Source organism: Variovorax sp. P1_G12 (assembly GCF_056405555.1).
Map to the genome: position 1 here is coordinate 1 of NZ_JBFUBW010000023.1, position 110,603 is coordinate 110,603.

General features: G+C 68.4%; 111 protein-coding genes (1 of these 111 running past the window's edge). 42 read left to right on the forward strand and 69 right to left on the reverse strand.

Features of this window, described 5'->3' with window-relative positions:
- The coding region (locus AC1D2O_RS23970; protein WP_478094733.1) for an OmpA family protein at nucleotides 1-248 on the forward strand (248 nt) is incomplete at its 5' end.
- A 221-nt stretch (nucleotides 249-469) separates the two neighbouring features.
- On the opposite strand, the gene AC1D2O_RS23975 is transcribed toward AC1D2O_RS23970, so the two are convergent.
- Entirely contained in the window at nucleotides 470-1,114 is a 645-nt protein-coding gene (locus tag AC1D2O_RS23975; protein WP_477650798.1) for a hypothetical protein, read from the reverse strand.
- A 247-nt stretch (nucleotides 1,115-1,361) separates the two neighbouring features.
- Between AC1D2O_RS23975 and AC1D2O_RS23980 the strand changes: the two genes are divergently transcribed.
- The 6 genes from AC1D2O_RS23980 (at nucleotide 1,362) to AC1D2O_RS24005 (ending at nucleotide 4,000) form a co-directional block, all read left to right on the forward strand.
- Nucleotides 1,362-1,853, forward strand: a complete 492-nt coding sequence (locus AC1D2O_RS23980; RefSeq protein ID WP_478158019.1) for a hemerythrin domain-containing protein — start codon at nucleotides 1,362-1,364, stop codon at nucleotides 1,851-1,853.
- Nucleotides 1,854-1,951: 98 nt separating this feature from the next.
- Nucleotides 1,952-2,179: a hypothetical protein gene (locus AC1D2O_RS23985; RefSeq protein ID WP_478158020.1), complete on the forward strand. Its 228-nt coding sequence runs from the start codon at nucleotides 1,952-1,954 to the stop codon at nucleotides 2,177-2,179.
- 126 nt (nucleotides 2,180-2,305) lie between these two features.
- On the forward strand, nucleotides 2,306-2,620 hold the full coding sequence (locus tag AC1D2O_RS23990) for an ArsR/SmtB family transcription factor (RefSeq protein WP_478158021.1): 315 nt from the start codon (nucleotides 2,306-2,308) through the stop codon (nucleotides 2,618-2,620).
- Between the two features lie 2 nt (nucleotides 2,621-2,622).
- Entirely contained in the window at nucleotides 2,623-3,087 is a 465-nt protein-coding gene (locus AC1D2O_RS23995; protein WP_478158022.1) for an SRPBCC family protein, read from the forward strand.
- 14 nt (nucleotides 3,088-3,101) lie between these two features.
- Nucleotides 3,102-3,518, forward strand: coding sequence for a GFA family protein (locus AC1D2O_RS24000; RefSeq protein ID WP_478088849.1), 417 nt, complete (start codon nucleotides 3,102-3,104; stop codon nucleotides 3,516-3,518).
- A gap of 158 nt (nucleotides 3,519-3,676) precedes the next feature.
- Complete coding sequence (locus tag AC1D2O_RS24005; protein ID WP_478088847.1) at nucleotides 3,677-4,000, forward strand: lysozyme inhibitor LprI family protein; 324 nt, start codon at nucleotides 3,677-3,679, stop codon at nucleotides 3,998-4,000.
- Nucleotides 4,001-4,153: 153 nt separating this feature from the next.
- Here the strand turns inward: AC1D2O_RS24005 and AC1D2O_RS24010 are convergent, their stop codons facing one another.
- The 3 genes from AC1D2O_RS24010 to AC1D2O_RS24020 all read right to left on the reverse strand — a co-directional run bounded on the left by AC1D2O_RS24010 (nucleotide 4,154) and on the right by AC1D2O_RS24020 (nucleotide 7,172).
- Nucleotides 4,154-5,365 (reverse strand): amidohydrolase family protein, encoded by a 1,212-nt coding sequence (locus AC1D2O_RS24010; protein ID WP_478088845.1) that lies wholly within the window; start codon nucleotides 5,363-5,365, stop codon nucleotides 4,154-4,156.
- Between the two features lie 24 nt (nucleotides 5,366-5,389).
- Nucleotides 5,390-6,295, reverse strand: a complete 906-nt coding sequence (locus AC1D2O_RS24015; protein WP_478088843.1) for a LysR family transcriptional regulator — start codon at nucleotides 6,293-6,295, stop codon at nucleotides 5,390-5,392.
- Between the two features lie 82 nt (nucleotides 6,296-6,377).
- Nucleotides 6,378-7,172 (reverse strand): crotonase/enoyl-CoA hydratase family protein, encoded by a 795-nt coding sequence (locus AC1D2O_RS24020; RefSeq protein ID WP_478088841.1) that lies wholly within the window; start codon nucleotides 7,170-7,172, stop codon nucleotides 6,378-6,380.
- Nucleotides 7,173-7,410: 238 nt separating this feature from the next.
- Here AC1D2O_RS24020 and AC1D2O_RS24025 point away from each other — a divergent pair, with 238 nt between their 5' ends.
- From AC1D2O_RS24025 to AC1D2O_RS24065, 9 genes are read left to right on the forward strand one after another with little or no spacing between them, the layout of a single operon-like run.
- The gene (locus tag AC1D2O_RS24025; protein WP_478088839.1) at nucleotides 7,411-8,634 is read left to right on the forward strand and encodes a CaiB/BaiF CoA transferase family protein; all 1,224 of its coding nucleotides are present in this window, start codon (nucleotides 7,411-7,413) and stop codon (nucleotides 8,632-8,634) included.
- 33 nt (nucleotides 8,635-8,667) lie between these two features.
- Nucleotides 8,668-9,636, forward strand: a complete 969-nt coding sequence (locus AC1D2O_RS24030; RefSeq protein ID WP_478158023.1) for a Bug family tripartite tricarboxylate transporter substrate binding protein — start codon at nucleotides 8,668-8,670, stop codon at nucleotides 9,634-9,636.
- 4 nt (nucleotides 9,637-9,640) lie between these two features.
- Nucleotides 9,641-10,105 carry a MaoC family dehydratase gene (locus AC1D2O_RS24035; RefSeq protein WP_478088835.1) on the forward strand — a complete coding sequence of 155 codons (465 nt, stop codon included), beginning with the start codon at nucleotides 9,641-9,643 and terminating at the stop codon, nucleotides 10,103-10,105.
- Nucleotides 10,106-10,124: 19 nt separating this feature from the next.
- On the forward strand, nucleotides 10,125-10,925 hold the full coding sequence (locus AC1D2O_RS24040; protein WP_478088833.1) for an enoyl-CoA hydratase/isomerase family protein: 801 nt from the start codon (nucleotides 10,125-10,127) through the stop codon (nucleotides 10,923-10,925).
- Between the two features lie 16 nt (nucleotides 10,926-10,941).
- Nucleotides 10,942-11,328, forward strand: a complete 387-nt coding sequence (locus tag AC1D2O_RS24045; RefSeq protein WP_478088831.1) for a Zn-ribbon domain-containing OB-fold protein — start codon at nucleotides 10,942-10,944, stop codon at nucleotides 11,326-11,328.
- Complete coding sequence (locus AC1D2O_RS24050) at nucleotides 11,325-12,485, forward strand: thiolase (protein WP_478088829.1); 1,161 nt, start codon at nucleotides 11,325-11,327, stop codon at nucleotides 12,483-12,485. The genes AC1D2O_RS24045 and AC1D2O_RS24050 overlap by 4 nt, the downstream gene beginning before the upstream one ends.
- Nucleotides 12,486-12,507: 22 nt before the next feature.
- Nucleotides 12,508-13,284: an SDR family NAD(P)-dependent oxidoreductase gene (locus AC1D2O_RS24055; RefSeq protein ID WP_478088827.1), complete on the forward strand. Its 777-nt coding sequence runs from the start codon at nucleotides 12,508-12,510 to the stop codon at nucleotides 13,282-13,284.
- A gap of 18 nt (nucleotides 13,285-13,302) precedes the next feature.
- Nucleotides 13,303-14,460, forward strand: coding sequence for an acyl-CoA dehydrogenase family protein (locus AC1D2O_RS24060; RefSeq protein ID WP_478158024.1), 1,158 nt, complete (start codon nucleotides 13,303-13,305; stop codon nucleotides 14,458-14,460).
- A gap of 23 nt (nucleotides 14,461-14,483) precedes the next feature.
- Nucleotides 14,484-15,461 carry an acyl-CoA dehydrogenase family protein gene (locus AC1D2O_RS24065; RefSeq protein WP_478088823.1) on the forward strand — a complete coding sequence of 326 codons (978 nt, stop codon included), beginning with the start codon at nucleotides 14,484-14,486 and terminating at the stop codon, nucleotides 15,459-15,461.
- Nucleotides 15,462-15,504: 43 nt separating this feature from the next.
- Here AC1D2O_RS24065 and AC1D2O_RS24070 read toward each other — a convergent pair whose 3' ends face one another.
- Complete coding sequence (locus tag AC1D2O_RS24070) at nucleotides 15,505-15,813, reverse strand: amidohydrolase family protein (protein WP_478088821.1); 309 nt, start codon at nucleotides 15,811-15,813, stop codon at nucleotides 15,505-15,507.
- A 122-nt stretch (nucleotides 15,814-15,935) separates the two neighbouring features.
- Here AC1D2O_RS24070 and AC1D2O_RS24075 point away from each other — a divergent pair, with 122 nt between their 5' ends.
- Complete coding sequence (locus AC1D2O_RS24075) at nucleotides 15,936-16,523, forward strand: hypothetical protein (protein ID WP_478088820.1); 588 nt, start codon at nucleotides 15,936-15,938, stop codon at nucleotides 16,521-16,523.
- Between the two features lie 55 nt (nucleotides 16,524-16,578).
- On the opposite strand, the gene AC1D2O_RS24080 is transcribed toward AC1D2O_RS24075, so the two are convergent.
- The 5 genes from AC1D2O_RS24080 to AC1D2O_RS24100 all read right to left on the reverse strand — a co-directional run bounded on the left by AC1D2O_RS24080 (nucleotide 16,579) and on the right by AC1D2O_RS24100 (nucleotide 21,560).
- Nucleotides 16,579-17,382, reverse strand: coding sequence for an SDR family oxidoreductase (locus tag AC1D2O_RS24080; protein ID WP_478088818.1), 804 nt, complete (start codon nucleotides 17,380-17,382; stop codon nucleotides 16,579-16,581).
- Between the two features lie 17 nt (nucleotides 17,383-17,399).
- Nucleotides 17,400-18,254: a helix-turn-helix transcriptional regulator gene (locus AC1D2O_RS24085; protein WP_478088817.1), complete on the reverse strand. Its 855-nt coding sequence runs from the start codon at nucleotides 18,252-18,254 to the stop codon at nucleotides 17,400-17,402.
- Between the two features lie 50 nt (nucleotides 18,255-18,304).
- Nucleotides 18,305-19,507: an acyl-CoA dehydrogenase family protein gene (locus AC1D2O_RS24090; protein ID WP_478088815.1), complete on the reverse strand. Its 1,203-nt coding sequence runs from the start codon at nucleotides 19,505-19,507 to the stop codon at nucleotides 18,305-18,307.
- A gap of 115 nt (nucleotides 19,508-19,622) precedes the next feature.
- Nucleotides 19,623-20,696, reverse strand: a complete 1,074-nt coding sequence (locus AC1D2O_RS24095; RefSeq protein ID WP_478088853.1) for a phosphotransferase — start codon at nucleotides 20,694-20,696, stop codon at nucleotides 19,623-19,625.
- A gap of 78 nt (nucleotides 20,697-20,774) precedes the next feature.
- Nucleotides 20,775-21,560, reverse strand: coding sequence for an enoyl-CoA hydratase-related protein (locus AC1D2O_RS24100; protein WP_478158025.1), 786 nt, complete (start codon nucleotides 21,558-21,560; stop codon nucleotides 20,775-20,777).
- A gap of 204 nt (nucleotides 21,561-21,764) precedes the next feature.
- Between AC1D2O_RS24100 and AC1D2O_RS24105 the strand changes: the two genes are divergently transcribed.
- A complete protein-coding gene (locus AC1D2O_RS24105; protein ID WP_478094135.1) occupies nucleotides 21,765-22,487 on the forward strand; it encodes a GntR family transcriptional regulator in 723 nt (240 codons plus the stop codon).
- Nucleotides 22,488-22,663: 176 nt separating this feature from the next.
- On the opposite strand, the gene AC1D2O_RS24110 is transcribed toward AC1D2O_RS24105, so the two are convergent.
- The 10 genes from AC1D2O_RS24110 to AC1D2O_RS24155 form a co-directional block, all read right to left on the reverse strand.
- Complete coding sequence (locus tag AC1D2O_RS24110) at nucleotides 22,664-23,434, reverse strand: crotonase/enoyl-CoA hydratase family protein (protein ID WP_478094136.1); 771 nt, start codon at nucleotides 23,432-23,434, stop codon at nucleotides 22,664-22,666.
- Complete coding sequence (locus AC1D2O_RS24115) at nucleotides 23,431-24,501, reverse strand: branched-chain amino acid ABC transporter permease (protein ID WP_478094138.1); 1,071 nt, start codon at nucleotides 24,499-24,501, stop codon at nucleotides 23,431-23,433. Before AC1D2O_RS24115 ends, AC1D2O_RS24110 begins: the two co-directional genes overlap by 4 nt.
- Before the next feature lie 9 nt (nucleotides 24,502-24,510).
- The gene (locus AC1D2O_RS24120) at nucleotides 24,511-25,563 is read right to left on the reverse strand and encodes a branched-chain amino acid ABC transporter permease (RefSeq protein ID WP_478158026.1); all 1,053 of its coding nucleotides are present in this window, start codon (nucleotides 25,561-25,563) and stop codon (nucleotides 24,511-24,513) included.
- The gene (locus AC1D2O_RS24125) at nucleotides 25,560-26,309 is read right to left on the reverse strand and encodes an ABC transporter ATP-binding protein (protein WP_478086162.1); all 750 of its coding nucleotides are present in this window, start codon (nucleotides 26,307-26,309) and stop codon (nucleotides 25,560-25,562) included. Before AC1D2O_RS24125 ends, AC1D2O_RS24120 begins: the two co-directional genes overlap by 4 nt.
- On the reverse strand, nucleotides 26,302-27,099 hold the full coding sequence (locus tag AC1D2O_RS24130) for an ABC transporter ATP-binding protein (RefSeq protein ID WP_478086160.1): 798 nt from the start codon (nucleotides 27,097-27,099) through the stop codon (nucleotides 26,302-26,304). The genes AC1D2O_RS24125 and AC1D2O_RS24130 overlap by 8 nt, the downstream gene beginning before the upstream one ends.
- A 2-nt stretch (nucleotides 27,100-27,101) precedes the next feature.
- Nucleotides 27,102-28,301, reverse strand: a complete 1,200-nt coding sequence (locus AC1D2O_RS24135; protein ID WP_478158027.1) for a substrate-binding domain-containing protein — start codon at nucleotides 28,299-28,301, stop codon at nucleotides 27,102-27,104.
- A gap of 62 nt (nucleotides 28,302-28,363) precedes the next feature.
- Nucleotides 28,364-29,929 carry a long-chain-fatty-acid--CoA ligase gene (locus AC1D2O_RS24140; RefSeq protein WP_478086156.1) on the reverse strand — a complete coding sequence of 522 codons (1,566 nt, stop codon included), beginning with the start codon at nucleotides 29,927-29,929 and terminating at the stop codon, nucleotides 28,364-28,366.
- Nucleotides 29,930-29,967: 38 nt separating this feature from the next.
- Nucleotides 29,968-31,152, reverse strand: a complete 1,185-nt coding sequence (locus AC1D2O_RS24145; RefSeq protein ID WP_478086154.1) for an acetyl-CoA C-acyltransferase — start codon at nucleotides 31,150-31,152, stop codon at nucleotides 29,968-29,970.
- Between the two features lie 22 nt (nucleotides 31,153-31,174).
- Nucleotides 31,175-33,286, reverse strand: coding sequence for a 3-hydroxyacyl-CoA dehydrogenase NAD-binding domain-containing protein (locus AC1D2O_RS24150; protein WP_478086153.1), 2,112 nt, complete (start codon nucleotides 33,284-33,286; stop codon nucleotides 31,175-31,177).
- 74 nt (nucleotides 33,287-33,360) lie between these two features.
- A complete protein-coding gene (locus AC1D2O_RS24155) occupies nucleotides 33,361-34,419 on the reverse strand; it encodes a zinc-binding dehydrogenase (RefSeq protein WP_478086152.1) in 1,059 nt (352 codons plus the stop codon).
- Between the two features lie 133 nt (nucleotides 34,420-34,552).
- Here AC1D2O_RS24155 and AC1D2O_RS24160 point away from each other — a divergent pair, with 133 nt between their 5' ends.
- Nucleotides 34,553-35,317 (forward strand): SDR family oxidoreductase, encoded by a 765-nt coding sequence (locus AC1D2O_RS24160; protein WP_478158028.1) that lies wholly within the window; start codon nucleotides 34,553-34,555, stop codon nucleotides 35,315-35,317.
- 1 nt (nucleotide 35,318) lies between these two features.
- Here the strand turns inward: AC1D2O_RS24160 and AC1D2O_RS24165 are convergent, their stop codons facing one another.
- The 10 genes from AC1D2O_RS24165 to AC1D2O_RS24210 all read right to left on the reverse strand — a co-directional run bounded on the left by AC1D2O_RS24165 (nucleotide 35,319) and on the right by AC1D2O_RS24210 (nucleotide 47,681).
- Nucleotides 35,319-36,317 carry an NADPH:quinone oxidoreductase family protein gene (locus AC1D2O_RS24165; protein ID WP_478158029.1) on the reverse strand — a complete coding sequence of 333 codons (999 nt, stop codon included), beginning with the start codon at nucleotides 36,315-36,317 and terminating at the stop codon, nucleotides 35,319-35,321.
- Nucleotides 36,318-36,341: 24 nt separating this feature from the next.
- Entirely contained in the window at nucleotides 36,342-37,112 is a 771-nt protein-coding gene (locus tag AC1D2O_RS24170) for a glucose 1-dehydrogenase (RefSeq protein ID WP_478086148.1), read from the reverse strand.
- 21 nt (nucleotides 37,113-37,133) lie between these two features.
- Nucleotides 37,134-38,192: a phosphotransferase family protein gene (locus AC1D2O_RS24175; RefSeq protein WP_478086147.1), complete on the reverse strand. Its 1,059-nt coding sequence runs from the start codon at nucleotides 38,190-38,192 to the stop codon at nucleotides 37,134-37,136.
- Nucleotides 38,189-39,418 (reverse strand): acyl-CoA dehydrogenase family protein, encoded by a 1,230-nt coding sequence (locus AC1D2O_RS24180; RefSeq protein WP_478086145.1) that lies wholly within the window; start codon nucleotides 39,416-39,418, stop codon nucleotides 38,189-38,191. Before AC1D2O_RS24180 ends, AC1D2O_RS24175 begins: the two co-directional genes overlap by 4 nt.
- Before the next feature lie 13 nt (nucleotides 39,419-39,431).
- Nucleotides 39,432-40,043 (reverse strand): methyltransferase domain-containing protein, encoded by a 612-nt coding sequence (locus AC1D2O_RS24185; protein WP_478086144.1) that lies wholly within the window; start codon nucleotides 40,041-40,043, stop codon nucleotides 39,432-39,434.
- 1 nt (nucleotide 40,044) lies between these two features.
- Complete coding sequence (locus tag AC1D2O_RS24190) at nucleotides 40,045-41,610, reverse strand: acyl-CoA synthetase (RefSeq protein ID WP_478086143.1); 1,566 nt, start codon at nucleotides 41,608-41,610, stop codon at nucleotides 40,045-40,047.
- On the reverse strand, nucleotides 41,595-42,377 hold the full coding sequence (locus tag AC1D2O_RS24195; protein WP_478086141.1) for an enoyl-CoA hydratase/isomerase family protein: 783 nt from the start codon (nucleotides 42,375-42,377) through the stop codon (nucleotides 41,595-41,597). The genes AC1D2O_RS24190 and AC1D2O_RS24195 overlap by 16 nt, the downstream gene beginning before the upstream one ends.
- A 473-nt stretch (nucleotides 42,378-42,850) precedes the next feature.
- Nucleotides 42,851-44,854, reverse strand: a complete 2,004-nt coding sequence (locus AC1D2O_RS24200) for an acetyl/propionyl/methylcrotonyl-CoA carboxylase subunit alpha (RefSeq protein ID WP_478158030.1) — start codon at nucleotides 44,852-44,854, stop codon at nucleotides 42,851-42,853.
- A 42-nt stretch (nucleotides 44,855-44,896) separates the two neighbouring features.
- Nucleotides 44,897-46,051 carry an acyl-CoA dehydrogenase family protein gene (locus AC1D2O_RS24205; protein WP_478086138.1) on the reverse strand — a complete coding sequence of 385 codons (1,155 nt, stop codon included), beginning with the start codon at nucleotides 46,049-46,051 and terminating at the stop codon, nucleotides 44,897-44,899.
- Between the two features lie 10 nt (nucleotides 46,052-46,061).
- A complete protein-coding gene (locus AC1D2O_RS24210) occupies nucleotides 46,062-47,681 on the reverse strand; it encodes an acyl-CoA carboxylase subunit beta (protein WP_478086137.1) in 1,620 nt (539 codons plus the stop codon).
- A gap of 209 nt (nucleotides 47,682-47,890) precedes the next feature.
- Between AC1D2O_RS24210 and AC1D2O_RS24215 the strand changes: the two genes are divergently transcribed.
- Entirely contained in the window at nucleotides 47,891-49,783 is a 1,893-nt protein-coding gene (locus AC1D2O_RS24215) for an acyl-CoA synthetase (RefSeq protein WP_478086136.1), read from the forward strand.
- Nucleotides 49,784-49,810: 27 nt separating this feature from the next.
- Complete coding sequence (locus AC1D2O_RS24220) at nucleotides 49,811-51,022, forward strand: substrate-binding domain-containing protein (protein WP_478086135.1); 1,212 nt, start codon at nucleotides 49,811-49,813, stop codon at nucleotides 51,020-51,022.
- A 159-nt stretch (nucleotides 51,023-51,181) separates the two neighbouring features.
- Here AC1D2O_RS24220 and AC1D2O_RS24225 read toward each other — a convergent pair whose 3' ends face one another.
- From AC1D2O_RS24225 to AC1D2O_RS24235, 3 genes are read right to left on the reverse strand one after another with little or no spacing between them, the layout of a single operon-like run.
- Complete coding sequence (locus AC1D2O_RS24225) at nucleotides 51,182-52,120, reverse strand: phosphatidylglycerol lysyltransferase domain-containing protein (RefSeq protein WP_478086133.1); 939 nt, start codon at nucleotides 52,118-52,120, stop codon at nucleotides 51,182-51,184.
- On the reverse strand, nucleotides 52,117-52,926 hold the full coding sequence (locus AC1D2O_RS24230) for a TIGR03084 family metal-binding protein (protein WP_478086131.1): 810 nt from the start codon (nucleotides 52,924-52,926) through the stop codon (nucleotides 52,117-52,119). Before AC1D2O_RS24230 ends, AC1D2O_RS24225 begins: the two co-directional genes overlap by 4 nt.
- A gap of 21 nt (nucleotides 52,927-52,947) precedes the next feature.
- A complete protein-coding gene (locus tag AC1D2O_RS24235; protein ID WP_478086130.1) occupies nucleotides 52,948-54,123 on the reverse strand; it encodes an acyl-CoA dehydrogenase family protein in 1,176 nt (391 codons plus the stop codon).
- A gap of 135 nt (nucleotides 54,124-54,258) precedes the next feature.
- On the opposite strand from AC1D2O_RS24235, the gene AC1D2O_RS24240 reads away from it, so the two are divergent.
- Both AC1D2O_RS24240 and AC1D2O_RS24245 read left to right on the forward strand, forming a co-directional pair.
- The gene (locus tag AC1D2O_RS24240; RefSeq protein WP_478086128.1) at nucleotides 54,259-54,678 is read left to right on the forward strand and encodes a DUF4189 domain-containing protein; all 420 of its coding nucleotides are present in this window, start codon (nucleotides 54,259-54,261) and stop codon (nucleotides 54,676-54,678) included.
- Between the two features lie 104 nt (nucleotides 54,679-54,782).
- Nucleotides 54,783-55,148, forward strand: a complete 366-nt coding sequence (locus tag AC1D2O_RS24245; protein ID WP_478086126.1) for a copper-binding protein — start codon at nucleotides 54,783-54,785, stop codon at nucleotides 55,146-55,148.
- 67 nt (nucleotides 55,149-55,215) lie between these two features.
- Here AC1D2O_RS24245 and AC1D2O_RS24250 read toward each other — a convergent pair whose 3' ends face one another.
- Entirely contained in the window at nucleotides 55,216-55,791 is a 576-nt protein-coding gene (locus tag AC1D2O_RS24250) for a DUF2889 domain-containing protein (protein WP_478086125.1), read from the reverse strand.
- A 153-nt stretch (nucleotides 55,792-55,944) separates the two neighbouring features.
- Between AC1D2O_RS24250 and AC1D2O_RS24255 the strand changes: the two genes are divergently transcribed.
- Both AC1D2O_RS24255 and AC1D2O_RS24260 read left to right on the forward strand, forming a co-directional pair.
- Nucleotides 55,945-57,756 carry an acyclic terpene utilization AtuA family protein gene (locus AC1D2O_RS24255; protein ID WP_478086123.1) on the forward strand — a complete coding sequence of 604 codons (1,812 nt, stop codon included), beginning with the start codon at nucleotides 55,945-55,947 and terminating at the stop codon, nucleotides 57,754-57,756.
- 221 nt (nucleotides 57,757-57,977) lie between these two features.
- Nucleotides 57,978-58,265, forward strand: coding sequence for a hypothetical protein (locus AC1D2O_RS24260; protein ID WP_478086121.1), 288 nt, complete (start codon nucleotides 57,978-57,980; stop codon nucleotides 58,263-58,265).
- Nucleotides 58,266-58,352: 87 nt separating this feature from the next.
- Here AC1D2O_RS24260 and AC1D2O_RS24265 read toward each other — a convergent pair whose 3' ends face one another.
- Nucleotides 58,353-59,237, reverse strand: coding sequence for a LysR family transcriptional regulator (locus AC1D2O_RS24265; RefSeq protein WP_478086119.1), 885 nt, complete (start codon nucleotides 59,235-59,237; stop codon nucleotides 58,353-58,355).
- A 126-nt stretch (nucleotides 59,238-59,363) separates the two neighbouring features.
- Here AC1D2O_RS24265 and AC1D2O_RS24270 point away from each other — a divergent pair, with 126 nt between their 5' ends.
- From AC1D2O_RS24270 to AC1D2O_RS24280, 3 genes are all read left to right on the forward strand, one after another.
- Entirely contained in the window at nucleotides 59,364-60,341 is a 978-nt protein-coding gene (locus AC1D2O_RS24270) for a tripartite tricarboxylate transporter substrate binding protein (RefSeq protein WP_478086117.1), read from the forward strand.
- A gap of 19 nt (nucleotides 60,342-60,360) precedes the next feature.
- Entirely contained in the window at nucleotides 60,361-61,536 is a 1,176-nt protein-coding gene (locus AC1D2O_RS24275) for a M20 aminoacylase family protein (RefSeq protein WP_478086115.1), read from the forward strand.
- A gap of 255 nt (nucleotides 61,537-61,791) precedes the next feature.
- The gene (locus AC1D2O_RS24280) at nucleotides 61,792-62,661 is read left to right on the forward strand and encodes a hypothetical protein (RefSeq protein ID WP_478158031.1); all 870 of its coding nucleotides are present in this window, start codon (nucleotides 61,792-61,794) and stop codon (nucleotides 62,659-62,661) included.
- A 27-nt stretch (nucleotides 62,662-62,688) separates the two neighbouring features.
- Here the strand turns inward: AC1D2O_RS24280 and AC1D2O_RS24285 are convergent, their stop codons facing one another.
- Together AC1D2O_RS24285 and AC1D2O_RS24290 are read right to left on the reverse strand one after the other, a co-directional pair.
- A complete protein-coding gene (locus tag AC1D2O_RS24285; protein ID WP_478092863.1) occupies nucleotides 62,689-63,930 on the reverse strand; it encodes a DUF4382 domain-containing protein in 1,242 nt (413 codons plus the stop codon).
- Between the two features lie 26 nt (nucleotides 63,931-63,956).
- Nucleotides 63,957-64,118, reverse strand: a complete 162-nt coding sequence (locus AC1D2O_RS24290; protein ID WP_478092861.1) for a hypothetical protein — start codon at nucleotides 64,116-64,118, stop codon at nucleotides 63,957-63,959.
- A 203-nt stretch (nucleotides 64,119-64,321) separates the two neighbouring features.
- Between AC1D2O_RS24290 and AC1D2O_RS24295 the strand changes: the two genes are divergently transcribed.
- On the forward strand, nucleotides 64,322-65,485 hold the full coding sequence (locus AC1D2O_RS24295) for an ester cyclase (RefSeq protein WP_478092859.1): 1,164 nt from the start codon (nucleotides 64,322-64,324) through the stop codon (nucleotides 65,483-65,485).
- Nucleotides 65,486-65,504: 19 nt separating this feature from the next.
- Nucleotides 65,505-66,380, forward strand: a complete 876-nt coding sequence (locus AC1D2O_RS24300; RefSeq protein WP_478092857.1) for a helix-turn-helix domain-containing protein — start codon at nucleotides 65,505-65,507, stop codon at nucleotides 66,378-66,380.
- A 122-nt stretch (nucleotides 66,381-66,502) separates the two neighbouring features.
- On the opposite strand, the gene AC1D2O_RS24305 is transcribed toward AC1D2O_RS24300, so the two are convergent.
- Nucleotides 66,503-67,039: a hypothetical protein gene (locus AC1D2O_RS24305; RefSeq protein ID WP_478092854.1), complete on the reverse strand. Its 537-nt coding sequence runs from the start codon at nucleotides 67,037-67,039 to the stop codon at nucleotides 66,503-66,505.
- Between the two features lie 571 nt (nucleotides 67,040-67,610).
- Between AC1D2O_RS24305 and AC1D2O_RS24310 the strand changes: the two genes are divergently transcribed.
- Together AC1D2O_RS24310 and AC1D2O_RS24315 are read left to right on the forward strand one after the other, a co-directional pair.
- Nucleotides 67,611-67,895, forward strand: coding sequence for a YlcI/YnfO family protein (locus AC1D2O_RS24310; protein ID WP_478092852.1), 285 nt, complete (start codon nucleotides 67,611-67,613; stop codon nucleotides 67,893-67,895).
- Complete coding sequence (locus tag AC1D2O_RS24315; protein WP_478092851.1) at nucleotides 67,892-68,206, forward strand: type II toxin-antitoxin system RelE/ParE family toxin; 315 nt, start codon at nucleotides 67,892-67,894, stop codon at nucleotides 68,204-68,206. The genes AC1D2O_RS24310 and AC1D2O_RS24315 overlap by 4 nt, the downstream gene beginning before the upstream one ends.
- A gap of 395 nt (nucleotides 68,207-68,601) precedes the next feature.
- Here the strand turns inward: AC1D2O_RS24315 and AC1D2O_RS24320 are convergent, their stop codons facing one another.
- Nucleotides 68,602-68,748, reverse strand: a complete 147-nt coding sequence (locus tag AC1D2O_RS24320; RefSeq protein WP_478158032.1) for a hypothetical protein — start codon at nucleotides 68,746-68,748, stop codon at nucleotides 68,602-68,604.
- 37 nt (nucleotides 68,749-68,785) lie between these two features.
- Here AC1D2O_RS24320 and AC1D2O_RS24325 point away from each other — a divergent pair, with 37 nt between their 5' ends.
- The gene (locus AC1D2O_RS24325; RefSeq protein WP_478158033.1) at nucleotides 68,786-69,772 is read left to right on the forward strand and encodes a choloylglycine hydrolase family protein; all 987 of its coding nucleotides are present in this window, start codon (nucleotides 68,786-68,788) and stop codon (nucleotides 69,770-69,772) included.
- Here AC1D2O_RS24325 and AC1D2O_RS24330 read toward each other — a convergent pair.
- The 5 genes from AC1D2O_RS24330 to AC1D2O_RS24350 all read right to left on the reverse strand — a co-directional run bounded on the left by AC1D2O_RS24330 (nucleotide 69,711) and on the right by AC1D2O_RS24350 (nucleotide 75,929).
- Nucleotides 69,711-70,472, reverse strand: coding sequence for a response regulator transcription factor (locus AC1D2O_RS24330; RefSeq protein ID WP_478089602.1), 762 nt, complete (start codon nucleotides 70,470-70,472; stop codon nucleotides 69,711-69,713). The two genes, AC1D2O_RS24325 and AC1D2O_RS24330, sit on opposite strands and share 62 nt — an antisense overlap.
- The gene (locus tag AC1D2O_RS24335) at nucleotides 70,469-72,439 is read right to left on the reverse strand and encodes a sensor histidine kinase (RefSeq protein WP_478089601.1); all 1,971 of its coding nucleotides are present in this window, start codon (nucleotides 72,437-72,439) and stop codon (nucleotides 70,469-70,471) included. Before AC1D2O_RS24335 ends, AC1D2O_RS24330 begins: the two co-directional genes overlap by 4 nt.
- 177 nt (nucleotides 72,440-72,616) lie before the next feature.
- The gene (locus AC1D2O_RS24340) at nucleotides 72,617-73,957 is read right to left on the reverse strand and encodes an MFS transporter (RefSeq protein WP_478158034.1); all 1,341 of its coding nucleotides are present in this window, start codon (nucleotides 73,955-73,957) and stop codon (nucleotides 72,617-72,619) included.
- A 32-nt stretch (nucleotides 73,958-73,989) separates the two neighbouring features.
- A complete protein-coding gene (locus AC1D2O_RS24345; protein WP_478089599.1) occupies nucleotides 73,990-75,099 on the reverse strand; it encodes a M14 family metallopeptidase in 1,110 nt (369 codons plus the stop codon).
- 29 nt (nucleotides 75,100-75,128) lie between these two features.
- Entirely contained in the window at nucleotides 75,129-75,929 is an 801-nt protein-coding gene (locus AC1D2O_RS24350) for a gamma-glutamyl-gamma-aminobutyrate hydrolase family protein (RefSeq protein WP_478158035.1), read from the reverse strand.
- 100 nt (nucleotides 75,930-76,029) lie between these two features.
- Between AC1D2O_RS24350 and AC1D2O_RS24355 the strand changes: the two genes are divergently transcribed.
- Nucleotides 76,030-77,001, forward strand: a complete 972-nt coding sequence (locus AC1D2O_RS24355) for a LysR family transcriptional regulator (RefSeq protein WP_478089597.1) — start codon at nucleotides 76,030-76,032, stop codon at nucleotides 76,999-77,001.
- 3 nt (nucleotides 77,002-77,004) lie between these two features.
- Complete coding sequence (locus AC1D2O_RS24360) at nucleotides 77,005-77,679, forward strand: DUF2238 domain-containing protein (RefSeq protein WP_478089596.1); 675 nt, start codon at nucleotides 77,005-77,007, stop codon at nucleotides 77,677-77,679.
- Here the strand turns inward: AC1D2O_RS24360 and AC1D2O_RS24365 are convergent.
- The 25 genes from AC1D2O_RS24365 to fliE all read right to left on the reverse strand — a co-directional run bounded on the left by AC1D2O_RS24365 (nucleotide 77,649) and on the right by fliE (nucleotide 103,620).
- Nucleotides 77,649-78,761 (reverse strand): porin, encoded by a 1,113-nt coding sequence (locus tag AC1D2O_RS24365; RefSeq protein WP_478089595.1) that lies wholly within the window; start codon nucleotides 78,759-78,761, stop codon nucleotides 77,649-77,651. The two genes, AC1D2O_RS24360 and AC1D2O_RS24365, sit on opposite strands and share 31 nt — an antisense overlap.
- A gap of 79 nt (nucleotides 78,762-78,840) precedes the next feature.
- Complete coding sequence (locus tag AC1D2O_RS24370) at nucleotides 78,841-79,575, reverse strand: RNA polymerase sigma factor FliA (protein WP_478089594.1); 735 nt, start codon at nucleotides 79,573-79,575, stop codon at nucleotides 78,841-78,843.
- A gap of 42 nt (nucleotides 79,576-79,617) precedes the next feature.
- Nucleotides 79,618-80,490: a MinD/ParA family ATP-binding protein gene (locus tag AC1D2O_RS24375; protein ID WP_478089593.1), complete on the reverse strand. Its 873-nt coding sequence runs from the start codon at nucleotides 80,488-80,490 to the stop codon at nucleotides 79,618-79,620.
- Nucleotides 80,491-80,500: 10 nt separating this feature from the next.
- Complete coding sequence (gene flhF, locus AC1D2O_RS24380; protein WP_478089592.1) at nucleotides 80,501-82,981, reverse strand: flagellar biosynthesis protein FlhF; 2,481 nt, start codon at nucleotides 82,979-82,981, stop codon at nucleotides 80,501-80,503.
- Nucleotides 82,978-85,062: a flagellar biosynthesis protein FlhA gene (gene flhA / locus AC1D2O_RS24385; RefSeq protein ID WP_478158053.1), complete on the reverse strand. Its 2,085-nt coding sequence runs from the start codon at nucleotides 85,060-85,062 to the stop codon at nucleotides 82,978-82,980. Before flhA ends, flhF begins: the two co-directional genes overlap by 4 nt.
- A gap of 130 nt (nucleotides 85,063-85,192) precedes the next feature.
- Nucleotides 85,193-86,332, reverse strand: coding sequence for a flagellar biosynthesis protein FlhB (gene flhB / locus AC1D2O_RS24390; RefSeq protein WP_478158036.1), 1,140 nt, complete (start codon nucleotides 86,330-86,332; stop codon nucleotides 85,193-85,195).
- Between the two features lie 119 nt (nucleotides 86,333-86,451).
- Entirely contained in the window at nucleotides 86,452-87,087 is a 636-nt protein-coding gene (cheZ, locus tag AC1D2O_RS24395; protein WP_478094449.1) for a protein phosphatase CheZ, read from the reverse strand.
- Nucleotides 87,088-87,098: 11 nt separating this feature from the next.
- Nucleotides 87,099-87,488, reverse strand: a complete 390-nt coding sequence (gene cheY, locus AC1D2O_RS24400; RefSeq protein WP_478094447.1) for a chemotaxis response regulator CheY — start codon at nucleotides 87,486-87,488, stop codon at nucleotides 87,099-87,101.
- Between the two features lie 31 nt (nucleotides 87,489-87,519).
- A complete protein-coding gene (locus tag AC1D2O_RS24405; RefSeq protein WP_478094445.1) occupies nucleotides 87,520-88,545 on the reverse strand; it encodes a protein-glutamate methylesterase/protein-glutamine glutaminase in 1,026 nt (341 codons plus the stop codon).
- 56 nt (nucleotides 88,546-88,601) lie between these two features.
- Entirely contained in the window at nucleotides 88,602-89,264 is a 663-nt protein-coding gene (cheD, locus tag AC1D2O_RS24410; protein ID WP_478158037.1) for a chemoreceptor glutamine deamidase CheD, read from the reverse strand.
- Nucleotides 89,265-89,289: 25 nt separating this feature from the next.
- Nucleotides 89,290-90,159, reverse strand: coding sequence for a CheR family methyltransferase (locus tag AC1D2O_RS24415; protein WP_478158038.1), 870 nt, complete (start codon nucleotides 90,157-90,159; stop codon nucleotides 89,290-89,292).
- A gap of 63 nt (nucleotides 90,160-90,222) precedes the next feature.
- Complete coding sequence (locus tag AC1D2O_RS24420) at nucleotides 90,223-91,560, reverse strand: EAL and HDOD domain-containing protein (protein WP_478158039.1); 1,338 nt, start codon at nucleotides 91,558-91,560, stop codon at nucleotides 90,223-90,225.
- Between the two features lie 75 nt (nucleotides 91,561-91,635).
- Nucleotides 91,636-93,675, reverse strand: a complete 2,040-nt coding sequence (gene cheA, locus AC1D2O_RS24425) for a chemotaxis protein CheA (protein WP_478158040.1) — start codon at nucleotides 93,673-93,675, stop codon at nucleotides 91,636-91,638.
- A gap of 53 nt (nucleotides 93,676-93,728) precedes the next feature.
- Complete coding sequence (gene motB / locus AC1D2O_RS24430) at nucleotides 93,729-94,655, reverse strand: flagellar motor protein MotB (RefSeq protein ID WP_478094601.1); 927 nt, start codon at nucleotides 94,653-94,655, stop codon at nucleotides 93,729-93,731.
- A gap of 18 nt (nucleotides 94,656-94,673) precedes the next feature.
- Nucleotides 94,674-95,534 (reverse strand): flagellar motor stator protein MotA, encoded by an 861-nt coding sequence (motA, locus tag AC1D2O_RS24435; protein WP_478094603.1) that lies wholly within the window; start codon nucleotides 95,532-95,534, stop codon nucleotides 94,674-94,676.
- 67 nt (nucleotides 95,535-95,601) lie between these two features.
- On the reverse strand, nucleotides 95,602-96,210 hold the full coding sequence (gene flhC / locus AC1D2O_RS24440) for a flagellar transcriptional regulator FlhC (protein ID WP_478158041.1): 609 nt from the start codon (nucleotides 96,208-96,210) through the stop codon (nucleotides 95,602-95,604).
- A 187-nt stretch (nucleotides 96,211-96,397) separates the two neighbouring features.
- Nucleotides 96,398-96,745: a flagellar transcriptional regulator FlhD gene (gene flhD / locus AC1D2O_RS24445; RefSeq protein ID WP_477650681.1), complete on the reverse strand. Its 348-nt coding sequence runs from the start codon at nucleotides 96,743-96,745 to the stop codon at nucleotides 96,398-96,400.
- A gap of 333 nt (nucleotides 96,746-97,078) precedes the next feature.
- Entirely contained in the window at nucleotides 97,079-97,369 is a 291-nt protein-coding gene (locus AC1D2O_RS24450) for an EscU/YscU/HrcU family type III secretion system export apparatus switch protein (RefSeq protein WP_477650679.1), read from the reverse strand.
- Nucleotides 97,366-98,670, reverse strand: a complete 1,305-nt coding sequence (fliK, locus tag AC1D2O_RS24455; protein ID WP_478158042.1) for a flagellar hook-length control protein FliK — start codon at nucleotides 98,668-98,670, stop codon at nucleotides 97,366-97,368. The genes AC1D2O_RS24450 and fliK overlap by 4 nt, the downstream gene beginning before the upstream one ends.
- A 17-nt stretch (nucleotides 98,671-98,687) precedes the next feature.
- Entirely contained in the window at nucleotides 98,688-99,020 is a 333-nt protein-coding gene (locus AC1D2O_RS24460) for a flagellar protein FliT (RefSeq protein WP_478091234.1), read from the reverse strand.
- Nucleotides 99,021-99,049: 29 nt separating this feature from the next.
- Nucleotides 99,050-99,472 carry a flagellar export chaperone FliS gene (gene fliS, locus AC1D2O_RS24465; protein WP_478158043.1) on the reverse strand — a complete coding sequence of 141 codons (423 nt, stop codon included), beginning with the start codon at nucleotides 99,470-99,472 and terminating at the stop codon, nucleotides 99,050-99,052.
- Between the two features lie 22 nt (nucleotides 99,473-99,494).
- Entirely contained in the window at nucleotides 99,495-100,946 is a 1,452-nt protein-coding gene (gene fliD / locus AC1D2O_RS24470; protein ID WP_478091237.1) for a flagellar filament capping protein FliD, read from the reverse strand.
- 43 nt (nucleotides 100,947-100,989) lie between these two features.
- On the reverse strand, nucleotides 100,990-101,349 hold the full coding sequence (locus AC1D2O_RS24475) for a flagellar protein FlaG (protein WP_478158044.1): 360 nt from the start codon (nucleotides 101,347-101,349) through the stop codon (nucleotides 100,990-100,992).
- A 153-nt stretch (nucleotides 101,350-101,502) separates the two neighbouring features.
- Nucleotides 101,503-103,134 carry a flagellin N-terminal helical domain-containing protein gene (locus AC1D2O_RS24480; RefSeq protein ID WP_478091240.1) on the reverse strand — a complete coding sequence of 544 codons (1,632 nt, stop codon included), beginning with the start codon at nucleotides 103,132-103,134 and terminating at the stop codon, nucleotides 101,503-101,505.
- A gap of 168 nt (nucleotides 103,135-103,302) precedes the next feature.
- Nucleotides 103,303-103,620, reverse strand: coding sequence for a flagellar hook-basal body complex protein FliE (gene fliE, locus AC1D2O_RS24485; protein ID WP_478091242.1), 318 nt, complete (start codon nucleotides 103,618-103,620; stop codon nucleotides 103,303-103,305).
- 91 nt (nucleotides 103,621-103,711) lie between these two features.
- Between fliE and AC1D2O_RS24490 the strand changes: the two genes are divergently transcribed.
- The 7 genes from AC1D2O_RS24490 to AC1D2O_RS24520 all read left to right on the forward strand — a co-directional run.
- Nucleotides 103,712-103,912, forward strand: a complete 201-nt coding sequence (locus tag AC1D2O_RS24490) for a hypothetical protein (protein ID WP_478091243.1) — start codon at nucleotides 103,712-103,714, stop codon at nucleotides 103,910-103,912.
- Nucleotides 103,909-105,666 carry a flagellar basal-body MS-ring/collar protein FliF gene (fliF, locus tag AC1D2O_RS24495; RefSeq protein WP_478091245.1) on the forward strand — a complete coding sequence of 586 codons (1,758 nt, stop codon included), beginning with the start codon at nucleotides 103,909-103,911 and terminating at the stop codon, nucleotides 105,664-105,666. The genes AC1D2O_RS24490 and fliF overlap by 4 nt, the downstream gene beginning before the upstream one ends.
- On the forward strand, nucleotides 105,656-106,654 hold the full coding sequence (gene fliG / locus AC1D2O_RS24500; protein WP_478091246.1) for a flagellar motor switch protein FliG: 999 nt from the start codon (nucleotides 105,656-105,658) through the stop codon (nucleotides 106,652-106,654). The genes fliF and fliG overlap by 11 nt, the downstream gene beginning before the upstream one ends.
- Nucleotides 106,641-107,450, forward strand: coding sequence for a flagellar assembly protein FliH (gene fliH, locus AC1D2O_RS24505; RefSeq protein ID WP_478158045.1), 810 nt, complete (start codon nucleotides 106,641-106,643; stop codon nucleotides 107,448-107,450). The genes fliG and fliH overlap by 14 nt, the downstream gene beginning before the upstream one ends.
- 144 nt (nucleotides 107,451-107,594) lie before the next feature.
- Entirely contained in the window at nucleotides 107,595-109,019 is a 1,425-nt protein-coding gene (fliI, locus tag AC1D2O_RS24510; RefSeq protein ID WP_478089510.1) for a flagellar protein export ATPase FliI, read from the forward strand.
- Between the two features lie 17 nt (nucleotides 109,020-109,036).
- Nucleotides 109,037-109,492, forward strand: coding sequence for a flagellar export protein FliJ (gene fliJ, locus AC1D2O_RS24515; RefSeq protein WP_478089509.1), 456 nt, complete (start codon nucleotides 109,037-109,039; stop codon nucleotides 109,490-109,492).
- A gap of 20 nt (nucleotides 109,493-109,512) precedes the next feature.
- Nucleotides 109,513-110,603 carry the 5' portion of a flagellar hook-length control protein FliK gene (locus AC1D2O_RS24520; RefSeq protein ID WP_478158046.1) on the forward strand. 259 nt of this gene lie beyond the right edge of the window, so the window shows 1,091 of its 1,350 coding nt (coding positions 1-1,091); its start codon is at nucleotides 109,513-109,515; its stop codon lies beyond the right edge, outside the window.

Sequence of the window (110,603 nt, forward strand, 5' to 3'; positions counted from 1 at the left end):
CGATAGGCAGCCTCGAGTTCAACCAGCGCCTGTCCGTGGCACGGGCCAACTCCGTGCGCGACTACCTGGTCAGCCAAGGCGTGCCGGCCAACGTGATCCAGACCGAAGGCCGCGGCCCGTCGGACCTGAAGGTCACCGAGGCCGATTGCAAGGCCCAGGGCAAGGCCAGGAACCGTACCGAGCTCATCGCCTGCTTCGAGCCGAACCGCCGCGTGGAAATCCGCGCCGCGGGCGAGCAGGGGGGCTAGGGTTCGCGGGCTTTGCGTGGCCCGCAGCGGATCACTCAAGACCGACCCGGGGCTCAGCGAGCCCCGTCGACTTGATCAGCCGACGATCAGACGGGTCAGTCAACAGTGATCGCCAGACATGGCTCGGTGAGCGCCAGCGCGGCGGCTGCGGGTACTCGCTGCTGGCTGAGCGTTCCGGCAAACTCGCGCAGCACTGCCCAACGGCGCGGTCGAGCAGCACGTCAAGGGCCAGAGGCCAAGCCGGGCGCAGGCTTGGCGGCCTGGCCCGGTGCGAGCGATTGCTCGTCCGGCCTGCTCTGCGCGTCGGCTACGCGCTCCAAGGTTTCGTTGACCTCGTCCAGCGCTTCCGTCGACTTGCTCAACCGCTTTTCCAGTTCGTCCGTCCGCGCGACAGCATCTGCCACGTCGCCATGGTGAACGTCCCCAGGAATTTGCTTGTCCAGCACTGCGTGAACCAGCCCCAGTTCATCGGCAGCAACCTTGATTTCCTCGGTCACCTGCTTGTTCTGCTCAAGTGCATCGTCGATGGTCGGGGTCGCCTCGATGGCCACGTTCGGCTCCGTGTGGTTCGACGACATTGGATGTTCCTTGGCAAGCCGGGATGGCGCTGGGGAATCTGAAGCGCCGGTGTCCTTGGCGCCAAGCCGGGCTTCGTAGTCATTCAGCCATTCTTGTACGCGGACGGCGAGTGCGGCCTCAGCGGCCGCATGGTCGGTGAACTGACGCGCCAAGGCGATCCGACACACGAAAGTGCCAAGCCGGAAAACGTCCGCGTGATAGGACCCGCTTCCGTTCAGCCCGGCATCTGCGGCCACTTCCATGCGCCAGTCGGGAGATGAAAATTGCTGGCGTTCGGAGTTGCTCATAGGGGAACCTCCCGCACGTCATTACCCACTTGCGCGCGGACAACGTGCGCGCCCCGGCCCATGAAGGGTACTCCTATGACGCTCGGATGGGCATTGAGCCTTCAGGCCTCTTTCCGCGCCTCTGAACTTCCACCGACGATGGCCCTGAGGGTGTTGACTTCTCCGGTGCGCGGAAGCGTCCGTCTCCTACGCCGAAGCGAAGGGCTGCATTTCATTCTCCGACTCCCCAACCTCACCGGAGCCCACGATGCCCACGACCGCCAAACGCGCGCCAGCCGATGCCTGCAGTCTCCTCGACACCGATCATCGAAACGTCAAGAAGCTGTTCACCGCGTATGCGGAACTCATCAAGTCGAGGGCGACGAGCACCCCGCAGAAAAAGCGCGACCTCGCCACGGAGATTTGCAACGAGTTGACGGTCCATGCCCAGCTCGAAGAGGAGATCTTCTATCCGGCCCTCAGGGAGGCGATCAAGGATACCGATCTGCTGGACGAGGCCGAGGTCGAGCACGCCAGCGCCAAGGAACTGATCGCGCAGATCCAGGCAGCAGTGGACGTGGATGACAAGTTCGACGCCAAGGTGACCGTCCTCGGCGAGTACATCGACCATCACGTCAAGGAGGAACGCAACGAGATCTTCGTCAAGGCGCGTGCAGCGCGCGGCCTCGATCTGGTTGCCATCCGCGCGCAGCTTGAGTCGCGCAAGGAAGAACTGATGGCCGTCGACGCGACCGCATAGCGAGTTTGCGCATGGGGTTCGGCGCCGCTCAAGCGGGCGGCTCCGGCCTTCTCCAGAAAGCCCAGACTTTGCGTTCATCTTTTCAAAGGAGCCGAACTATGCCGATGGATTTCCTGCGTCGAATCGCGGAGCGGGATCTCCCTTGCACGGTGTATGACCCGGGTGAGATCGACCATCTTCGCGTCCTGCGCGCTGCCGGATTGATCCAGGCCTTCATTCCCCTGCCTGATCGTTTGAATCGCGGCCAAATGTGCCAGAAGGCGGCCCAGGTCCTCGCGATCACACAGAAAGGTCGTGATGTATTGAAAGGTCGGTTGGAGGCGTAAGGCCGGCCGGCGCGCTCAGCAAGAGGTCCCTCTTGCGGTTCTCAGGCATCGAACATCCGATCATCACACCGCTTGACATGCAGGTATTTAACTGCATATCATCCCCTCACGCACGAAACGCAACGGATGGACACAGACAAGGTTTTCAAGGCACTGGGCGACCCGACACGCAGAAAGCTGCTCGACCTGCTGTACGAGAAGAACGGGCAGACGCTGGGCGAACTCTGCGAGCACCTGGACATGGCGCGGCAATCGGCCACGCAGCACATCGGGATCCTGGAGGCAGCCAATCTGGTCAGCACGGTCCGGCGCGGCCGCGAGAAGCTGCACTTCATCAACCCGGTGCCGCTGCACGAGGTCTACGAGCGTTGGGTGCGGAAATTCGAACAGCAGCGGCTCACCCTGCTGCATGACCTGAAGAACGAACTCGAAGGAGAATGACAATGAGCAAGGAAAAGACCAGCTTCGTTTACGTGACCTACATCCGCTCGACGCCGGAAAAGGTGTTCGAGGCCATCACGAAACCGGAGATCGCGCGGCGCTACTGGGGCCACGAGAACGTTTCCGACTGGAAACCCGGATCGACCTGGGAGCATGTGCGCGCCAACGAGCAGCGCACGGTCCAGCTGGTCGGCAAGGTGGTCGAGGTCGCGCCGCCGGCGCGCCTGGTCATCACCTGGGCGGACCCCTCGCAGGCGGCCGATCCGGCCAGCTACAGCCGCGTGAGTTTCGACGTCGCGGCCTACGAGGACATGGTGCGGCTGACCGTCACCCACGACGAACTCGAGGCCGGCAGCGGGATGGCCAAGGGCATCCAGCAGGGCTGGCCGATCGTTCTTTCCAGCCTGAAGTCCCTGCTCGAAACGGGACAGGGCATCGACGTTTTCGCCAAGCCGAAGACGGCCTGAACCAGGAGTTTTTCATGACCCAGTCCTACACCGGCGGATGCGCGTGCGGCGCGATCCGCTACACGACCCAGCACGCGCCCGTCTTCCAGAACCACTGCCAGTGCAGCGACTGCCAGCGGCGAAGCGGCACCGGGCACGGCTCCTACCTGACCTTTCCCGCGCGCGCCGAGATGGCGATCACCGGCGAGGCGACGCACTGGGAGGTCGCGGGCGACAGCGGCAACGTGAAGATCCACGCCTTCTGCCCGGTCTGCGGCACACCGGTCTTCCTGCGCTTCGCCGCGATGCCGGAGCTGATCGCGGTCCATGCGGGCAGCCTGGACGAGCCGGGCCGCTTCGCGCCGCAGGTGCTCACCTACAGCGTCCGCGGGCTGGCGTGGGACGCCATCGATCCCTCGTTGCCGGCATTCGAGCGGATGCCGTCCGCCTAGGGCCGACGCGCCGTGCATCGGCGCGAAAGTGATCGCCGCGACGCCGACCCAGGGCATGGGTCAGCAATCCAGGTGAGTCGCAGCGCGTCGGCCGGTTCGAGGTGGTCAGGCAGATTGATACATTCTGATACCTCTCAAACCGAATCGACAACCAACCCATGATCTCGAAGTCCCTCGTCTTCCTCGCTCTCGCGCTCGCCGCAAACATCGCCGCCGCCGCGCCGCGCGCATGTGAACAGGAAGGACAGTGGGCGTGCGCAGGAGAAGACGCTGCAAGGGCGGACAAGGCACTCAATGTCGCCTACAAGCAAGCCATGGCGCGGCTTGACGCAGACGGCAAGATCAAATTGCGCAACGAGCAGCGCGCGTGGATCAAGCGCCGAGACAAGGAGTGCTCCGCGAACGCGATCAACCAAGGTCAGATTCTTGGCTGCGAACAGGACTTGACGATCACGCGTACCGCCGAGATCCAGCGCTACTAGCTGCCCATGCGGCCGGTGGCGGTGCAGCTCTTTTTACGCGGGCGCTGCGCGACTTCGTTGAGCAGCAGCTCGCGACTTCCAGCCTTTTAGTCCGACTCGCAACGCGCCAGGGCGATGCCGCGTCCCCGCGTGCCGTGCCGGCCAGCGGCCGGCTCACGCAGGCACCGCGTCCGGCAGCAAGACGTTGTCGCGCGCAACGATGCGTCCGCCGGCCACGACCAGTCGACGTGGCGGCCGTACGACGACCGCCTGCGCCACCGTCTGCGCCTGCACCAGCACCAGGTCGGCGCGGTCGCCCGTCGCGAGGCCATAGGCGGCGAAGCCGCAGCCGCGCGCGCCAGCGTGGGTGACGCAGTCGAGCGCGATGTCGAGCTCGTCGTCGCGGCGCAGGTTGTAGCGCATGCCGATCAGCATCGCGCGCTCCAGCATGTCGGGGCTGCCGTAGGGCGACCAGGTGTCGCGGATGCCGTCGTTGCCGCCCAGCACCGTCACGCCGGCCTGGCGGCAGGCCATCAAGGGCGGGACGTGGCGCGAAGGGGGCGCGCTGGTGATCAGCACCACGTCCAGCTTCGCCATGCGCGCCAGCAGCAAGTCGCGCTCGCGCTCGGGCAGTTCGCCCAGGCAGAAGCCATGGCTGATCGCGACCCGGCCGTGCATGCCGAGCGCGGCCGCGCGATCCAGGATCAGCGCCAGCGAGAAGGCCCCCATCGGGCCCGGCTCGTGAAGATGGATGTCGAGCGGACAGCCACGGCGCTCGGCGATGCCGAACAGCGTGTCGAGCGAGCGCACCGGGTCGCCGTCGATCGCGCAGGGGTCGAGGCCGCCGAGCACATCGGCACCCTGTGACATCGCGTCGTCGAGCAGCTCGGCCGTGCCGGGCCGCTGCAGCAGGCCCGATTGCGGAAAGGCGACGATCTGGATCTGCTGCAACGCCTTGAGCGTGCTGCGCGTGCGCATCACGCCGTCGAGGTGGCGCAGGCCGGCCTGGGTGTCGATGTCGACGTGGGTGCGCAGCCGGGTCGTTCCGAGGGCGAGGAAGTCCTTGGCGAGCGCCAGCGACTGGGCCGCGGCGTCGTGGCGGCTCGCCTCGCGGAAGGCGCGCTCGTTGTCGATCTTGTCGATGAGCCGGGTGCCGACCTCGTTGCGGTACCAGTCCAGGCCCCACAAGGTCTTGTCAAGGTGAGTGTGGCCTTCGACCAGGCCCGGCAGCAGCAGTGCGCCGCCGCCCTCCTCCACCACGCAGCCGGCGGGCACGGCCAGCGCGACGCCTGCCGCCGCGATGCGATCGCCGGTCACCAGCAGGTCGACGGGCGCCGCGCCCAGCGGGCGCACGTTGCGAAGAAGGAGCGAATCGGAAACGGGCATGAGAGAAGCCTCGCGACTGGGCGGCTAGCCCGCCTGGACCAACGGAAACTCGCGCGCCGCCAAGGCCCGGAAGCGGCTGGCGGCCGGACTCTCGGTGTCGGCCATGTAGGCGAGCGAGAGCCCGATCGAGGCCGTCGCCGGGAAATCCACGAAAGGCCGGTAGACGATCTTCTCGCTCACATAGCGCTGCATCACCGACGGCACCAGCGCCACGCCGAGACCGCTCTCGACCAGTGCGAGCACCGTCTGCACCTGGATGGCCTGCTGTGTCACGCGCGGAATGAAGCCGGCCTGCTGGCACGCGAACATGGCCGTGCCGTGAAGGCCGGAGGCCTGGCCGGCGGCATACATGATGAAGGACTCGCCGGCCATGTCCGACAGCTTGAGCATGCCCTTGCCGGCCAGCGGATTGCCGCGCGGCAGCGCTGCCACGTACTCCTCGCGCTCCAGCTGGAGCAGCGTGGCCCCGGTCGGCTGCATCAGGGGCACGCGCACGAGCCCGATGTCGAGCGACTTGTCTTCGAGCTGCTGCAGGATGCTCACCGACGTCGCTTCGCGCAGGATCAGTTCGACGCCGGGGTACTCGGCACGAAACAGCGGCAGCAGCTTCTGCAGCATGCCGTAGGTGGTGGAGCCGACGAAGCCGATCTGCAGCACGCCGCCGGTTCCCGCCAGCGTGCTCATCGCGGTCTCGCGCAACTGGTTGCCGTGGAAGAGCAGCTTGCGGGCCTCGATCAGCACCGCCTGCCCGGTGGGCGTGAGCAGGACGCCGGTGGACTCGCGGGTGAACAGCCGGGTGCCGAGCTCTGCTTCGAGTTTCTGGATCGAGACCGTCAGCGGCGGCTGCGCCATGTGCAGGCGCTCGGCCGCGCGGCGGAAGTTGAGCGTCTCGGCAAGAACGACAAAGTGGCGGATGCGTCGCAGGTCCATGGGCTTGGCTGAATCACTGGCGTCGAGCATAACGGAGCCCTCGCCCCTTGCCGCCCGTGCCGTGCCTGCGAGCCCGCCCACATCACCCCTTGAAGACAGCCGGGCGCTTGGCCAGGAAGGCTGCCACGGCCTCCTTGTGGTCGGCGGTCTGGTGCGACATCGCCTGGAAGGCCGAAGCCATTTCGAGCAAGGTGTCCAGGCGCGTGTGCATGGCCTCGCGCAGCAGCCGCTTGGTCAGGCGCACGGCGTGCGGCGGATTGGCCGCGATGCGCCGGGCCAGTTCGTTGGCGGTGGCGAGCAGCTGGCCGGCCGGCACCACGCGCGAGACCAGACCCCAGCTGGCCGCCAGTTCCGCGCCGATCACTTCGCCGGTGAACGACATCTCCGAGGCGCGCGACATGCCGACGATGCGCGGCAGCAGCCAGGCGCCACCGTCGCCGGGAATGATCCCGAGCTTGACGAAGCTCTCGGCGAACTTGGCGTGCTCCGATGCGATGCGCACGTCGCACATGCAGGCGAGGTCGAGCCCCGCGCCGATGGCGGCGCCGTTCACGGCGGCAATGATCGGCACTTCGAGGTTGAACAGCGCCAGCGGAAGCTTCTGGATGCCGGTGCGGTATTCCTGCCGGATCTGCATGCCCGAGACCTCGCCCGACGCCTGCCGCTCCATGTCGCGGATGTCGCCGCCCGAGGAAAAGGCCGTGCCCGCGCCGGTCAGGATCACCGCGCGCACGCTGCGGGCGTTGTGGATGCGGTCGATCGCGGCCAGGAAGTCCGGCACGGCGGAATTGCCCGTGAGCGGATTGCGGCGGCCAGGTTCGTTCATCGTCAGCGTGACGACGTGGTCTTGCTGCTCGTACAGGAGAAAGTCTGGCATCGCGGAAGGCCTCTTCAGGGTGTTGGACAGGCGGCCAGCGTAGGGCTTCAACCCCGACACGTCCAATATTGAATTTAACGATTTCAATACTTCATTGATATCACAAAGGAAAAGCTTCCCTATGGCGTTGCGACAGATCTCGATACCGATCGTATATCGCTTTTCGACTATTTAATATTGGACCGAACATGTAGCGCCACCCTATCCTCACGCCATCGACACAGGACAGGAAGCACACATGAAGACGGCATTGGGGCACCTCAAGGTGCTCGACCTGACCCGCATCCTCGCGGGCCCGTGGGCCACCCAGAACCTCGCCGACATGGGTGCCGAGGTGATCAAGATCGAGCGCCCCGGCGTGGGCGACGACACCCGCTACTGGGGCCCTCCCTTCCTCAAGGACGCCGAGGGCCGCGAGACCCGCGACTCCTCCTACTTCCTGAGCGCGAACCGCGGCAAGCAGTCGGTCACTGTCGACCTGGCGAAGCCCGAGGGACAGGAGATCATTCGCCAGCTTGCGCGCGACGCCGACATCCTGGTCGAGAACTACAAGGTCGGCACGCTCGCGCGCTACGGCCTGGCCTACGAAGACCTGCGCAAGATCAACCCGCGCCTGGTGTACTGCTCGGTCACGGGCTTCGGCCAGGACGGCCCGTATGCGGCGCTGCCGGGCTACGACTACGTGTTCCAGGGCATGGGCGGGCTGATGAGCATCACCGGCGTGCCCGACGGCGAGCCCGGCGCCGCCCCCATGAAGAGCGGCATCGCGATCAGCGACCTGCTGACCGGCATGTACGCCACCTCCGCGATCCTCGCGGCCATCGAGCACCGCCGCGTGAGCGGCGAAGGGCAGTACATCGACATGTCGCTGCTGGACTGCATCGTCACGATCAACTCGTACCAGGCGATCAACTACTTCCTCTCGGGCAAGATCCCGCAGCGCATGGGCAACGCGCACTCCAACATGGTTCCCTACCAGGTCTTCCGCTGCAAGGAAGGCGACATCATCATCGCGGTGGGCAACGACGCGCAGTACGCCGCCTTCTGCAAGGCGATCGACCGCCCCGCGCTGGCCGAAGACCCGCTGTACAGCACCACGGCGCAACGCAACCGCAACCGCGAGACGCTCATCCCGCAGGTGGCCGAGGCGATGCTGGCGCGCGCCATGGAAGACTGGGTTGCGCTGCTCGAGGCCCGCAACGTGCCCTGCGGCCCGATCCACAACATGAAGCAGGTGTTCGAGGACCCGCAGGTCACGCACCGCGAGATGCAGCTGTCGCTGCCGCACAGCGCGGGCGTCCAGGCGCCCAGCGTGGCCAACCCGATCCGCCTGTCGGAAACGCCGATCCGCTATACGCGCTCGGCACCCACGCTGGGCGAGCACAACAGCGCCGTCCTGGGCGACCGGCTCGGGCTGTCGGACGAACGCCTGGCCGAACTGAAAGCCATGGGCGTCGTGTAAGCGCGCCCACCCCAACCAAACGGAGACAAGATCATGAAGTTCACACCCCTTCGCACGGCGGCCATCGCCTCGCTGCTGCTCGTCGCCGGCTTCGCGGCCCAGGCGCAGCAGAAGACGCCGATCCGCTTCCTGGTGCCCTACCCGGCCGGCGGCGCCGCCGACCAGATCACGCGGCTGGTGGCGCAGGACGCCTCGGTCATTCTCGGCGCGCCGATCATCGTGGACAACAAGGCCGGGGCCGCCGGCATGATCGCGGGCGACCTGGCGGCGCGCGCCGAGCCCGACGGCAAGACCTTCTTCGTCGGCTCGAACGCACCGCTGGTGATCAACGCGGCGCTCTACGCCAAGATGCCCTACGACCCGGAGAAGTCCTTCGTTCCGGTGTCGGGCATGGGCAAGTCGCCCCTGCTGCTGGTGACGCGCAAGGACCTGAGCGTCAAGAACGTGGCCGAGCTGATCGCGCTGGGCAAGAAGGAACCGGGCAAGCTGACCATGGGGTCGGCCAGCAGCGGCAACATCACGCACCTGGCGGGCGAATACGCCACCTCGCTGATGGGCTTCAAGGTCACGCACGTTCCGTTCACCGGCAGCGCGCCGGCCATCATGAGCATGATGGGCAACAACGTCGACATCATGTTCGACGCCCTGCCCTCGTCGATGCAGCAGGCCAAGGCAGGCAAGATCCATCCGCTGGCGATTCTCGACAGCGTGCGCTTCCCGCAGCTGCCGAACGTGCCCACGCTGAAGGAAGCGGGCTACCCGAAAGCGGAAGCCAGCGCCTGGTTCGGCGTGGTGGCGCCGGCGAACACGCCACCGGCCATCGTCAACGAAATGAACAAGGCCATCAACGAGGCGCTCAAGAAGCCCGAGCTGATCGAGAAGCTCCAGGCCATCGGCGCGCAGCCGATGCCCGGATCGCCGGAGGTCTTCGGCAAGTTCATCGCCGACGAGCGCACGCGCTGGATTCCACTGGCCAAGTCGCTGGGCGTGAAGGCGGACTGACACCATGGGCAAGAAAAGCTTCGACTCCATCCAGGCCCTCAAGGCGTTCGTGGGCGCGCCGCAGGTCACGGGCGACGCCATCACGGTCGACCAGGAAACCATCGACGTCTTCGCCGGCGTCACCCAGGACCGGCAGTGGATTCACACCGATCCGCAACGCGCCGCCACCGAGTCGCCCTTCAAGACCACCATCGCCCATGGGCTGCTGACGCTGTCGCTCATCACGGGCTGGTACCACCGCTGCTTCGAGTTTCCCAACCGGAAGATGGCGCTGAACTACGGCTTCGACAAGATCCGGTTCACCGGCCCGGTGCCCAGCGGCTCGCGGCTGGTCGGCAGCTTCCAGCTCGAGCGCGTCGACGACATCAAGCCCGACGAGGTTCGCTGCGTCTGGCACGTCGAAGTGCACGTCGAAGGCGCCGAGCGGCCGGTCATGGTCGCGACCTGGCTGATGCAGATCCGCTACTGAAAAGAATGAAAGGACAACCATGCCCGTTGTAGACATCTCCCAGGTGGGCGCGACGGCCGTGCTCACGCTCAACCGGCCCGCTCAGCGCAACGCGTTCGACTACGCCATGCGCGAGGAACTGGCCGCCGCCGTGGCGCGGGTGCGCGACGACGCGGCCGTGCGGGCGGTCGTTCTCACCGGCGCCGCCGGCCATTTCTGCGCGGGCGGCGACGTCAAGGTGCTGTCGGAGCAGCAGGGCCAGAAGCGCGACATCTTCGAAGGCCGCGAGCGCATCCGCAAGATTCACCGCTGGCTCGACGAGTTGATCGACCTCGAAAAGCCGCTGATCGCCGCCGTCGACGGCGTGGCCTTCGGCGCCGGCCTGTCGCTGGCGCTGTGCGCCGACTTCGTGCTGGCTTCGTCCCGCGCCACCTTCTGCAGTGCCTTCACGCGGCTCGGCTATGTGCCGGACACGGGCGCGATGTACCTGCTGCCGCGCGCCATCGGGCTCGCGCGCGCCAAGGAACTCGTCTTTACCGCGCGCGTGGTCGGTGCCGAAGAGGCGAAGACCCTCGGGCTGGTGCACACGGTGTGCGAGCCGGACACGCTCCTGCCGGCGGCGCTCGAGTTCGCGGCCCGTTTCCACAGCGCGCCGACCGAAGCGCTGGGCCTCGCGAAGAGCGTGATGAACCGCGCCTTCGAATCCGACCGGGGCGAGGTGTACGCGCAGGAGGCCATGGCGCAAGCCATCTGCCGCGAAAGCGAATTCCACGCCGAAGCCGTGCGCCGCTTCATGGCCAAGGAAGCACCGCTCTACCAATGGCCCGCCACGAAACCCTGACCCGGCAGCAAACCCCATGACCGACATTCGTCCCGAAGCAAGCTACTTCGCGCATCTCGCCGAAGGCAAGTTCATGCTGCAGCGCTCGCGCGCCAGCGGCAAGTACTTTTTCTACCCCCGCGTGGCCGAGCCGGTGACCGGTGCCCGCGACCTCGAGTGGGTCGAGGCGTCCGGCCGCGGCACGGTGCACGCCACCACGGTGGTGCGCGTCAAGCCGCCGCAGCAGCCGTACAACGTCGTGCTGGTCGACCTCGACGAAGGCCCCCGCCTGATGAGCCGCGTCGAAGGCATCGCGCCCGACGCGGTGCGCATCGGCATGAAGGTCCAGGCGCGCATCGGCCGGCAGGACGACAAGCCGATTCTTCTCTTTGACATTGCGCCGGACGCAGGGAGCCAGGCATGACCACGAACGACCGCTTTCCGCGCGGCAAATCGGCCATCGTGGCCGCAAGCACCTACGGCATGGGCGAATCGCCCGGCATGAGTTCGATGGACCTCGCCGTCTCGGCCAGCCTCGGGGCGCTCGACCAGGTTGGCCTCGCGCCGGGCGACGTGGACGGCCTCTTCATCGGCCTGCCCGACGACTTCCTCTCCGGGCTCACTTTCGCCGAGTACCTGGGCATCCAGCCGCGCCTGACCGAGAACAACCGCACCGGCGGCTCCGCCTTCCTCACGCATGCGATGTGGGCGGCGCTGGCGATCGAAGCAGGGCAATGCGATGTCGCGCTGATCGCCTACGGCAGCAACCAGCGCACCGCCTCGGGTGGTCTGGTCAGCGCGATGCGCCCCTCGGCCTACGAGGCGCCGTACAAGCTCGGGCGCCCCGTGGGGGCCTATGCGTTCGCCACCTCGCGCTACATGCACCAGTACGGGCTGAAGCGCGAGCAGCTCGGCGAAGTCGCCATCGCCGCGCGCCGGTGGGCGGCACTGAACCCCGACGCCTTCATGCGCGATCCGCTCACGATGGAGGACTACCTCCAGGCCCGCATGGTGTCGGACCCGATCAGCGTGCGCGACTGCTGCCTGGTGACCGACGGCGCCGCCGCCGTGGTCATGGTGAGCGCCGAACGCGCGAAACACATGGCGAAACGCCCGGTCTACCTGCTCGGCGCCGCGGCGGCCACGGACCATCGCGACATCACCTCGATGCCCGACCTCACGACCACCGCGGCCGTGCACTCCGGTGCGCGCGCCTTCGCCCAGGCCGGCGTCAAGCCCGCCGACATCGACGTGGTCGAGCTCTATGACGCCTTCACGATCAACACGCTCCTGTTCCTCGAAGACCTCGGCTTCTGCAAGAAGGGCGAAGGCGGCGCCTTCGTCGAAGGCGGCCGCATCGCACCGGGCGGCGCGCTGCCCGTGAACACCAACGGCGGGGGCCTCTCGTGCGTGCACCCGGGCATGTATGGCCTGTTCACCATGGTCGAAGCCACCCAGCAGCTGATGGGCCAGGCCGGCGAGCGGCAGGTGAAGGACGCGAAGCTGGCCGTGGCGCACGGCAACGGCGGCGAACTGTCGAGCCAGGCCACGCTGGTGCTCGGCACCGAAGAAACACTTTGAGTCAAAGACGAAGGAACCCGACATGAACGACGAATCCCTCTCGCTCGCGAACAAGAGCATCGTGGTGACCGGCGCGGCGCAAGGCATCGGCCGCGCCATCGCCGAACTGGCGCTGAAACTCGGCGCCACCGTCACGGCCGTCGACCTCAACGCCGGCGCGCTGGAAGCGTTTCGCGACGAAGCCGGCGCCGACCGCGTGCTGCCGATGGCCGGCAGCGTGGCCGACGAGGCCTTCGCGCAGCGCACCATCGACGAAGCCGTGGCCCGGTTCGGCGCCGTGCATGGTCTCGTCAACAACGCAGGCATCACCCGCACCGCGATGATCGAGAAGATGACCAAGGAGGAGTGGCAGCAGGTCATCGACGTGCACCTCACCGGCTCCTTCTTCTTCCTGCAGGCCGCGGGCCGCCACATGCTGGCCCGTGCGCGCGCGGGCGACAAGACCCAGGGCTCGATCATCAACATCTCGTCGGACGCCGGACGGCGCGGCACCATCGGCCAGATCAACTATGGCGCGGCCAAGGCGGGCCTGCTGGGCCTCACGATGTGCGCGGCGCGCGAGTGGGCCAAGTACAACGTGCGCGTGAACACCGTCGGCTTCGGCGTGGTCGAGACGCCCATGACCGAAACCATCCGCAGCGAGAAGTTCGCCGAAACCTACCGCGCACAGATTCCGCTCGGACGCTGGGCCGAGCCGGTGGAAGTCGCGCGCCCGGTGTGCTTCCTGCTCTCGGATGCGGCTTCGTACATCACGGGACAGCATCTGTCGGCCAATGGCGGCTACACGATCGGCCTCTGAGCACCGCCGGAGAACGCCTTGAGCCAACTGCTGTCCGCCTTCAGGCTTGCCGCCCTGCCCCCCGAAACGCAGGCGTTTCGCGAGGAGGTGAAGGCCTTTCTTCGCACCCACCTCGACGCTGCGCCGGCGGATGTTCGCGCGCGTTCGTGGATGGGGTTCAGCGCCAGCTTCAGCCGGAAGCTCGCCGCCCGCGGCTGGGTGGGCGTGACCCTGCCGGCCCCGTACGGCGGCGCCAGCCTCGATGCCTTCTCGCGCTTCGTGCTGGTGGAAGAACTGCTGGCCGCGGGCGCGCCGGTGTCCGCGCACTGGATCGCCGACCGCCAGAGCGGGCCGTTGATCCTGAAGTTCGGCACCGAGGCGCAGCGCGCCTTCTACCTGCCGAAGATCTGCGCTGCCGAGGCCTTCTTCTGCATCGGCATGAGCGAGCCCAACTCGGGCTCCGATCTCGCGAGCGTCGCCACCCGCGCGGTGCGCTGCGAAGGCGGCTGGCGCCTCAACGGCCGCAAGATCTGGACGACCAACGCGCAGCATTGCCACTACATGATCGCGCTGGTCCGGTCCTCCGGCGAATCGAAGGACCGCCAGCAGGGCCTGTCGCAGTTCATCGTCGACCTCTCGCTGCCGGGCGTGAGCGTGCGGCCGATCCGTGACCTGGCGGGCGATGCCCATTTCTCCGAGGTGCTGTTCGACGACGTGCTGCTCGCCGACGACGCGCTCATCGGCACCGAGGGCAGCGGCTGGGCACAGGTGAACGCCGAGCTGGCCTTCGAGCGCAGCGGACCGGAGCGCATCTATTCGAGCATCGTTCTGCTCGAGCACTGGATCGCCTGCCTGCGCCGCACGCCGGGCGCCTCGGTGCATGCCGCCACCATCGGCCGCTTCGCCGCCCACCTGGCCACGCTGCGCAACATGTCGATCGCGGTGACCACCAAACTGGTGAACGGCGAGAGCCCGGTGGTCGAGGCGGCGCTGGTGAAGGACATCGGCACCGAGTTCGAGCAGAGCATCCCGGCCGTCATCGAGGCGGCCATCGCCATGGACCCCGAAGGCGCCGTCGACCCCGAGCTGTACCGCGCGGTCGCCTACGTCAGCCAGGTGGCGCCCACCTTCTCCCTGCGCGGCGGCACGCGCGAGATCCTGCGCGGAATGATCGCGCGCGGTCTCGGCCTGCGCTGACCTCCGGCGAAAGAACCCTGACCATGTTTGCAGAAGCCATTGAAGACATCCTCCGCGACCAATGCACGCCGGCGGTGGTGCGCGCCATCGAGGCCGGCGGCTCGCCCGCGGCCTTGTGGAAATCCGTGGAGAGCGCCGGCTTTCTCGCGCTGCTGGCCCCCGAGGCCGAGGGCGGCGCGGAACTGCCGCTCGCGGAACTGTTCCCCGTGCTGTGCCATCTGGGCCGGTACGCCGTGCCGGTGCCGTTGGGCCAGAGCATCGTCGCGCGCGCGCTGCTGGGCAGCCGGCTGCCCATGCCGGACGGCATGGTCACGCTGGCGACCGCGCTGCGCCGCGACGCGGATGGAACGCTGCATTGCCCGTTGACGCCTTTCGGCGCCATCGCCGATGCCGTGCTGGCCCGGGACGGCGACGCCCTGCTGCTGCTGCCCTGCGCGGCGGCGCGGCGCACGCCGACCGGCGTCCATGGCAGCCTGGCCGCGTCGCTTTCGTGGACCAGCGATGCCGGCACGAGCCGGCTCGCCGATGCGGGCGCCGCCTTGCCCGCGTTCGCCGCCGCCCTGCATGCCGCCATGCTCGCCGGCGCCATGACCCGCATCTTCGAGATGACCCTGCAGTACTGCAACGATCGCGTGCAGTTCGGCAAATCGCTCGGCAAGTTCCAGGCGGTGCAGCACCAGCTGAGCGTGATGGCCGAGCACACGGCGGCGGCGGCTATCGCGGCCGAAGCCGCCTTCCGCGACGACGGCGAAGCGCCCCCGCTGCTGGCGTCGGCGATCGCCAAGTCGCGCGCCAGCGAAGCCGCGGTGCTGATCGCCGCGACCGCCCACGCGCTGCACGGCGCCATCGGCGTCACCGAGGAATACGACCTGCAACTGCTGACGCGCCGACTGCACGAATGGCGCATGGCGCATGGGTCGGAGGCGCACTGGAATCGGGTGCTGGGCGACCACCTGCTGGCCGGCGACGGCGCACTCACCGACTTCGTACGCGCCCTCTGAGTGCCCTGGGTCCTGCGGGGCCTGCGTCAGTTCCGGTGAGTCATCACGGCCGGCTGTAGATCGTCTTTCCTTCCTTGACGGTACGCAGCACCTGCAGCGCCCCCAGCGACTCGCGCGGCATCGTCATCGGATTGCCCGACAGCACCACGAAGTCCGCCAGCTTCAGCGCCTTGAAGGCGCCGAAATGGCTGGACTGATGGATGGCGATCACCGGGATGTCGGAGGCGACCTTGTCGAGATCGTCGCGGGTCGGATGGCGCTGCTCCTTCAGTTGCGAATCGTCGTAGCCGAAGCCGACCCACAACCCGAACTTGTTGGCGAACAGGGACTGCGGGCGACAATCGTGCGGCATTCTGCCCCGACGTCCTGACCGCAATGAGTTGACAGCCCCCCCCAACGCGGCAACAGTCGCAGCACCCACCGCAGGCAGGCTGGCGCCTGTTCGTTCCCCGCATGAGCACCCGGATCCGCACCATGGCCGATACAAAATTCGATTCCGACTCGCTGCCCCAGGAGGTGGTCTCGACGGCCGCCTCGGAGCTGTCGAGCCTGAGTCCCACCCAGGTCGAGAACGCCCTGACCCAGGCGCTGCCCCTGCCCGACATCATGTTCGGCGGGGCCGTGCTGGTCTTCGTGATCATGTTCCATGCCTTCTGGATCCGCATCATCACGAGCTCCTTTCTCAAGCGCTCGGCCGCCCTGGGCTCGCACGCCTCGCTGTGGCGCGCCGACCTGCTGTTCACGCTGACGGTGATGATGCTGCTCGCGCTGCACCTGGCGGAGGTGGTCGTCTGGTCGGCCGCCCTGATCTTCGGCCACATCATCGGCGAGTGGTCGACGGCGGCCTACTTCGCGGCGAACTGCTACACCGCGCTGGGCGAGCCGTTCTCGCTGCCGCGCGCCTGGCGCATGGTGCCCCCGATCATCGGGATGTCGGGCATCTTCGCTTTTGCTTGGACCGCCAGCGTGCTGGTCAATTTCGTGGCGCGCTACAACGACCTTCGCGCGCAGGTTCTCGCCGCCCCTCCCGGCAGCCAGGCCAAGCACCCGGTGCGCCCGTAGCGGTCCGCGTGCCCTGCGGCCGAGCTCAAGGCACAGCGTCCGGCGACCATGAGGTTCAGAGCAACGCCCCCGCCGACTCCAGCGCCGGCTTGACACTCTCCACCGCCCCGCCTCCATCGCACGGAATCAAGGCGCCCGAGATATAGCCCGCATAGGGCGATGCCAGGAACAACGCAAGGTTGGCGATGTCATCCAAGCTGCCGAAGCGCTTCAGCGGCACGGCGTTCTGTGCCGCGTCGCGCTCTGCCACCGAGGGCGCCATCAGCTTGCGGAAGCCTTCCGTGCCGTCGATCGGCCCGGGCGAGATCGAATTGATGCGCACGCCCTCCGCGCCCCACTCCAGCGCCAGCACGCGCGTGAGTTGGTCGACGCCGGCCTTGGCGGCGCAGGCATGCGCCTGGTAGCGCATCGGCACGAAGGACTGCGGCGCCGTGATGTTGATGACCGATGCGCCGGGCTTGCGCAGGTGCGCATGCGCCTGGCGCAGCACGTGGAAGCTGCCGACCAGGTCGATGTCGACCACTACCTTGAAGCCGTTGGACGACATGTCCTTGGCTTCGCAGAGGAAGTTGCCTGCCGCGCCCGACACCAGCACGTCGATGGGGCCGAATCGGTCGACCGATTCCTGCAGCGCGCGGCCCACCGCATCGAAGTCGCGCACGTCGGCGCACACGCCGTGCACCTCGCCGCCGTGACCGCGCAGCTCACCGATGGCGGCCGCCACGTTCTCGGGCTTGCGGCTGGCCACCGCGAGCCTGGCACCCTGGCGCGCGAACGCGTGCGCGATGCCGAAGTTGATGCCCGTGGTGCCGCCGAACACCACCACGTGCTTGCCAGTGAAATCGAAATCTACTTGCATAAGTCTTTGAGGAAGAATCAGGCGAACTGATAGCGCGGCGAGCCCGCAGCCGCCCGGCCGTAGAGCTCGAGCCTGCGGCTGCCCGCGAAGATCGACTTCGGCGTCAGGCCGTAGACCTGCCGGATCGAGTGGCTGAAATGGGTCGAGTCGGGGTAGCCGACATCGAGCGCGATGTTCGCCAGATTGGCGTTCTGCGTCACGTAATAGAGGACGCTGCGAGCCCGCTGCCAGGTCCGGAAGCTGCGGAACGGCGTGCCCACCTCGGCCTTGAACAGGTGCAGGAAGCGCGACACCGACAGGTGCGAGGCGTCGGCGCAGTCCTGCGCCGAGGTGTGGCTGTTGGGGTCGTCCTTGATGCGCGCGAGCGTGGCGCGGATGCGCCGATCGATGGCACGCGGCACCAGCGCCTCGCCGAAGAAGCTGTGGTCGAAGTCGGCCGTCTGCGGGAACTGCCGCGTGCTGCTGCAACGGAAGCGCTCGAGCGCGGCGCGCAACGCACGCAGCACCTCGTCGTCGCACACGAGGCCGCGCCCCTGCGCGATGAAGGCCGGCAGGCGCTTGCGCTCCACGCTGTCGGCCTCGATGAGGATGTTGCAGATCATGCGTTCGCCCGAGGCGATGCGATGCGGCACGTAGGGCGGAATCACCGACACCTCGGCCTCCTCCCAGGCGCCGCCTGCGACGCTGATGCGGTGCGGCTTGCTGAGCGACACGTAGATCGAATAGGCGCCGAAGGTGCGCACCGAGGGCTCGCCGAGCAGGCCCACGTAGAGCACGCGATCCGCGTTCAGCCACATGAGCGGCTCCTGCCGCGCGGGGGCGGTGCCGCGCACGGCGATGGAGGATGCGGAAGAGTCGAGTTCGATGTGCATGGTTGTCTCCTTGCTTCAGTCTGCCGAATCTGGGTGCCACGGGGCGGCTGCTAGCGATACTTCTTGAGCTCCAGCTGACCGATCTGGTTGCGGTGCACTTCATCGGGGCCATCGGCCAGCCGCAGCAGGCGCGCGGTGGCATAGGCCGAGGCGATGCCGTGGTCGTTGTTGGTGCCGCCGCCGCCGAAGGCCTGGATGGTCCAATCGATCACCTGGCAGGCCATCTTCGGCGCCGCCACCTTGATCATCGCGATCTCTGCCTTGGCGATCTTGTTGCCGACCGTGTCCATGCGGTGCGCCGCGTTGAGGGTCAGCAGCCGGGCCTGCTCGATCAGGATGCGCGACTCGGCGATGCGCTCGACCGTCACGCCCTGCTGCGCCACGGGCTTGCCGAAAGCCACGCGCGTGAGGCTGCGCTGGCACATCAGCTCGAGCATCTTCTCGGCCAGGCCGACCAGCCGCATGCAGTGGTGGATGCGCCCCGGCCCGAGCCGGCCCTGAGCGATCTCGAAGCCACGGCCTTCGCCGAGCAGCATGTTGGAGGCCGGCACGCGCACGTTCTCGAACGTGACTTCCGAGGCGCGGTCGGGCACGCCGTAGAAGCCGAACACCGCGATCGGCCGCACCACGGTGACGCCGGGCGTGTCGAGCGGCACCAGGATCATCGACTGCTGCTTGTGGCGGTCGGCGTTGTCGGGGTCGGACTTGCCCATGAAGATGCAGATCTTGCAGCGCGGGTCGGTGGCGTTGGTGGTGTACCACTTGCGGCCGTTGATCACGTAGTGGTCGCCGTCGCGCACGATGCTCGACGCGATGTTGGTGGCGTCGCTCGAGGCCACGTCGGGCTCGGTCATCGCGAAGCAGGAGCGGATCTCGCCGGCCAGCAGCGGCACCAGCCACTGCGCCTGCTGCTCGGGCGTGCCGTAGCGGGCCAGCACCTCCATGTTGCCGGTGTCGGGCGCCGAGCAGTTGAAGACCTCGGGCGCCAGGTGCGAGCGGCCCATGATCTCGCACAGCGGCGCGTACTCGAAGTTGGTCAGGCCGGCGCCATGCGAGGACTCGGGCAGGAACAGGTTCCACAGGCCGGCCGCGCGGGCCTTCGGCTTGAGCTCTTCGAGCACCGGGGCGACCTTCCACGGGCCCAGTTCCTCGGCCTCGCGGTAGTAGCGCTTCTCGTTCGGGTAGATGTGCTCGTCCATGAAGGCGGCGAGGCGTTTTTGGAGGTCCTGGACCTTGGGGGAGAACTCGAACACAGCTGACTTTCGGATGAGGTGGAGGAAGGAACGCGTCAGGCCGGCGCCGGGCCGCCCCAAGGCGGCCTGCGGCCCCCTCGGGGGGCAGCGACACACGAAGTGAGGAGCGTGGGGGTCACGTGAATGCGGTCCGGGGAAAGTGGGCCTCGACCTGCCGCCACGCGGCCTCTGCGATCGGCTTCGCGCGGGCGCCGGTCTCGCGCGCCTCGGCGCTCGACGCCGTGCCGTCGTGCGAGCGTTTCAGGATGCCCTGCAGGATGGCGGCGAGCCGGAACATCGCGTAGGCCAGGTAGAACTCCCAGTGCGCCGGGTCGACCGGCTCGCGGCCGACCCGGCGGCAATAGGCATCGAGGTAGGCGCGCTCGCTGGGGATGCCGAGCGCCGCGAAGTCGGCACCGGCCATGCCGCGGAACTGCTGCGCACCCAGCCGCCACGGCAGCGCGTGGTAGGCGAAGTCGGCCAGCGGGTGGCCCAGCGTGGACAGTTCCCAGTCGAGCAGCGCCAGCACGCGCGGCTCGCTCGGGTGGAAGATCATGTTGTCGATGCGCAGGTCGCCGTGGAAGAGGCAGGTCTCGTCCCCGGCGGGGACGTTCGCCGGCAGCCATTCGATCAGGCGCTCCATCGCGGCGATCGCCTCGACGCCGTCGGGCCCGGCCACCGTCGCCTGGTACTGGCGCGTCCAGCGCGCGATCTGGCGCTCGAAGAAGGCGCCGGGCCGCCCGTAGTCGGCCAGGCCGACCGCAGCGACATCCACCCGGTGCAGCGCCGCTACCACGCGGTTCATCTCGTCGTAGATGGCGCCGCGCTCGGCCACCTGCATGCCGGGCAGCGCCGGATCCCACAGCACGCGGCCGTCGACGAAATCCATCACGTAGAACGGCGTGCCGACGACTTGCGGGTCGTCGCAGAAGCAATGCACGCGGGCCACCGGCACGTCGGTGCCGCCCAGGGCATGCAGCACGCGGTACTCGCGGTCGACCGCATGCGCGGAGGGCAGCAGCACGCCGTCGGGCTGCTTGCGCAGCACGTAGCGGGCACCGGCGGCATCGCTCAACAGATAGGTGGGGTTGGACTGGCCGCCCTTGAAGCGGGTGGCCGTCAGCGGGCCGCGCAGGCCGGGCAGCCGAGCTTCGAGCCAGGCGGCCAGGCAGGCTGTGTCCAGGGCCCACGGGGCCGTTTCCGGAGACATCGCGCTCACGAGGAAGGTCCTTGCATGCGGCCCATCGTAGGCCACATTGTCTGACAATGCATCAGGGTTTGTCCGACACTATCGCCCGATAAATCGAGGGCTTCTCTTGGCCGAGAAGGCCTTGACACCCTCCTCGGCGTCGGCCGTGGCGCCCGAGGCGACCATGCCGCGGTGCTCGAGATCCAACTGCGCTTCCAGCGAACGGGCGCCCGCACCGTCGAGCAGGGCCTTGGTCCGCGCCAGCGCCGCGGTGGCGCCGGCGGCGAGCGCCTCGACCAGCGAGAGCGCGCGGGCTTCGAGCTCATCGTCCGCGTGGACCTGCGATACGGCGCCGATGGCCAGGCATTCGCGCGCCGTCAGCGGCTGGTTGGTGAGGAAGATCTCCTTGGCACGCGCGGCACCCACGCGGCGCGCCAGCAGCCAGGACGATCCGGCGTCGGGTGTGAGGCCGATCGCGGAGTAGCCGCCGCGCAGCTTCATCGACTCGGCCGCAAGCACGATGTCCGCGCTGAGCGCGAGGCCGATGCCGCCGCCGCCGACCGGACCGTTGAGCGCGCTGACCACCGGCACCGGCAGCGTCGCCAGCGTGTGGATCGCGCGGTGCAGCGGGGGAATCGTGCGGTCGAGCAGGCCGGACAGGTCGCCGCCCGCAGCCACGAAGTCGGCGATGTCGCCGCCGGCGCAGAATTGCCGGCCGCGGGCCCGCAGCAGCACGGCGCGCACGCCCGTGTCGGTGGCCAGCCGCTCGATGCAGTCGACCAGCGCGCGACCGGTCTCGAGGTCGAGCACGTTGGCCCGTTCGGGGCGATTGAGCGTGAGCAGTGCGACGGCGCCTTCACGCTCCAGCAGTACGGAGTCGGACATCCAGAACCTCTTTGAACGCAGCAGCGCCGCGACGATGGCCGAGCGTAGGCAAGGCCCTGCCCTGCGTCTTGTGCCAACTCGCTGCGACTTCGGCCTTTCGAGGGTTCACCCGAGGGCGAAGCCCTTGCGGCCGGTGCGTATTGCCTGACAATCACGTCAACAATTCCGGGTCTTTTCCCCCATGCCCCAAGCGCGCGAAGCCGCATGAACACCGCCCTCAAGACCGCCGCACCCAGGACGCCCGCCCGCACCCGGCCGGCGCCCGAAACGCCCCATCCCCGCAGCACGCCCGACCGCGTGGCCGACGCGATCAGCAAGGGCATCCTGATGCGGCGCTTCACGGTGGGCCAGCGGCTGGTCGAGGCCGATCTCACGCGCGACCTCGGCGTCAGCCGCAGCACCGTGCGCGAGGCCCTGCGCATCCTGGCGTCGAGCGGCGTGGTCGATCTCACGCCGCACCGCGGCGCGGTGATCCGCTCGCTCACGCGCGAGGACGCGGCCAGCCTGCTCGGCGTGCTGGAAGTGCTATCGGGCCTGGCCGCGCGGCTGGCCGCCGCCCACATCCACCGCGAAGGCAATGCCAAGCGCTTCGAGGCCGCGGCGCAGAAGCTGATCAGCGCCCGCACGCCCGAGGCGCTCGACCGCGTGCTCGACGAACGTGCCAACTACTACAAGGTGATGTTCGAGATCGCCGACAGCAGCGAGCTGGACCGCGTGCTGCCGCAGGCGCGGGCGCACCTGTTCCGCGCCCAGTTCTATCACTCGCTGACCACCGCCGACCTGAAGGCGATGGTGGCCGAGTACCGCGCCATCACCGAAGCCATTCTCGAGGGCGACGAGGCCAAGGCCGAAAGCCGCATGCGGCGGCACCTCCAGAAGAGCGGCGAGCGCACGCTGCCGCGGATGAGCAGCTTCTCGCTGGCATGAAACACCCCCGACGCGCCTGCGGCGCCCCGAGTCGCTGCCAGAGGCAGCGGCTCTTCGGGTCCGTCCAAGCCTGCGCAGGCAGGCTTGGAGCCGCGGACCTCAGCCCCTCAAGGGGCGATACCAGCGGCCCGGCAAAGCCGGTTCCGCGGTATCCCTGGTATCGGGCTGCCCCGTCCCTAGTGGCCCTGCCAGACCGCCGCGCGCTTCTGCGCAAAGGCGGTCGCGCCCTCGCGCGCATCCGAGGAGCTGTTGACCGCTCGCGCCACCGGTCGCTGGCGCTCGAACATCTCGTCGTCGGTCCAGGTGCGCGAAGCGTCCACGATCCGCTTGCTGGCCGCGACCGCGAGCGGCGCGTTGGCGTCGATGCGCCGCGCCAGTTCGAGCGCCGCATCGAGCGCGCCGCCGTTCTCCACCAGCCGGTTGACCAGCCCGCAGGCGGCCGCCTGCTCGGCCGTGATCGGGTCGCCGATGATCGCCATCTCCATCGCGAGGTTGCGCGAAACGCGGTGCGGCAGCCGCATCAGGCCGCCCGACGAGGCGACCAGCCCGCGCTTGACCTCGGGCAGGCCGAAACTGGCGCCGCGCGCCGCCACGATCAGGTCGCAGGCCAGCGCGATCTCGAAGCCGCCGGCGACCGCATGGCCCTCGACCGCCGCGATCAGCGGCTTGGCGCGCGGCGCCTCGCACATGCCGGCGAAGCCCCTGCCCTCGACGATCGGCTCGTCGCCGCCGGCCGCGAAGGCCTTCAGGTCCATGCCGGCGCAGAAGGAGCCGCCGGCGCCGGTCAGGATGCCCACGTGCAGTTCGGGCCGTGCATCGAGTTCCGACAGCGCCGCCGCCAGCGCGACCGCCACTTCCTTGTTGATCGCATTGCGCACCGCCGGACGGTTGATCGTGATGACCTGGACGCTGCCCCGCACCTCGACGAGCACGACCGGTGGATTCACAACACCTCCCTGGTGGACGCCCGCAGCTTGCCGACGATGCCGCTCGGGAAGAAATAGACCGACAGCACGAAGACGGTGCCGAACCACAGCAGCCAGCGGTCGGGGTGGAACAGCGCCGCCAGCAGCGGCACCCCGCCGAGCGAGCCGCTCATGCCGCCCATCAGGCTCTGCAGGTAGTTCTCGGCCACCACGAACAGCGCCACGCCGACCACCGCGCCGTAGACCGTGCCGAGCCCGCCGATCACCGCCATCAGCAGGATGTTGAGCATCACGTTGAAGCCGACCGTGGTCTGCGGCCCGACATAGCGCAGCCACAGCGCCATCAGGATGCCGGCGCAGGTGGCCAGCGCGGCGGCCAGGCAGTTGACCGCCACGCGGTAGTAGAGCGTGCGGTAGCCGATCGCCTCGGCCCGGAACTCGTTCTCTCGGATGGCTTCCAGCACGCGGCCGAAGCGCGAGTTGACCACCCGCAGCATCAGCAGGAACAGCAGCACGGCGCTAGCGAAGACGAGGTAGTAGGCCAGCACCTTGCCGTTGACCGTGGTGCCGAGGATGTCGTTCTCGAACAGGCGGAAGCCCGGCGTCAGCGACTCGGGCAGCTTGAAGGTGCGGCCGTCGTCGCCGCCGGTCAGGCCGCTCATGCGGGTCACCAGGGCGCCGAAGGCGGCGGCCACCGCCAGCGTCATCATCGTGTAGAAGATCGCCTTGACCCGCAGCGACACCAGCGCGATCAGGAAGGACAGCAGCAGCGACACGCCGAGCCCCGACAGCGCGCCGACCAGCATCGCGCTCCAGGTCGGCCCGAGCTTGTACATCGCGATCGCGACGCCGTAGGCCCCGATGCCGTAGAACATCGCGTGCGCGAACGAGACCACGCCGCAGTAGCCCAGCAGCAGGTCGAAGGACGCCACGAGGACCACGAAGACGCAGATGGTCGCCGCCACGTTGAGCGAGCGCGCGCCCGAGAACAGGAAGGGCGCGGTGGCGAGGTAGGCCACCACCAGCACCAAGAGCGCCGTGAGCCAGCGGCTGCGCGGCAGGTCACCCGAGAGGATCGTGTTGAACATGGCGCCCGCCTAGTGCTTGTTGACCGGATAGAGGCCCTGCGGCCGCCACAGCAGCACCGCCATCATCACGAGGATGTTGGAGACCAGCGCCATGTCGGGCAGCAGGAAGCTCACGTAGTTGGTACTGAGCGCGATCAGCATCGCGCCGGCGAAGCAGCCGGTGACCGAGCCGAGACCGCCGATGATCACGATGATCAGCATCTGCACCAGCACCTCGGCGCCGATCGCGACCGTGAACTGCTCGCGGTAGAAGCCCCACATCACGCCACCCAGGCCGGCCAGCGCCGAGCCGCCGACGAAGACTGCGACGAAGACGTTGCGGATGCGGTAGCCCAGGGCCTCGACCATCGAGCGGTTCTCGACCCCGGCGCGGATCAGCAGGCCGACCCGCGTGCGCATCAGCAGCAGCGTGAGGCCGGCGTAGACCACCAGCCCCACCGCCACCGCCACCAGCCGGTAGCGCTCGATCGCGACATCGCCGAGCAGCAGGGAGCCGCGCAGCGCCTCGGGCATCGGCAGCATCATCTGGTTGGCGCCGAACAGCACCAGCACGATCTGCTCGATGATGATCATCGCGCCGATCGTGATCAGGATCTGCTTGAGGTGGTCGCCGTAGACCGGCCGCACGAACAGCCGCTCGTAGACCCAGCCGAGCGCGGCCGTGACCACCATCGACAGCGCGATGACCGCCGTGATGGCCGCCAGGCTGGCCCACACCGATTCGGATTCGAGCAGGCCCTTGAGCGGCCCGACCAGCAGCGTGGCGGTGTAGGCACCGACCGCGACGAAGGCCGCGTGGCCGAGGTTCATGACGTCCATCAGGCCGAAGACCAGCGTCAGGCCGCTGGCCATGATGAACAGCATCATGCCCATGGCGAGCGCGGCGACGGTCAGGGTGACCCAGGTCGGGAAGCTGCCGATGACCGGCAGCGCCAGACCGATGAAAGCCAGAATCAGCAGGCCGGGCACCAGGTCGCGCCGGCGGCCGGGCAGTGCCTCGAGCGCCTGCGCCGCATCGGCGGCCGGCGCGGCGGGGGATGAGGGATGGGCGGCGGCGTTCAATGCACGGCTCCTGCATGCAGGCCGAGCAGGCGTGCCTGCAGGCCTTCGTCCTCGGACAGTTGCTCCATCGACCCGCTGTGCACCATGCGGCCGTCGTCCATCACCGCCACGTGATCGCCCAGCGAACGCACGAAGTTGAAGTTCTGCTCGACCAGCAGGATCGTCGTGTCGCGCGCCTTGAGTTGCTCGAAGGCCTCGGCCAGGTTGTCGACGATCGCGGGCGCGAGGCCCTTGGTCGGCTCGTCGATCAGCAGCAGCTTGCGCGGCTCGATGATCGCGCGGGCGATCGCGACCATCTGCTTCTGGCCGCCCGAGAGCGTGCCGCCCGGGCGCAGCCAGAAGCGCTTGAGCGCAGGAAACAGGTCGAAGATCCATTCGAGCCGCTCGTCGTCGAAGGCACCGCCGATGGCCGCCAGGCGCAGGTTCTCCTGCACCGTGAGGCCGGAGAAAATGCCCATGTCTTCGGGCACGAAGGCGATGCCGCTGCGCGAGATCGCGGGGGTCTCGGTCGCCGTGATGTCCTGCCCATCGAACACGATGCGGCCGGCGCTCGCATGCCACAGGCCCATGATGGTGCGCAGCGTGGTGCTCTTGCCGGCGCCGTTGCGGCCCAGCAGCACCGTGAGGCCCGAGCGCGGCACCTGCAGGTCGACGCCCTGCAGGATGTGGTACTCGCCGATGTGGGTGTGGACGCCGGCGAGCGTCAGCAGCATGCCGCCGGCATCGTTGCGTACTTTTTCAGGCATGGGCCACCGCCTTCGCCGCCCGCGGCGCGCTGCGCTTGCCCAGGTAGGCTTCCTGCACGATCGGCGAGGCCATCACCTCGGCCGGCAGGCCATCGGCCACCAGCCGGCCGTTGTGCAGCACGATGATGCGGTCGGCCAGGGAATGAATCACGTCCATCTTGTGCTCCACCAGCAGGATCGTCTTGTCGCCCTGCTTCTTGAGTCGGCCGATCAGTTCGAGGATGACCGGCACCTCGTCCACGCTCATGCCCGCGGTGGGCTCGTCGAACATCAGGATCTCGGGCTCCAGCGCCATCAGGATCGCGACCTCGAGCTTGCGCTTGTCGCCGTGCGGCAGCTTGGCCGAGAGGTCGCCCGCGCGCGCCGCCAGCCCGACCTGCGCCACGTAGTGCGCGGCCTGGTCGATCAGGTCGCGGCGGCTGCGCCAGACGGCCAGCATGTTGAAGCCGGCGTTGTGCCGGCTCTGCACCGCCAGCCGCACGTTCTCGAGCACCGAGAGCTTCGGGAACAGGTTGGTCAGCTGGAAGGCGCGGCCGATGCCCTTGCTGGTGCGCTGCGGCGCGCTCAGCCGCGTGATGTCCTCGCCCTTGAAGTGCACGCTGCCCGCGCTTGCGCGCAGCTGGCCCGACAGCAGGTTGAAGTAGGTCGTCTTGCCGGCGCCGTTGGGGCCGACGATGGCCGTCAAGGTGCCGGCGGCGAACTGCGTCGTCACCTCGTTGACCGCCACGTGGCCGCCGAACTGGATGCTGAGCCCGGTGCTCGCAAGCACCGGTGCACTGGAAGCCGCCATGCTCAGTGCTTCACGGTGATCGGCACCGGCATCTCGGAAGCCGGAATCTCGCGCACCAGTTCGAGCAGGTCCCACTCGCTGGCGGGCGTCTTCTTCATCTTGAACTGGTACTGCGCCTGCATCGCCTGGTGGTCTTCCTTGCGGAAGCTCATCTTGCCCTTGGGCGTGTCGAACTCCATGCCTTCCATCGCGGCGATCAGCTTCTCGGAGTCGGCCGAGCCGGCCTTCTTGAGGCCCGCGATGATGGCGCTCGCGGTCACGAAGCCGCCGGCGGTGAACAGGTCCGGCGGCATCTTGAAGCGCTTCTGGTGCTCCGCGACCAGCCAGTCGTTCATCGCGTTCTTCGGGAAGCCGTAGTAGTAGAACGTGCCGCCGGTCACGTCCAGGCCTTTCCAGGGCTTGGTGTTCTCGAGGTTGGCGCCGCCGATCGACAGGAACTCGATGCCGTAGCGGCCCGGATTCAGTTCGGAGATCTTGCGGATCGGGTTCGGCGCGCCCCAGATCACGACCAGGTACTTGCGGCCGGTGGCGTTCTTCATGCCGTCGAAGATGCGCTGCATCGGCGCCGTGAAGTCGGTGGTCGACAGCGGGATGAACTCCTCGTGCAGGATCTTGGCCTTGCTCTGGGTCGCCGCCATGGCTTCCTTGAAGGCCTTGACGCCGTCGCGCCCGTACACGTAGTCGGGCGCCAGGAAAGCCAGGTTGTCGCCTTCCTTCAGGCCGGCGGCGCTGGCCAGCGCGTCCTGGAAGGAGTTGCGGCTGGCGCGGAACAGGTAGCGGTTCCAGGCCGAGCCGGTCAGCGAGTCGGCAATGGCCGGCTCGACCATCAGCACCTTCTTGTACTCCTCGGCCACCGGCGCCATCGACAGCGCGCCGCCCGACCACGAGGTGCCGACCGCGATGTCGGCCTTGTCGTCGGACAGGGCTTCGGTCAGCATGGCCTTCGACAGCTCGGGCTTCATCTGGTCGTCCTTGACGATCACCTCGATCTTGCGGCCGAGCACGGTCATCGAGCCCTGCGTGAGGTATTCGAGGCCCAGGCGCAGGCCGCGCTCGGTGTCGCGCGCATAGGCTTCCGACGGCCCGGTCTTGCTCGCGATCAGCGCGATCTTGATGGGCTTGTCCTGCGCCTGCACGGCGGACATCGCGCCCAGCAGCGCGAGGGCGCCGAAGGCGGCGGCGATCAGTTTCTTCAAAGGCATGTCATGTCTCCAGGTGGATGGGGAGGACGACCTCGCCGGGTCGCTTCACGGTTTCTCGAAATTCAGCCGATGGCGCGCGTGCGGCCGCGCCAGTAGGGTTCGCGCAGCACGCGCTTGAGCACCTTGCCGCTCGGATTGCGCGGCAGCTCGGCCACGATGTCGACCGACTTCGGGCACTTGTAGTGCGCCAGGTTGGCGCGCATGAAGTCGATGATCTCGCGCTCTGTCACGGCCATGCCGGGGCGCGGCACCACGCAGGCCTTGACCGCCTCGCCCCAGGTGGCGTCGGGCACGCCGATGACGGCGCCGTCGGCCACCGCCGGATGGCGCATCAGCACGTTCTCGACTTCGGCCGGGTAGATGTTCTCTCCGCCCGACAGGATCATGTCCTTGATGCGGTCGTTGATGTAGAGGTAGCCGCCCTTGAGATAGCCGCCATCGCCCGAGCGGAACCAGCCGCCGTTGGCGTTGCGGCCCTCGGGGTAGGCCGCGGCCGTGGCTTCGGGGTTGCGCCAGTACTCTTTCAGGTTGCGGTCCGACTCGATCCAGATCTCGCCGACCTCGCCGTCGGGCAGGTCTTTCAGCGACACCGGGTCGACGATGCGCAGCCGCCCGCCGCCGATCGGGCGGCCGGCCGAGCGCAGCAGTTCGGCATCGCCCGCGCGATGGTCGGCGGGCATCAGGAAGGTGGCGGGGCCCGAGACCTCGGTCAGTCCGTAGACCTGCAGGAACTTGCAGCCGAAGGTCTCGAAGGCCTGCTGCAGCGTGGTCTCGCTGACCGGCGAGCCGCCGTAGGCAATGATCTGCAGGCGGCTGTAGTCGCCGCGCTTCACCTCGGGCACTTGCAGCATGAAGAGGATCATCGCCGGCACGATGAAGGTGTGGGTGATGCCGTGCTCGCCGATGGCCCGGATGTAGCCGGCCGGATCGAACTCCGAGTAGGCGCTGGTCTGGCCGCCGGTGTAGAGCGTCAGCAGCAGCATGGTCATGCCGGCGACGTGGAACACCGGCAGCGGATTGCCGAGCACGTGGCGCTGGTCGAACTCCCACTCCTTGGCGACCACGCGCGAGGTCGACAGCAGGCCGGCATGGCTCAGCACGATGCCCTTGGGCAGGCCGGTGGTGCCGGAAGAATAGAGCTGCAGCGCCGCATCGTTCGTATCGGCTTCGACCGGCGTGAAGCTGTCGTCGTGGCCCGCATGCCACTGCTCGAATGACAGCAATCCGTCGTGCGCCTGCTCGCTGCAGACCAGCGTCCTGACTTTGTCGAGTCCGGCCTCTCTCACGGTCGGAATGAAAGCCTGGTCGGCCATCAGGAAAGGCGCCTCGCCGTCCTTCAGGATGTAGGCGATCTCGGGTGCAGCCAGCCGCCAGTTGACCGGCATGCAGACCGCGCCGAGCTTGCAGGCGGCCAGGGTCAGCAGCAAGGTCTCGATGTGGTGCTTGGTGAGCACCGCGACGCGGCTGTCGCGTCCCACGCCCATTGCGGCCAGCGCGTTGGCGATGCGGTTGGTCGTGCTTTCGACGTCGGTGAAGCTGAGCTTGCGTTCGCCCCGGCGGTAGGCCACCGCGTCGGGACGCTCGCGCAGCTGGCGCCGGAGGCTGTCGATCAGGGTGCGGTCTTGCATCTGTCTCTCGTCTTTTTTATAGGGAATCCGGATTCGACTCAGGCGACTTCGAACAGCGCCGCGGCGCCCATGCCGCCGCCGACGCACATCGTCGCCACCACGTACTTGACGCCGCGGCGCTTGCCCTCGATGAGCGCGTGGCCGACCACGCGGGCGCCGGTCATGCCGTAGGGATGGCCGATTGAGATGCCGCCGCCGTCGACGTTGTAGATCGCGGGGTCGATGCCCAGGTGGTCGCGGCAATAGATCGCCTGGCAGGCGAAGGCCTCGTTGAGTTCCCACAGGCCGATGTCCGACACCTTGAGGCCGTGTTGCTTGAGCAGCTTCGGAATGGCGTAGATCGGACCGATGCCCATTTCCTCGGGCGCGCAGCCGGCCACCGCCATGCCGCGGTAGATGCCGAGCGGCGCCAGGCCGCGGCGCTCGGCCAGCCCGCGCTCCATGATCACGCAGGCCGAGGCGCCATCCGACAGCTGGCTGGCGTTGCCGGCCGTCACCACGCCGCCCTCGATCACGGGCTTGAGCGAGGCCAGGCCTTCGAACGTGGTCTCGGGGCGGTTGCCTTCGTCGCGCGAGAGGGTCACGTCCTTGAACGAGACTTCCTTGGTGTTCTTGTCGACCACCGCCATGGTGGTCTCGAAGGCCACGATCTCGGCGTCGAAGCGGCCAGCCTGCTGGGCATCGGCGGTGCGCTGCTGCGAGGCGAGCGAATAGCGGTCCTGCGCCTCGCGGCTGATGCCGTACTTCTTCGCCACGAACTCGGCGGTCTGGAGCATCGGCATGTAGGCATTCGCGGCGCGGGCGATCACCTTCGGATCCTTTTCCTTGGCGACCCAGCCCATGTAGGCCTCCTGCACCGCCGTGATGTTGTCGTGCCCGCCCGCGATCACGACGTCCATGCCGTCGACCATCACCTGCTTGGCCGCGGTGGCGATGGCCATCAGGCCCGAGGCGCATTGCCGGTCCAGGGTCTGGCCCGAGACGGTGTCGGGCAGGCCCGCTGCCAACACGGCATTGCGCGCCAGGTTCATGCCGGCGGTGCCGGCCGAGAGCACGCAGCCGATCACCGCGTCCTCGATCTCCGCGCCCTCGACGCCGGCGCGCTGCACCGCATGCGAGATCGCGTGCGCCAGCATGGTCGGAGACTTGGTGTGGTTGAGCGCACCCTTGTAGGCGCGGCCGATGCCCGTGCGGGCGGTGGAGACGATGACGGCTTCTTTCATGGGGGGTTCCGTGTGAGATTGATCAGGCGGCTTGCCAGTCGGAGAGCCGCTTGCCTTGCGCGGCCAGCGAGGCCAGCAGCGGCGATGTGCCCCAGTAGCCGTACGGATTGCCGCGCGTCTTCGCGTAGTGCGCCAGACGCTCGGCGATCACCGGCAGGCCGATCGCATCGGCCATGTGGATCGGGCCGCCGCGGTGGTCGGGAAAGCCGTAGCCGGCGACCCACACCATGTCGACGTCGCCCGGGCGGTAGGCGATGCCCTCCTCGAGGATGCGCGCGCCTTCGTTGATCAGGGGGTACAGGAGGCGCTCGACGATCTCCTGCGGCTGGATGTCGCTACGCCGCGCGATGCCGTGCTGCGCCGCGAGTTCGGCCGCGATGCGCGCGGTCTCGGGGTCGTCGACCGGCTTGCGGCCTTCATAGCGGTAGTAGCCGGCACCGGTCTTCTGGCCGAAGCGGCCGAGCTCGAACATCCTGCGCACCACGGCGCGGTAGCTGTCGTCGGGCGGCAGGCCACCGGCCTTGCCGTATTCGATGACGGTCTTGGCGCCGACGTCGATGCCCGCCATGTCGAGCATGCGGCAGGGGCCCATCGCCATGCCGAGCGCCTCGACCGCGCCGTCGATCTGCGCCGGGCTGGCGCCTTCCATCATCAGGAACTCGGCCTCGCGCATATAGACCTCGGCCATGCGGTTGCCGATGAAGCCGTAGCAGACGCCCGACACCACCGCCACCTTCTGGATCGTGCGCGCGAGCTGCATCACCGTGGCAAGGACGTCGGGCGCCGTCTTCGCGCCGCGCACCACCTCGAGCAGGCGCATGACGTTGGCCGGGCTGAAGAAATGCATGCCGACCACGTCGGCCGGGCGGCCCGTGGCCTCGGCCAGCACGTCGACGTCGAGCGTCGAGGTGTTGGTCGCGATGATCGCGCCGGGCTTGCAGACCGCGCCGAGCCGGGCGCAGACCTGCTTCTTCAGATCCATGTTCTCGAACACCGCCTCGATCACGAGATCGCAATCGGCCAATGCCGCATCGTCGAGCGAGCCGCGCAGCAGCGCCATGCGCGCCTCGACCTGCTGCGCCGTGAGCCGGCCCTTGGCGGCGCTGGCCTCGTAGTTGGCGCGGATGATGCCGAGGCCGCGGTCGAGCGCCGCCTGCGAGGTCTCGACCAGCACGGCCGGGATGCCGGCATTGGCGAAGTTCATCGCGATGCCGCCGCCCATGGTGCCGGCGCCGAGCACGCCGACCGAGCGCACCGGCCTGAGCGTCGTGTCGCGCGGCAGGCCCGGGATCTTGGAAGCCAGCCGCTCGGCGAAGAACAGGTGGCGCATCGCCTTCGATTCGGGCGAGATGCGCAGTTCCTCGAACAGCCGGGCCTCGGCGGCCTCGCCCTCGGCGAAAGGCAAGGCGGAAGCCTGCACCGCCAGCACGATGTTGCGCGCCGACGGATGAAAAGGCTTGCGGCGCGCGGCCTCGGCCAGCGCGCGCTCGAAGAAGTCCGGTGCCAGCGACTCGGTCGCGACCGCGCGCTCGCTGATGCGGCGCGGACCAGCGCCGCGCGCCAGCAGCGCCTCGGTGAAGGCGATGCCGGCTTGCAGCGGCGCGGCCTCGCTCAGTTCGTCGACCAGCCCGAGTTCGAATGCCTGGGCGGCGCCGATGCTGCGGCCGCTGGCGATCATGTCGAGCGCCAGTTCGGCGCCGACCACACGCGGCAGGCGCTGGGTGCCCAGCGAGCCCGGCAGGATGCCGAGCTTGACCTCGGGCAGGCCCAGCTGGGTCTTGGGATGGGCGACGCGCCAATGGCAGGCGAGCGCCAGTTCCAGGCCGCCACCGAGCACCGTGCCGTGCAGCGCGGCCACCACCGGGCGGCCCAGCGCCTCGATCCTTGCCAGCGCGCCGTTGAAGGGCTGGGTCGTGAAGTCCGGCAGGTCGAAGGAGGAGATGTCGCCGCCGGCGACGAAGGTGCGGCCCTCGCCATGCACCAGCAGCGCCTTGTAGCTGGCGTCGGCCTCGAAGGCATCGATGGCAGCCACCAGGCCGGCCACGACCGTCGGCGACAGCGCGTTGACCGGCGGGTTGTCGATGCGCAGCAGCGCGATGTCGCCATGGCGGCTCAAAGTCACGGGGGAGTTCATGGCGTCGGGTGGTGCGTTCGGGAGGGTCGAGGAGTCAGTCGAAGGTAGCAAAGGGACTTTCAAATCTCTTGCGTCTACAGGCTGACCGCGACTTCACCGCCGCCCGGCGCCACCAGCAGCTTGATCTGCGTCGTGGGACGCCGCAGCGCCTCGAAGGCGGCGGGCAGCTGCGCCAGCCCCACCACGTCGGTCAGCATCGCCGACGGGTCGACCCGCCCGGCGTCGAGCAGGTCCAGCACACGCCGCCAGTCGGCCTTGGCGTAGCCCATGACGAACTGCAGGTTCAGCTCCTTGGCCATGGCGCGCTGCGGCACCACGCGGTCCTCGGTGGCGCAGACGCCCACCACCACGATGCGCCCGCGCGGCGGGGCCAGTTCGATGCATTGCTGGATCAACCCGGCGACGCCCACGCATTCGAAGATCACGTCGGGCGGACCGCCGGCGTGGCGTGCGAAGGCCGGGCCGACCTCCTGCGCCACCGGATCGACCAGCGCCGTGGCGCCGAAGCGCGCAGCGACCTCGCGCCGGCCGGGCGCGCGTTCGCTGACCATCACCCGCGTGGCGCCGGCCTGTCGCGCGAAGGCGGTCACGGCCAGTCCGATGGGCCCGGCGCCGATCACCAGCACCTTGCTGCCAAGGCCGACCTGGCCCGACTGCACCGCATGCAGCCCGACCGCCAGCGGCTCGATCATGGCGCCCTCGCGAGCGCTCACCGCGCCCGGCAGCCGGATCGCCTGGCCCGCTGGCACCTTGACGTATTCGGCCAAAGCGCCGGGACGGTTCGGGCTGAAGCCGGTCAAGCGGTTGTTCGGGCAGATCATGCCGAGGCCGTCTCGGCATTCGCGATAACCCTCGTCCGTGCAGTCGCGGCAGGCGTTGTTGGGCAGCGCGGTGACGCGCTCGCCGACCTTCCAGCCGGCGGCGCCGCTCTCGACCACCTCGCCGGCGAACTCGTGGCCCAGCACCGTGCCTTCCTTCACCGTGAACAGGCCCGGGTGCGTCGCGTGCAGGTCGGAGCCGCAGACGCCGCAGTAGTGCACGCGCAGCACCAGCTCGCCGGGGCCGGCCTGGGGCAGCGGCAGGTCCTCGATGGCCAGCAGCCGGTCGCTGCCGCGGAAGACGGCGGCTTTCATGGGGCGGGGTTTTGGCGGCGGGAGGGCATGGCTGCAGTCTGGTGGCGCGGGCGGCAACTTTCTTGCGTCCAGCCGCTGACGTGCAGCCGCTGGGCGCAAGACGCCGGCGCCCTGCCCGCCTAGGCTTGGACCGATGGAACTGAAGGACAAGGTGGTGGTCGTCACCGGCGGTGCCAGCGGCATCGGCGCCGCGATGGCCCGGCGCTTCGTGAGGGACGGCGCGCGCGCCGTGGTGATCGCGGACCGCCATGCTGCGCAGGCCGCGGAGCTGGCCGTCGCCATCGGGGGCCACGCGGCCGAAGTGGACGTCACGGTGGAGGCCGATCTGCGGCGCCTGATCGACGACTGCGAGGCCCGGCATGGCGCGATCGACCTGTTCTGCTCCAACGCCGGCATCACCGCCCACGGCGGCCCGGAGCTGCCCGACGCCGACTGGCAGCGCGTGATGGCGGTCAACCTGATGGCCCATGTGCACGCCGCCCGCGCGCTGCTGCCGCGCATGCTTGCGCGCGGCAGCGGCTACCTGCTGCAGACCGCCTCGGCCGCCGGGTTGCTGTCGCAGTTCGATGCGCCCTATGCGGTCAGCAAGCATGCGGCGGTGGCCTTCGCCGAATGGCTGTCGATCACCTACGGCGGGCGCGGCATTGGCGTCAGCTGCCTGTGCCCGGGCGGCGTCGACACGCCGCTGCTCGACGCCGAGACGCCGGAACGCCGCGCGCTGATGGCCGAAGGCATCGTGAGCGCCGATGCGGTCGCCGCAGCGGTGGTCGAGGGCCTGCGCGCGGAGCGCTTCCTGATCCTGCCGCAGCCCTTCATCCACGAGCAGATGCAGCGCAAGACCACCGACACCGACCGCTGGCTGCGCGGCATGCGGCGCTGGCAGAGCGGGCTGGACTGACTCAGGCGATCGACGCCCGCCCCAGCGCGGTGCTCAGCATGATCTTCCCGGTCGCCCGCCGGTCGGCCACCAGCCGCAGCGCCTCGGCCGCGCGCTCCAGCGGATAGCGCCCGGTGATCACCGGCCGGATGCGGCCCTCGGCCAGCCAGCCCAGAAGCTCCTGCATCAGTTGGTCGTAGCGCTTCGGCTCGGCCTGGGCGAAGCCGCCGTAGAACACGCCGACGATCGCGCAGCCCTTGAGCAGCGCCAGGTTGAGCGGCGGCCGCGGGATCTCGCCGGTGGTGAAGCCGATCACCAGGTAGCGGCCCTTCCAGGCCATGCTGCGCAGCGCCGGCTCCGTGTACTGGCCGCCGACGGGGTCGTAGACCACGTCGACGCCGCGCCCGCCCGTGATCGCCTTGAGCCGCTCGCGCAGGTCTTCGCTGGCGTAGTTGATCGTCTCGTCGGCGCCGGCCTGCCGGCACAGGGCGAGCTTTTCGTCGGAGGACGCGGCGGCGATCACGCGCGCGCCCATCAGCTTGCCCAGTTCGATCGCCGAGATGCCGGTGCCACCGGCCGCGCCGAGTACCAGCAGCGTCTCGCCGGGCCGGATGTCGGCGCGCTCCTTGAGCGCATAGTGCGAGGTGCCGTAGGTGATGACCAGCGCCGCGGCCGCTTCCATCGCGATGCCGGCCGGCAGCCGCACCAGCTTGCGCGCGTCGGTCAGCACCTCCTCGGCATAGCCGCCCCAGCCGCAGACCGCGATCACGCGGTCGCCCTCGGCGAAGCCCGCGACACCCGGCCCCACCGCCTTGACCGTGCCCGCCACCTCGCCGCCCGGCGAGAAAGGCAGCGCCGGCTTGAACTGGTATTTGTTCTCGATGATCAGCGTGTCCGGGAAATTGACCGCGCTGGCGTGCACCGACACCAGCACCTCGCCGTCGCCAGGCGCCGGCGACGCGACTTCTTCGAGCACCAGCGATTCCGGCGGACCGTGGCGCTTGGCGAGCACTGCTTTCATGGGAGGGTTCCTTGGAGGTGGGATTCAGATCATCGAGATCGACATGCCGCCGTCGACCGCCAGGCTGGCGCCGGTGACGAAGGCGCCGGCCGGCGAACTCAGGTAGAGCACGGCATAGCCGATCTCCTCGGGCAGGCCGAGCCGCTGCACGGGCGTCTTCTTCAGGATGCGTTCGCGCGCGTCGCCGTCGAAGGCCTGCGCCAGCCGCGTGTCGATGACACCCGGCAGCACGGTGTTGGCACGGATGCCGAATTCGCCGTATTCGAGCGCGAAGACCCGGCTCATGCCGAGCAGCGCGGTCTTGAGCGTGCCGTAGAGGCCGAGCATCTTCTCCGGATGCCAGGCCGACAGCGAGGAGATGTTGACGATGCTGCCGCCGCCGCGCGGCTTCATCAGCTTGGTCGCTTCCACCGAGAGGTACCAGTAGCCCCGCAGGTTGACCTCCACGGTCTTCATGAAGAGCGCGGGATCGGTGTCGTCGATGCTGCGCCAGGGGCTCAGCACCGCGTTGTTGACCAGAATGTCGAGGCCGCCGTGGGTCGCCGCCAGATGCGCAGCCATCGCCGCAATGTCTTCCATGCGGCCGATGTGACAGGCGCGCGCTTCGGCGCTCAGGCCCTCGTCGCGCAACGCCTGCGCGACCTCCTCGCATTCGTCGGGCTTGCGGCTGCTGACCAGCACGTGCGCACCAGCCTGGGCCAGCACGCGGGCCGTGGCGGCGCCGATGCCGTGCGTGGAGCCGGTGATCAGCGCGACCTTGCCGTGCAGGTCGAAGGGGGTGGTGGGAGCGGCCATTGGCATTCCTTTGCTTGGGGTTCAGTCCGGACCGTCGAGGATGTCGAGCCCGACACGCGCGAACACCGCCATGGTGTTGCCGAAGTGCAGCGCACTCTCGGCCACCGCGGTGCCCAGCGCGGCGCGACGGCGCAGGCCGGCCGACATCGCGGCCTGGCGGAACATCGCGAAGGCCTTGAAGAAGCGCAGGTCGGCCACGGGGCTCTCGCCCATGGCGCGGAAGTAGTGTTCGCGCAGTTCTGTCTCGCTCGGCAGGCCCTGCGCCGCGCGGTCGACGCCCGCCAGTCCGGGCAGCAGGTAGTCGGCGGGCAGCGACTGCACCGCGAGGAACTGGCCCAGGTCGGCCAGCGGATGACCGAGGGTCGACAGCTCCCAGTCGAGCACGGCGACAACGCGCGGATCGCGCGGATCGCCCGCGTCACCGGGCGCGAACATCAGGTTGTCGAGCCGCGAGTCGCCGTGCAGCAGCACCACCGGATGCTCGCCATGCGGCATCGTGCGTTCGAGCGCGGCGATCAGGCGCTCCATCTCGGGGTCGCCCTCGGGCATCGCGGTGCGGTACTGCTGGCACCAGCGATGGAACTGGCGCTCGAAATAGTTGCCCGGCCGGCCGAAGTCGGCGAGACCCAGCGCATCGATGTCGGTGCGATGGATCGCGGCCAGCGAGTCGATGGCCGCCCCATAGACCGCACGGCGGCGCCCAATCGGCAGTTCGGGCAGCGCCACGTGCCGATGCACCACGCCCTCGATGAAATCCATCAGGTAGAACTGCACCCCGGCCACGCCGAGGTCGTTGCACAGCATATGGATGCGCGGCACCGGCACCGCGCCGCCATGCAGCGCCGTCAGCAACCGGCATTCGCGGTCCAGCGCATGGGCCGACTTGAGCAGCTCGCCGGCCGGCTGGGTGCGCAGGATGTAGCGGCCGCTGTCCGCCTGCAGCAGCCAGATCGGGTTCGAGTTGCCGCCGACCAGCCGCTCGGCCCCCCGCAGCCCGTGAAAGACCGGCACCTGCCGCTGCAACCAGGCGCCGAGGCGGCCGAGGTCCAGCGGCGGCGTGCCGACCACCGCGGCGTTCATCGCGGCCCGGTCGCGGCCGCCGCGCCGTGGCGCTGCAGCAGTTGCTTGCCGACCGCCGACAGGTGCACCTGGTCCGGCCCGTCGCCGATCCGGATGAAACGTGCGTAGACGTAGGCGCGCGGCAGGAAGGTGTCCTGCGACACGCCGGCGCCGCCGAAGACCTGGATCGCGCGATCGATCACGCGTGCCGCCATGCTCGGCACCACGATCTTGGCCGCGGCGATCAGGTCGCGCGCCGCCTTGTTTCCCTCGCGGTCCATCTTGTCGGCCGCCTTCAGGGTCAGCAGCCGGGCCTGCTCGATCTCGCAGAACGAATGCGCGATGTCCTCGCGCACCGACCCCTGCTCGCCCAGCGTCCTGCCGAAGGCGACGCGCGTGCTGGCACGCTGGCACATGAGCTCGAGCGCGCGCTGGGCGCAGCCGATCAGACGCATGCAGTGGTGGATGCGTCCGGGTCCGAGCCGGCCCTGGGCGATCTCGAAGCCGCGGCCCTCGCCGAGCAGGATGTTGGCGGCCGGCACCCTCACGTTGTCGTAGACGATCTCGGGGTGGCCGACCGGCGCATCGTCGTAGCCGAAGGTCGTCAGGTCGCGCACGACGCGCACGCCCGGCGTGGCCTTGGGCACCAGGATCATCGACTGCTGCTTGTGCCGTTCGAGATGATCGGGCGCGGACTTGCCCATCACGATCAGCAGCGTGCAGTCCTCGTTGAGCGCGCCCGAGGTGAACCACTTGCGGCCGTTGATGACGTAGTCGTCGCCGTCGCGCCGGATCTCGCACTGGATGTTGGTCGCGTCGCTCGACGCCACCGCCGGCTCGGTCATCGAGAAGGCCGAGCGGATCGTGCCGGCCATCAGCGGCGCCAGCCATTGCGCCTGCTGGGCCTCGGTGCCGTAGTGGGCCAGCACCTCCATGTTGCCGGTGTCGGGCGCCGAGCAGTTGAAGATCTCGGGCGCCCACAGCACCCGGCCCATGATCTCCTTGACCGGCGCGTACTCGAGATTGCTCAAGCCGCTGCCGTGCGCGCCCGAAAGAAACAGGTTCCACAACCCGGCCTCGCGCGCCTTGGCCTTGAGCGCCTGCAGCACCTGCGGCGTGCGGTACGGATGGCCGCTCTCGCGCACCTCGTCGTAATAGGCGTTCTCGACCGGGTAGACATGCTGCTGCATGAAGTCGCCGACGCGCTGCTGCAGCGACAGCGAGCGCGCGGAGTGGGTGAAGTCCATGGGATGTGCGTCCTCAGAGGCGGGTCAGGACCAGCGCCAGTTCATGCGCGCCGAGCGGGTGCACGACGCGCTCGTAGGGCGGCTTGGGCCAGCTCCAGCGGGTTGATGGAAACAGCGCGCGCATCGCGTGGATGTCGCAGTGGTACGGTGGCCCGGTGACGAAGCCGTCGGCGGCACCGGCGGCCGGCGCCTGCATGAAGAGCGCCAGCAGCCGGCCACCAGGGCGCAGCCAGGCGTGCAGCTGCGCCGCATAGGCGGTCCAGTGGTCGGGGTGCAGCGCGCACAGGCAGGTCTGCTCGTAGATGGCATCGGCCGGCCGGGGCGGCGACCATTGCAGCACGTCGGCCTCGATCACCTCGGCCTGAAGACCGCGGCCGGCGAGCAGCTGCGTGCTGCGGGCCACCGCGGCGGACGCGTAGTCGAGGCCGGTCACGACGACGCCGGCCGCCGCCAGTTCGGCCAGTTCCCATCCGCTGCCGCAGCCGGGCACCAGCACGGTCGAGCCGGGCACGAAGACGCCCTGGTCGCGCCAGCGCAGCAGTTGCGGGCTGACGGCACCACGGTCCCACGGCGTGGTGCCGGTCTCGAAGCGGGCTTGCCAGAAGGCGGCATCGGGGCCGGCCATGTCAAGCTCCCGCTTTCGGCTGGCGCAGCTTTGCCTTCAGGACCTTTCCGGTCGGGTTCCGCGGCAACGCATCGACCAGCCGCAGCTCGCGCGGCAGCTTGTAGCGCGCGAGACGGGATTCGGCGAAGGCCTGCAAGCCTTCGAGCGTGATGGCCCTGCCCGGCTTGGCCGCGACCACCGCCACCACGCGTTCGCCCCAGCGCTCGTCGGGCGCGCCGATCACGGCCACTTCGGCGATGTCAGGATGGTCGTAGAGCACGCTCTCGACCTCGGCCGGGTAGATGTTCTCGCCGCCGCTGATCACCATGTCCTTGAGCCGGTCGCAAATGAACAGGAAGCCCTCGGCGTCGCGATAGCCGACGTCGCCGCTGCGGAACCAGCCGTCGCGCGTGAACACCGCCGCCGTCGCCTCGGGCTGCTTCCAGTAGCCGGCCATCACGTTGGCGCCGCGCACGCAGACCTCGCCCGCGGCGCCGGGCTCGGTGATCGGCTCGCCCACGGCGTCGATCAGGCGGATCTCGGTGAGCAGCGGCGGCGTGCCGCTGGAGCCGAGCTTGTCGGTCGCGCGGTCGGGGCTCAGGAAGGTGATCATCGAGGCCGTCTCGGTCATGCCGTAGCCCTGGTGCACCGGCACGCCGCGCGCGGCATAGAGGCGCAGCAGCGGCTCGGGCATCGGCGCGCCGCCCACGGCCACCAGCCGCAGCGAGCTCAGGTCGGCCTCGGCGAAGTCCGGGTGCTGGCTGATGAAGAGCAGCATCGCCGGCACCCCGAAACTGACCGTGACGCGGTGCTCGCGCACCGCCTGCAGCACCGCCGCGACCTCGAAGCCGCGCTGCAGCACCAGGTGCCCGCCCGCCAGCAGCGTGGAGAGGCTACCGCACAGCAGGCCGCCGACATGGAACATCGGCGCGAAGTTGAGCGTGACGTCGGTCGAGACCATGTCCCACAGCAGCATCTCGTTGAGGTTGTTGGCCCAGAAGTTCCCGTGCGTGAGCATCGCGCCCTTCGGGTGGCCGGTGGTGCCCGAGGTGTACATGATCACGGCCACCGTGTCGGCGGTGGCGGGCACCGCGGCGGGCGGCGCCGCGGCCTGTGCCATCAGCGCATCGGCCGACTCCCAGTCCGGCGCACCGCCCGCGCGATGGATGAATCGCTTGCAGGCCAGCGTGCCGCGTACGCCGTCGATCACCGGAAGATGCTCCTCGCCGACGACCAGCGTGTGAATGCCGGCGTCGCCGATGACATACGCCAGTTCAGGGCCGCTGAGCCGGAAGTTGAGCGGCACGAAGATGCCGCCGAGCCGGGAGGTCGCGAACATCACGACCACGAACATCGGATCGTTGAGGCCCAGGTAGCCGACCCGGTCGCCGGCCGCGACGCCGCCCGCGGCCAGCACGGCCGACATCGCTTCGATGCGCTGCTGCAGTTCGCCGTAGGTCCAGCGAACATCGTCGCAGCTCAGCGCCGGCCGCTTCGGCACACGCCCTGCACGGCGGGCCAGCCATTCGTGCAGGCCGACCGCGTGGGCGCTGCGGTCGGTCGGCGCGCCGGTCAGCGCCCGGTCCACGTCGGCCTCCGCTTTTCGTTGAACGAGGCCAGGCCCTCCTTGGCATCCTCGGTCATCGCGAGCAGTGCGATCTGGCTCTCTGTGTAGGCGATGCCCTCGTCGAAGGACATGGCCTCGAGCGCCCGCATCGCGTATTTGCCGCGGCGGATCGCGGTCGGAGACTTGTTGGCGAGACGGTCGATGAGCCACTGGGTCTTGGCGTCGAGTTCGGCGGCCGGAACCACGTGGTTGAGCAGGCCGGCTTCCTTCGCTTCGGCGGCATCGAAGGGTTCGCCCGACAGGCACCACTCTCGCACCGTGCGGCGCGGCGCGATGCGCTGCAGCAGGCTCAGCACCTGCATCGGGAACAGGCCGATCTTGACCTCGGGCAGGCCGAACTGCACATGGTCGGCAGCGATCGCCATGTCGGTCATGCAGAGCAGGCCCAGGCCACCGGCCATGCACACGCCGTTGATGCGCGCGATGCTCGGCAAGGTCGAGTTCTGCGCCTCGCGCAGCATGTCGGCGTAGTCGATGTTGGGCCGCGACAGGTCGAAGGCGAAGCCCGCGCCGGGCTGCAGGTCGCCACCGGCGCAAAAGGCCTTGTCGCCGGCGGCGGTGAGCACGATCACGCGCACCTCGGGGTCGGCGTGGGCTCTCCGATAGCCCTCGCGGATGCCTTCGATGACGTCCTTGTTGATCGCGTTGCGCTTGTCGGGGCGGTTGATGGTGATCCAGAAGGCTCTGTCGCGCTTCTCGTGGAGGACGGATGGGTCTTGTTCTGTCATTAAGGTCTCCTTGCTCTTTTGCATGGACGTTGGCGGCGATGGCGGGCGGTATGCCCCGGGCCGGCCGACGTCACCGGCCCTTCGGGCTTCCCTGCGCTGCTCGGCGGTGCCTCAACGGCCGGCCCGGGGCATACCGCCCGCCACCGCTGATACGTTGGGGTGCACAGTTCGCCTCGACGGTCTCGCTGCGAGCAGGCTTTCGACGTTAGAGACGCACATGCTGCTCGCACCCCCACGGAACCCGGCATGCGGTGCGGGACGGGCGATCCCCTCTGCGCCGCTGAGCAGCGCAGCCTTTCGCGGATCAGGGCTCGCGACTGTTTGAGTGGAGCGAAGCGGAGCGAGTTTGAGCGAGACCCCGCGAAAGGCGAGCAGCGCAAGGCAGCCCGAAGGGCCGGCGCAGTGGGGTCGACCGGCCCGTACCGCGTGCCGGGCGCCCTTCCAAGGAAAAGCAATCTCATCGGAGGACCACCTCACGCGGGCGCGGCCACGGCCACTTCGATCTCCGCCACCACCCGGCTCGCTGCCACCTGCTCCCCGTTGGACACATGAAGCGCCGTCAGCTTGCCAGCCACCGGCGCCGTATGCACATGCTCCATCTTCATCGCCTCCAGCGTGACGATCGGCTGCCCCGCCTGCACCATGTCGCCGACCGCCGCCAGCACCGCAACCACGCGGCCGTTCATCGAGGCGCGCAGTTTGCCGTCGCCGCCGGCTTCGCCCTGCCGCGCCGAGGCGGCACGGGTCTTGTCCTCGATGCGCAGCGCCAGTCCCCGGTACTGCAGCAGCAGGATCGCACCATCGCGGAACCATGTGGCCTGCTCCTGCAGGCCATCGCAGACGAAGCGGATCGTGTCGGTGCCGAGCGCGATCAAGTCGATCGCGAAGCTGCGATCCCCGAGCGCGACCTCGAAGTGATGCTGTCGCGGCAAGGTCACGCTGGCGTTCTGCGCCTTGCCGCCGACCGCGAAGCGCAGCGAGATCGGCAGGTTGTGCGACAAGCGCCGGCCCGCCGCGCGCTGCCGGCGCTCGCCCGTGGTTTCGTAGAGCAGCACGGCCGCCAGCGCCGCAGCACGCGCCTGCACGGCTTCATCAGGCGCCAGCAAGGCGTCCTGATGCTGGCCGATGAACGCGGTCGTGGCACCGCCCGCGGCGAACACCGGATGCGCGAGGCAACTGCGCAAAAAGGCCTGATTGGTCGTGACGCCCAGCGCCACCGCGTCCTCCAGCCCCGCCGCGAGCTTGCGCCGTGCCTCGTCGCGCGTGCGGCCATGGCTGATGATCTTGGCGATCATCGAGTCGTAGTACGGCGGGATCTCTGCGCCCGAGCGCAGCGCGTCCTCGACCCGCAATTGCGTCGGCATCTTCCACAGCGCCACCGTGCCGCTCTGCGGCATGAAGCCCTGGTCGGCATCCTCGGCGCACAAGCGCACCTCGATGGCATGGCCTTCGTAACGCACCTGCTCCTGAGTCAGCGGCAAGGGCTCGCCAGCCGCCACGCGCAGTTGCAGTTCGACCAGGTCCAGGCCGGTCACGGCCTCGGTCACCGGATGCTCGACCTGCAGCCGCGTGTTCATCTCCATGAAGTAGAAGTTGCCTTCACGGTCGAGCAGGAATTCGAGCGTGCCGGCACCTTCATAGCGGATCGCCTTCACCGCCGCCACCGCGGTCGCGCCCATGCGCTCGCGCAAGGCGGCATCGACCGCGGGTGACGGCGCCTCCTCGATCAACTTCTGGTGCCGGCGTTGCACCGAGCAATCGCGCTCGCCCAGGTGGATGGCGTTGCCATGGCGGTCGGCGAAGATCTGGATCTCGATGTGGCGCGGCTCGACGATCGCGCGTTCGAGGATCACCTCCGGGTCGCCGAAGGCGCTCTGCGCCTCCGAACGCGCACTGCGCAGCAGCTCCGGGAACTCCTTCGCCGAAGGCACCAGCCGCATGCCGCGGCCACCGCCGCCGGCCGTGGCCTTGATCATCACCGGGAAGCCGATGCGAGCGGCCTCGTCCGCCAGCCGCCCCTCCCCCTGGTCCTCGCCCTGATAGCCCGGGATGCAGGGCACGCCGGCCGCCTGCATCAGCGTCTTGGCGCCGGCCTTGTTGCCCATCGAGACGATCGCCTCGGCCGACGGCCCGATGAAGACCAGCCCGGCGTCCTTGCAGGCCTGCGCGAAGTCCTCGTTTTCGGCCAGGAAGCCATAGCCCGGATGCACCGCATCGGCACCGCTGAGTTTCGCCGCCTCGACGATGGCGGGGATGCGCAGATAGGACTGCGCCGGCAGCGGCTCGCCGATGCAGACCGCCTGGTCGGCCTCCTGCACATGGCGCGCGCCGGCGTCGGCGGTGGAATACACGGCCACCGTGCGGTAGCCCATGGCGCGCGCGCTGCGGATCACGCGCAGCGCGATCTCGCCGCGGTTGGCGACCAGGACCTTGTGGAAGGGCGTGGCGCTGGATGTCTGAACAGTCTTGGCAGTCATGAGAATGAATCCGGAAAGGTTTGCCGTCGGTCGGGCCTGCACTCAGGCCGGCTGGGGAAAGATGCCCATGAACTTGCTGAGGATCTGCAGCATCACCTCGTCGGCGCCGCCGCCGATCGAGGTCAGCCGGCCGTCGCGGAAGATGCGCGAGATCGGGCTCTCGTCCATGAAGCCCATGCCGCCCCAGAACTGCAGGCAGCTGTCGGCCACCTCGCGGATCACGCGGCCGGCCTTGAGCTTGGCCATGGTGGCGGTGCGGGTCGCGTCCTGGCCGGCCGTGACCTCGGCCACGCCCTGCCAGCAGATCGCGCGCAGACAGGCGACCTCGGTCTGCAGCTCGGCCAGCCGGTAGTGCACCCACTGGTTGTCGAGCACCGAGCGGCCGAAGGCCTGGCGGTCGCGGGTGTAGCCGATGGTGGTGTCGATCGCGCGCTGCGCCATGCCGGCGTTGTTGAGCGCGCCCCACAGCCGCTCGACCTGGAACTGCTCCATCTGGTAGATGAAGCCCATGCCCTCCTCGCCGATGCGATAACGCTGCGGCACCCGCACGTCGTCGAAATGCAGCTGGGCGGTGTCGGACGCATGCATGCCCATCTTGCGCAGCTTGCGCGCGACCGTCACGCCCTGGGTCTTCATCGGCACGATGATCAGCGACTTGTTGCGGTGCGCCGCGCCGTCCGAGGTGTTGGCCAGCACGCAGCAGAAGTCGGCCTGCGTGCCGTTGGTGGTCCACATCTTGCCGCCGTTGATGACGTAGTCGGCGCCGTCCTTGCGCGCGGTGGTCTTGATCGAGGCCACGTCGGAGCCGCTGCCGACCTCCGAGACGCCGAGGCAGGCCACGTACTCGCCGGTGATCGCGGGCGCCAGGAACTCGTCGCGCAGTTCCCTGCTGCCGCGATGCGCCAGCGCCGGCGTCGCCATGTCGGTCTGCACGCCGATGGCCATCGGGATGCCGCCGCAGTTCATGCGCGCGAGGCCTTCGGCCAGCACCGCGCCGTACGAATAGTCGAGCCCCGAGCCGCCGTTCTCGACCGGCTTGGTCAGGCCCAGCAGGCCGAGTTCGCCGAGGCGGCCGAAGACCTGGTGCGCCGGAAAGATCTCGTCGCGCTCCCATTCGTCGACATGGGGATTGACCTCGGTGTCGATGAAGCGGTTCAGCGTGTCGCGCAGAGCCTCGTGTTCGGGTGTCAGCTGCATGCCGTGAACCTCAGGGACGAGCTACGGAGAACTGCATCTTCTGCGGCTCGCGCAGCTCGGCGTCGCGGCAGATCGACAGCACCTTCGAGAGTACCGCGCGGGTGTCGCGCGGATCGATCACGCCGTCGTCGAGCAGCCGCGCGCTGGTGGTGAACACGCTCATCTGGCTGTCGAAGCGCTCGATGATGCGGCGCTCCATCTCGTCGAGCTTGGCCTGGTCGACCTCGCCCTTTCGCTTCATCGCTGCCTCGGTGACGATGACCATGGTCTTGGCGGCCTGCTCGCCGCCCATCACTGCAGTCTTGGCGTTGGGCCACGAGAAGCAGAAGCGCGGATGAAAGCCACGGCCGCACATGCCGTAGTTGCCGGCGCCGAAGGAGGCGCCGCAATAGATCGTGATCTGCGGCACGGTGGCGTTGGTCACGGCCTGGATCATCTTGGAGCCGTGCTTGATCATGCCGGCCTCCTCGTGGTCGCGCCCAACCATGAAGCCGGTGGTGTTGTTGAGGTAGAGGATCGGCGTCTTCGACTGGCAGCAGGCCTGGATGAAGTGCGTCGCCTTGGTGGCGCCGGCCGTGTCGATCGGCCCGTTGTTGGTGACGATGCCCAGCGGCAGGCCCTCGATCTTGATGTGGCCGACCACGGTGGCGCCGCCGTAGTTCTCGCCGAACTCCAGGAACTCGGAGTCGTCGGCGATGCGGGCGATGACCTGCTTCATGTCGACCGGGCGCTTGTGGTCCATCGGCATGATGCCGAGCAGTTCCTCGGCGTCGTGGCGCGGCGGCTTGAAGCGGCGCGGCGGCTCCGCGGGCAGGTCGCGGTTCCAGTCGATGTTGGCCATGATCTCGCGGGCGATCCGGATCGCGTCGCGGTCGTCCTCGGCCAGGTAGTCGCCGAGGCCCGAGATCGAGGTGTGCATCACGGCGCCGCCCAGCTCCTCTTCGGTGGCGATCTCGCCGGTCGCGGCCTTGAGCAGCGGCGGGCCCGCCAGGAAGGCCCTCGAGCGGCCCCGCACCATGACGATGTAGTCAGAGAGACCGGTCTGGTAGGCCCCGCCCGCGGTCGACGAGCCGTGCGTCACCGTGAGCACTGGCAGGCCAGCGGCCGAGATGCGCGCGAGGTTGCGGAACAGGTTGCCGCCGGTCACGAACTCCTCGACCTTGTAGGTCATGAGGTTGGCGCCCGCGCTCTCGACCAGTTGGATGTAGGGCAGCTTGTTCTCGAGCGCCAGTTCCTGCATGCGCAGCTGCTTGGGGATGCCCATCGGCTGCAACGCACCGGCATCGATACCCGAGTCGGAGGCGTTGACCATGACCCGCACGCCCGAGACCCAGCCGATGCCGCCGATCACGCCGCCGCCCGGCACGCTCTTCTCGAGGTCGGGGTTGTCCAGGCCGAGGCCGGCCAGCGACGAGATCTCGAGAAAGGGCGTGCCCGGGTCGAGCAGCAGCGACAAGCGCTCGCGCGGCAGCAGTTGGCCGCGCTTCTCGAAGCGCTCGCGCGACTTGGCCGAGGTGGCGACGCTGCGCCGCTCGCAGGCGTGCACGCGCTCGATCAGCGCAAGCATGCCGTCGCGGTTGGCCTTGAAGGCTTCGCTGCCGGGGGAGATGGTCGATTCGATGGTTGCCATGTGCGCTTTGCCCGCCGCGCTGGAGCGGGTCGATGGTGTGTATGTCCGGCAAGCTTAGGCATCGGCCACCACGCGGTCTTGCGCAAACTCGCTGCGCTGGAAACCCGGGAGGACGCCGCGGCGGGACTTTCAGCGCCTGGACGCAAGCGTTTCGCGCCCCCGCCCGCTAGCCTTGGCTCGCATCCACCGCCGGCCCGGCACCGCATCCCATGTCCATCCTCCCCCACCCCTCCGACCAGGGCGCCGCCCGCCTCCCGGTGCGCGGCAGCGCCGATCTGCTGGCACGCGAGGCCGTCCCGCTCGACGAGCGCTTCGCCGGCATCGATTCCACCCTGGACGTGTTCCGGCTCGCCGCGGCCGCCTGGCCCGATCGCCCGGCGCTGAGCTTCGTGCCGGACGGCAGTGCGGAGGCCGAGCCCGTCGACATCAGCTACGCGCAGCTGCACGAGCGCATCGTGCGCACCGCCAACCACCTGGCCTCGCTGGGCTTGCAGCGCGACGACTGCGTCGCCTACCTGCTGCCGAACCTGGCCGAGGCGCACTACTGCATCTGGGGCGCCCAGGCGGTCTGCCGGGTGGCGGCCGTCAATCACTTCCTGGAGCCGGCCCAGATCGCCGACCTGCTGAAGGCGATGGATGCCAAGGTGGTGATCACCGCCTCGGCCGCCGAATCGCCGGAACTGTGGGCGAAGATCGCGCCGGTTTTGGCCGCCCTGCCCGGCCTGCGCGAGACCCTGGTGGTCGGTGCCGCAGATCCGGCCGCGCTGCCACCCGGCGTCCACCGTTTCGACGACGCCCTGGCCACCCAGCCCGTCGAGCCGACCTTCACGCCGCCGCACGCCCCGGAGGCCCTCGCCGCCTGCTTCCACACCGGCGGCACCACCGGCACGCCGAAGATCGCGCAGCTCTCGCACCGTGCCCTGGTGGTCAACAGCTGGATGCTGGGCGAGATGTTCGACATCCGGCCCAGCGACGTGATCGTCTGCGGCCTGCCGCTGTTCCACGTCAACGGCGTGGTCGTCACCGGCCTCGCACCCTTCATGCACGGGGCGCGCGTGCTGCTCGCGGGCGGCGACGGCTTTCGCAATCCGAAGCTGATCGCAGGCTTCTGGCGGTTGGTCGAGCGCTACCGCGTCACCACCTTCTCGGGCGTGCCGACGGTGTACGCGGCGCTGCTCAACGTGCCGATCGCAGGCGCCGACGTGTCGTCGCTGCGCTTTGGCATCTGCGGCGCGGCACCGATGCCGGTCGAGATGTTCCGGCGCTTCGAGCAGGCCACCGGCATCCGCCTGCTCGAGGGCTTCGGCATGACCGAGACCACCGCCTGCGCCTCGGTGAACCCGCGCGACGGCGAACGCCGCGTCGGCTCGATCGGCCTCCCGGTGCCCTACGGCCGCATGAAGACCGTGATCCTCGACGAGCGCGGCAGCTGTCTTCGCGATGCCGAAACCGACGAGATCGGCGTGGTCGCGATCCAGGGGCCGCACCTGACGCCCGGCTACCGCGACCCGCGGCACGACGCCGGCCTGTGGCTGCCGGGCGGCTGGCTCAACTCGGGCGACCTCGGGCGGCGCGATGCCGACGGCTACTTCTGGCTGGTCGGCCGCGCCAAGGACCTGATCATCCGCGGTGGCCACAACATCGACCCTTCGATGATCGAGGAAGCGCTGGCGAAGCATCCCGAGGTCGAGCTGGTGGCCGCGGTCGGCCGCCCCGATGCCTATGCCGGCGAGCTGCCCGTGGCCTACGTCAAGCTGCGCCAGGGCGCGCGCGCTGACGCGGAAGAACTCAAGGCCTTCGCCAAGGCCCACGTCACCGAACGCGCCGCCGCGCCGAACTGGGTCGAGTGCATCGACACCATGCCGGTCACCGCGGTCGGCAAGATCTTCAAACCCACGCTGCGCAAGCACGCCATCGCGCGCACCCTGCGCGAGCTGTTCGCCGCCGGCGACCTGCAGCACGCCGGCATCGAGGTGCGCGACGACCGCACGCACGGCGTCGTCGCCGTGGTGGCGGTGGCCGACGAGGCCGCCCGCGCCCGCGTGGCCGAACTCAGCGCCGGACTCGCGCTGCAGGTGCAGAGCACCGTCGCGATCCGCTGATCCTTCATTCACCAGGAGACGACACGCATGATTTCGAGAAGAAGATTCAGCCAGGCGACCGCGGCCGGCCTGCTGCTGCCCGCCACGGGTGTCGCGCTCGCCCAGACCGGCGACATCAAGGTGGCGTTGATCGTCGCCAAGACCGGCCCCTTCGAGGCCTATGCCAAGCAGGACGAACTGGGCTTTCGCATGGGGCTGGAGTACCTCACGGGCGGCAGCATGGCGATCGATGGCCGCAAGGTGCAGATCATCGTCAAGGACGACCAGTTGCGGCCCGACCTGTCGAAGGCGCTGCTGGCCGAGGCCTATGCCGACGACAAGGTCGATATCGCGGTCGGCGCCGGCGGCTCGTCGGGCACGGTGGCGGCGCTGCCGATCGCCGAGGAGTACAAGAAGATCCTGATCGTCGAGCCGTCTGCGGCCGACTCGATCACCGGCGACAAGTGGAACCGCTACGTGTTCCGCGTCGCGCGCACCACCAGCCTCGACGCCACGGCCTCGGTGTCGGCCTTCGGCGGGCCGGTGACCGTGGCCTTCCTGGCGCAGGACAACGTGTTCGGCCGCGACAACGTCACGGCCTACAAGGAAGCCTTCGCCCGGCTCAACCCGCAGGCGAAGATGGGCCACGAGGAGTTCGTGCCGCAGGGCACCACCGACTTCACCGCACCGTTCCAGCGCGTTGCCGATTCGCTCAAGGGCACGAGCGGCCGCAAGGTGCTGGTGATCCCATGGGGCGGCGAGCACCCGATCCGCAAGCTGGCCGGCATGAACCCCGAGCGTTTCGGCATCGAGCTGTCCCCCGGTGGCTCGCTGTTGAGCGTGATGCAGACCTGGCGCGAGTTCGAGGGCCTTGAGGGCGGCACCTACTACCACTACAAGTTCCCGCGCAACAAGGCCAACGACTGGCTCGTGACCGAGCACATGAAGCGCTACAAGATGCCGCCGGACTTCTTCGTCTGCGGTGGCTTCTCGGCCGCCAGCGCGGTCGTGACCGCGATCCGCAAGGCGCGCTCGACCGATACCGAGAAACTGATCGCGGCGATGGAGGGCATGGACTTCGAGACGCCGAAGGGCACCATGACCTTTCGCCGGGAAGACCATCAGGCCATGATGCCGATGTACCACTTCAAGATGAAGAAGCGGGCGCAGCAGAGCGACGAGTGGGACATCCTCGAACTGGTGCGCGAGATCCCGGCGTCGGAGATCAAGCTGCCGATACGCAACAAGCGCACAGGGTAACCGGCCTCGCGTACGGTGCGCGTCGGCGGCCCCCTTCGAGGCGCCGCTGGGGCCGCTGCGACGCCGATCAGTTCGATCTCGCACCTAGCGAGATCGGCTCGATGCTGCTGGTCATCAACGACGCGTTTGGCGAGCGTGCGCAGAAGGTCGACTCGGCCATCAAGTCGGTGCTCCAGGCTTGCGGACCGCCCGAGCGGACTCTGGGTCCGCGAACTCCCGGCTGAGCCGGTTGGCCCGGAGACTCACCCGCAGTTTCGGGATCAGCGCCGCAGGGCCATACGACCGCTTGCTGCGACGAAACCCCGCCATCCCCATGTCCTGCTCGAAATTGAGCCAGGCCACCGGGCGCGCGAAACTGCGGCAGAAGTGCTGGAACATGTACGGGTAGATGCCGACATGGCTGTCCAGCCCCTTGGCGAAGCGCATCGCGAACACGCCGGGCTGCAGTTCCTGCGCCAGCACGAAGCCCAGCGGCTGCTCGCCCGCGAAATGAACGAAGCCTTCGAGGCCGAAGGCCGCCGCGTCGGCGATGGCGTCGAGGCAGGCGGACTCGTCGGCCTCGCCCCGTGCCTTGCTCTTTTGTTCCATCCATTCCCGCAGCACCTGCCGCGCGGCATCGCTCGTGTCGGCGCTGAACGGCAGGCCGTGCGGCGTGCAGGTGGCCAGCAACTGGCGCACCTGATTGCGCTTCTTCGCCAGCGTCCGGCCGGGATACCCGGCGAACTGCCGGGCGTCGAAGAGGTAGTCCGCATCGTCGGGCGAACTCCACTGGCGAAACTCCGCTGGCGGGAGCCTTGCGGCCTGGGCCTGCGGAATCGGGTACAGGCAGTCGTGGCCTTCGAGCAACTGGCGCAGCACATCGAGCGGCGCGTCGTGCACCGTGAACAGCGGCATCAGGTGCCGCGCGCCGTCGTAGGCGCGACCCGAGATGCAGGGCCAGTCGCCGGGCAGGTAACGGTAGTCATGCACCTCCCGAAAAAGATAGAGATTCGAGAAGGCATGGTCCGACAGGCACTGCTCGGCGCTTCCTTCACGCAGCCTGGACAGTGCATCTTCGATCGGCCGCCGCAGCGCCAGCGTGAGCGGCAACCCGCTCATGCAGCCGCGCGGGCCACCTGGCGCACGCCCGGCGCAGGCGCATCGGCCGGCGGCCCGGCGAAGCACTGCGCGATCGATAGCCACTCGCGGGCCGAGCCGTTGCTGTAACGCAGCCTGGTGTCGGCCAGGTTGCGCCGCTGCGTCACGAGCAGGCAGAAATCGATCGCGCTGCCGAGCACGAATTCGGGCGAGGCGGGATCGCCCCAGTGCCAGGTGTCGTCCCCGGGCGCATCGAGCGAGATGAACGGGACCACCGCCGGCACCGGCAGCCTGCGGTTGACGAAAGTCCAGCCAAAGGTGGTGACGCCGATGTGGGCGATGTGCTTGAGCCGCGGCGTGCCGGCGCGCTCGCGGCCGACCACGTCCCACACGTCCTGCCCGTGCGCCCAGGTCTCCATGAGCCGCGCCGACGCGAACGAGCGCGCGCTCATGCTCGGCCCGTACCACGGCAGCCGCGCCTTGGGGTCGAGCGCGGCCAGCAGGTCGGCGAGCCGCGTCGCGATCGGCTCCCAGTGCGCGAGCAGACCGGCGCCGTCGAGGTGGCCGTACTTCTCGCGTGCGATCGCGCTGATCTCGCGGCCGGTGGCCAGCACCGCGGTCAATGCCGCGGTGTCGCGCGCAAAGGCCTCGGCGTCGGTGGCGGAGAGTGTCGCGGTCTGGTCGAAGTAGCAGAGGTGGGCGACCTCGTCCCAGGGCGTCCAGCCGTAGAAATCGCTCTTCAGGCGCCATTGAGCGGGCGTGAGGCTGCGGCAGATCTCGGCGAGTTCGCGGTACTCGGCGCGCAGGTCGTCGGCGGTGTCTTTCATCGTGAATCCTCGTGCTGCACTTCAAAGGCCCAGCTGCCGCGCCGCGAGATCCTTCATGACTTCCTCCGAGCCGCCGCCGATCATCATGACCTTGACCTCGCGGTAGATGCGCTCGCTCTGCGTGCCACGCATGTAGCCCATGCCGCCGAGCAGCTGCACCGCCTGGTCGGCGCAGAACTGCATCGCCTGCGTGGCCTGCACCTTGGCCAGGCAGACGCGCGCCACCAGCCGCGCCGGATCGGCCAGCTTGTGCTCGATGCGGTAGGCCAGGTCGTACACCAGCGTGCGCGAGGCGTCGATGCGCAGCGTCATGTCCATCAGCTTGTGCCGCACCACCTGGCGCTCCGACAGCGGCATGCCGAAGGAGATGCGCTGGCGGGTCCAGTCGACCGCCTCCTTCAGGCAGACCTCGGCGAAGCCGCAGGCCAGTGCCGACATGAACAGGCGCTCGGTGTTGAAGTTGTTCATGAAGGTCTTGAAGCCCTTGTTCTCGACGCCGACCAGGTTGGCGACCGGCACCCGGCAGTTGTCGAAGCGCAGGTGCGCGGTGTCGGAACTCCACCAGCCCATCTTCTTGAGCGCGGTGCGTTCGAGGCCCGGCGTGTCGCCATCGATCAGCAGCACCGAGATGCCGCCCGCGCCCTTGATCGCCGGATCGGTGCGCACCGCCGTGGTGATGAAGTCGGCCCGCATGCCCGAGGTGATGAAGGTCTTCTCGCCGTTGACGACGTAGTGGTCGCCGTCGCGCACCGCGGTGGTCTTGAGCGCGGCGACGTCGGAGCCGCCCGAGGGCTCGGTGACCGCCAGCGCGGCGATCTTCTCGCCAGCCAGCACCGGCGGGATCACGCGCTGCTTGAGTTCCTCGCTGCCGGCATGGAGGATCGGCGGCAGCGCGATGCTGTGCGAATTCAGCGAGGCCTGGAGACCGCCCCCGCCGCAGCGCGCGAATTCCTCGGCCACGATGAGCTGGAAGAACACGTCGGCCGGCGTTCCGCCATAGGCCTCCGGATAGCCCAGACCCTGCACGCCGAGCGAAGCCGCCCGCGCATAGAGCTCGCGCGGGAAGGTTTCGGCCTCGTCCCATTCGGCGACGAAGGGCGTGATCTCGCGCGAGATGAACTCGCGCAGGCTGGCGCGGAACTGCTCGTGCTCGGGCGTGAAATAGAAGGGCAGCGGCGGCGCCTCGAGAAATTCCATGGGTATCTCCTGTCTGGTCCGAGGCTAGCGACGCAGGATGCCCAGGTCTTGCGCCGACTGGCTGCTTCGCAGCAAGGCAAAATCAACGGCTCTCCCGTATCTACCGTGGCCCGCTGCCCCTGCGGCCCTTCCGAAATGAGCTTTCAATCACGCGCTGCCCGCATGTTCGGCGCGCGCACGCTGCTGCTGTGCTGCGGCCTGTCCGGCATCATGGTCGGCCCGGCCCATGCCGACCCTGTCCAAGGCCCGAGCTGGGGAGCGATCGCGTCCAGGGACGGGTGGTACGGCTACTCGTTCAACCACCGTTCCCGCAGCGCCGCGGAAGCCGCGGCACGCGCCCAATGCGATCGCGCGGCGGGGCGCTCGGGCACCTGTGTCGTCCGCGGATCCTTCGATCGCTCCTGCGGCGCGCTCGCGACCGGAAACTATGGCGAATGGGGCACGGCCAGCGCCGCTTCGGCGGACGCTGCGGGCAAGGCGGCTGCCGGACAGTGCGACAGTCACCTGCCCACCCAGCCTTGCAAGGTGGTCGTCAGCGTCTGCTCGCCGCCCTGAGCGCCATCGGGCAAGCCCGGATTCAGGCAGCAGCGATCGACAACGGCCTGCGCTTGGGCAGAATGCGGACGCTACCGTCGCCACACAGCCCGAGGAGTGAATGCATGTCGACTGCACTGCGCAACATGGTCGTGGCCGGGATGAGCGCCATCGTGATGGGCGGCGCCTTGGCCCAGGTCGAACGGCGTCCGGTGGAGCCCGCGAGCGCGGCGGAGCCGGTGTTCACGCGTGCGCGCGTCAGGTCATTCCACGAGGAGCCCGGCGGCAAGTTCTATGTCCGCTTGAAGCTGCTGCCCAGGGCCAAGATTCCGTTTTCGACGCAGACCTTCAGGGTGACGGACCGCGCGTTGCTGACTGGCATTCAGGAGGGCGCGTGGGTCAAGTTCACGTCCAGGCACATCGACGGCGAGAACACGGTGACATCGATCCAGGCCGTTGCGGAGTGCGTCCGCTTTCAGCAGTGCGACTGACGTTCCTGCGCTTTCGCATCGCCCGACCGTTGGAGCCCGCGGTTGCGACGTCGGCGCACCTTGGCGCTCAATCCGCGATGCTGGAGCCTTCCGGCACGTCGTCGGCTCCCGCCCGGTACCAGCGCGGGTAGAACAACGCCACCTGCGGCCCGTCGGACGCCAGCGCATGGCAGCCGTCGAGCTGGAAGGGCTTCTGCGTCTCGGACACCGCGAGGTCCGCGCCGACCAGCGTCTGGAGCACGCCGGTGCTCAGGGTGCGCAACAGCTCCGACATGTGGGTGCAGCCGCGCAGGCCGCCGAACAGGCGCGCCGCGGCCCGGTTGAAGCCCGGGCCCACGCGCAGTCCGATCAGTGCCGCATAGTCGGGGGCGATCGCGCCGCAGACCTCGTCGAACGGCGCCGCATCGGTGGCGGCCGCCACATCGACGATCAGTGCAGTGTCATCGACCGTGAGCCGCAGCCACATCGAGTGGATCGGCGCGCCGCCACGCCGCTCGCCACCGGGAAAACGGAAGTCGTGGTTTCGGATGTCCTCCAGATGGCCTTCGACGTCCCAGAGGCCGTCGGCACGGCGAAAGCCGCGGATCGTGATGGTGCGGCCGTGCACCTCGGTGCGTTCGGCGGAAGATGGTGGCAATGGCATGGCAGTAGCGTCAATGATGCCATCAGCGGGCCATCCGCATCTTGCGCGCAACGGCCGGGCCCCGACAGCGAGTTCGCGCAAGCCTTGCGCGGGGCGGATCGCTAATCTCCTTTTTCTCGTTGACATCCCGCCGATACAGAGGAGCGAACCGCCATGACCACCCCCCCGCCCGCACAGAAAGCCGTCCGCATCGGAGGCGCCTCGGGCTTCTGGGGCGACAGCATGGTGGCCGCTCCGCAGCTCGTGAAGCTCGGCCGGCTCGACTACCTGGTGTTCGATTTCCTGGCCGAGACCACGATGGCGATCCTGGCCTCGGCGCGCGCCAAGAAGCCGGAGATGGGCTACGCCACCGACTTCGTCGACATCGCGATGAAGCCGGTGCTGGCCGAGGTCAAGCGCCAGGGCATCAAGGTGGTGAGCAATGCCGGCGGCATCAATCCGCACGGCTGCGCCGCCGCGCTGCAGGCGCTGGCCCAGGCCGAAGGCGTGGCCCTGCGCATCGCCGTGGTCGAGGGCGACGATGTCAGCGCGCAGATGCCGGCGTTGCGCGACCAAGGCACGCGCGACATGTTCACCGGCGAGGCGCTGCCCGAGAAGGTGCTGAGCGCCAATGCCTACCTGGGGGCGCTGCCGATCGCCGCCGCGCTGGCGGCCGGCGCCGACGTGGTGATCACCGGGCGCTGCGTCGACAGCGCGGTCACGCTCGGGCCGCTGATGCACGCGTTCGGCTGGAAGCGCGACGACTACGATTTGCTGGCCTCGGGCAGCCTGGCGGGCCACATCATCGAGTGCGGCTGCCAGGCCACCGGCGGCCTGCACACCGACTGGGAAGAGATCCCCGACTGGGCCCACATGGGCTACCCGATCGTCGAATGCCATGCCGACGGAAGCTTCGTCGTCACCAAGCCCGAGGGCACCGGCGGCAAGGTGATCCGCGCCAACGTGGCCGAGCAGCTGCTCTACGAGATCGGCGATCCGGGCGCCTACCTCTTGCCTGACGTGGGCTGCGACTTCCGCGAAGTCGTGATCGAACAGGTCGGCCCCGACCGCGTGCGCGTGGGCCCGGCGCGCGGGCGGGCGCCCTCCCCGAGCTACAAGGTCTCGGCGACGCAACTCGACGGCTTCCGCTGCGCCGGCAGCATGGTCTTCATCGGCATCGACGCCGAGAAGAAGGCGGTGCGCACCGCCGAGGCGATCATCGAGCGCACCGGCGAGATCCTGCAGCAGATGGGCCTGCCGCCCTTCACCTCGACCTGCATCGAAGTGATCGGCTCCGAGTGGCTCTACGGCCCGCACGCGCGCACGCGACAGGTGCGCGAAGTGACGATGCGCGTGGTCGCCAACCATCCACAGAAGGCGGCGCTCGCGATGTTCGCGCGCGAGATCGCGCCCTCGGGGACCTCGTGGGCGCCCGGCACCACCAGCCCGGGTGGCGGCCGGCCCGCGGTGTCGCCGCTGATCAAGCCCTTCGCGTTCACGCTGGACAAGGCGAAGGTGCCGGTGGCCTTCGTGCTGGACGGCGAGCGCCATCCGGTCGAGATCCCGGTGAGCGCCGAGGGCGCGCCGGCGACGCCGAGCGCCGAGCCGCCGGCCTTCGCCGGGGGCGACGGCGAGCAGGTCGAGGTCCGCCTGATCGATCTTGCCTGGGCGCGCAGCGGCGACAAGGGCAACCTGTCGAACATCGGCCTGATCGCGCGCCGCCCGGAATGGCTGCCGCTGCTGTGGGCGCGAGTGACGCCCGACTTCGTCGGCGACTACTTCGCGCACCTGGTGCACGGCCGGGTCGAGCGCTTCCACCTGCCCGGCACGGCGTCGATGAACCTGCTGCTGCACGACGCGCTCGACGGCGGCGGGCCGTCGTCGATGCGCATGGACCCGCTGGGCAAGGGCATGGCGCAGATGCTGCTCGATGCGACGGTGCGAGTGCCGCGCAGTGTGGCCGTGGCGGCGGGGCGGCGCGACTGACCGCGCCCCGACCAGCTTGCAGTGCCTGCGTCCGACATCGCCCCCGGGACGCCGAGGGATCAACGGGAGGCCGGGCGAGACATTCCTCACGCTTCGACCCGGTTTCGTGAACCGTGAAGGCGCCTCTCGGATCACTTTTCAGCCACGCTTAAGGATCGACGAAGAGACTGGTCTCAAGGCAAGGGAACAGTCCCGAGCCCGACCGAAAAGGATCCAACGCCATGAAGCCGTCCGCCGCCCCCGCGCCCCTCACGCCAGCGCAGATCAAGTTCGTGCTCGAGCTGCTCGAGATGCGCCAGCTGGCGCCGAAGGAGACCGCCGCGATGTTCAACCGGTCGACCCAGGTCGGCACCTTCACCGAAGCCCAGCAAGAGGCCCTCGAGATCCTCTTCTCGCTCGAGGAAGACGAGATCCCCGACGCCCTCTTCGATTTCGCCGATGACGACGCCCGCGACATCGTTCGCGATGGGCTGGTGCACGAAGCACGGCTCAGCTTCGTACGCGCCTGAGAACGGCAACGCCGGGCGTCGAGCGCGCTCGACGCCCGGCACTCGGGTGCCCATGGGGGAGCACCCGTCCGGGCAGCGCACATCGGTTCAGTCGTGCAGCAGATCCTCCATCAGCTCGCGAACGATCGCCAGCGCGGGCGCGGGCGTGCGCCGGCGCAGGGTGACCAGGCCGAAGCGGGCGGTGCGTTCCATCGGCGGCGTCATCTTCAGCTCGACCAGGTCGGGCGCGGCCGCGCGAATCGCCAGCAGCACGGCGTCGCTGCGGCGCGCCACCTCGACCAGGCTCGCGACCTCCTCGCACTGCAGCGTCACGCACTGCGCCGGATGCGCCTCGGGGCCGTAGGTTTCGATCAGGCTGCGGGCCACCTCGTCGCTCAGCGGCGTCGAGGCGATCGGGTAGCGCTGAACGGCCGCGAAGCTCACGCCGCCACGGCTGCGTGCCAGCGGGTGGCCGCGCCGGCACATGAAGACGCCACGCATCTCGCGCAGCATGCCGACTTCGAGATCGGCGCCGGGCGCCAGCGAACGCGCATCGAGCACCAGCGCATCGAGCGTGCGCGCCCGCAAGGCCTGCGTGAGCATCTCCGTGCCGCCGCGCGCCACCGCCACGCGCACCTTTGGATGGTGGGTCGCCATGTGCATCAGCAGCGGCGTCATCAGCATGGCGCCCGGGCCCGAGCCCATGCCGATGCGCAGGGCTCCGCCCTGCCCCGCGCGCATCTGCCGGCCGCTGTCGCGCAGTTCGCCGGCTTCGAACACCAGCTGTCGCGCGCGCTCCGCCACATCGCGGCCGAAGGGCGTCAGCTCGCTGCGGCGCCCGACCCGATCGAACAGCGGCATGCCGAGCTCGTCCTCGAGCGCGCGGATGCTGCGGCTGAACGCCGGCTGCGTGATGCACATCGCCTGCGCCGACTTGCTGAAGGACCCGCTCTCGGCCAGCGCGATCAGGTGCCTGAGCTGAACCAGCGTCACGCGGGAGTCCCCGAAGATCCATGCATTGAAGTAATCGTTTAGCGGACAACAATGCATTGGATGTTCTCATGCGGCGCTCCTACGATGCAAGCGCGTCCCCGCCCACAGCCCATCGCCAGGAGCCCCATGAAGACCTTCTTCCAACGTTCGATCGCCGGCCTGCTGCTGCTGGCCGCCGGCGCCGCGTTCGCCCAGACCTACCCGAGCAAGCCCGTGAACCTGATGGTGCCGTACCCCGCCGGCGGACCCTCGGACGCGGCGGCGCGCATCTTCACGATGCCGCTGGGCAAGGAGCTCGGCCAGCAAGTGATCGTCGAGAACCTCGGCGGCGTCGCCGGCGCGCTGGCGGCGCAGAAGGTGCTGGCGGCGCCCGCCGACGGCTACTACTTGTTCCAGGGCTCGCCCAACGAGGTGATCCTCGCGCCGCTGGCCAACGCCGCGGTGAAGCTCAAGGCCGAGGATTTCCGGCTGGTCCATCCGGTGACCGATGCGGTGATGGTGGTGGTGGCCCGCAAGGAACTGCCCGCCAACAACGTCGACGAACTCATCGCGCTGGCGCGCAAGTCGGACGACAAGCCGCTGACCTACGGCAGCGTGGGCATCGGTTCGCTCTACCACCTGATCCTCGAGGATGTCCAGAAACGCACCGGCATCCAGCTGATCCATGCGCCGTACAAGGGCAACGCGCCGCTCTTGACCGACCTCGGCGGCGGCCAGGTCGACTTCGCGGTGCTGGTCTACAGCGCCGGTATGGGCGCGATGGCCGACCAGGGTCGCCTCAAGGTGATCGGCCAGCTCGGCGCGCAGCGCTCGGAGCTGCTGAAGAACGTGCCCACGGTCAGCGAAGGCAAGGAGCTGAAGGACTTCGCGTTCCAGATCTGGAGCGGCTTCATGGTGCCGAAGAACACGCCCGAAGACGTCGTGCAGCGCCTGCACAAGGCGATCGGCGCGACCTTGAAGGACCCCGGCGTGCGCTCGCAGCTGGCGGCCCAGACCCAGCTGGCGGCACCGCCGATGACGCTGGCCGAATCGGCGAAGTTCTACGAGAACGAGACGGCGCGCTATCGTGCGATCGCCAAGTCGATCAACCTGCAACCGCAATAGGAACAAGGACAGGGACACCATGAGCGCACTCCTCGACCAACTGCACCGGCAATCGGATGAATTCATCGGCCTGCGGCGCGACATCCACCACCACCCCGAACTCGCCTTCGACGAGCACCGCACCTCGGCCCTGGTGGCCGAGAAGCTGCAGGCCTGGGGCTACGAGGTCGAGCGCGGCCTCGGCGGCACCGGCGTGGTGGGCCGGCTGGTGCGCGGCGATGGCCAGCGCCGGCTCGGCCTGCGCGCCGACATGGACGCGCTGCCGATCGACGAGGCCACCGGCCTGGACTACGCCAGCGGCAACGCCGGCGTGATGCACGCCTGCGGCCACGACGGCCACACGGCGATGCTGCTGGCGGCGGCACGCCACCTGGCCGAACGGGGCCGCTTCTCGGGCACGCTGAACCTGATCTTCCAGCCCGCCGAGGAAGGCGGCGGCGGCGCGGTCAGGATGATGGACGACGGGCTGTTCGAGAAGTACCCGTGCGACGCGATCTTCGCGATGCACAACATGCCCGGCATACCGCAGGGCCGCCTGGTGCTGCGCGAGGGCCCGACCATGGCCTCGTCCGACTACGCCACGGTCACCCTGACCGGCGTCGGCGGCCACGGCGCCATGCCGCACCGCGCCGCCGACCCGGTCGTGGCCGCGGCCAGCATCGTGATGGCGCTGCAGACCGTGGTGTCGCGCAACATCGACCCGCTGCAGATGGCGGTGGTCACGATCGGCGCGCTGCATGCCGGCAAGGCCAACAACGTGATTCCGCAACAGGCGACGCTGGAGATCAGCCTTCGCGCGCTTGACCGCGAGGTGCGCGCCACGCTCGAGCGGCGCGTGAAGGCGCTGATCGCGGCGCAGGCCGAGAGCTTCGGCGTCACGGCACGCGTCGACTGGCGGCCCGGCTACGCGGTGCTGGTCAACACGCCCGACGAAACCGCCTTCGCGCGCGAGGTGGCGCTCGAACTGGTCGGCGCCGACCGCGTCACGCTGCAGGGGCCGGCAGTGCCGGGCAGCGAGGACTTCGCCTTCATGCTCGAACGGCTGCCGGGCAGCTACCTGTTCATCGGCAACGGCGACGGCGACAGTGCCGGCGCCTGCATGGTGCACAACCCGGGCTACGACTTCAACGACGACAACGTGGCGATCGGCTCGGCCTACTGGGCGCTGCTGACGGAACGCTTCCTGCCCGCCTGAGGAGCACGCGCCGGTACAATGGCGGCCTTCCCGGTCCCGCCCATGCCGCACATTTCGCACGCCCACAGCCGCAACCATGCCCCGCATGGCGCAGCGGCGCGCGCGTGCACGGCCTGCGGTTCGACCGCCCTGCTTTCCCACGCCGTGCGGGGAAAGCAGGAAGCCACCACTTCCTGATCTCCCCCGCACGGCCGCCTGCACTTCCTGCGCCGCGAAGGCTTCGCGGCGTTCACCTTTGCACGCCCGGGAAACGTCATGGAACTCACCAAGAATTTCGTCAAGGCCAAGCGCCCCTGCGCTGACGGCTACCGCTGGTTCATCCGCCACGGACAAGACAACACGGACTACCAGCATCTGCTCGATGCGCTGGTCGCGGACGCCCGCATCGACGACGCCTGCTGGCTGCTGACGCAGTTCGGCCCGACCGACGCCGTGCTGGCTCTCGACGCCCTCGAGGCCGACGCGATCGTCTTCGCGGGCTCGCTGCAGGTGCGCACCGGCATCGATGTCGGGGGCATCGTGCGCGCCGGCCGCATGATCCGCGCCGCTGGCGGCATCCGTGCCGGCGGTGCGATCGTTGCCGGCGAGGACCTCGAGTCCGGCGCCGGCATCTTCGGCGGCGCGGCGCTCGAAGCCGGCGGCCACATCAAGGCCGCCTGGGGTGTCGAGGCCGAAGGTGCAATCCGATGCGACGGCAACCTGCGCGCCGGCTGGGACCTGCGCGGGGCCGACGCGATCGAGATCGCGGGCAGCGCGTGGGTCGGCCAGGACCTGGTCGCGCAGGGCGCCCTGCGCTGCGGCAAGGGCATCCGGGCCGGCGGCGTCATCGACGGCCGCGAGACCGTGCGCGCCGGCCACGGCATCGAGGCGGGTGGCTCGATCGACTGCGGGCGTCACCTGGAAGCGGGCTGGGGCATCCGCTCGCGCGGCGCGATCGTCGCCGAAGGCGCGATCAAGGCCGGCGAGAGCCTGCATGCCGAGGAAGAGATTCGCGCCGGCGCCGGCTACGGGATCTTCGCGGGGCTGGACGTGCGGGTCGATGCCTGGGAAGCGAGCGCGAAGGTGTTCGCCGGGCGCCGGCCCGAGGGGCTCATGAGCGGGTGGTGGGAGGGATTGCCGGCGTAGTGCTTCCGGTGCGGCTCAGTCCGCCTGTCAGGGCAGTGTGAAGTTGTTGGTGAAGATCGAGCCGGCCGGAAGCAAGGGCGACGGCACCGTCTTGACGACCCCCGCTGCGCTGGCCTCCACCGAGTACTTGCCGGCAGAGAAGGCGTCAGCGCCGAACACCAGCGTGGCTGGCGCAGCCACATAGGGCGCTACCTGCGGCGCAGCCACCGGCACGACGTATTCGTAGGCACCGCTGATGCCGTCCACGAAGCGGTCGGCCACCACGATGGTGGCGCCATTGCCCAGGATCTGCAGCGCGCGCACTTCGGCCTCCACCGGCGACACGCCGGTGCTCACCACCCCCTTCAACGTGGCGGTGGACGAGGTCGGAAGAACCAGGGCCGTACTGGCCGAGTTCAGCGAGGTGACCGTATCGGCGACCACCGGCACATTGATCACCACCCCGGTGGCCCGGCCCGGTGCCGCGACGACGAGCGTGTAGAAACCGGCCGGCACCGGCTGCAGCAGGAAGCGCCCGCTGCTGTCCGGAACGCTCGCCCTGATCACCACCCCGCTCTGCTGCAACGACACGATGGTTGCGGGGCCTATCAGGCTGGGATCGACAAAGCCCTGCACGCCGGCCACCAGTCGCGGCACCACGGAGAGCACCGGCTTGAGCAGATACTGGCCGGAGTTGCCCGCGCGGACCACCGATTTGCAGGCATCGAAGTCGATCACGAAATCCGCCAACTGGTTGGACAGCACGTCGATGTTGGCCTTGGCCTTCAGGCCTGATTGCTGGCCGCTGGGCGTCTTGAGCGCGACCTCCGATCCGCCGGTAGGAACGACCGAATTGGCCAGCGGCGTGCTCCCGCCGTTTTCGGCCAGCACCAGGCGCAACTGCGTGTACTTGCCGGCCGGCAGTGGCAATTGCCCCAGTTCGAACAGCACTCCGTTGGTCAGCGACAGCAGGTCGACGCGCGTCGGCGGGCTCACGGAGAGGTCCTGCCAGCCGGCGTCGCTCTCGCCGGCATCGCCGCTCTGGTGAACCCGCACCTTCGTGACGGTGACGTTGACAGCGTCATAACCACAGGCCGGAGTGTCGGTCATCGCGAAACGCAAGGTGCCGTTGCCCCCGGAAGCGCTGCCGGAAGCCGAGCCGCTGCTGGTGCCGGCGCTGGTTCCGGCACCGGCTCCGAAGCCTCCACCGCCTCCACCACCCCCGCAAGCCATCAGCGATCCAAGCAGCGCGAAGGCCAGGATCGCGCGAATGTATCCAAGTGCTTTCAATTCGATCCCCATGCATTGAGATGTGACTATTTCACATTTAACTGCAGGAAGCGATGCTCGGCAAGAGCGACGGTCGGTCGCGCGACCCAGTGGGATGTGAACGGCGTCGCCCGGTGCACGGAACCGGACTGCCAGACGTCAAGCTCGCGATCGCTTGCCTCGCGCATCACGCCGGCGGAGAAGCGCATCCGCGTTCATCTCGGCGTAGCGGTCGCGATCGGACTCTCTCCCTTCACGAAGGTGCAATCGCTGGGTCGTGATTCGGATCGGCGGCGCGATGGCCGATTCTGTCGGGAATATCCTAGAACGCACAGCCGTCCGTCCCTAACCTTCAAAGCCCCGCCACAGCCGATTCAAGCAGTCGGCACCGGCTCTCACCGGAAGGAAGACCATGACGAACCCGGCCACCGCCTCCCCCACCTGCGCGTCGATCGACACGCCCGCCGCCCGCTTTGACATCTACGCCCAAGTCCACAAGGGGTTGCGCGCCTGCATGGCCGCCACGCTCGTCGAGGTGGGCCGCATGGACTGCGGCGACGACCAGGCGGTCAAGTGCGTGCTCGACGGACTTGACCAATTGCTCGACTGGTGCGCCGGGCACCTGCACAAGGAAAACCAGTTCGTCCATCCCGCCATCGAAGCGCGCGACCCGGCTGCCAGCCTGCGCATGGCCGGAGAGCATGTGCACCACGACGCTTGCATCGCGCAACTGCGCGACGACGCCGACCGGCTGAGCCGAGCCGGCGGCGCAGCGCGCGAGTCCGCCGCAGCCCGGCTCTACCGGCGGCTGGCCGGGTTTGTCGCCGACAACCTGGCGCACATGGACACGGAAGAAACGGTGAACAACGCCATCCTGTGGGCCGGCTACACCGATGGCGAACTGGGCGAACTGCACGCCGCCATCGTCGCGGCGACTTCGCCCTCGCAACTGGCGGTGGATGTGCGCTGGATCACGCCCCACCTGAGTCCATCGGAAATTGCGGCACTGATGCGCGGCCTGCAGGCGTCGATGCCGCCGGAGGTGTTCGCGGGCGTGGCCGGCATGGTGGGACCGCATCTTCCGCCGCAGGCGCGGCGCCGGCTGGCGGTCGAACTCGGCCTGCCCGCGCTTGCACCGCTCGACGATCCGCTCGCGATCGTCGAGCGCTTCATCGCCGCGACCTTCGTCCGCTTCGACGCCGCAGCGGCGGCCCAGTGGGTGACGCCGGATTTCGTCGCCCATCCGTGGGCGGCCCACGGGCTGCCGCCGGGACCGGCGGCATTGGAGGCCGTGGTCCCGGTGTTCGGCAATGCCTTCTGCGACGCGAGCGCGGAGGTGGTCGACCACATGGTCGACGGCGACCGCGTGGCGCTGCGCTATGTCTACGCCGCAAGGCATGTCGGCGACCTGTTCGGCATCGCAGCGACCGGACGGCGCTTTCGCATCGAAGGCATCTGCATCGTCCGCCTGGCCGGCGGGCGGGTCGCCGAATACTGGCGCGAGGAAGACATGCTCGGCCTGCAGCGCCAGCTCGGTGTGGCCACGCTGTTGCCAGCGCAGGCATCCGCTGCATAAGATCCGCCATCCGTTGCCCATGACCCCTCCCACCTCACCGCCCGTGCCGTTGATGGAGGCCTACAAGCCTTCGCCTGGGCTCGCGTCCTGCATCACGGACATCTGGGTGTGGGAGCTTCCTTGCGCGCTGGTGCGATCGGACGGCGGAACGTTGACGCTGCTGCCCGACGGGCATCCCACGATGTGCTTCGTCTACGGCGATCCGCTCATCGCCTCCGATGGGCGGCGGACTTTCACCACGCGCAGCGCGGTCTGCGGCTTCCAGGCCCGGCCCGTGCAGGTCTCCTGCGAGGGACATGCCGCCGGCATCACGGTCCGATTCAGGCCCTGGAGCCTCGCACGCTTCTTTCCGCCTTCGCTCGAGGAAGCGGCCGAGCGGCGCATCGACTGCCGGGACCTGTTTGCACGCCGCGCGGTCGAAGACCTCGAATCGCAACTGTTCGAACTGCCGACCTCGCTGGCGCGGGTCAGGCAGGTCGAGCGCTTCCTGCTCGGGCTGCTGCGCACGCGTGAAAGCGACCGGCTCGTCGAGCGAACCGTGATGCACCTGTGCAGCGGCAAGCACGGCATGAGCGTCGCGCAGATGGCCCGCGAGTTCGGCGCCACCGAGCGCACGCTGGAGCGCCGCTTCCGAGGCGTGATCGGCGTGCCGCCCAAGCGCTTCGCACGGGTGATGCGCCTGCAGGCTGCCGTCACGGCGCCGGAGCCGCCCGAACGCTGGTCCGAGTTCGCGCTCCACTGCGGCTACTACGACCAGTCCCACCTGAATCGCGAGGCGAAGGCGATCTTTGGCGCCTCGCCGTCGACCATGCGGAAAGCGCCGGCCGGTCAGATCGCACAAGGCTTCCAGAACCTGGCGCGCGAGACGGCCTTGTCCACGAAGATATTTCGGTAGTGCCGTGCAAAGCTGAAGAGAATGGTGCTCTTGGACGCGACCTTCCCCGACCAAGCAGGCCGGAGGCAAGAGTTGTTCGCTAACCAAGAATATCGGCTGCCCCGAAACGAACGCCGTCGCTGTCAGCGTCGGGCCATGTCCTTGATGATTTCGTCGCAGATGCCACGAATCTGGTTCTCCGTCATAGGCGCAAACACGCCCTGCATGGCCGAGGACGTCGTCGCGTACTTTCGCGTACCCATGGGCGTCGCAGCAGGGAGCTCGACAAAGGAAACGTCGGCGTCGATGTAGGCGTTGCCCGTCATGATGCCGGCAGCGACACGGGCACCGCGCGTAATGTACCGATAGTCGTTGATGTTGACCGCGACCAGTGTCGAGGGCTCCGCTGCAGATGCAAGGGCTGCGTCGATAGGCGTAAGGGTCATGCCCGCGGCCGCGGTGGCTTCGGTCATGCCGACTCGCCATTCGTTGCGAAACTGTTCCCAGTCCTTCGACGCCGCCAGTTCCTTGCTGCCCCGAACGTCCAGCGTAACGTGCTTGGCCGCGGCGGGCGAGAGGGCGAGCTTCTGCTCGGCACTGCCTTGGCGCTGCACGTTGGCCGCGCAGCCCGTAAGGACCAGAACCGCCGAGAGAAAAACCAGTTTGAGCGCTTGATACATCGAGATTTGCTTCGTGGGATGGATGGTGGGTGCCCGCTTCCGGTCACTTGCTGCCGGCGCCAGTGGGGCGTACGTGAGAGTTGTGCGAGGCGCTATTTGTGCGTGCCGTACGAATCGGCGGTGCGGCTATTCTTGTACGCCCCCCCGCGGTGAGAACTTCCCTGGCCGCCCTTGTAGGTGCCACCGTGGCTGCTTGTGTGCGCACCCCCGCCATACGACACGCGACCGCCTCCCTTGGCGAGTGCAAGTGGCGTGAAAGTTGCGACCAGAAAAGCAAAAGCAACCGTCAAGAGTTTCTGCATGTCGTTATCTCCGTTCTTTTTTTGACACGTCGAATGTACCCACGTCTCCGACGCTTGCTCGTGAAGTTCTGCTCAGTTCAGCGGGTTCGATAGCGACCTACGACTCCCCGCCGTGGCCTTCATCCAGTGAAGAGCTGCAGGAACGGCGGGCGTTGACTGCATGACCCACGCGCTCGATCACGGAGGAGCACCTTGCCGTCGCCACATCATTGGAACGTGTGCGGTTGTGGCAAGGCGGATCGTGTAGTGCAAACGCAATACAATGGGCCATGAAGACCGCGACCATCCCCTCGGTTCGGGTTGAACCGAAACTGCGCGAAGAAGTCGAGCAACTGCTCGGCGAAGGCGAGTCGTTGTCGGAGTTCGTGGAAGCGGCTGTGCGTAGCGCCGTTCGCCAACGACAAAACCAGGCTGAATTCATCGCCCGCGGCCTTCATTCCCTGAGACGCGCCCGGCAGACCAGCGTCTACGTCGAAGCGGACGACGTGCTGCGAAAGCTCGATGGCAAGCTCGTGGCCGCCAAGGCACGCAAGTCGTCCGCCAAGCATTCGTGACGTTTCGCGTCCGGTTCACCCACGAGGCCACAGAAGACCTCGAGCGGCTGTTCGACTTCATCGTCGAGCGCGAGTTGGCGCGCGATGGAAACCTGGGCGTCGCGCAACAGGCTCTGGATGCGATTCGACAGGGCATCGAAACACTGCAGTGGACTCCGTTCACCTGCAGGAAAGCCGGGGCAAGCCCGTTCCTGCGTGAGTTGGTCATCCCATTTGGCCACGCGGGCTACATCGCGTTATTTGAAATCGTGGACGACAGCACGGTTGTTGTTGCAGCCGTACGCCATCAGCGCGAAGACGACTATCACTAGCACTTGCCTGGCCTGGTGCTTCCTCTGCGACGGAACCCCCGAGTGGCCAGCTTGGCGACCCCCCACCAGGTCAAGCCCCAAATCACGATGACCGCCGCCCATCCGAAAGTCGAAGGGCTGGCCCAGCCCGACGCCTGTGCGCAGGCGTAGACAGGCAATCCCATCGCCCTCAGGAGCGTGAGAGGCAGATACACCGAATTCGCCATGGGCCCTGGCGGTGTTCTGCCTTCCAGGATGCGCGCCGATCTTCTACGGGGCCCGCGCCAACGGGCCGAGTGAAAGGAACTGACACTTTCTGAAGGGAACCGAGGTTGACGCGATCTGCCTGATTGCTGAAAGTCGCTGCGCGCGCTGGGCGCGCACGAGAAGTTGCTGCGCGATTTTTTTCGGATTGGTTATAGGAAAAGAGGTTGATTCATGTTGTTTGAGTTTTCACGTTCAAGCGCCTGCTGGCGCAAGACGGCCCAAGGCATGACGGCGATGGCCGTCGCTGCCGCATTGGTCGTTCCCGACATTGCGTCGGCCTGCACGAGCTTTCTCATCCGGACCACCGATGGCGGTGCCGTCTATGGCCGCACCATGGAGTTCGCGTTCCCGCTCCAGTCGAGCGCCATCGTGGTCCCTCGCCAATATGCGATGACTGCCGCGGGCCCCGAGGGCAAGGCGGGCATGGCCTGGAAAGCCAGATATGCGGCCGTGGGCGTCAATGCGCTCGGGATCACGACAATCATCGACGGCATGAACGAAAAGGGGCTCGCCGGCGGCGCCCTCTACTTTCCGGGTTTTGCCGGCTATGCCGATCCGGCCAAGGCCAATCCTGCGAAATCGCTTGCGCCCTGGGATTTCATCAGCTGGGCACTGACCAGCTTCGCGACCGTCGCCGAGGTCAAGGCGGCTCTTTCCGGCATCTCGATCATCGATGTCAAGCAGGCGAACCTCGGCATCACACCGCCGCTTCACTACACGCTGCATGACGCTTCCGGGGCGTCGATCGTGGTGGAACCGGTGGACGGCGTGCTGAAGGTCTACGACAACCGCCTTGGCGTCATGACCAACTCGCCGCCCTTCGATTGGCACATGACCAATCTCAGGAACTATGTGAAGCTGTCGGCCGCCAGCGCGCCCGACCTCAAGGTGGAGGGACAGACGATCACTCCCCTGGGCCAGGGATCGCGCATGCTCGGCATTCCGGGCGATCCGACCCCACCGTCGCGATTCGTCCGCGCGCTTGGCTATGCGCTTTCTGCCCAGCGCCAGCCCAGCGGCATCGAGAGCGTTCGGCTCACCGAACATATCCTGAACAACTTCGATATTCCGATCGGATGGATCAAGGAAGGAGCCGGACAAGACACGTCCAAGGCGCCGCTCGAGTACACGCAGTGGTCGACTGTCGCAGATCTCTCCAACAGGAAGTTCTACGTGAAGACCTATGAGGATCAGACGCTGCGCAGCATGGACCTGATGAGTTTCGACCTGAATGCCAAGACGCTGGCGACGGCTGCGCTCACATCGGCCATCGAACCCCCGGCGTTGAAATTCCGGAAGCCGGCAACGCCAGGGAACTGATCGCGAACTGGAAGCCGACGCCGCGCACCACGTGCAGGGGGAGCTGCATGCCCGCCTGGCCGGCCTTGCGGCGCAGCCGGCTGGCGATGACGTCAAGCCGCTTGAGATCGAAATCCTGCCGATTTCCACTGATGCTCTCACTCAGATGTTCGCGGCTCACGACGGCACCTTCGGCCTGGAACAGGCGGGCCGCGAAGGCACGCTCGATCGTGGTGAGCTTCATCTGCCGGCCCGCCGGGTCACAGAGCCACCAGCCGCCCTCCTTCAGCAGCCAGCCGGGCGCTGCCGCGGGCGTGTCCGGCGGCAGCGCCACGGCGCGCACGCGGCTGCCGAGCATCCGGATCGTCGCCACCAGCTCCTCGATGTGGATCGGCTTGACCATATAGACGTCGGCGCCCTGATGCAGCGCATCGACGCGGTCCCGCACCGCGCCGCGGGCGCTGGCCATGACGATGCCGAAGGGCCCCGAGGCGCGCAGTTGCGCGGCGATCGACAGGCCATCCTCGCCTTCGAGTCCGATATCGAGCACGGCGATGTCGCAGCGGGCCAGCGCGTGCGCCTTGTAGAAGGCCGGCGCGTCGGCCAGGCCCTGGACCTCGAAACCGGCGCGGGCCAGATGCAGCACCAATTCCTCGCGCAGGTCTTCATCGTCCTCGACCAGGTAGACGCGCAGCGGGAGAGTCGATTCGATGGTTTTCATGGCTGGGTTTGCAAAGGAATCCGGAAGCGGAACACCGAGCCCCGGGCATCGGAGCGCAGCAGCTCGACGGCGCCGCCGTGCCTGCGTGCGATTTCGTCGCACAGGAACAGTCCGAGCCCGGTGCCGCTCGCCTTGGCCGAGGTCGTGCCGCGGAAGAAGCGTTCGAAGATGCGCGGCTGGTCCTGGGCCCGGATGCCGCCGCCCTGATCCTCGACGTCGATGCAGGCCTCGCCGCCGCGCAGGTGCAGCGCGATGCGAACCTCGCGCTCGGGCGGCGAGTATTTGATCGCGTTCTGAACCAGATTGTGCAACGCGATGTCGAGCAGGGCCGGGTCGCCGCGCACCGGTGCCGCACCGGCTTGCAGGTCCAGCCGCAGGCGCGCGCGCTCGGCCGGACCCAGCGGCTGGAGCAAGTCTTCGACCTGCGTGCGCAGGTCGAGCGGCTCGATGCGCAGCTTGAGCCGGTCGGCATGCAGGCGCTCCTCGGCCAGGCAGTTGTCGACCAGCATCGCCAGCCGGTGCACGGCGCGGCGGATCTTGACGGCACGCGGCGACGCCTCGACGCCGGGCAGTCCGATCGACTGCGCGGCGGCATCGATCACCGCCAGCGGGGTGCGGAATTCATGCGACACCAGCGCGACGAACTGCCGCTGCTGGCCCAGCGCCCTTCTTTCGGACTCCAGCGCCACTTGCAGGCCGGCTTCCGCCTCGCGCCGGCGCACGACCTCCGCGGCCAGCTGCGCATTGCTCGTGCCCAGTTCGCGGGTGCGCTGCGCGATCCTGGCTTCCAGCTCGCGCTCGACCCGCAGCGCATCGTCGAGGGCACGGCGGCGCGCGTGGCGCAGTTCGAGTTCCGCGCGGCGCGTGCGGTCGGCCACGATGATCGCGAGCAGCAGCATGTAGAACAGGCGCGCGGCGGCCCAGGACACACCCAGCGTGACGTCGCCCCCCAGCGGCATCCACCCGAGCCACTGCAGCCGGCCGAGCATGCTCGAGAAGGTCAACGCCATCATCAGCGTCGCCGGCCAGGCGTATTGGCGTTGCTGCTTGACGAACAGCAGCCAGCCCGCGAGCCCGATGGCGGTGGCAAGCGACAGCAGTTCCAGCATTGCGGACCAGGGCTCGATCGCCGCCTGGTGGCCGGCCAGCGCGACCGCACCTGCCAGCAGGTTGAAGGCCGCATAGGCCTTCGCCGTGCGGGCCGCCCAGGGCGCATGCACCCGGTAGTCGAACAGGCGCGCGACGAACAGCGCGGTCGCCGCCTGCAGCAGGCACTGCAGGGCGCCGCGCAGGTTCAGGTCGCCCATCTGCTCGTCGATCGCCAGGGCGGGCACCGTCTGCCAGGCATGCAGCAGCACCGCAGCGAACATCACGAAGGCGAAATGCAGGAACAGCGTGTCGCGCAGCCAGCGCCAGAACACGAGATTGACCATCATGAGCGCGAAGGCCACGCCCATGCTGGCGTTCAGGTAGGTCGCCAACTGGCGCTGCTGGCGCTCGAAGCCGAGCGGCTGCCAGAGCGAGAAGCCGTCCGCGTGCGGCGTGTCGGCCAGGCGCAGGTAGTGGTAGTGCGCTTCGGAATCGGGCAGGTCCACGTTGAAGAACAGGTCCGTGCTGACGAAGCGCCAGTTGAGCGGGAATTGGCGCCCCTCCTGGGCCACGGGCTCGCCGCCTGGAATCCGGGGCGCGTAGAGCGCCACCTCGCCGGGCCGAAGCGCCCGCAGGCGCAGCCACCAGCGCGCCGGCGCGTCCGGGGTCCGCGACAACGAGAAACGCACCCAGCACGCGGTGCCGTCCGCGCATCGCAACGGCCCGGCGCCGGCCGGGGCGAAGGCCGCGTCATGCCGGCCCGCGAGCACGTCCTCGGCGTGCAATGTCGAACCCGCGTCGCGCAGCACTTCGATGCGCTCGTCGAGGCGCACCGCCTCGGCCAGGCCGTCGCTCGCCGTCACGGCCCAGGCCGACATCGCCGCCGTGAGCCAGGTGAGGAGGGCCAGGATGAGGGGACCGAATCGCTGCAGAAAGAACGAGGAATCGAGATGGCGCGCGGGGATGGGAAGTTCTCCGACAGTCAGGCAGATCCGCGATTCTCACATCTCGCTCACGCCCCCCCGATTTACGTCGCTCTCGGCAAGCCAGGCAGTTCAGCGGCTCACGTCGACGTGACGCGACTCCGGCAGCATCCATAGCGCGATCATGCTCACGGCGCTCATCGCAACGACGTACCAGGCCGGCGCCATCGGGTTCTGCGTGACGGCCAGCAGCCAGGTGACGACGAACTGCGTCGTGCCGCCGAACAACGAAGTGCCGATGGCATAGACGAGCGACAGGCCCGTGCTGCGCACCGCGATGGGAAGCAGTTCGGGGACCTGCACCAGCCCTGCCGTGCCGAACACGGCGGTGAGCGCCGCCAGAAGTGCGGACACGGTAAGCAGGGTCGCCACGCCCGGGGCCCCCGAGAGCCACATGAACATCGGAACGATCGACAACATCAGCACCAGCCGCGGCAGCATGTTGACGATCCGGCGGCCGTAGCGATCGCACATCAAGCCGCCAAGGAGCGCAAAGGCGAAGGTCGTCGCGCCGCCCACCAGCACGCTGCCTTGCGCCAGCGCTGCCGGCAGTTTGAGTACCTGCACGGCGTAGGTCACCATGTAGTTGCCGACTTGCGAGGCCACCGCGGTAGAGGCCGTGACAAATACGCCCAGCCACAGAATGCGGCCGTGCTGGCGAAACACGGCGCCAACGATCGAGGCGCCACTGCGCTCGTCGGTGCCCTCGTGCGTTTCCGGCAGGCTGCGCCGGATGTAGATCGCAATGGGCACCAGCGCCAGGCTGAAAAGGAACGGAACGCGCCAACCCCAGCTGGCCAGTTGCTCCGGCGAAAGCAGCAGCGACAACGCGACGCCGAAGACGCCGCCCACCGTGACCGCCAGGCCCTGGCTGGCGATCTGCCAGCTCGAGTAGAAGGCCCGCTTGCCGGGTGGCGCCGCTTCGATCAGCAGCGAGGTGGCCGGACCCACCTCGCCGCCGAGTGCAAGCCCTTGCAGCAGGCGACAGAAGACGACGATGACGGGTGCGGCGATTCCGATGCTGGCGTAGCTGGGCGTGGCCGCCAGGCCCAGGGTGCCCACTGTGATGAGGGTCACGGTCAGGATCATCGCGGGCTTGCGGCCCGCCTTGTCGGCGAAGGCGCCGATCAGCACGCCGCCGAGCGGCCGGGTAAAGAAGCCCACCCCGAAAATCGCCACCGCTGCCAGGAGGCTGCCGAATTCGCCACTGACCGGAAAGAAGGTCTTGCCGATATAGACGGCGAAGTAGGCGTAGATGACGAAGTCGTAGAACTCCAGCGCGTTGCCGGCCACGGCCGCGGCGATCGCCTTGCGGCTGATGGCCGGCCGGGCCGACGGCGCACTGTCGGCGGCTTGGAGGGCGGTGGGGAATTCGCGCATGTTGTCGTTGCGCGCAAGTGTCGTCGCACTCATGAATGTCTCCGTGTATTGGATCTTGCGTGGATTCAGGCGGCGAGCGCCGACTGGGGTGCGTCTTCCTGCAGGCCGTGCAAGGCCTGAAGGCAGGCTTGCGAGCCTTGCTGCCATACCGCGTGCATCCAATCGGGCGCGTCGGGGTAGAAGGCGTCCTTCATGTCCTGCTTGATGCCGGCGGCCAGTTCCGTGTCGCCGCTGCCGTGGCGATGCAGCCAGTGCTCCGCGCGCATGGCGGCGATGACGCGCTCCATCGGCTGGGTGCCATATTCCAGGCAGATCCCGACGTGCTGGGCCTGCGGACATTCGTCCGTGAGGGCGCACTGGATCGGGCCGGTCAGCGGGATGCTGGTGGAGGTGCCGGTGGTGACCGAGGTCAGCTCGCCCCACCAGCGTTTGCCGCGCGCCAATACCGCCGGGTCGTCGTCCATGCTGGCAAAGATGCGCTCGCCCACGCCATAGGGGCCGAGGCCGGTGTGGATGTCGACGGAGGCCAGCTGGCGCACTTGCGAGGCATAGCGACGCAGGATGCCGCGAAAGGTGTTGTTGCTCCACGCTGGCGCCAGGCCGCCATAGTGCAGCCCGTCGGCATGGCTGTACTGGCCGAGCGACGTCGCGCGCTGCAGGCCGCGAGCGCCGTGGCGTTCGCGGTAGTCGGCGATGCGGGCCTCGTTGTCAGGAAGCGGCGGCCATTGCGCGGGCAGCAGCATGTCGTGGATCTGGCCATAGCCGGCATTGATCGGCAGCGGCTTGGAGAAGTCGACGAAGTTGCGGTTGAGGTCGATGTTCTCCTGCGTGGCGCGGCGCAGGTGCGAAAAGCCGTAGGGATTGACCGCGTGCACGTAGAGCAGCGACGTGCCGGACGGGAGCGCCGCACCTCCCAAGCGCAGCATGCCGGTCTGGATGGCCGAGCCGCAGAAACCTTCCACCCCGTGGACGCCACTGATGACGATCAGCATCTTGGATGCGTCGGCCGGGCCGTCCAGCACGACGTCGGTGGCGAGGGTCTCACCTTGCGCACCGGCCAGGGGCAGCACGTGACTTTCCACGGCCAGGCCGCGCGCCTGCGCGGCCTGCAGGAACTTTTGGCGGGCCTGGGCGTAATGGGGGCTGAACAAGTCGATGACCTGGGCGTCGTTCATATCTCGATGTCTCCGGAGTAGGTGTGGGGTCAGGCGGTGGCCATGGCGCAGCGCCGCTGCTGCTGGCGCGCCCGGCAGGCTGCGCCGAAGGCGGCGAAGATGGCATGCGCCAGCGGGCTGTCGTCGATGCGCATCTCGGGGTGCCATTGCACCGCCAGGGTGAACTGGGTGGCGGACTCGATGGAGAAGGCCTCGACCAGGCCATCGGGCGCCCTGGCCTCGATGCGCAGACCCTGGCCCAGGCGCTCGACGCCCTGGTGGTGCAGCGAGTTGACGACCGCATGCGTTCCGCCCGCGAGCGCCGCCAGCCGGCCGCCCTCGACGATGTGCAACGCGTGGCTGTCGTCGTACCAGCGCTCGACGGGTCGATCGTGATCGCCTTCGCGGTGATCGAGCCGGCCGGGCAGCTCGTGGACGGCCGGATTCAAGGTGCCGCCATAGATGACGTTGAGCTCCTGGAAGCCGCGACAAATCCCCAGCACCGGCACGCCGGCCTCGATGAGGCGCGGCAGCAGCGGCAGGATGGCAGCGTCGCGCTCGCGGTCCAGCAGCATGGGCGCATGCGGCTGCGGCACGCCGTAGCGCGCCGGATCCACGTTCGAGGGGCTGCCGGTGAGGACGATGYCGTCGATCGAAGCGATGAGCGTGTCGGCATCCAGCGCCTCGCCGAGCGCCGGCAGCACCAGGGGCAGGGCCTGCGCCGCTTCGGCCACGGCCCGCACGTAGCCGTGGGTGGCGGCGTGCGAGGGATGGCCATGGCGCACGATGCGATCGGAAGCGATGGCGACCACGGGTCGCAGGACTGGGGAATTGAGTGTGGGGGACTTCATCAGGGCGCGTTCTCCGGCTTTCGGATCGCAGTCTAGGAAGCCATTCGTTTTGCGTAAATCGCAATATAGTTTGATACTACTTGCAGGACTTGCAACTGAAATGAACACCCGGCAACTGCGGCATTTCCTGGCCGTCATGGACCTCGGCTCGCTGAGCGCGGCCGCCCAGAGCGTGCATCTGAGCGTCCCGGCGCTGTCGCGCAGCCTGCAGGCGCTGGAGGACGAACTGCGCGTACCGCTGTTCGACCGGCAGGACCGTCGTCTGCGCCCGACCCCTTATGCGCAGGACTATGTCGAGCGGGCGAGGCGTATCGTCTTCGACGAAAAGGAAGGCGCCCGCTCGCTGGCGCTCATGCGCGCGGGTGAGCTCGGGCCACTCTCGTTCGGCATGGGTTCTTCCATCGCGCTGAACCTGCTCGGGCCCATGCTGCTGCGACTGCTGGCCGATGCGCCCGGGCTGCACGTCAAGACCCTGGTGCAGAGCACCGACGTCCTCGCCGCGGCGCTGCGCCGGGAGGAACTGGATTTCTTCATCGGCGACGTTCGCGTGGCCGCGCACGACCGCGACCTCATCGCCGAGCCGTTGTATCCCTGCACCTTCGGCTGGTTCGCCCGCAAGGAACATCCCCTGGCCGGGCGCCCGCGCGTGACCGTCGATCAGTTCGCCGAGTACCCGTTGATCCTGTCGGGCTACGTCGACGAAACGGTGGTGCGCCGCATGTCGGATCTCTACGGCTTCACGTTGCCGCTGCAGGCGCACTTCGCGGCCAGTACCAATGACGTCGCAACCGTCCACACGCTCATCACCGCCAGCGACGCCATTGCGCCATCGACCGACATCGCGGTGGTCTCGGCCGTGCGAGCCGGCACCGTGGGCCGGCTCGATGTGACGCCAGCCCTCGACCTCGAACTCACACTCGGAATCGTCGAGCGGGCCGGCCGCACGCGCGTGCCGGCGGCCGAGCGTGCGTTCGCCCTGGTGCGGTCCTACTTTGCCTCGGTGGCGCAAGAAGTCGCGCGGCACCTGCCGTCAAGGAAGATCGCGCGACGTACGAGGCGCGATCAGCCCTGAACCATGACTGAGACCCCACCCATGCCCAACCACCGCACCCCTGCCCTGCTCCTGGCCTCGGCCGCGCTCATCGCCCTGCTCGTCCTCTCGGGCCTGCATCCGCACGACCGCGCGACCTGGTGGATGGAAGTGGCGCCGGTGCTGGTCGCGCTGCCGCTCTTGTGGGCCACCTACGGCCGCTTCCCGCTCACCACCCTGCTCTACGCGCTGATCTTCGCGCACTGCTGCGTGCTGATGCTCGGCGGCGCCTACAGCTATGCGCGGGTGCCGCTCGGCTTCTGGCTGCAGGACCTGATGCATCTGGGCCGCAATCCCTACGACAAGATCGGCCACTTCATGCAGGGCTTCGTGCCGGCGCTGATCGCGCGCGAGATCCTGATTCGAGGCCAGCATGTGCGGGGCCGCAGGATGCTGGCCTTCGTGGTGGTCTGCATCGTGTTGGCCATCAGCGCGAGCTACGAGCTGATCGAATGGGCCGCCGCGCTCGCGATGGGCCAGGGCGCCGACGAATTCCTCGGCACTCAGGGCGATCCGTGGGACACGCAGTCGGACATGTTCATGGCGCTGGTCGGCGCCGTGGCGGCCCTGCTTGTGCTGTCGCGCCTGCACGACCGGCAGATCGCCGCACTGATGCGGGCCCCCGCCGATCAGAAACTGTGGCGCAGCCCCAGGTCGTAGCCGTTCGCGCTGCGGTTGGGTTCGGTGACGGCGCCGTTCAATCCCACCGCCGAGCCGCCGCTGTTGTTGAGGTGCGAGTAGGTGGCATAGGCCACCGTGCGCTTCGAGAAGCTGTACACGTACCCCAGCGACAGCTTCATCGCCGCCGGGTCGCCCTCGGCGTCAGTGCCGTAGCGCGACCACGCAAACTTGATCTGGTTGCCGCCGACCGGAACGATCATGCCGAGGACATAGCCCGTGGCCGTGACCGGCACGAAGCTGTCGACCTTGTCGCGGTAGTAGCCGGCCGAGACCTCGACGAGCTTGAAATCGTAGGTCGCGCCGACATTGGCCACGGTGATGTTGCCATTGGTCTGCGTGCGCAGGTAGTCGGTGCGGCCCTTCGCGACGGCGATCGAGAACGGACCCGACCCCCAGCCGATGCGGCCGCTGTAGCCGGTGCCATCGTCCGAGGTCGGCAAGTGCGAGTCGTTGTCGCCCATGAAGTACTGCACCTCGCCGAAGAAGCCGCCCAGGCCCGGCGGCAGGTAGTAGCCGACCATGTTCGAGACCCGCGTGGAGGTCGGGCCGGCGATCGATCCGACCTGCGGCTGGATGGTGCCGACGCCGTTGTTGTCGAACGGGTCGACGTCGGTGCGGTTGCGGTAGTGCGCCGCGAAGTCGCGGCCCAACCGCAGTTCGCCCCAGAGGTCGATCAGGCTGACCGTGGCGCGGCGGTTGAAGCTCAAGGCGTCGGCCGATGTGGCGCCGTTCGGCTGGTTGTTGGTGTTGCCGGCGACCCCGGTGCCGGTATCGATGGCGACGCCGGATTCGAGCCAGAAGCCCGCCCCCAGGCCGCCGCCCAGGTCCTCGATGCCACGGACACCGAACCGCGAGGCCGAATTGCCGCTGCTGTACAGAGAGCTGCGGTGGGAGATGCTGCCGCTGCCGTAGCCGAGCACCGCATCGGCGACGCCGAACAGCGTGACGCTGCTGCCGGTGACCGGGCCCTGCCCGGTGCTCGACTGCGCGCTGGCGAGGCCCGCAACGCAGAACGCGCCCAGTGCGAGGGTCGCCGACCTGGCCAACGTGACTCTTCTCATCTCGTTCTCTCCTCTGCGCATTGCGCTGCCGCTCCGCGCGAGATGATAGACGAGGCCGAAGCGAGGGCCGCGCCCGGCCCTACAGCAGGTCCTTCAGGCGCGCCCGCAGCCGGCTGATCGCCTGGCTGTGCAGCTGGCAGACCCGGCTCTGGCTCACTTCGAGAATGGCGCCGATCTCGCGCAGGTTCAGCTCTTCCTCGTAGTAGAGGTTCAGCAGCAGCTGGTCGCGCTCCGGCAGCGCCGTGATCGCATCGATCAGCTGATGGCGCAGGCCGCTCTCGAGCAGCTGCGCCAGCGGGTCGTCGTTCGCGCCCTGCCCCTTGCGCGCCTCCTGCGCATGCAGGTCGAGAAAGGGGTTCTCCGATTCGCCCTTCGCGAAGTCCTCGACGTAGACCAGCTGGCAGCCCTGGATCTCCTGCAGCAGCGACTGGTAGGCCTCCAGGTCGATCTTGAGCTCCTTCGCGATCTCGCCCTCGGTGGGCGAGCGGCCGAGCCGGTGCTCGAGCGCGTGGATCGCCTTTTCGACCCTACGCGCCGACTGGCGCAGGCCGCGCGAGCCCCAGTCGCTGGCGCGCAGCTCGTCGAGCATCGCGCCGCGGATGCGCTGGCTGACGAAGGTCTCGAACTGCGCGCCCTTGTTGTCCTGGTAGCGGCTCGATGCGTCCAGCAGGCCCAGCATGCCGGCCTGGATCAGGTCGTCGAGCTCGACGCTCGCGGGCAGCTTGGCGATCATCTGCAGCGCGATGCGGCGCACCAGCGGCTGATGCTGCTCAAGCAGGTGGGACTTCTCAATGGTGCCCTGTGCGGTGTACACGTCCGGTCCTTTGTTGCATGTGCGTTGTTCGGTTCATCGTGCTCAGGCCACGGCCGCGCTCTGCGCCGGCGTCGCCCTCACCCATGGCGGGTCGACGCGCGGGCCCTGCGGCGGGACCGCGACCGACCGCCCGCCGGGCGCAGCGGGCCGCCAGGGCCAGCCGCCCATGTCGACCGCGATGCGGCGGAAGTCCACCGCCGCCGGGCTGGCCGGAAAGGCCTCCACCACGGTCTGCCGCAGCCGCCGCGCGTCCGCCAGGTGCGGATCGGCCCGCACCCAGCCGGCCGCCTCCAGCGATACCGCGAGGTAGCGGCTGCCGGTGTTGGCCAGGTTGGTGGTGATCCGCTGCGCCTCTTCGGCGCCGGCGACGCCATCGACGAGGAAGCGCAGCTGCTTCAACCCATGCGCGTAGTGCAGCCGCTTGATGCCCGCGTAGGCCGAGGTGATGGATGCGGCGCTCGGCTGCAGCACCAGCAGCAGTTCGTCGGCCAGCCGGGCCAATGCCGACAGCCGGCCCTCGGCGTCGATCTGCGCTGCGACCAGCACCACGCCGCCGCGGCACAACAGGCGCGGGTCGATCTCCGCGTGCCGATCGCCGAGCGGCGCCGGCAGCACGCCGACGCCGCAGTCGGCACGCGCGACCGCGCCCTCGCAGGCCAGCCGGCGGTCGGCCACGTCGGCCAGGTCGCCGAGCGGATCGATGGCCCAGGCGGCGCAGATCGCCGCCGCCGTGCCGCCGTACTCGTCGAGCACCAGCACGTCCTTGCCCTGGTGGACCAGGGCCGCGCCGAGGTTCATGGTGGCCGCGGCGGCGCACTCGCCGGGCCCCATGCCCGCGACGGCAATGACGCGCGTGGGCGTGTGCGCCAGCAGGCGCCGCAACCCGTCTGCCTGATCTGCAACCAGCTTGGTCATGTCTTGCTCCTCAACCGTGCTGCTCGAGCGCCCTGGGCTGCTGCGTCGGCGCGGTGGACTCGGTGCCGAGCGCCTCGAGCAGCATGAAGAGCTTGCCGACGCCGACATACAGCGCATTGCCCGACAGCGGCCGGCTCGATCGCGCCGGCCGCCCGGTGAGCTGGTTCAGCAGCGTGCGGGTGCGGTCGGCCCATTCGCCCTTTGCATGCAGAAGGCGCCAGACCGTGGTGGTCACCTGGCCGGCGATCAGCAGGCGCTTCATCATGTCCGGGTCGCCCAGCTCGCCCATGCCGCCCACCAGCTGCACGCCCTGCCGGATGAGGCGGAAACAGGGGTCGGCGTCGGCCGCCCAGGCCTGCCATTGGGCCAGCTGGCGCGCCGGCACCTCGCCGCCGATGTTCGACAACAGGTAACCCTGGGCCAGGATCTTCTGGCCGCGCTCGTCCAGCACGCGCGTGACCACGCAGCGCAGCACCGGCAGCGCATCCTTGTCGACGACAGCCGTCGGGCCCAGGCGAAGCAGCACCTCGGCATGGGCCTCGCACTGCAGCGCGGGCTTGCCGCGGAACACGGCCGCCCGGGTCGCGCCGAATTCGAAGCGCAGCCGCGCCAGCGTGCTCGGCGCCTCCGAGGCGGGGTCGATCACCGCGGTCGCGCCCGGCGCGCGCGCCAGCCATCGCTGTCCCTGGACTTGCCATTCGGCGATCAACTCGACGCCCGGCAACCGGGGCAGCACGTGCACCAGCGTGCGGCCGAGCGACTGCTGGCGCAGCCACTGGACCTGCCGCAGCCCCGGCTTGCGCCTGGCGTCGGGGCCGCCGCGCACTGCCGCGGTCGACAGCCACTGGTTGGGTGCCGCGAGCGGCAGGCCGCTGCGATCGGACAGCAGCAGGCTGCTCTGGCATTCGTAGGCGTCGCCGCCTTCGTTCGAGCGCAGACCGACTTGGCCCGACAGGGCCAGCACATGGGTGTCGCAGCCGGCCACGACCTCGCTGCGCGCCTGCACCAGCAGGTCGTCCAGCACCGACTTGTGGCCGATCGCCTCGTCGCCCGCGTTGCGCCACAGGCGGCGCGCGTTCTCGAAGCCGATCTGCGCCCCGGCCAGCGCGCCGGCGGCGGTCGCGAGCTCCTGCGCGTCGTGCGCCATGGCGCGGATGAGGTTCTGGTATTGCAGCCGCAGCCGGTCGGCCTCGGCCTGTGCCTGCACGACCAGGGCCTGTGGCACCGCGCCCGCGGGTTCATCCTGCATGTCGGCCTCGGCCGGCACGAACAGCGGGTTGTGGCGGCGCGGCTGGAACACGCTGTCGACCAGTTGCGAGCGGTCGGCGAGCATCAGGTTCTCCGGCACCTTCTGGCCGCTCGAGATGTAGTGCACCGGCAGCCGGTGGCGGATCACGGTGTCGATCAGCGCGCCCGGATGCGTGGCCTCGTCGACCTTGGTGAAGATGCAGCCCGCCAAGTCGTTGCCGCCGCCGCCGTTGCGATAGGCGTGCACGACTTCGTTGAGCGTGTCGCCGTGGCTGGTCGCGTTGAGCAGCAGCAGCCGCTTGACCGGACGGTGGCTGTTGCACAGCATCGCGATCTGGTCCGACACCGAGCGGTCGCGCTGGCTCATGCCGACCGTGTCGATCAGCACCATGTGCTTGTCGCGCAGGTCCTGCAGCACCAGGTGCAGGTCGGCCGCATCCTTGACCGCGAACACCGGCACGTCGAGGATCTGGCCGTAGATGCGCAACTGCTCGTAGGCGCCGATCCGGTAGCTGTCGGTGGTCACCAGGGCCAGCTTGTCGGCGCCGAAGCGCATCACGCAGCGCGCCGCCAGCTTGGCGGTGGTGGTGGTCTTGCCGACGCCGGTCGGGCCCATCAGCGCGTAGACGCCGCCTTGCGCGAGCAGCGCATCCTCGTCCTCGTACACCGGCACCGCGCGGATCAGCTCGGCCCGCGCGAAGGCCATGCCCTGCGCATAGGTCTGGCCGGTCGGCAGTTTCTCCAGCATGGCCTTCGACAGGCGGGCGCTGAAGCCGGCGCCGAGCAGCGTGCGCAGCAGGCGGCCGCGCACCGGGTCCTGGCGCTGGCGGTCGTTCCACACCACGCTGGCGAGCTGCTCCTCGAGCATGCCGCGCATCGAGTGGAGTTCGTTCAGGACGACGTCGGTCGGGGCCGCCGGGGCGGCGGCCACAGCGGCCGGGGCCGAAGCCGGGGCCGCGGCTGGCACTGCCGCCGGCATCAGCATCGCCGGTGCGACCGGCGCCGGCATCGGTGCCGGCGCAGCAGGCGGCGCCTTGGCGGCCACCAGCGGCGCGGCACTCGCCACCGCCTGGGTCACGTCGCCCTCGGCCATGGCGACGATCTCGACGCCCTCGGGAATCACGCGATGGTTCAGCACGATGGCTTCGGCGCCGAGCGCCTCGCGCACCAGCCGCAGGGCCTCGCGGCTGGTGGCGGCCACGAATTTGCGGGCCGTGGCCCGCACGTCTGTAGAAATGCTCAAACTCTTCCTCCGATGGTGGCGGTGATCTTGATGTTGCGAGAGTCAGGGATCTCCGCGTGGGAGAGCACCTTCAACTGGGGCAGGCTGCGGCGCAGGAAGCGCGACAGCAGCACGCGCAGCGCGTGCTGCACGACCAGCACCGGCGCCAGGCCCATCTGCTCCTGGCGCACGATGGCGGCCTGGGTCTGGCGCAGCAGGTTGTCGGCGAGGCCGGGCTCGATGCCGCTGCTGCTGGTCATGGCCTGCTGCAGCACGCTGTCGAGCGAGCCGTCCAGGCCGATGACCTGGAGTTCGGCATCGCCGGGGAAGAGCTGCTGGGTGATGGCGCGGCCGAGCGCCAGCCGGACCAGCGTCGTCAGCTCGGTCGCGTCCTTCACGGTCGGCGCGTGCTCGGCCATGACGTCGAGGATGGTGCGCATGTCGCGGATCGGCACTTCTTCCTCGAGCAGGTTCTGCAGCACCTTGTGCAGCGTGCTCAGCGTGATGACCTTCGGCACCAGGTCCTCGGTCAGCTTCGGCGCGGTCTTGGCGATCTGGTCCAGCAGCTGCTGCACTTCCTGGCGGCCCAGCAGCTCGGCGGCATGGGTCTGGATCAGGTGGTTCAGGTGGGTGGCCATCACGGTGCAGGCGTCGACCACGGTGTAGCCGTGGATCTGCGCCTGCTGGCGCAGGTTGCCGTCGATCCACACCGCCGGCAGGCCGAAGGCCGGGTCCTGCGTCAGCGTGCCGGGCAGGCTGCCCGTGACCTGGCCCGGGTTGATCGCCATCCACTGGTTCGGAAAGGCCTCGCCGCGTCCGATCTCGACGCCCTTCAGGCTGATCACGTAGGTGTTCGGCTTGATCTCGAGGTTGTCGCGGATGTGCACCACCGGGACCAGGAAGCCGATCTCCTGCGCGATCTTCTTGCGGATGCTCTTGATGCGGCCCAGCAGTTCGCCCTGCTGCGATTGGTCCACCAGCGGGATCAGCCGGTAGCCGACCTCCATGCCGAGCGGATCGACCAGCGAGATGTCGTCCCAGCTGGCCTCGGCGGTCTCGGCCGCCGGGGGCAGCGCGGCCTGGGCGGCGGCCGCTTGCGCCGCCTCCTGCTTCGGCTTGCGCTTGAGAAGCCCGTGGCCCAGCCAGGCCAGGCCGCCCGCGATCAGCAGGAAGGCCAGGTTCGGCATGCCCGGGATCATGCCCATCAGGCCGATGATCGCGGCCGTCAGGAACAGCACCTGCGGGTTGGAGAAAAGCTGGCCCGTGAGCTGGCTGCCGACGTCCTCGTCGGTGGTCACGCGCGAGACGATCACGCCGGCCGCAGTCGAGATCACGAGCGCCGGGATCTGTGCCACCAGGCCGTCGCCGATCGCCAGCAGCGTGTAGGTCTTGCCGGCGGTCGAGAAGTCCAGTCCGTGCTGCACCACCCCGACCACCAGGCCGCCGATGATGTTGATGACCATGATCAAGAGGCCCGCCACGGCGTCGCCGCGCACGAATTTGCTGGCACCGTCCATCGAGCCGTAGAAGTCCGCCTCCTGCGCGACTTCGGTGCGGCGCTTGCGAGCGACGTCCTCGCCGATCAGGCCGGCGTTGAGGTCGGCGTCGATCGCCATCTGCTTGCCGGGCATGGCGTCGAGCATGAAGCGCGCGCCGACCTCGGCGATGCGGCCCGCGCCCTTGGTGATCACCATGAAGTTGATCAGCACCAGGATGATGAAGACCATCACGCCGACCGCGAAGTTGCCGCCGACCAGGAAGTGGCCGAAGGCCTCGATCACCTTGCCCGCCGCATCGGGCCCGGTGTGGCCGTGCAGCAGCACCACGCGGGTGGAGGCCACGTTGAGCGACAGCCGCAGCAGGGTGGAGAACAGCAGCACCGCGGGGAAGGCGGCGAAATCCAGCGCCTTCATCGTGTACATGCTGACCAGCAGCACCATCACCGACAGCGCGATGTTGAAGGTGAACAGCAGGTCGAGCAGGAAGGGCGGCAGCGGCAGCACCATCATGCTCAGGATCATGATGATGAGGATCGGGCCGGCCAGTCCCTTGAACTGGCTGCCGGAGAAGAACTGCGTCGGCAGACGCATCAGGTGGGTCATCGCGTTCACAGGAATACCTTCGTGCTGCGCACTGCGGTGCGAGCTTGCTTGGGAGCGGCCCGGCGCGCGCTCATTGAAGAACCTTCGCGCAGCAGCGCTTCGGTATTCGCCTTGGGGACGGCCCGGCGGCTCATGCGGGCACCGTGTATTGAAGTTCGTCAGGAACGGCGACGTCGGTCGGCGTGCGCGGCGCCTCGCCGCCCCCGGTCTTCCAGCGCTTGAGCTGGTAGACCCAGGCCAGCACCTCGGCCACCGCGGTGTAGAGGCCCGAGGGAATCTCGTCGCCGAGGCGCGTGTGCTTGTAGAGCGCCCGCGTGAGCGGCGGCGCCTCGAGGATCGCGACCTTGTTGGCGACCGCGAGCTCGCGGATTCGCTGCGCGACCAGGTCGGTGCCCTTGGCCACCACGCGCGGCGCGCGCATGTCGCCGTCGACGTACTTGAGCGCGACCGCGAAGTGCGTCGGGTTGGTGACCACGATGTCGGCCTTGGGCACTTCGGACATCATCCGGCGCTTGGCGATGGCCTGCTGCTGGCGGCGGATCTGCGCCTTGATGTGCGGGTCGCCTTCGCTTTCCTTGTGCTCCTGGCGCACGTCCTCGCGCGACATGCGCAGCTTCTTGTAGTAGGTCCAGAGCTGCCAGGGCACGTCGACCAGCGCCACCAGCAGCAGCGCGGAGGCGATCAGGGCGCAGCTGCGCGCCACCAGCATGATGGCGTGCGGAAAGGCGGTCGATTCGGGCTGGCCCAGCAGCGCCATGGCCGCCTCGAGGTCGTCCATGATCACCAGGTAGGCGACGCCGCCGATCAGGAGCGACTTGGCCAGCGCCTTGAAGAGTTCGGCCAGCGACTGGGACGAGAACATGCGGCCGATGCCGGCAAGCGGGTCGAGCTTGCCGAAATTCGGCGAGACCGCCTTGCCCGACAGCAGCCAGCCGCCGAGCATCATCGGCGCCACCACGGCGGCCACCACCATCATCGCGAACAGAGGCGCGAGCGCCATCAGGGTCTGCATGCCCATCCAGGCGGTGCGCGCCAGCATCTGCGTGGGCTCGTAGGCGATGCCGCGCTCGAACTGCAGGCCGCGGCGCATGGCGGCGCTCAGGGTGCCGCCGAGCGACTCGGCGGTGAACCAGAGGCCGCCGATGGCGGTCGCCAGCATCACCAGCGTGGTCAGCTCGCGGGAGCGGGCCACATTGCCTTCTTCGCGCGCCTTTTCGAGGCGCCGCTCGGAGGCCGGTTCCGTTTTTTCGAGATCGCTTTCCTCAGCCATTCATGCTCCTGGAGCAGCAGGCGAGGAACGCCTGCACATGACTGATTATTCGATTCGAAGGGCCGGAACAATCGCCCGATCAAGAGCGCTAACGCCCTCCTTCTCGCTGAATCAGAGACTCAGAAGCCGAGGCTTTCCAGCAAGTCGTCGACCTGCGACTGGTCGGCCACCGCATCGGGGTTCCCGGCCACGATCTGCGGGCCGTTCTGCAGGCTGTTGTGGACGATTTCCTGCCGCTTCTCGAGCGGCGTGTTGTCGATCAGGACCTGGAGCAGCTCGGTCTCCATGTCGTTGACCACTTCCATCATCTTCTTGATGACCTGGCCGGTCAGGTCCTGGAAGTCCTGCGCCATCAGGATCTCCATGAGCTGCGTGTTGATCGCGTTGGTCTTCTGCGGCACATCCGCCAGGTAGCCCCGCGTGTCCATCACGAGTTCGCGCGCATGGTCGAGCTCGATCGGATTGGCGAACCATTCGTCCCAGCGCTTGCTCAGGCCCTTGGCATCGGTGGCCAGTCCTTCCTGCAGCGGCTGCGCCACGTCGATGGCGTTGAGCGCGCGGTGCGCCGCCCGTTCGGTGGTCGCGGCCACATAGGCCAGCCGGTCGCGCGCATCGGGGATCGCCTGGGCCGCCTTGGCCACCTCCTTGTCGAGCCCCAGTTCGCGCAGGCCTTCGCGCAACTGACGCGTCAACTGCCCGATGCGGCCCAGCAACTCTTCGGCGGTGTTCCCCTGTTCGGCGTCGATCGCGTTCATGCTCATGGTAGTCAACCCTTGTTGAGTTTCTCGAAGATCTTGGTGATCTTCTCTTCGAGCGTGGCGGCCGTGAAAGGCTTGACCACATAGCCGTTCGCGCCGGCCTGCGCCGCTGCGACGATGTTCTCCTTCTTGGCTTCGGCCGTGACCATCAGCACCGGCAGCTTGCTGAGCTCGGGGTCGGCGCGGATGGTCTGGAGCATGGTCAGGCCGTCCATGTTGGGCATGTTCCAGTCCGAGACCACGAAGCCGAAATTGCCGCCGCGCAGCTTCTCGATGCCGGCAGCGCCGTCCTCGGCTTCGTCGACGTTGAGGAACTCGAGCTCCTTCAACAGGTTGCGCACGATGCGCCGCATGGTCGGGAAGTCGTCCACGACCAGAATCTTGATGCTCTTGTCAATCACTTTTCTCTCCACTCCAACAGTTCGTTTTTCAAACCCGATTCGTGCGCGCGCCGAAGGTGCGCAGGTGCGCCAGCACGCGGCGCGCCATCTCTCCCAGCGGCGCCACCTCGTCGGCGGCGCCGAGCGCGATCGCTTCCTTCGGCATGCCGAAGACCACGCAGCTCGCCTCGTCCTGGGCGAAGGTGTGGGCGCCGGCGCGCTTCATGCGCAGCAGTCCCTCGGCGCCGTCCTTGCCCATGCCCGTGAGGATCATCCCGATCGCATTCTTGCCGGCGTGCCTGGCCGCCGAGTCGAACAGCACGTCGATCGAGGGGCGGTGGCGGTTCACCGGCGGCTCCTGGTCCAGGTGCGCCACGTAGTTGGCGCCGCTGCGGCCGAGCGAGAGGTGAAACCCGCCCGGCGCGATGTAGGCATAGCCCGGCAGCACGCGCTCGCCGTGCTCCGCTTCCTTGACCGTGATGCGGCACAGGCCGTCGAGCCGCTGCGCGAACGAGCGCGTGAAGCCCGAAGGCATGTGCTGCGCGATGAGGATCGCCGGCGAGTCCGGCGGCAGCGGCTGCAGCACCTCGCGGATCGCCTCGGTGCCGCCCGTGGAGGCCCCGATGATGATCAGCTTCTCGGTGCTCAGCAGCGGACTGCGCAACAACGCCTCGGGCGCGCCGTCGGCCGCGGTGCGCGCCGAGGCGGCATGCCGCGAAGGCAGCAGCCGGGCGCTGGCGGCCGTGCGGATCTTGCCCGCGATCAGCTCGGTGTAGTTGAGCAGGCCGTCGCGCACGCCCAGACGCGGCTTGGTCACGAAGTCGATGGCGCCGAGCTCCAGCGCGCGCAATGCGATTTCCGAGCCGCGCTCGGTCAGCGACGACACCATGACCACCGGCATCGGCCGCAGGCGCATCAGCTTCTCGAGGAACTCGAGGCCGTCCATGCGCGGCATCTCGACGTCGAGCGTGAGCACGTCCGGGTTGGTGACCTTGATGAGGTCACGGCCCACCAGCGGATCGGCCGCGGTGCCGACGACCGTCATGTCAGGCTGGCTGTTGATGATTTCTGTCATCACGCTGCGTATCAACGCCGAATCGTCGATGCACAGCACCTTGATCTTGTTCGCGCTCACCAGAGTCCTTTGGTTCGTGCCACCGGCGTCGCTTCGGCGCCGGCGCAGTTGAATTTGCGCAGCTCGATCGCCGGGCGCTGGACGGACAGCTTGCGCAGCAGTTCGCCCTCCTCGCGCTGGATCGCCTGCACGTCGTTCTGAGCCCGCAGCTTGCGCACCACCGCCTTCCCGCTCGCGGGCATGAAGCACACGCGTCGCGCGTGCTGGCCGCGCAGGTCCTGCGCGGCGACGCTGATGCGCTCGGCCTTCAGGTAGCGCAGGACGAAGTCCGCGTTGCGGTCGCCGATGTTGAGCGTGGTCATGTTCGCCAGCACCGCGGCACCGCCGAACACCTTGGCCTGCAGCCGATCGCGCCGCGCGCCGGAGCGGATCAGCTCGCGGATCAGCACGTCCATCGCGTAGGCGCCGTAGCGCATCGACTCGACGGCGTCGCGCGGGACCGCGTCGCCCTCCTCCGGCAACATGAAGTGGTTCATGCCCGCGACGCCGTTGTCGATGTCGAGGATGCAAGCCGAGACGCAGGAGCCCAGCACCGTGGTCAGCACCGTGTCGGTGGTGGTCACGAAGTATTCCGACGGCAGCAGCTTGACCGCCATGCTGCCGACGTCGCGGTCGAAGTAGTGGTGGTTTGCCAGCGAACCCGGCACTCCCGCGCTCATGCTTGCCCCTGCCCTCGCGCTGCGCTCATGCAACGCCCGCCTTGGCCTTCACCCGCGCCAGCTCGTACACCGTGTGGCCGAGCGACTTGAAGCTCGGGTTGACCAGCGAGGCGTTCTCCGAATGGCCGGCAAACAGGAGTCCGTTGGTCTTCAGCAGCGGCGCGAAGCGGTCGAGCACCTTCTTCTGCGTCGGCTTGTCGAAATAGATCATCACGTTGCGGCAGAAGATCGCATCCACCGGCTCCTTCACCGACCACGAAGGGTCGAGCAGGTTCAGGCGCGAGAACTTCACCAGCTGCGCGACCTCGGGCCGGATGCGGACCTTGCCGGCATTGGTGCCGGTGCCCTTGCTGAAGAAGCGGCGCAGCCGCTCGGGCGACAGCCGGCTTACCTGCTCGGCGGTGAAGACACCAGCCTGGGCCTTGGCCAGCACCGCGGTGTCGATGTCGGTCGAGATCACGCGTGCCGCGTTGGCCTTGTCGCCGAGCGCCTCGATCAGCGTGATCGCGATCGAATAGGGCTCCTCGCCGGTCGAGGCCGCCGAACACCAGATCGTCACCGGCTCCCTGGCCTTGCGCACGTGCTCCGCCAGCACCGGAAAATGATGGGCCTCGCGGAAGAACGAGGTCAGGTTGGTGGTCAGCGAGTTGATGAACGACTGCCATTCGTCACCGTCCTGGCGCGCCTCCAGCAACTCGAGGTAGGAGGAGAACTCCGGCAGCCGCAGCTCCCGCAGCCGGCGCGACAGGCGGCTGTAGACCATCTGTCGCTTCTGCTCGCCCAGCGCGATGCCGGCCCGCCGATGGATCAGCGTCCGGACCTTGGAGAAGTCGCTGTCGGTAAATAGGAATTCGGTGTTCACGGCCGGCGTCGGTGCATGCGCTTCAATGTACATAGCGGGCCTCTTTTCCAATGGATCGATCAAGGGGACAAACACCTTGCAACTCGCGCTTCAGGTTCATCCTGCCGCCTCGTGCGCGTTCACCTCTTGCGACCAGACCAGCGCCGCGAAGTGCGCCGCATTGACCTGACCGGCGCTCACGAAGAGCGCCTCGGAAAGCCGCGCCGCCTGGGCGCCGTCGCCCTCGCAGGCTTCGGCCAGCGCGAGGAAGGGTGCATAGACGCCCTTGCGCTCCAGGATCGCCTGCTGGACCGACTCCGCGAGCTGCACCTTCGCCAGCACCTGCTCCATGGAGACCCCGAGCAGCTGGTCGATCAGCGAGAACATGCCGACCACGAACAGGTTGTCGGCCTCGCCGGCCGGCAGCAGCTGCTGGCCCATCAGCTCGACGAAGCGCCCGCGCGTGATCGCCTTCTTGGTCATGAAGGGCGAGATCGACCGGTTGCTCGTCGCCAGCAGCAGCGACAGCCAGCGGAACAGCGGCGCGTAGCCGAGCATCGCCACCGCATGCCGCAGCGAATGGACTTCGACACCGACGCCGATGGCCGGAGAGTTGATATGGCGCAGCAGCCTGTAGGTCAGCGCGGCGTCGCGCTTGAGCGCCTCTTCGATGGCGCGCACGTTCTCGTTGCGCTGGATCATGTGCATCAGGCGCACGATCAGGATCGCCTCGGGCTGCAGGGCGGCGGCGCCCTCCTTCACCGGTGGATGCATCTGCGAGCCGTCGATGAACACGTCCACACGGCGTCCAGCGCAGGACTGGGCCTGTTGCCAGCTCTCGATCCGCGAGGCGATCAGCTGCAGCGGCGCGCGGCCCAGCGGCTCCTCGCTGCGCACACGCGCCACCCGATCCGGGTCGCCGTCGCCGACGTCGACGTGGGTGATGATGTCGCGCAGCTCGGGGTCGCCCGGCAACGCCTCGGCGTCGCGCAGCATGAAGCCGAAGCCTTGCTCGCGAAGAAAGAGCAGCATCGAGCGCGTTTCGACATCCATCAGGTCGTCGATGCCCATGCACAGGACCACGTTCTCGGGCGGCAGCGACTGAAGCTCGGCCAGGAACAGCGCGTCGACCGTGACATCGAGGAAGATCGCGAGGCGGCCGAGGCGCCAGCCGGTGCGCGCCGGGTTGAGATGCCTGCAGATGTTGTCGAGCAGCGCCCTGAACTGGCTCGACGCGTCCGGCGTTGCCTCGGACCCGGGAGCCGGGAGCCAAGCCATGCGATAGCCCTTGACCCGCTGCTGCGCATCGAGCTGCAGTGCGTAGCTCACATAGCCGTTGGCTTCGCGCGGCCGCAGCGGATCGTCCGTCGGGTCCACCGGGGCACGATCAGCGGCGGCCACCTCATCGCTCGCGGCAGGGTTCGAACCTGCCAGTCGAAAGAAATCAAAGCGCATTGCAAATGTCTCCGTCTGAAGCTCGAGTCAAGCATCCCCGTCGGCGGGATGTCCGGGGCAATGCATGGAAGAGCGTCAGGCCGCGATCGCCTGCGGCCTGGCGGCGCCGGCCAGCGCGGCAGCGCTCGCCGCCTGCGCACGCTGGATGCGCGGCATGGCGCCGACGTCGATGATGAAAGCCACGCTGCCGTCGCCCAGGATCGTCGCCGCCGAGATGCCGGGCACCTTGCGGTAGTTGGTCTCGAGGTTCTTCACCACCACCTGGTGCTGCCCCAGCAGCTCGTCGACCAGCAGCGCGAAGCGCGCGTCGTCGGCCTGCACGATCACCAGGATGCCCTGGGTCGGGTTCACCTGGGCCCCCGCGACGTCGAAGACGCGGTGCAGCTCGATCAGCGGCAGGTACTCGCCGCGCACCTTGATCACATGCCCGTCGCTGGTGATCGAATGCAGGTGGTCGGCGAGCGGCTGCAGCGACTCGATCACGTAGCTCAGCGGCAGGATGTAGGCCTCCGCCCCGACCTTGACCGACATCCCGTTCAGGATCGCCAGCGTCAGCGGCAGAACGATGCGGGTGGTGGTGCCGTGGCCGCCGCGCGACTGGATCTCGACATGGCCGCCCATCTCCTGGATGTTGCGCTTCACTACGTCCATGCCGACGCCGCGGCCGGAGATGTCGGTCACCTGCTCGGCGGTCGAGAAGCCCGGCGCGAAGATCAGCTGCCAGACTTCCTCGTCGGGCATGGTCTCGCTCACGGCCAGGCCCTGCTGCATGGCCTTGGCCAGGATCTTCTCGCGGTTCAGCCCGGCGCCGTCGTCGCTGACCTCGATCACGATGTTGCCACCGTGGTGCTGCGCCGACAGCAGCAGCTGGCCGGTGGCGTCCTTGCCCTTGGCGAGGCGGATGTCGGGCGTCTCGATGCCGTGGTCGAGACTGTTGCGCACCAGGTGCGTGAGCGGATCGACGATGCGCTCGATCAGGCCCTTGTCGAGCTCGGTCTCCTTGCCGTAGGTGTCGAGGCGGACCTGCTTGCCCAGCTTGGCGCTGACGTCGCGGATGACACGCGGGAAACGGCTGAAGACGTAGTCCATCGGCATCATGCGGATCGACATCACGGACTCCTGCATGTCGCGCGCATTGCGCTCCAGATGGCCGAGGCCGCTCAGGAAGCGCTCGTAGACGACCGGGTCGAGCATGGTGGCGGCCTGCGTGAGCATCGACTGCGTGATGACCAGTTCGCCCACCAGGTTGATGAGTTGGTCGACCTTCTCGACATCGACGCGGATCGAGCTCGACTCCTTGGCAGCGGCGGGCGAGGCGGCGGCCTGGGCCTTGGCGCCGGGCTCGGCGACGGGCGGCGCGGGCGCGGCTGCCGGCGGCGCGGCCTGCACTTGCGCCTGCATCGCCGGCTCCTCGACCGGCTCCTCGGCCGCATCGCGCGTGATGTCGATCTGCGATTCGTCGATCACGAAGCAGCAGACGGCGACGATGTCCTCCGGATTGCAAGTGGTCTCCAGCATCACGGTCAACTGGTCGTTGCTGCGCGTGCGCGAGACCAGCCGGCCCAGGTTGGCCAGTTCGTCGGCCAGCAGATCGCATTCGGTGTCCGACAGGCGGGCGAAGCGGATGCGCAGCGCACCGGACCCCGACGGCGCGGCTGCCGGTGCGGCCGCCGCCACGGGTGCCGCGGCGGGCGCGGGCGCGGGCGCGGGCGCAGGCGCGCCACCGGCGCTGTTCTCCATCGCCAGTTGCTGGAGCACGGCGCAAATGTGCGCGACGCGGGCGGCTTCAGGCTCTTTGTTCGCCTGGTAGGCAGTGACTTGTTCTTGCAAGGCGTCCTTCGTTTCCAAAAAGGCATCGATCATCGGACCGCTCAGGCGCAGCTGGCCATGGCGTGCCCGGTCCAAAAGTGTCTCGAGCAGGTGCGTGGTCTCGGTCAGCGCGGTGAAGCCGAATGTGGCGGCGCCGCCCTTGATCGAGTGCGCGGCGCGGAAGATCGCGTTGAGCTGCTCGCTGTCCGGCGACTCCACGTCGAGTTCGAGCAGCAATTGCTCCATCTGTGCCAGAAGCTCGATCGCTTCGACAAAGAATGCTTGGGAAAACTGGCTGAGGTCCATCTGTGTGCTCCGATGCCGGCCCCGAGGGGCCGATGCTGGGTCTGTCGTCTCTGTTACTGCGTCGGGGCCTGGGGCTTGAAGGCGGCCGGCTTCAGGTCGCTGCTGCTGCCCGGTGCGGCGGCCCGCGCGGCGCTCACCCGCACGGCCGCCCCGTCGCCGCTGTTCTCGCGCTCGATCCGCTCCTGCGTCTGGCGGTTGAGCAGAATGATGCTGATGCGCCGATTGATCGGATTGCGCGGATCGGCGTTGTCCAGGTGCATGCTGTCGGACAGGCCGACCACGCGCAGCACCTTGCTCTCGGTCATGCCGCCGATCACCAGCTCGCGCCGCGAGGCGTTGGCGCGGTCGGCCGACAGTTCCCAGTTGCCGTAGGCCTTGTCGCCGTTGCTGTAGACGAACGCATCGGTATGGCCCGACAGCGTGATCTTGTTGGGCAGCTCGTTGAGCTTGGGCCCGAGCTCGCGCAGGATGGCGCGCATGTGCGGCACCACCCGGGCGCTGGCGAGGTCGAACATCGGCCGGTTCTCGCTGTCGACGAGCTGCAGGCGCAGGCCCTCGGTCGTGATGTCGATCAGGATCTGCGAGCGGAACTGCTTGAAGACCGGGCTGTTCTCGATCAGTGCATCGAGCCGCTTCTTCATCTCGGCCAGGCGTTCCGCGTCGGCCTCCTCCTCGCTCTGGCTGACCTGCCGGACCTCGCCCTCGCTGTGGATCGGGTCGGCACCGCCGCCCGGGATCATGCTGGTGCTCAGGCTGCTCCTGTCGCCGCCGCTGAGCGCGGCCTTGAGCGGCATGCGGAAATGCTCGGCGATGCCTTCGCGCTGCTTCGGCGTCGAGATCGCCAGCAGCCACATGACGAGGAAGAACGCCATCATGGCGGTCATGAAGTCGGCGTAGGCGATCTTCCAGCCGCCGCCATGGTGGCCCCCGCCGCCCGCGACCACCCGCTTGACGATGATGTGCTGCTTGTCTGCGCTCATGTCCGCGCCCCCTGCCGATCAGCGTGCCTTGACTTCCCGAACATGGTCATCCAGTTCGGTGAAGGAGGGGCGCTCGGTGGAGAACAGCACCTTGCGGCCGAACTCCACCGCGAGCTGCGGCGCATAGCCGTTGAGGCTGGCGAGCAGGGTGACCTTGGCACACTGGTAGACCTTCATGGCCTCTTCGACCTTCTGGCCGATCAGCGAGGCCAGCGGCGACACGAAGCCGTAGGCGAGCAGCACGCCGAGGAAGGTGCCGACCATCGCATGCGCAATCAGCGCGCCCATCTCCGAAGGCGGCAGGTCGGCGGAAGCCAGCGCGTGGACCACGCCCATCACCGCCGCGACGATGCCCAGCGCCGGCAAGGCATCGGCGACGCCGGCCAGGCTGTGCTGGGGGACCTCGGCCTCGTGGCGGATGGTCTCGATCTCGTGGTCCATCAGGGCCTCGATCTCGAACGGGTCGGTGTTGCCGCTGATGACCAGGCGCAGGTAGTCGCAGAGGAACTCCATCAGTTCGCTGTCGGCCATGATGACCGGGTAGCGCCCGAAGATCTCGCTCTCGCCCGGGTTCTCGACGTCGGACTCCAGCTTCATCATGCCGTCCTTGCGCGCCTTGGCGAGCAACTCGTACAGCAGGGCGAGCAGGTCCATGTAGAGCTGCCGGTTGTGCTTGGACGAACGCAGCAGCAGCGGCAGCTCCTTCATCGTCGCCTTGATGGTCTTGCCGTTGTTGCCCGCGATGAAGGCGCCCAACGCGGAGCCGCCGATCATCAGCAGTTCGACGGGCTGGAACAGGACGCCGAAATGCCCGCCCATCAGGGCGTAGCCGCCGAAAACGGCCCCTATCACTACCAGGTATCCAACCAACACGAGCACGCGCGTCCCCTTTTGCCCGCAGGCGTCAAATCAATAAAAACTCTGAATCAATGAAAAATTACCGTTTTCAATGAACTCCGTTCGCGCTCAGTGCGGAATGCGCGGCGAGAATTGGAGGCTGCGCTGATGGCAGGCTCTCGGCAGGTTCCTCGACGCGCTTCGGACTGCGCGCCTTGCCGGCCCGCGAAGGGGGACGGCACAGCACGCACACATAGCCGTGCTTGTGGTCGTGCGCATGGGCGACAAAATGGCCACCGCAGCGGCTGCAGGTGCTCAATTGCAGCATGTCGCTATCGAAAAACCGGACCATCGTGTAGGCACGCGTGAAATCCAGAACGATTTCCCCGCCGTGGGCCTCGATCTGCTCCGAATAAAGGCGGTAGCTCTTGATCAATGCCTGCAGTTCGCCCTCCCGGGCCTCATGCAGCATGAAGCGGTACATGTTGTAGAACATCGACGAATGGATATTGGCCAGCCAGGTCATGTACCAGTCGGTCGAAAAAGGCAACAGGCCCTTGGGCGGTGAAACGCCCTTCAGCTCCTTGTAAAGGCGGATCAGCCGTTCGCGGCTCAATCCGACTTCCGCTTCGAGGAATTGGAGACGGGCGCCGAGCTCAATCAATTCAACCGCCAATTGAACCTGCCGGACCTCGCCGAGAACGCTTTTCGCGGCCATCAGGAAGCCTCCGTGCTGCGCACTGCGGCGCGAGCTCGCCTGGGGCGGCCCGGCGCGGTGCTCATGAAAACCTCCGTGCTGCGCACTGCGGTGCGAGCTTGCTTGGGGCGGCCCGGCGCGGCGCTCATGAAAACCTCCGTGCTGCGCACTGCGGTGCGAGCTTGCTTTGGGCGGCCCGGCGCGGCGCTCATGCCACGGCCTCCGCTTCGCGCGCCTGGAGCTGGCGTGCCGCTATCAGGATCGACATGTGAGCCTGCTGCAGCGAGGTGTCCTTGCCTTCGCCGAACACCGCGAACATCGGGTGATCGTCAAGGCGAAAGCTGCAGAGCAGAAAATTGGATGTCGCCAATTTGACAATCTGCGTCAAGGACATGTTGGCCAGCAAATCCGCCAATTCACGTCCGACGCCGAGGCGGTACATGGCCGCCGCCCGATCCTGTTTGGCAAGCTTTTGAGCGAGCAGCATATAGGCCAGGTTAATGTCGCCGATCTCTTTCGAGATGTCGCCATCATTGCCGCCGCCATCGATATCCATTTCCACTCTGAACTCCATTCAAAATCTAGTTTGCAGTCTATACACAATTGTTAACAACTTCGTTACCGTTCGCCTCGCCGTTGCGGAAAGTGAGACTTATCTGACACGCCGTTGAGGTCGGCTCATAATTCGAACTGGCTCTCCAATGAAAAGTAGTCCAAACTGTTTACGTCAGAAATACGCGACTCCGTTCAATTCTTTTGACTAATTAGTATTAAAAATCAGACTGCAGTAAAAAGTATTAATGTGTATGGGACCGCTTAACTCAATGAATATTCATTGATAGTGAAACAAAAAGTATCATTTCATTTTCCGACCATGATTCGGGGTCTTTCAGGATGAGCCTGCCTGCGCTTCGGCGCGGCTTTCGAGCCCGTGGATCCAGGCCATGACTTCGGCCACCGCGACATAGAGCTGCGGCGGGATCTGCTGGTCGAGGTCGACCTGCATCAGCAGCTTGACCAGGCCGGACGAGGCGTGGACGTAAAGCCCGTTCTGCCTCGCCTCGCGCATGATCGACTCGGCCACCACGCCATAGCCCTTGGCCACCACCACCGGGGCCCGGGACTTGTCGGCATAGGACAGCGCCACCGCGACGGGCCGGTCGTCCATCGGCGTGCTCACGATGCGTCCCCCGGCCGGTCGGTCGCTGGCGGCTCCATCGGCGCCACCTGCAGGTCCTGCACGCGCAGGCCGGCGGCTTCCAGCCGCCGCACCAGCGCACGGCCGTCGGCGCGCAATCTCGTCACCGTGCCCGGCTCGCTGGCCGCCAGCCGCGCCTGCAGGCCCGGGCCCGCGAGGCTCAGGCGGAGGGCGACCTCGCCAAGCCGCGGCAGGCTCAGCGAGACCGTGGTTGACCAGCGCTGCGCGCCCTCCTCGACCGCCGCTTCGCCCGAGGGCTCGGCGGCTTCCTTCTCGACCGACCAGTTCATCGCCACGCCCGGCCAGGCCTCGCCATTCCAGCGGAAGACCGCCGTCGCCAGCAGGTCCAGCTGCTGATGCACCAGGCTCACGGCCTGCGGATGAATCACTTCGGCAGCCGGCACGGCGACCCTGGCCACGGACGCGGCGGCGTGATGCGCCGGTGCGGCCTCTTCCAGGCGCGCGGACACGGCCGTTTCCGGTGCCGGTGCCGGGCGCGCGGCCTCGCTGCGCCCGTAGGCGGCCTGCAGACGTGCGGCATCCGCGGATGCACCGGCGTCGGCATCCTGCGGGGCGGCGCCGTCCGCCGGCGCGCCGGCCTGGGCGGCCGGCGATGCGGCGCGCGGCGAAGACGCGGGCGCGCCCTGCTTCGGATCGGCGACGGCCGGCGCTGCGGTCTCCGGCACGGGCGTCGCCAATTGGGCGACCGCGGGGGCCACCGGCAAGGTCGAGACGGCCGCCGGGTTCACCGGAAGCGCCGCGGCGGCCGCCGGCTCGGCCGCTCTCTGCGCGGCCAGCGGTGTCGCCCAGCGCGCCTGGGGCTCCTCCAGCATTTGCGCCAGCGTGCGACTGCCGGATGCGAAATCGACCAGATGCGATTCGTAGAACAGGCCGCTGTGGGCCACGGTCTGCGACAGCGCGCTGGCCAGCGCGGGGGCCGAGGGCGCCTGCTGCGAAGGCCAGGCGGGCGCGGTGCCGCGCACCGGGCCGGCATCCGTTTCGAGGTCGGCCAGCACCGCGCTGATGACGCGCGCCGCCACCGACAGTTCGGCCTCGGGCGGCTGCTGCGCCGCGTGGGCAGGCGGCAGGCTCGGCGAACCACCGGGAAGCAGGCGATCGAGCGCGGCCTTCGAGGGCAGGCGCACGTCGTTGTCGACCTTCAGCACCTGTGCCACCGCGCCGGGCGCGCCGATCTGGGCTTCGGTCTTGATCGCGAGCACGTCCAGCCGCGGCGAAGCCTTGGCGGCCAGCAGCGCATCGATCAGTCCGGTGAGTCCACTCATGGCCAGCTCGCGTCCGCTCAGTGCGGCGGCCCGTAGGCCTTGCCCAGGCTGCGCTGCTGCTGCAGGAAGCTCATGCGGGCGATCAACTGTTCGATCTGCGGCTTGACCAGCCCGCAGACCTCGTCCTGGTCGGCACGGATCTGGTCGATCAGGCGACAGGTCTGCTCGAACTGGCTGGGGTCGAGCGCCTCCAGCGGAGCGAGCACCTTCAGGCGATCGACGATCGCCGCGCACTGCTCCTCCAGCGCGGGCAGCTGGCCCCACTCCCTGGCCCGGGCCAGCTCCGCCATGCGTGCAACGCCCGAGGCGAGTTGCCCGTAGCAATGCACGACTTCACTCCTGGCTGCCATTTTGTCCCCTGTGGTTCTCATCGGGCGCGTCAGCTGCGCGCGGGGCCGGCGTCGATCTCGCGCCAGGCCGATGCAATGTTTTCGAGAAGGCCATCGGCTTCGTCGAGCGCCTGCACGTCGTTGCGCAGGTTGGCGTAGAGAAGCTTCTGGATGATGTAGCCATAGAGCGCCGACAGGTTGGCCACCAGGGCCTCGCCTTCCGGGCCCGCGGCCTTGGCGTCGAGCGCGGCCGCGAGGCCGTTGTCGACGATGTCGATCGCCTTCGAGATCGCCTGGCCCCTGGCTCCGATGTCGCCGACCGACAGGTGGTGCCGGGCCATGCCGATGGACGACTGGGCGCCGTCGAACAGCATGCAGATCAGCTGGTGTGGCGAGGCGCTCATCGCGCCGGTGTCGACGCCGATGCGCGCATAGGCGCCGGCGCCGGTCCTGAAGCTGTGGGGTGTGTACATCGGCGGCTCTCGGGTGGCTGGATTACTTGCCGTTGCTGGCGTTCATCGCATCGAATTGCTTCGTGAGGTAGCTCATGGTGCTGTTCATGCTGTTGATCAGCACGTCGAGCTGGCTGAACTGCTTGCGGTAGCGATCCACCGTGGCATCCACCCGTACCTGCATCGCGTCGTACTGCTTGTCGAGTTCCTTGATCGTCGTGGTCACGCCGTCGGTGGCCACCTTCAGCGAGCCGCCGTTGCGATTGAGGTCCTCCACCAGCGTGTCCAGCTGCTTGCCGTAGCCCGCCGTGCTGCCGGTGGCGCTGGCGAAGAGCCTCGAGACCCCTTCCAGGTTGGCGTCGAGCGCCTTGTCGAGCTTGGTCGAATCCACGGCCAGCGTCCCGTCCTTCTGGAACGCCACGCCGATCTCCGTCAGCACCTTCATGTCGTTGGGTCCGCCCGCCTGCGGCGTCGTGAGCGCCTGCCGGATCCGGGTCTGGAGCAGGCGCAAGGTCGAGTCGCCGACCAGCGCGGCGCCGGTCTTGGTGTCGGCGTCGTAGGCGGTGAGCGAGGTCGCCGTGCTCTGCAGACTGTTGAAAGCCTTGACGAAATCGTTGATCGCGGTCTTCACCGAGGCCGTGTTGGCCTTCATCGAGAGACCGGTCGTGCCGGCCGACACCAGCGTGAGCGTGGTGCCCTGGATCGCTTCCTTGACCGTGTTGCTGGCGCTGGTGATGGCGATGCCGTTGACGGTGAGCTCGGCGTTCTGCGCCGCGACCGACTGCTGCAGGTTCTGCGTGCCGGCCGGGTCGTTGTTCAGCAGGTTCTGCAGCGCCGCGTCGCCATCGACCGAGATCCGCATGCTCGAGGCCGCGCCGGTCTGCGTGGAGACCAGCACCAGGCGATTGGGCGTGCCGCTGCCGTCGTTGACGATGCTGGCCGTGACGCCGGCATCGGCCGCGTTGATCGCATCGCGGATGCCGCCCAGCGTGTTGTTGGTGGCATCGATGGTGATCGGCTTCGCGACGCGCGAGGCGTCCGGGTTGAAGCCGGCGCCGCTGTACTTGCCGGTCGCGGCGTCCAGCGCGTCGCCGGTGATGGTGCCGAAGTCGATCGTGATCTTGCCGCTGCCGATCGCGGTGGTGGTGCTGGCCTGGCCCGCCGTGATGGCCGACTGCGCCTGCGCCAGCTTCGACACGGTGATGCTGTAGCTGCCCGCCGAACTGGCGTCGGTGGATGAGGCGGAGAGGATGCCGCTCACGGTGGGCGTGCCCGTGACGGTCTGGAACAGCGCCGGGTCGGACAGCTTCTTGGCGGCGCCCTGCAGGACGCCGAGCGCGCTTTGCAGCGAGCCATAGGCCGACAGCTTGCTGGTGTAGCTCTTCGCCTTCGCCTGCAGGGCCACCAGGGGCTGGCTCTCCGCCGTCTGGAGTTGCTTGAGCAGGCTGCTCAGGTCGAGGTTGGAGCCGACGCCCAGGCTGCTGATCGTTGCCATTTGAGTGAATTCCTTGTTGATGAATGAAGAAGGGGCGCGGCCTTCAGGCCTGCTGGCTCACCAGCTGGCCGGCCGATCGACCCATCACCTTGGCGAAACGAACCACTTCCTCGTTCGGGATCTGGCGAATCACTTCGCCGCTGGTCCGGTCGACCACTTTCACGATGACCTTGTCGATGTCCCGGTCGATCTCGAACTGCAGGCCGATGGAGCGGTTCGCAAACGACGCGTTGACCTCCTGCACCGCCGTCTCGATCTGCTCAGGGGTCGCTTCTTCGACCGGTTCCGACACGGCGGCCGCACCGGCGAATGCCGTCGCGACCGCGGCGCCGCCGGCGCGACCGGCGAGCAGTTGCGTCCAGGGGCTTTCCATTGCGAGAGCGGCAGGCACGGGGTTCGACATGTTTTCCACCTTGGTTCTTCTTGACTTCGCTGTCCTCTGCGGCCTCGCCGTCGGGCATGGCCGCAGGGGACAGCGCAGGCGGTGAGGCCTGCGGCCGCCAGGACCTTCCCTTGCGGGAGGGGCCTGGCATTCCTTTTCCTATCTGCTAGTCGATCAACGCAGGAGCGACAGCACGCCTTGCGTGGTCTGGTTCGCCTGGGCCAGCACCGAGGTACCGGCTTGCTGCAGGATCTGCGCGCGGGTCATGTTCGACACTTCCGTGGCGTAGTCGGCGTCTTCGATGCGCGAACGCGAGGAAGACAGGTTGGTCACCGTAGTGCCGAGGTTGGCGATCACCGAGTCGAAACGGTTCTGCACCGCACCCAGCGAGCTGCGCAGTTGGTCCACCTTGGACAGGGCTGCATCGAGTGCCTTGAGCGGATCGACCGTTGCCTTGCCGGCGCTGACGGCCTGAGTCGTCACCTTGCCGGGCTTGGACGAATCGGCGTACAGCACGCTGCCAGCCGCGTCGGTTGCGATGCCGTTGGCATTCAACTTGATCGTTTCGAGGGCAGTGGCCGTCAACCCGCTGGCACCCATGAAGACGCCGGCGAGGGCGCCGCCGGCGGCCGCCGTGTAGTCCACAGTAGCGTCGCCGTCGGAGTCGACGGTGCCGCCCACAGTCTTGAGCTTGACAGCAACCGCGTCCGCCGAAGCCTTCTCGCCCGTGACGGCGAACGTGGCGCCCCCCGACGTGTAGGTCGCACCGGTTGCGCCGATCTTGATCGTGTCGCCCGCTTGCATGCCCGTTGCGGCAGCGGTCAGCGTCGCGACGGTGGCGGGGGTGGAAGCCGCGCCGGTCTTGGTCAGGTTCTTGGTTGCATCGAGGTACAGCGCCGAGCCATCGTTGGCATCGGTCAGGGCGCCGTTGCTGTCGATCTTGACATCCATCGACTTGGCGCCGATGGTGACGGTTGCCGTCGCGCTGCCACCGACTGGCGGGGTCAGGGAGGCATTCGTCGCGGCCAGCGTCCGAGCGCTATCGCCAGCAGCGTAGCTCTTCGTCGCAGCGCTGTAGGTGAACGTTTCCGTACCCACTTTGACAATCCCGCCGTCTTTCAACGTTGCCAGCGCATCCGACGAAACACCGCCATTGGCGGCCGCGGTCAGCGTACGGTCGTACGTGGTCACGCCGGCAACCGGGACACCGTTCTGCGCGAAACCGGCGATCAACAGGTCGGTCGCGGTCGCGTTCTTGTTCGCCGCGCCGGTGTTGTTCACGTTGAAGCTGTCGAGACCCAGTGTCTTCGCGCTGATTTCCTTCAGGTCGATGTCGATCGTCTCGCCATCGTTCGCGCCGACTTGCACGGTCAGCTTGCCGGCGTCGGCCGACAGAACCTTCACGCCGTTGAACTGGGTCTGCTCCGAGACGCGGTTGATTTCGTCCAGGCGCAGCTTGATTTCACCCTGGATCGAGTCCAGGTCGCTGGCCGAGTTGGTGCCGGTGGCGGCTTGCACCGACAGTTCACGAACGCGCTGCAGGTTGTTGTTGACTTCGGTCAACGCGCCTTCAGTCGTTTGGGCGATCGAGATGCCGTCGTTGGCGTTGCGCGAAGCTTGCGTCAGGCCCTTGATGTTGGCCGTGAAACGGTTGGCGATGGCTTGGCCGGCGGCGTCGTCCTTGGCGCTGTTGATGCGCAGGCCGGACGACAGACGCTGGATCGCGGTGTTCAGCGACGACTGCGACTTGGTCAGGTTGTTCTGCGTGAGCAGAGAAAGGCTGTTGGTATTGATGACTGACGCCATGTTCGACTCCTGATGACAAAGGTTGTGGACTTCCGGCCTCTGGCCGTAACGCTGGTTCCGATCTCACCGTGAGACTCAGGCCACCGTTGGTTCAGTTATCGGCAGGCCCCTGGAAACATTTAGGGCTCGGCGCAAAAAAGCACCGACCCCGTCCACGACCCCGGCGGCTCAAGCCGGCAGGTTCATCACTTCCTGATAGGCGCTTACGAGCCGGTTGCGCACCTGCAGCCCGGTCTGGAACGCCACGTTGGCCTTCTGCAGGTCGACCATGACGTCGTTCAGCGCGATGCCGGGCTTGCCGAGTTCGAAGGCCTCGGCCTGGCCGTAGGCCCGGGTCTGGGCGCCGCTGATGTTGTCCAGCGAGCGCTTGAGCTCGGCCGCGAAGCCGCCGGTCTCGGCGGGCGCGGCGGCGGCGGGCGTGAAGCCCGCCTGCAGCGAGGTGACCCGCATCTGCTGCAGAACGGATTCGATGGCGGCGATCGACATGAGGAACTCTTTCGTTTGTTGGAACTTTGGTGTTGCTAAAGAAGCGCCCAGGCGCTCCGTCGTCCTTTCAGCGTAGCAAGGGAAGACCCCGATGGAAGCCGCTAACAGACGGCAAAAGCCCCCGCTGTTCGGACCATCGAATCTGTTACGACTGCTCACAATCAATCGCGAAACGACAAGCCCGCTGACGACTTCTACGGCCTCCGGCATGACCTCTGAACAACAAACTTCCTACCTGCGCATGACGACGCACCTTCCCGGCGCACCGGCCATGGCGAGGATCCGCGCATGAGTTCGACGGCACCCGCGAGCGCGGCGCCCGCGGCGTCCTCGCTCCCCCCGATGCTCGAACGCCTGCGCGCCCAGCCGAAGCTGCCGATGATCGTCGGCGCGGCCGCGCTGGTGACCGCCGTGGCGGCGTTCACACTCTGGAACCGCGGCCCCGACTACAAGGTGCTCTACACCAACGTGTCGGACCGCGACGGCGGCGCGATCATCGCGTCGCTGCAGCAGATGAACGTGCCCTACAAGTTCGCCGAGGGCGGCGGCGCGATCCTGATCGCCGGCGACAAGGTGCCCGAGGTGCGGCTCAAGCTCGCGGCCCAGGGCCTGCCCAAGGCCGGCGGCGTCGGCTTCGAACTGATGGACAACCAGAAGTTCGGCACCAGCCAGTTCGCCGAGCAGGTCAACTACCAGCGCGCGCTCGAAGGCGAGCTGGCGCGCTCGATCGAATCGGTCGGCACGGTGGAGTCGGCGCGGGTCCATCTGGCGCTGCCGAAGCCTTCGCTCTTCGTGCGCGAGCAGAAGAAGCCCTCGGCCTCGGTGGTGCTGACGCTGCAGCGCGGCCGCAGCATCGACGAGGGCCAGGTCAGCGCCATCGTCCACATGATCTCCAGCAGCGTGCCGGAGCTCGACCCCAAGAGCGTCACGGTGGTCGACCAGCGCGGCAACCTGCTGTCGGCGGCCAACAGCGGCACCCGCGGCCTGGACGTGAGCCAGCTCAAGTACGTGCAGGAGATCGAGCAGGGCTACATCCGCCGCATCGAAGCCATCCTGCAACCCATCGTCGGCGCCAGCAACGTGCGCGCGCAGGTGGCGGCCGACGTCGACTTCTCGGTCATGGAGCACACCGACGAGACGTACCGCCCGAACCAGGAGCCCGGCAAGGCCGCGATGCGCAGCCAGCAGTCGAGCGAATCGCTGCAGCAGGGCGGCCTTCCGCCCGGCGGCGTTCCCGGCGCCCTGTCGAACCAGCCGCCGGGCAACCCGAGCGCGCCGATCGCGACCGCGCCCAAGCCCGGAACCCCGGGTGCCCCCGGAACCCCCGGTGCTCCGACTGCGCCTGGCGCGGCGAACGGTGCCCCCGCGCCGGTTGCGACCGCGGCGGTGGCCACCGGCTCCGGCAGCTCGCGCAAGGACGTCACGACCAACTACGAGCTCGACCGCTCGATCCGCCACGTGCAGCAAAGTGCCGGCGGCATCAAGCGGCTGTCGGTGGCGGTGGTCGTCAACTACAAGGATGCGACCGACGGCGCCGGCAAGACCAGCCCGCGCGCGCTCACCCCGGTCGAGATCGAGCAGATCCGGAACCTGACCCGCGAGGCCATGGGCTTCAGCCAGGACCGCGGCGACTCGCTCAACGTGGTCAACAGCGCCTTCGCGGACGACCACCGCGAGCCGGCCACGGCGGACGTCCCGTTCTGGCGCGACCGCGAGAACCTCGATCTCGGCAAGTCCGTCGGGCAGTACCTGCTGCTGGCCCTGCTCGCCCTGTTCGCCTGGTTCGCAGTGCTGCGGCCCCTGCTGCGCAAGCACCTGGCGCCGCCGCCCGCGCCGGCCCCGGCCGTGGCGAGCGTCCCGGACGACGCCGTCGCCGAGGAGCCGGAGTTGTCGCAGGAGCCGACGGTCTCCGCCGAAGAAAGCCTGCGCCAGCGCGAGGCCGCCCGCCAGAAGGCAGATATGGAATACGCCCATCAACTCGCCGACCAGGATCCCAAGCTGGTCGCCACGCTGATCCAGCACTGGATGAACGCCCATGATCAGTGAAACCGGAACCCGCAAGAGCGCCATCCTGCTGATGGCCCTCGGTGAAGACCGCGCCGCCGCGGCGCTGGCCCACCTCGCCACCTCCGAGGTGCAGACCCTCGGCCTCGCGATGGCGAAGCTCGCCGCGGTCTCCAAGGACGAGCTGAACTCGGTGCTGTCCGAGTTCCGCCAGGAGACCGAGCAGCTCTCGGCGCTGCACCTGGGCTCGAGCAGCTACATCCGCGCGGTGCTCAAGAAGGCGCTGGGCGACGACCGCGCCAGCAACCTGCTGGAGGACATCCTCCAGGCCGACGAGCCGCACAGCGGCATCGAGCGCCTGAACCAGCTCGAGGCCAGCGAGGTGGCCGAGCTGATCCGCGACGAGCATCCGCAGATCCTGGCGACCGTGCTGATCCACCTGGACCGCATGAAGGCCTCGGAGGTGCTCGAGAAGCTGCCGGCCCGCCTGCGCCACGACGTCATCATGCGCGTGGCCACCTTCGGCGGCGTGCAACCCTCGGCCCTCATGGAGCTGACCGACGTGCTGACCGAGATGCTGTCGGGCCAGGGCCTGAAGCGCAGCCGCCTGGGCGGCGTGCGCACCGCCGCCGAGATCGTCAACCTGATGGCGAGCGCGCAGGAAGAGGAAGCCATCGCCCATGTGCGCGAGCACGACGAGGCGCTGGCGCAGCGGATCATCGACGAGATGTTCGTGTTCGAGAACCTGCTGAGCCTGGAAGACCGCAGCATCCAGCGCCTGCTGAAGGACATCGAGTCCGACTCGCTGATCATCGCGCTCAAGGGCGCGCCGCAGGAGCTGCGCGACAAGTTCCTGAGCAACATGTCGACGCGTGCCGCCGAGACGCTGCGCGAGGACATGGAGCTGCGCGGACCGGTGCGCGTGTCGCAGGTCGAGGCCGAGCAGAAGTCCATCCTGCAGGTCGCCCGCCGCCTGGCCGAAGCCGGCGAGATCGTGATTGCCGCGCCGGGTACCGATGACTACGTCTGACCGCCCCTCCCCCTTCGGCTCGCGGGCCCGGCTGGCCGCGGCCTACCCGCTCGGCGCCGGCGCCGGCGCCAGCGGCGCCGCGTCGACCCGGCCGGCCCGGCCGCTGCTGTCGGCCTGGCAGCGCTGGGAGATGGACACGCTCGTCGAGCCCGCGGCGCCGGCTGCGGTGCCAGGTGCGCGCAAGAGCATCCCCGCCCCGGAGGCGCCGCCTTCGATGGCGCTGCTGCATGCCGCCGAGCTGGCGGCCCTGCGCCGCGAAGCGCGCAGCGCCGGCGAGGCCGAGGGTCGCCGCGAAGGCCGCGCCCTGGGGCGGTCCGAAGGCCATGCCGAGGGCCGCACCGAAGGGCTGGCCGCCGGCCTGGCCGCCGCCAGCGCGCATGCCGAACAGCTGCGCGCCCTCGCCGCCAGCCTGCCGGCGGCGCTGCGCCGCGCCGAGACCGAGCTGGCCGACGCAGTGCTGACGCTGGCGCTCGACGTCGCGCGCCAGGTGGTGCATCGCACGCTGCGCGCCGAGCCCGAGTGGGTGCTGCCGCTGGTGCAGGACCTGCTGCACACCGACCCCGCGCTGCAGGGCGAGCCGCGCCTGCTGCTGCATCCGGAGGACGTGGCGCTGGTGAAGAACAGCCTGGGCAACGAGCTGCAGGCCGCGGGCTGGCAAGTGCGCGCCGACGAGACCCTGAGCCGCGGCAGCTGCCGCGTGCAGTCGGCCAGCGGCGAGCTGGATGCGAGCCTCGAAACGCGCTGGAAGAGCGTCACCGCCGTGCTCCAGCGCGACATCGACGCGCAGGAACAATGAACCACCCCCGAAGCGCCTGCGGCGCCTCCCCCTCAAGGGGGCGATACCAGCGGCCCGGCGAAGCCGGTTCCGCGGTATCCCTGACATGGGCCTGCGCGGGTTTCATGCGTCGTGGGTCACGCCATAGCGCGGAGGAAAACTGAGATGCCTGCACTCGTTCAAAACACCACGGCCGCCAACCCCCACCTGCAGTCCTGGCTGGCCACGCTGGCCCAGGCCCGCAGCGACGTCAGCCGCTGCGCGATGACCACCCAGTCGGGCCGCCTGACGCGCGCGGTCGGCCTGGTGCTGGAGGCCGTCGGCCTGCAGCTGCCGGTCGGCAGCGACTGCCTGATCGAACTGCCCGCCGGCCATCCGCAGCGTCATGCCGAGGCCGAAGTGGTCGGCTTCGCGGGCGACCGGCTGTTCCTGATGCCGCAAAGCGAAGTGGCCGGCCTGGTGCCCGGCGCGCGCGTCTTCCCGCGCCCCGGCACGACCGGCTCCGCGCTCACGGGCGACGCCCACACCAAGCGCCTGCCGGTCGGCATCGGCATGCTCGGCCGCGTGGTCGACGCCGCCGGCCGCCCGCTCGACGGCCTCGGCCCGCTCGACATCAGCCGCAAGGTGCCGCTGTCCTCGCCGCCGGTGAACCCGCTGTCGCGGGCGCCGATCGACTCGGTGCTCGACGTCGGCGTGCGCGCCATCAACGCCATGCTCACGGTCGGCCGCGGCCAGCGCATGGGCCTGTTCGCAGGCTCCGGCGTCGGCAAGAGCGTGCTGCTCGGCATGATGGCGCGCTACACCAGCGCCGAAGTGATCGTGGTCGGCCTGATCGGCGAGCGCGGCCGCGAAGTCAAGGATTTCATCGAGAACACGCTCGGCGAGGAAGGCCTGGCGCGCGCCGTGGTGGTCGCCGCGCCGGCCGACAACTCGCCGCTGCTGCGGCTGCAGGGCGCGGCCTATGCCACCTGCCTGGCGGAGCACTTCCGCGACCTCGGCAAGGACGTGCTCCTGATCATGGACTCGCTGACCCGCTACGCGATGGCCCAGCGCGAGATCGCGCTGGCCGTGGGCGAGCCGCCGGCCACCAAGGGCTACCCGCCCTCGGTGTTCGCCAAGCTGCCGGCCCTGGTGGAGCGGGCCGGCAACGGCGCCCGCGATGCCCAGGGGCGCGGCGGCTCGATCACCGCTTTCTACACGGTGCTGTCCGAGGGCGACGACCAGCAGGACCCGATCGCCGACTCGGCCCGCGCCATCCTCGACGGCCACGTGGTGCTGTCGCGCACGCTGGCCGAGGCCGGCCACTACCCGGCGATCGACATCGAGGCCTCCATCAGCCGTGCGATGACCGCGCTGATCCCGGCCTCGCAGTTCGACACCGTGCGCCGCTTCAAGCAGATGCTGTCGCGCTACCAGCGCAACCGCGACCTGATCAGCGTCGGCGCCTATGCGCCCGGCCACGACCTGCAGCTGGATCAGGCGATCGCGATGTACCCGCGCATCGAGGCCTTCCTGCAGCAGTCGATGGAGGAGCCCACCGACTACGCGGCGTCGATCGCGCGCATGGGCCAGCTGTTCGAACCCGCCTGAGAAAGCAAGGAACCCCCATGGTCCAGAGACTTCCGCTCGACACCCTGACCGACCTGGCGCGCACGCAGACCGACGATGCCGCGCGCCGCCTGGGCGCGCTGCAGACCGCGCAGCTCAGTGCCAACCAGAAGCTCGACCTGCTGCTGCAGTACCGCCAGGACTACTACGACCAGTTGCACGCGCTGATGAACAAGGGCCTGCCGACCGCGCAGTGGCGCAACTACCAGGCCTTCCTGGGCACGCTCGACGGCGCCATCGAACAGCAGCGCGCGATCGTCGCCCAGGCGGCCAGCCGGCTCGACCACGGCCGCGTCGACTGGCAGCACCACAAGCGCCGCCTCAACTCCTTCGACACCCTGGCCGAGCGCGTGCGCCGCCAGGAGATGCTGGCGCAGGCCAAGCGCGAGCAGCGCGACAGCGACGAACGCTCGGCCCGCAAGTTCTTCGACCGCGCCGCCCATCCGACTCTTTGAAGTCCATCCTGGATCCGCCCATGCCCACACTCCTTCCTTCCGTCCATCCTTCCGGCCAGCCCGTCTCGCAGGCCGGCACGCGCGGCCGCGGCGCCGATCAGCCCGAGGGCCGCAGCTTCGGCGCGGCGCTGGACCGCTCGCGCGCCGCCAGCGCAGCGAAGACCTCCGCGTCTTCCGATGCCGCGCCGGACACCGTGGCATCGCGGCGGTCGCTGCGCGACGGCGAACGCAAGAGCGAACTCAGCGCCGCCGACGTGCTGGCCCTGCTGGCACCGCTCGCGGCCCCGATCGCGGCGCCGATCGTCGCCACCGCGGCCGATGCCCGCCGGGGCGCGGACGCCGCGGCGTCCACCGCGAAGGGCGCGGCCGTGCTGCCGGACGGGGTCGCAGCGGACGCTTGCGCATCCGCGATCGCGCTGCCGGCGGCCGACGCAGCGGCCTCGCAGGCCGCCGGCGCCGAGGAGACCGCCCAGGCCGTGGCACAGGATGCACCGGCGGCGGACGATGCCCCGGACACGCCGCACGCGGCCAAGCCGGCCAGCGCGATCGATCCAGGTAGGACCGCACTCGCGCGGCCGACCGCCGAGACGGCGGCAGCCGCCGAGCCGCAGGCCGCCACCGCACCAGCATCTCCGTCGGGCATGCCGCCGATTGCGGGCGCCAGGGCTGCAGCACCGTCCGCGGGCGAAGCCGGGGCGGCCTCCGCGGCTGCCCCCACCGACACACCCAGGACCGCCGCGATCCAGGCCGCCGCCGGTGCCGCGAGCTCGATCGCCGCCGGCAGCGCGCCCAAGAGCGCCGAGCCGCTCGACACCGACACCGCATCGACTCCGCAAGCGCCGCAGGCCCTCGCCTCGGCGATGCCGGCGGCGGCCGACCGTGCCGCCGCGACCCGCAACACCACGCCGGTGCTGTCGGTCGCGCCGCCCGTGGGCAGCGACGAATGGGGCCCGGCGATCGGCCGGCAGATGATCCGCATGAGCGCCAGCGGCCACCAGACGGCCGAGCTGAACCTCAACCCGGCCGGACTCGGCCCGCTCAAGGTGACGCTGTCGATGGGCGACAACCAGGCGCAGGCGATGTTCGTCTCGGCCCACGAAGGCGTGCGCCG

Coding starts and splice junctions, on each gene's coding strand:
- AC1D2O_RS23975 (WP_477650798.1), bottom strand. CDS start 1,114: ATGAGCAACTCCGAACGCCAGCAATTTTCATCTCCCGACTGGCGCATG.
- AC1D2O_RS23980 (WP_478158019.1), top strand. CDS start 1,362: ATGCCCACGACCGCCAAACGCGCGCCAGCCGATGCCTGCAGTCTCCTC.
- AC1D2O_RS23985 (WP_478158020.1), top strand. CDS start 1,952: ATGCCGATGGATTTCCTGCGTCGAATCGCGGAGCGGGATCTCCCTTGC.
- AC1D2O_RS23990 (WP_478158021.1), top strand. CDS start 2,306: ATGGACACAGACAAGGTTTTCAAGGCACTGGGCGACCCGACACGCAGA.
- AC1D2O_RS23995 (WP_478158022.1), top strand. CDS start 2,623: ATGAGCAAGGAAAAGACCAGCTTCGTTTACGTGACCTACATCCGCTCG.
- AC1D2O_RS24000 (WP_478088849.1), top strand. CDS start 3,102: ATGACCCAGTCCTACACCGGCGGATGCGCGTGCGGCGCGATCCGCTAC.
- AC1D2O_RS24005 (WP_478088847.1), top strand. CDS start 3,677: ATGATCTCGAAGTCCCTCGTCTTCCTCGCTCTCGCGCTCGCCGCAAAC.
- AC1D2O_RS24010 (WP_478088845.1), bottom strand. CDS start 5,365: ATGCCCGTTTCCGATTCGCTCCTTCTTCGCAACGTGCGCCCGCTGGGC.
- AC1D2O_RS24015 (WP_478088843.1), bottom strand. CDS start 6,295: ATGGACCTGCGACGCATCCGCCACTTTGTCGTTCTTGCCGAGACGCTC.
- AC1D2O_RS24020 (WP_478088841.1), bottom strand. CDS start 7,172: ATGCCAGACTTTCTCCTGTACGAGCAGCAAGACCACGTCGTCACGCTG.
- AC1D2O_RS24025 (WP_478088839.1), top strand. CDS start 7,411: ATGAAGACGGCATTGGGGCACCTCAAGGTGCTCGACCTGACCCGCATC.
- AC1D2O_RS24030 (WP_478158023.1), top strand. CDS start 8,668: ATGAAGTTCACACCCCTTCGCACGGCGGCCATCGCCTCGCTGCTGCTC.
- AC1D2O_RS24035 (WP_478088835.1), top strand. CDS start 9,641: ATGGGCAAGAAAAGCTTCGACTCCATCCAGGCCCTCAAGGCGTTCGTG.
- AC1D2O_RS24040 (WP_478088833.1), top strand. CDS start 10,125: ATGCCCGTTGTAGACATCTCCCAGGTGGGCGCGACGGCCGTGCTCACG.
- AC1D2O_RS24045 (WP_478088831.1), top strand. CDS start 10,942: ATGACCGACATTCGTCCCGAAGCAAGCTACTTCGCGCATCTCGCCGAA.
- AC1D2O_RS24050 (WP_478088829.1), top strand. CDS start 11,325: ATGACCACGAACGACCGCTTTCCGCGCGGCAAATCGGCCATCGTGGCC.
- AC1D2O_RS24055 (WP_478088827.1), top strand. CDS start 12,508: ATGAACGACGAATCCCTCTCGCTCGCGAACAAGAGCATCGTGGTGACC.
- AC1D2O_RS24065 (WP_478088823.1), top strand. CDS start 14,484: ATGTTTGCAGAAGCCATTGAAGACATCCTCCGCGACCAATGCACGCCG.
- AC1D2O_RS24070 (WP_478088821.1), bottom strand. CDS start 15,813: ATGCCGCACGATTGTCGCCCGCAGTCCCTGTTCGCCAACAAGTTCGGG.
- AC1D2O_RS24075 (WP_478088820.1), top strand. CDS start 15,936: ATGGCCGATACAAAATTCGATTCCGACTCGCTGCCCCAGGAGGTGGTC.
- AC1D2O_RS24080 (WP_478088818.1), bottom strand. CDS start 17,382: ATGCAAGTAGATTTCGATTTCACTGGCAAGCACGTGGTGGTGTTCGGC.
- AC1D2O_RS24085 (WP_478088817.1), bottom strand. CDS start 18,254: ATGCACATCGAACTCGACTCTTCCGCATCCTCCATCGCCGTGCGCGGC.
- AC1D2O_RS24095 (WP_478088853.1), bottom strand. CDS start 20,696: ATGTCTCCGGAAACGGCCCCGTGGGCCCTGGACACAGCCTGCCTGGCC.
- AC1D2O_RS24100 (WP_478158025.1), bottom strand. CDS start 21,560: ATGTCCGACTCCGTACTGCTGGAGCGTGAAGGCGCCGTCGCACTGCTC.
- AC1D2O_RS24105 (WP_478094135.1), top strand. CDS start 21,765: ATGAACACCGCCCTCAAGACCGCCGCACCCAGGACGCCCGCCCGCACC.
- AC1D2O_RS24115 (WP_478094138.1), bottom strand. CDS start 24,501: ATGTTCAACACGATCCTCTCGGGTGACCTGCCGCGCAGCCGCTGGCTC.
- AC1D2O_RS24125 (WP_478086162.1), bottom strand. CDS start 26,309: ATGCCTGAAAAAGTACGCAACGATGCCGGCGGCATGCTGCTGACGCTC.
- AC1D2O_RS24130 (WP_478086160.1), bottom strand. CDS start 27,099: ATGGCGGCTTCCAGTGCACCGGTGCTTGCGAGCACCGGGCTCAGCATC.
- AC1D2O_RS24135 (WP_478158027.1), bottom strand. CDS start 28,301: ATGCCTTTGAAGAAACTGATCGCCGCCGCCTTCGGCGCCCTCGCGCTG.
- AC1D2O_RS24140 (WP_478086156.1), bottom strand. CDS start 29,929: ATGCAAGACCGCACCCTGATCGACAGCCTCCGGCGCCAGCTGCGCGAG.
- AC1D2O_RS24145 (WP_478086154.1), bottom strand. CDS start 31,152: ATGAAAGAAGCCGTCATCGTCTCCACCGCCCGCACGGGCATCGGCCGC.
- AC1D2O_RS24150 (WP_478086153.1), bottom strand. CDS start 33,286: ATGAACTCCCCCGTGACTTTGAGCCGCCATGGCGACATCGCGCTGCTG.
- AC1D2O_RS24155 (WP_478086152.1), bottom strand. CDS start 34,419: ATGAAAGCCGCCGTCTTCCGCGGCAGCGACCGGCTGCTGGCCATCGAG.
- AC1D2O_RS24160 (WP_478158028.1), top strand. CDS start 34,553: ATGGAACTGAAGGACAAGGTGGTGGTCGTCACCGGCGGTGCCAGCGGC.
- AC1D2O_RS24165 (WP_478158029.1), bottom strand. CDS start 36,317: ATGAAAGCAGTGCTCGCCAAGCGCCACGGTCCGCCGGAATCGCTGGTG.
- AC1D2O_RS24170 (WP_478086148.1), bottom strand. CDS start 37,112: ATGGCCGCTCCCACCACCCCCTTCGACCTGCACGGCAAGGTCGCGCTG.
- AC1D2O_RS24175 (WP_478086147.1), bottom strand. CDS start 38,192: ATGAACGCCGCGGTGGTCGGCACGCCGCCGCTGGACCTCGGCCGCCTC.
- AC1D2O_RS24180 (WP_478086145.1), bottom strand. CDS start 39,418: ATGGACTTCACCCACTCCGCGCGCTCGCTGTCGCTGCAGCAGCGCGTC.
- AC1D2O_RS24185 (WP_478086144.1), bottom strand. CDS start 40,043: ATGGCCGGCCCCGATGCCGCCTTCTGGCAAGCCCGCTTCGAGACCGGC.
- AC1D2O_RS24195 (WP_478086141.1), bottom strand. CDS start 42,377: ATGACAGAACAAGACCCATCCGTCCTCCACGAGAAGCGCGACAGAGCC.
- AC1D2O_RS24200 (WP_478158030.1), bottom strand. CDS start 44,854: ATGACTGCCAAGACTGTTCAGACATCCAGCGCCACGCCCTTCCACAAG.
- AC1D2O_RS24205 (WP_478086138.1), bottom strand. CDS start 46,051: ATGCAGCTGACACCCGAACACGAGGCTCTGCGCGACACGCTGAACCGC.
- AC1D2O_RS24210 (WP_478086137.1), bottom strand. CDS start 47,681: ATGGCAACCATCGAATCGACCATCTCCCCCGGCAGCGAAGCCTTCAAG.
- AC1D2O_RS24215 (WP_478086136.1), top strand. CDS start 47,891: ATGTCCATCCTCCCCCACCCCTCCGACCAGGGCGCCGCCCGCCTCCCG.
- AC1D2O_RS24220 (WP_478086135.1), top strand. CDS start 49,811: ATGATTTCGAGAAGAAGATTCAGCCAGGCGACCGCGGCCGGCCTGCTG.
- AC1D2O_RS24225 (WP_478086133.1), bottom strand. CDS start 52,120: ATGAGCGGGTTGCCGCTCACGCTGGCGCTGCGGCGGCCGATCGAAGAT.
- AC1D2O_RS24230 (WP_478086131.1), bottom strand. CDS start 52,926: ATGAAAGACACCGCCGACGACCTGCGCGCCGAGTACCGCGAACTCGCC.
- AC1D2O_RS24235 (WP_478086130.1), bottom strand. CDS start 54,123: ATGGAATTTCTCGAGGCGCCGCCGCTGCCCTTCTATTTCACGCCCGAG.
- AC1D2O_RS24240 (WP_478086128.1), top strand. CDS start 54,259: ATGAGCTTTCAATCACGCGCTGCCCGCATGTTCGGCGCGCGCACGCTG.
- AC1D2O_RS24245 (WP_478086126.1), top strand. CDS start 54,783: ATGTCGACTGCACTGCGCAACATGGTCGTGGCCGGGATGAGCGCCATC.
- AC1D2O_RS24250 (WP_478086125.1), bottom strand. CDS start 55,791: ATGCCATTGCCACCATCTTCCGCCGAACGCACCGAGGTGCACGGCCGC.
- AC1D2O_RS24255 (WP_478086123.1), top strand. CDS start 55,945: ATGACCACCCCCCCGCCCGCACAGAAAGCCGTCCGCATCGGAGGCGCC.
- AC1D2O_RS24260 (WP_478086121.1), top strand. CDS start 57,978: ATGAAGCCGTCCGCCGCCCCCGCGCCCCTCACGCCAGCGCAGATCAAG.
- AC1D2O_RS24270 (WP_478086117.1), top strand. CDS start 59,364: ATGAAGACCTTCTTCCAACGTTCGATCGCCGGCCTGCTGCTGCTGGCC.
- AC1D2O_RS24275 (WP_478086115.1), top strand. CDS start 60,361: ATGAGCGCACTCCTCGACCAACTGCACCGGCAATCGGATGAATTCATC.
- AC1D2O_RS24280 (WP_478158031.1), top strand. CDS start 61,792: ATGGAACTCACCAAGAATTTCGTCAAGGCCAAGCGCCCCTGCGCTGAC.
- AC1D2O_RS24290 (WP_478092861.1), bottom strand. CDS start 64,118: ATGCGCTTCTCCGCCGGCGTGATGCGCGAGGCAAGCGATCGCGAGCTT.
- AC1D2O_RS24295 (WP_478092859.1), top strand. CDS start 64,322: ATGACGAACCCGGCCACCGCCTCCCCCACCTGCGCGTCGATCGACACG.
- AC1D2O_RS24300 (WP_478092857.1), top strand. CDS start 65,505: ATGACCCCTCCCACCTCACCGCCCGTGCCGTTGATGGAGGCCTACAAG.
- AC1D2O_RS24305 (WP_478092854.1), bottom strand. CDS start 67,039: ATGTATCAAGCGCTCAAACTGGTTTTTCTCTCGGCGGTTCTGGTCCTT.
- AC1D2O_RS24310 (WP_478092852.1), top strand. CDS start 67,611: ATGAAGACCGCGACCATCCCCTCGGTTCGGGTTGAACCGAAACTGCGC.
- AC1D2O_RS24320 (WP_478158032.1), bottom strand. CDS start 68,748: ATGAGAAAGCTCGTGCAGGCCGACGCAATGTCGGGAACGACCAATGCG.
- AC1D2O_RS24325 (WP_478158033.1), top strand. CDS start 68,786: ATGGAGTTCGCGTTCCCGCTCCAGTCGAGCGCCATCGTGGTCCCTCGC.
- AC1D2O_RS24330 (WP_478089602.1), bottom strand. CDS start 70,472: ATGAAAACCATCGAATCGACTCTCCCGCTGCGCGTCTACCTGGTCGAG.
- AC1D2O_RS24335 (WP_478089601.1), bottom strand. CDS start 72,439: ATGTCGGCCTGGGCCGTGACGGCGAGCGACGGCCTGGCCGAGGCGGTG.
- AC1D2O_RS24340 (WP_478158034.1), bottom strand. CDS start 73,957: ATGAGTGCGACGACACTTGCGCGCAACGACAACATGCGCGAATTCCCC.
- AC1D2O_RS24345 (WP_478089599.1), bottom strand. CDS start 75,099: ATGAACGACGCCCAGGTCATCGACTTGTTCAGCCCCCATTACGCCCAG.
- AC1D2O_RS24355 (WP_478089597.1), top strand. CDS start 76,030: ATGAACACCCGGCAACTGCGGCATTTCCTGGCCGTCATGGACCTCGGC.
- AC1D2O_RS24360 (WP_478089596.1), top strand. CDS start 77,005: ATGACTGAGACCCCACCCATGCCCAACCACCGCACCCCTGCCCTGCTC.
- AC1D2O_RS24365 (WP_478089595.1), bottom strand. CDS start 78,761: ATGAGAAGAGTCACGTTGGCCAGGTCGGCGACCCTCGCACTGGGCGCG.
- AC1D2O_RS24375 (WP_478089593.1), bottom strand. CDS start 80,490: ATGACCAAGCTGGTTGCAGATCAGGCAGACGGGTTGCGGCGCCTGCTG.
- flhA (WP_478158053.1), bottom strand. CDS start 85,062: ATGACCCACCTGATGCGTCTGCCGACGCAGTTCTTCTCCGGCAGCCAG.
- flhB (WP_478158036.1), bottom strand. CDS start 86,332: ATGGCTGAGGAAAGCGATCTCGAAAAAACGGAACCGGCCTCCGAGCGG.
- cheZ (WP_478094449.1), bottom strand. CDS start 87,087: ATGAACGCGATCGACGCCGAACAGGGGAACACCGCCGAAGAGTTGCTG.
- AC1D2O_RS24405 (WP_478094445.1), bottom strand. CDS start 88,545: ATGACAGAAATCATCAACAGCCAGCCTGACATGACGGTCGTCGGCACC.
- cheD (WP_478158037.1), bottom strand. CDS start 89,264: ATGAGCGCGGGAGTGCCGGGTTCGCTGGCAAACCACCACTACTTCGAC.
- AC1D2O_RS24415 (WP_478158038.1), bottom strand. CDS start 90,159: ATGTACATTGAAGCGCATGCACCGACGCCGGCCGTGAACACCGAATTC.
- AC1D2O_RS24420 (WP_478158039.1), bottom strand. CDS start 91,560: ATGCGCTTTGATTTCTTTCGACTGGCAGGTTCGAACCCTGCCGCGAGC.
- cheA (WP_478158040.1), bottom strand. CDS start 93,675: ATGGACCTCAGCCAGTTTTCCCAAGCATTCTTTGTCGAAGCGATCGAG.
- motB (WP_478094601.1), bottom strand. CDS start 94,655: ATGAGCGCAGACAAGCAGCACATCATCGTCAAGCGGGTGGTCGCGGGC.
- flhC (WP_478158041.1), bottom strand. CDS start 96,210: ATGGCCGCGAAAAGCGTTCTCGGCGAGGTCCGGCAGGTTCAATTGGCG.
- flhD (WP_477650681.1), bottom strand. CDS start 96,745: ATGGATATCGATGGCGGCGGCAATGATGGCGACATCTCGAAAGAGATC.
- fliK (WP_478158042.1), bottom strand. CDS start 98,670: ATGAGTGGACTCACCGGACTGATCGATGCGCTGCTGGCCGCCAAGGCT.
- AC1D2O_RS24460 (WP_478091234.1), bottom strand. CDS start 99,020: ATGGCAGCCAGGAGTGAAGTCGTGCATTGCTACGGGCAACTCGCCTCG.
- fliS (WP_478158043.1), bottom strand. CDS start 99,472: ATGTACACACCCCACAGCTTCAGGACCGGCGCCGGCGCCTATGCGCGC.
- fliD (WP_478091237.1), bottom strand. CDS start 100,946: ATGGCAACGATCAGCAGCCTGGGCGTCGGCTCCAACCTCGACCTGAGC.
- AC1D2O_RS24475 (WP_478158044.1), bottom strand. CDS start 101,349: ATGTCGAACCCCGTGCCTGCCGCTCTCGCAATGGAAAGCCCCTGGACG.
- AC1D2O_RS24480 (WP_478091240.1), bottom strand. CDS start 103,134: ATGGCGTCAGTCATCAATACCAACAGCCTTTCTCTGCTCACGCAGAAC.
- fliE (WP_478091242.1), bottom strand. CDS start 103,620: ATGTCGATCGCCGCCATCGAATCCGTTCTGCAGCAGATGCGGGTCACC.
- AC1D2O_RS24490 (WP_478091243.1), top strand. CDS start 103,712: ATGGAAGCCGCTAACAGACGGCAAAAGCCCCCGCTGTTCGGACCATCG.
- fliF (WP_478091245.1), top strand. CDS start 103,909: ATGAGTTCGACGGCACCCGCGAGCGCGGCGCCCGCGGCGTCCTCGCTC.
- fliG (WP_478091246.1), top strand. CDS start 105,656: ATGATCAGTGAAACCGGAACCCGCAAGAGCGCCATCCTGCTGATGGCC.
- fliH (WP_478158045.1), top strand. CDS start 106,641: ATGACTACGTCTGACCGCCCCTCCCCCTTCGGCTCGCGGGCCCGGCTG.
- fliI (WP_478089510.1), top strand. CDS start 107,595: ATGCCTGCACTCGTTCAAAACACCACGGCCGCCAACCCCCACCTGCAG.
- fliJ (WP_478089509.1), top strand. CDS start 109,037: ATGGTCCAGAGACTTCCGCTCGACACCCTGACCGACCTGGCGCGCACG.